73 protein-coding genes and 2 tRNA genes (1 of these 75 running past the window's edge) are annotated in these 80905 nt (G+C 58.8%); 41 read left to right on the top strand and 34 right to left on the bottom strand.

Annotated elements, in window-relative coordinates; genetic code table 11:
- Positions 1–269: 269 nt before the first annotated feature.
- Positions 270–354 (bottom strand) — tRNA-Tyr (locus BN4575_RS04315).
- A 34-nt stretch (positions 355–388) separates the two neighbouring features.
- Positions 389–473, bottom strand: a tRNA-Tyr gene (locus BN4575_RS04310).
- A gap of 124 nt (positions 474–597) precedes the next feature.
- On the opposite strand from BN4575_RS04310, the gene BN4575_RS04305 reads away from it, so the two are divergent.
- Positions 598–1107, top strand: a complete 510-nt coding sequence (locus BN4575_RS04305) for a VC2046/SO_2500 family protein (protein ID WP_068977282.1) — start codon at positions 598–600, stop codon at positions 1105–1107.
- A gap of 110 nt (positions 1108–1217) precedes the next feature.
- Here the strand turns inward: BN4575_RS04305 and raiA are convergent, their stop codons facing one another.
- Positions 1218–1556, bottom strand: a complete 339-nt coding sequence (raiA, locus tag BN4575_RS04300) for a ribosome hibernation-promoting factor, HPF/YfiA family (RefSeq protein WP_042021257.1) — start codon at positions 1554–1556, stop codon at positions 1218–1220.
- A gap of 370 nt (positions 1557–1926) precedes the next feature.
- On the opposite strand from raiA, the gene BN4575_RS04295 reads away from it, so the two are divergent.
- From BN4575_RS04295 to BN4575_RS04285, 3 genes are all read left to right on the top strand, one after another.
- Positions 1927–4431, top strand: a complete 2505-nt coding sequence (locus tag BN4575_RS04295) for a putative bifunctional diguanylate cyclase/phosphodiesterase (RefSeq protein WP_068977281.1) — start codon at positions 1927–1929, stop codon at positions 4429–4431.
- Positions 4432–4532: 101 nt separating this feature from the next.
- Positions 4533–6434 carry a transglycosylase SLT domain-containing protein gene (locus tag BN4575_RS04290; RefSeq protein WP_068977280.1) on the top strand — a complete coding sequence of 634 codons (1902 nt, stop codon included), beginning with the start codon at positions 4533–4535 and terminating at the stop codon, positions 6432–6434.
- 178 nt (positions 6435–6612) lie between these two features.
- Positions 6613–7611, top strand: coding sequence for a LacI family DNA-binding transcriptional regulator (locus BN4575_RS04285; RefSeq protein WP_068977279.1), 999 nt, complete (start codon positions 6613–6615; stop codon positions 7609–7611).
- Positions 7612–7697: 86 nt separating this feature from the next.
- Here the strand turns inward: BN4575_RS04285 and BN4575_RS04280 are convergent, their stop codons facing one another.
- Both BN4575_RS04280 and BN4575_RS04275 read right to left on the bottom strand, forming a co-directional pair.
- Positions 7698–8762: a 3-deoxy-7-phosphoheptulonate synthase gene (locus BN4575_RS04280; protein ID WP_068977278.1), complete on the bottom strand. Its 1065-nt coding sequence runs from the start codon at positions 8760–8762 to the stop codon at positions 7698–7700.
- A gap of 125 nt (positions 8763–8887) precedes the next feature.
- Positions 8888–10840, bottom strand: coding sequence for a TonB-dependent receptor domain-containing protein (locus BN4575_RS04275; protein WP_068977277.1), 1953 nt, complete (start codon positions 10838–10840; stop codon positions 8888–8890).
- 266 nt (positions 10841–11106) lie between these two features.
- On the opposite strand from BN4575_RS04275, the gene BN4575_RS04270 reads away from it, so the two are divergent.
- From BN4575_RS04270 to BN4575_RS22415, 11 genes are all read left to right on the top strand, one after another.
- Positions 11107–12255, top strand: a complete 1149-nt coding sequence (locus BN4575_RS04270; RefSeq protein WP_068977276.1) for an isochorismate synthase — start codon at positions 11107–11109, stop codon at positions 12253–12255.
- Positions 12252–13898 (top strand): (2,3-dihydroxybenzoyl)adenylate synthase, encoded by a 1647-nt coding sequence (locus tag BN4575_RS04265; RefSeq protein WP_068977275.1) that lies wholly within the window; start codon positions 12252–12254, stop codon positions 13896–13898. The genes BN4575_RS04270 and BN4575_RS04265 overlap by 4 nt, the downstream gene beginning before the upstream one ends.
- Positions 13895–14842: an isochorismatase family protein gene (locus BN4575_RS04260; protein WP_068977274.1), complete on the top strand. Its 948-nt coding sequence runs from the start codon at positions 13895–13897 to the stop codon at positions 14840–14842. Before BN4575_RS04265 ends, BN4575_RS04260 begins: the two co-directional genes overlap by 4 nt.
- Positions 14839–15606: a 2,3-dihydro-2,3-dihydroxybenzoate dehydrogenase gene (dhbA, locus tag BN4575_RS04255; protein ID WP_068977273.1), complete on the top strand. Its 768-nt coding sequence runs from the start codon at positions 14839–14841 to the stop codon at positions 15604–15606. Before BN4575_RS04260 ends, dhbA begins: the two co-directional genes overlap by 4 nt.
- A 125-nt stretch (positions 15607–15731) precedes the next feature.
- Positions 15732–19706, top strand: coding sequence for a non-ribosomal peptide synthetase (locus BN4575_RS04250; RefSeq protein WP_068977272.1), 3975 nt, complete (start codon positions 15732–15734; stop codon positions 19704–19706).
- Positions 19703–20572: a hypothetical protein gene (locus BN4575_RS04245; protein WP_068977271.1), complete on the top strand. Its 870-nt coding sequence runs from the start codon at positions 19703–19705 to the stop codon at positions 20570–20572. Before BN4575_RS04250 ends, BN4575_RS04245 begins: the two co-directional genes overlap by 4 nt.
- A 268-nt stretch (positions 20573–20840) precedes the next feature.
- Positions 20841–21929 carry a pyruvate dehydrogenase (acetyl-transferring) E1 component subunit alpha gene (gene pdhA, locus BN4575_RS04240; RefSeq protein WP_068977270.1) on the top strand — a complete coding sequence of 363 codons (1089 nt, stop codon included), beginning with the start codon at positions 20841–20843 and terminating at the stop codon, positions 21927–21929.
- Complete coding sequence (locus BN4575_RS04235; RefSeq protein WP_068977269.1) at positions 21922–22908, top strand: alpha-ketoacid dehydrogenase subunit beta; 987 nt, start codon at positions 21922–21924, stop codon at positions 22906–22908. The genes pdhA and BN4575_RS04235 overlap by 8 nt, the downstream gene beginning before the upstream one ends.
- Positions 22905–24005: a dihydrolipoamide acetyltransferase family protein gene (locus BN4575_RS04230; RefSeq protein WP_068977268.1), complete on the top strand. Its 1101-nt coding sequence runs from the start codon at positions 22905–22907 to the stop codon at positions 24003–24005. Before BN4575_RS04235 ends, BN4575_RS04230 begins: the two co-directional genes overlap by 4 nt.
- 205 nt (positions 24006–24210) lie before the next feature.
- A complete protein-coding gene (locus BN4575_RS04225; protein WP_082186781.1) occupies positions 24211–24420 on the top strand; it encodes a cold-shock protein in 210 nt (69 codons plus the stop codon).
- Positions 24421–24510: 90 nt separating this feature from the next.
- Entirely contained in the window at positions 24511–24816 is a 306-nt protein-coding gene (locus BN4575_RS22415; protein ID WP_083220987.1) for a hypothetical protein, read from the top strand.
- Here the strand turns inward: BN4575_RS22415 and BN4575_RS04220 are convergent.
- A complete protein-coding gene (locus BN4575_RS04220) occupies positions 24803–25051 on the bottom strand; it encodes a TIGR02647 family protein (protein ID WP_068977267.1) in 249 nt (82 codons plus the stop codon). The two genes, BN4575_RS22415 and BN4575_RS04220, sit on opposite strands and share 14 nt — an antisense overlap.
- A 246-nt stretch (positions 25052–25297) precedes the next feature.
- Between BN4575_RS04220 and BN4575_RS04215 the strand changes: the two genes are divergently transcribed.
- The gene (locus BN4575_RS04215) at positions 25298–25855 is read left to right on the top strand and encodes a hypothetical protein (protein ID WP_068977266.1); all 558 of its coding nucleotides are present in this window, start codon (positions 25298–25300) and stop codon (positions 25853–25855) included.
- A gap of 163 nt (positions 25856–26018) precedes the next feature.
- On the opposite strand, the gene BN4575_RS04210 is transcribed toward BN4575_RS04215, so the two are convergent.
- Positions 26019–28133 (bottom strand): TonB-dependent receptor domain-containing protein, encoded by a 2115-nt coding sequence (locus BN4575_RS04210; protein WP_068977265.1) that lies wholly within the window; start codon positions 28131–28133, stop codon positions 26019–26021.
- 321 nt (positions 28134–28454) lie between these two features.
- Here BN4575_RS04210 and BN4575_RS04205 point away from each other — a divergent pair, with 321 nt between their 5' ends.
- The 11 genes from BN4575_RS04205 to BN4575_RS04155 are packed head-to-tail and all read left to right on the top strand — an operon-like array spanning position 28455 to position 35771.
- The gene (locus BN4575_RS04205) at positions 28455–29132 is read left to right on the top strand and encodes a PepSY-associated TM helix domain-containing protein (RefSeq protein ID WP_068977264.1); all 678 of its coding nucleotides are present in this window, start codon (positions 28455–28457) and stop codon (positions 29130–29132) included.
- Positions 29133–29144: 12 nt separating this feature from the next.
- Positions 29145–29627, top strand: a complete 483-nt coding sequence (locus BN4575_RS04200; protein WP_042021281.1) for a DUF2271 domain-containing protein — start codon at positions 29145–29147, stop codon at positions 29625–29627.
- Positions 29624–30433 (top strand): DUF4198 domain-containing protein, encoded by an 810-nt coding sequence (locus BN4575_RS04195; protein WP_068977263.1) that lies wholly within the window; start codon positions 29624–29626, stop codon positions 30431–30433. The genes BN4575_RS04200 and BN4575_RS04195 overlap by 4 nt, the downstream gene beginning before the upstream one ends.
- Positions 30430–30738, top strand: coding sequence for a hypothetical protein (locus tag BN4575_RS04190; RefSeq protein WP_068977262.1), 309 nt, complete (start codon positions 30430–30432; stop codon positions 30736–30738). The genes BN4575_RS04195 and BN4575_RS04190 overlap by 4 nt, the downstream gene beginning before the upstream one ends.
- Positions 30722–31192: a hypothetical protein gene (locus BN4575_RS04185; protein ID WP_141689711.1), complete on the top strand. Its 471-nt coding sequence runs from the start codon at positions 30722–30724 to the stop codon at positions 31190–31192. The genes BN4575_RS04190 and BN4575_RS04185 overlap by 17 nt, the downstream gene beginning before the upstream one ends.
- Positions 31189–32064, top strand: coding sequence for a metal ABC transporter solute-binding protein, Zn/Mn family (locus BN4575_RS04180; protein ID WP_068977260.1), 876 nt, complete (start codon positions 31189–31191; stop codon positions 32062–32064). The genes BN4575_RS04185 and BN4575_RS04180 overlap by 4 nt, the downstream gene beginning before the upstream one ends.
- Positions 32064–32747: a metal ABC transporter ATP-binding protein gene (locus BN4575_RS04175; protein ID WP_068977259.1), complete on the top strand. Its 684-nt coding sequence runs from the start codon at positions 32064–32066 to the stop codon at positions 32745–32747. The genes BN4575_RS04180 and BN4575_RS04175 overlap by 1 nt, the downstream gene beginning before the upstream one ends.
- Positions 32747–33625 (top strand): metal ABC transporter permease, encoded by an 879-nt coding sequence (locus BN4575_RS04170; RefSeq protein WP_068977258.1) that lies wholly within the window; start codon positions 32747–32749, stop codon positions 33623–33625. Before BN4575_RS04175 ends, BN4575_RS04170 begins: the two co-directional genes overlap by 1 nt.
- Positions 33622–34398, top strand: coding sequence for a hypothetical protein (locus BN4575_RS04165; protein ID WP_068977257.1), 777 nt, complete (start codon positions 33622–33624; stop codon positions 34396–34398). Before BN4575_RS04170 ends, BN4575_RS04165 begins: the two co-directional genes overlap by 4 nt.
- 13 nt (positions 34399–34411) lie before the next feature.
- Positions 34412–35389, top strand: coding sequence for a LysR family transcriptional regulator (locus BN4575_RS04160; protein ID WP_068977256.1), 978 nt, complete (start codon positions 34412–34414; stop codon positions 35387–35389).
- Entirely contained in the window at positions 35379–35771 is a 393-nt protein-coding gene (locus BN4575_RS04155; protein WP_042021294.1) for a DUF2750 domain-containing protein, read from the top strand. The genes BN4575_RS04160 and BN4575_RS04155 overlap by 11 nt, the downstream gene beginning before the upstream one ends.
- Positions 35772–35866: 95 nt before the next feature.
- Here BN4575_RS04155 and BN4575_RS04150 read toward each other — a convergent pair whose 3' ends face one another.
- From BN4575_RS04150 to BN4575_RS04130, 5 genes are all read right to left on the bottom strand, one after another.
- Positions 35867–37717 (bottom strand): extracellular solute-binding protein, encoded by a 1851-nt coding sequence (locus BN4575_RS04150; protein ID WP_068977289.1) that lies wholly within the window; start codon positions 37715–37717, stop codon positions 35867–35869.
- Positions 37718–37844: 127 nt separating this feature from the next.
- The gene (locus tag BN4575_RS04145; RefSeq protein WP_068977255.1) at positions 37845–38741 is read right to left on the bottom strand and encodes an EamA family transporter; all 897 of its coding nucleotides are present in this window, start codon (positions 38739–38741) and stop codon (positions 37845–37847) included.
- A gap of 176 nt (positions 38742–38917) precedes the next feature.
- Positions 38918–39664: a DeoR/GlpR family DNA-binding transcription regulator gene (locus tag BN4575_RS04140; protein ID WP_068977254.1), complete on the bottom strand. Its 747-nt coding sequence runs from the start codon at positions 39662–39664 to the stop codon at positions 38918–38920.
- Between the two features lie 95 nt (positions 39665–39759).
- Positions 39760–42204, bottom strand: coding sequence for a formate C-acetyltransferase/glycerol dehydratase family glycyl radical enzyme (locus BN4575_RS04135; protein ID WP_068977253.1), 2445 nt, complete (start codon positions 42202–42204; stop codon positions 39760–39762).
- Between the two features lie 4 nt (positions 42205–42208).
- Complete coding sequence (locus BN4575_RS04130; RefSeq protein ID WP_068977252.1) at positions 42209–43105, bottom strand: glycyl-radical enzyme activating protein; 897 nt, start codon at positions 43103–43105, stop codon at positions 42209–42211.
- Positions 43106–43232: 127 nt separating this feature from the next.
- Between BN4575_RS04130 and fsa the strand changes: the two genes are divergently transcribed.
- Both fsa and BN4575_RS04120 read left to right on the top strand, forming a co-directional pair.
- Entirely contained in the window at positions 43233–43886 is a 654-nt protein-coding gene (fsa, locus tag BN4575_RS04125) for a fructose-6-phosphate aldolase (protein WP_068977251.1), read from the top strand.
- Between the two features lie 114 nt (positions 43887–44000).
- On the top strand, positions 44001–44180 hold the full coding sequence (locus tag BN4575_RS04120) for a hypothetical protein (protein WP_042021305.1): 180 nt from the start codon (positions 44001–44003) through the stop codon (positions 44178–44180).
- A gap of 140 nt (positions 44181–44320) precedes the next feature.
- On the opposite strand, the gene BN4575_RS21635 is transcribed toward BN4575_RS04120, so the two are convergent.
- The 3 genes from BN4575_RS21635 to dsdX all read right to left on the bottom strand — a co-directional run bounded on the left by BN4575_RS21635 (position 44321) and on the right by dsdX (position 47491).
- Entirely contained in the window at positions 44321–44497 is a 177-nt protein-coding gene (locus BN4575_RS21635; RefSeq protein ID WP_005337704.1) for a hypothetical protein, read from the bottom strand.
- Positions 44498–44805: 308 nt separating this feature from the next.
- Entirely contained in the window at positions 44806–46137 is a 1332-nt protein-coding gene (locus BN4575_RS04115; RefSeq protein ID WP_068977250.1) for a D-serine ammonia-lyase, read from the bottom strand.
- Positions 46138–46153: 16 nt separating this feature from the next.
- Positions 46154–47491, bottom strand: coding sequence for a D-serine transporter DsdX (dsdX, locus tag BN4575_RS04110; RefSeq protein WP_068977249.1), 1338 nt, complete (start codon positions 47489–47491; stop codon positions 46154–46156).
- 223 nt (positions 47492–47714) lie between these two features.
- Here dsdX and dsdC point away from each other — a divergent pair, with 223 nt between their 5' ends.
- A complete protein-coding gene (gene dsdC / locus BN4575_RS04105) occupies positions 47715–48659 on the top strand; it encodes a DNA-binding transcriptional regulator DsdC (RefSeq protein ID WP_068977248.1) in 945 nt (314 codons plus the stop codon).
- 169 nt (positions 48660–48828) lie between these two features.
- Here dsdC and BN4575_RS21630 read toward each other — a convergent pair whose 3' ends face one another.
- From BN4575_RS21630 to BN4575_RS04095, 3 genes are all read right to left on the bottom strand, one after another.
- Positions 48829–49005, bottom strand: a complete 177-nt coding sequence (locus BN4575_RS21630; protein WP_005337704.1) for a hypothetical protein — start codon at positions 49003–49005, stop codon at positions 48829–48831.
- Between the two features lie 308 nt (positions 49006–49313).
- The gene (locus BN4575_RS04100) at positions 49314–49763 is read right to left on the bottom strand and encodes a C40 family peptidase (RefSeq protein WP_068977247.1); all 450 of its coding nucleotides are present in this window, start codon (positions 49761–49763) and stop codon (positions 49314–49316) included.
- Between the two features lie 197 nt (positions 49764–49960).
- A complete protein-coding gene (locus BN4575_RS04095) occupies positions 49961–50869 on the bottom strand; it encodes a hydrogen peroxide-inducible genes activator (protein WP_042021308.1) in 909 nt (302 codons plus the stop codon).
- A 145-nt stretch (positions 50870–51014) separates the two neighbouring features.
- Between BN4575_RS04095 and BN4575_RS04090 the strand changes: the two genes are divergently transcribed.
- Positions 51015–51617, top strand: coding sequence for a peroxiredoxin C (locus BN4575_RS04090; protein WP_068977246.1), 603 nt, complete (start codon positions 51015–51017; stop codon positions 51615–51617).
- Between the two features lie 158 nt (positions 51618–51775).
- Here BN4575_RS04090 and BN4575_RS04085 read toward each other — a convergent pair whose 3' ends face one another.
- From BN4575_RS04085 to BN4575_RS04060, 6 genes are all read right to left on the bottom strand, one after another.
- Complete coding sequence (locus BN4575_RS04085) at positions 51776–52741, bottom strand: alpha-L-glutamate ligase-like protein (RefSeq protein WP_042021312.1); 966 nt, start codon at positions 52739–52741, stop codon at positions 51776–51778.
- Positions 52742–52744: 3 nt separating this feature from the next.
- A complete protein-coding gene (locus BN4575_RS04080; RefSeq protein WP_068977245.1) occupies positions 52745–54283 on the bottom strand; it encodes an inactive transglutaminase family protein in 1539 nt (512 codons plus the stop codon).
- 3 nt (positions 54284–54286) lie between these two features.
- On the bottom strand, positions 54287–55075 hold the full coding sequence (locus tag BN4575_RS04075; protein WP_042021316.1) for an ATP-dependent zinc protease family protein: 789 nt from the start codon (positions 55073–55075) through the stop codon (positions 54287–54289).
- Between the two features lie 52 nt (positions 55076–55127).
- Entirely contained in the window at positions 55128–56105 is a 978-nt protein-coding gene (gene cmoB / locus BN4575_RS04070; protein ID WP_068977244.1) for a tRNA 5-methoxyuridine(34)/uridine 5-oxyacetic acid(34) synthase CmoB, read from the bottom strand.
- The gene (cmoA, locus tag BN4575_RS04065; protein WP_068977243.1) at positions 56102–56851 is read right to left on the bottom strand and encodes a carboxy-S-adenosyl-L-methionine synthase CmoA; all 750 of its coding nucleotides are present in this window, start codon (positions 56849–56851) and stop codon (positions 56102–56104) included. The genes cmoB and cmoA overlap by 4 nt, the downstream gene beginning before the upstream one ends.
- A 275-nt stretch (positions 56852–57126) precedes the next feature.
- A complete protein-coding gene (locus BN4575_RS04060; RefSeq protein WP_068977242.1) occupies positions 57127–57975 on the bottom strand; it encodes a DUF72 domain-containing protein in 849 nt (282 codons plus the stop codon).
- Positions 57976–58137: 162 nt separating this feature from the next.
- Between BN4575_RS04060 and BN4575_RS21140 the strand changes: the two genes are divergently transcribed.
- The 3 genes from BN4575_RS21140 to BN4575_RS04050 all read left to right on the top strand — a co-directional run bounded on the left by BN4575_RS21140 (position 58138) and on the right by BN4575_RS04050 (position 61028).
- Positions 58138–58452 carry an FmdB family zinc ribbon protein gene (locus BN4575_RS21140; RefSeq protein ID WP_204787380.1) on the top strand — a complete coding sequence of 105 codons (315 nt, stop codon included), beginning with the start codon at positions 58138–58140 and terminating at the stop codon, positions 58450–58452.
- The gene (gene aspS, locus BN4575_RS04055; protein ID WP_068977241.1) at positions 58421–60187 is read left to right on the top strand and encodes an aspartate--tRNA ligase; all 1767 of its coding nucleotides are present in this window, start codon (positions 58421–58423) and stop codon (positions 60185–60187) included. Before BN4575_RS21140 ends, aspS begins: the two co-directional genes overlap by 32 nt.
- Positions 60188–60287: 100 nt before the next feature.
- Positions 60288–61028, top strand: coding sequence for a YebC/PmpR family DNA-binding transcriptional regulator (locus BN4575_RS04050; RefSeq protein ID WP_042021324.1), 741 nt, complete (start codon positions 60288–60290; stop codon positions 61026–61028).
- A gap of 552 nt (positions 61029–61580) precedes the next feature.
- On the opposite strand, the gene adhE is transcribed toward BN4575_RS04050, so the two are convergent.
- Complete coding sequence (gene adhE, locus BN4575_RS04045; RefSeq protein WP_042021325.1) at positions 61581–64256, bottom strand: bifunctional acetaldehyde-CoA/alcohol dehydrogenase; 2676 nt, start codon at positions 64254–64256, stop codon at positions 61581–61583.
- An 851-nt stretch (positions 64257–65107) separates the two neighbouring features.
- Between adhE and BN4575_RS04040 the strand changes: the two genes are divergently transcribed.
- From BN4575_RS04040 to BN4575_RS04010, 7 genes are all read left to right on the top strand, one after another.
- On the top strand, positions 65108–65743 hold the full coding sequence (locus tag BN4575_RS04040) for a YchE family NAAT transporter (RefSeq protein WP_068977240.1): 636 nt from the start codon (positions 65108–65110) through the stop codon (positions 65741–65743).
- A 279-nt stretch (positions 65744–66022) separates the two neighbouring features.
- The gene (locus BN4575_RS04035) at positions 66023–67642 is read left to right on the top strand and encodes an ABC transporter substrate-binding protein (protein WP_068977239.1); all 1620 of its coding nucleotides are present in this window, start codon (positions 66023–66025) and stop codon (positions 67640–67642) included.
- A 98-nt stretch (positions 67643–67740) separates the two neighbouring features.
- A complete protein-coding gene (gene oppB / locus BN4575_RS04030; protein ID WP_042021329.1) occupies positions 67741–68661 on the top strand; it encodes an oligopeptide ABC transporter permease OppB in 921 nt (306 codons plus the stop codon).
- Between the two features lie 14 nt (positions 68662–68675).
- Positions 68676–69587 carry an oligopeptide ABC transporter permease OppC gene (gene oppC, locus BN4575_RS04025; protein WP_042021331.1) on the top strand — a complete coding sequence of 304 codons (912 nt, stop codon included), beginning with the start codon at positions 68676–68678 and terminating at the stop codon, positions 69585–69587.
- 78 nt (positions 69588–69665) lie between these two features.
- Entirely contained in the window at positions 69666–70646 is a 981-nt protein-coding gene (locus BN4575_RS04020) for an ABC transporter ATP-binding protein (protein WP_042021334.1), read from the top strand.
- Complete coding sequence (gene oppF, locus BN4575_RS04015; protein WP_068977238.1) at positions 70647–71642, top strand: murein tripeptide/oligopeptide ABC transporter ATP binding protein OppF; 996 nt, start codon at positions 70647–70649, stop codon at positions 71640–71642.
- Positions 71643–71944: 302 nt separating this feature from the next.
- A complete protein-coding gene (locus BN4575_RS04010; RefSeq protein WP_033137996.1) occupies positions 71945–72889 on the top strand; it encodes a TerC family protein in 945 nt (314 codons plus the stop codon).
- Positions 72890–73062: 173 nt separating this feature from the next.
- On the opposite strand, the gene BN4575_RS04005 is transcribed toward BN4575_RS04010, so the two are convergent.
- The 9 genes from BN4575_RS04005 to BN4575_RS03965 form a co-directional block, all read right to left on the bottom strand.
- A complete protein-coding gene (locus BN4575_RS04005) occupies positions 73063–73356 on the bottom strand; it encodes a hypothetical protein (protein WP_141689710.1) in 294 nt (97 codons plus the stop codon).
- 284 nt (positions 73357–73640) lie between these two features.
- On the bottom strand, positions 73641–74252 hold the full coding sequence (locus BN4575_RS04000) for a hypothetical protein (RefSeq protein WP_068977236.1): 612 nt from the start codon (positions 74250–74252) through the stop codon (positions 73641–73643).
- A complete protein-coding gene (locus tag BN4575_RS03995; protein WP_042021342.1) occupies positions 74249–75610 on the bottom strand; it encodes an MATE family efflux transporter in 1362 nt (453 codons plus the stop codon). The genes BN4575_RS04000 and BN4575_RS03995 overlap by 4 nt, the downstream gene beginning before the upstream one ends.
- A 120-nt stretch (positions 75611–75730) precedes the next feature.
- Positions 75731–77554 (bottom strand): SulP family inorganic anion transporter, encoded by a 1824-nt coding sequence (locus tag BN4575_RS03990; protein WP_068977235.1) that lies wholly within the window; start codon positions 77552–77554, stop codon positions 75731–75733.
- A gap of 71 nt (positions 77555–77625) precedes the next feature.
- Positions 77626–78216, bottom strand: coding sequence for a nucleotidyltransferase family protein (locus BN4575_RS03985; protein WP_068977234.1), 591 nt, complete (start codon positions 78214–78216; stop codon positions 77626–77628).
- The gene (locus BN4575_RS03980) at positions 78203–78463 is read right to left on the bottom strand and encodes a GNAT family N-acetyltransferase (protein WP_042021384.1); all 261 of its coding nucleotides are present in this window, start codon (positions 78461–78463) and stop codon (positions 78203–78205) included. The genes BN4575_RS03985 and BN4575_RS03980 overlap by 14 nt, the downstream gene beginning before the upstream one ends.
- Before the next feature lie 194 nt (positions 78464–78657).
- The gene (locus BN4575_RS03975; protein ID WP_068977233.1) at positions 78658–79842 is read right to left on the bottom strand and encodes an iron-containing alcohol dehydrogenase; all 1185 of its coding nucleotides are present in this window, start codon (positions 79840–79842) and stop codon (positions 78658–78660) included.
- Between the two features lie 18 nt (positions 79843–79860).
- Positions 79861–80391 (bottom strand): hypothetical protein, encoded by a 531-nt coding sequence (locus BN4575_RS03970; protein WP_068977232.1) that lies wholly within the window; start codon positions 80389–80391, stop codon positions 79861–79863.
- Positions 80360–80905 carry the 3' portion of a TetR/AcrR family transcriptional regulator gene (locus tag BN4575_RS03965; protein ID WP_068977288.1) on the bottom strand. Its footprint extends 69 nt past the window's final position, so only the last 546 of its 615 coding nucleotides appear in the window; its start codon lies off the right edge, out of view; the stop codon is at positions 80360–80362. Before BN4575_RS03965 ends, BN4575_RS03970 begins: the two co-directional genes overlap by 32 nt.

The following is an 80905-nucleotide window of genomic DNA, read 5'->3' as shown; positions in this document are numbered from 1 at the left end:
AACAGGCAGGGCAGTTTGTATTACCGGCCCGAAGGGAGCGAAGTTATCCCCGCTGCGTGAAGCCGAGACCACAGAAGTATGGAGTTAAAAAAACCAATAAAAACAATGCCAGTCAGGCTTAACTGACTGGCATTAGGCGCATGCCTCCCGTTTTTTATTGCGCGCTCGGCAGCAGGCAAACGGCGATAAAGGTTGGCAGTGTAGAGGGATGGCGGATTGGGAGGCCCAGAAATGCGAAAACCCGGCGCCAGGCCGGGTTTTCTAAATGATGGTGGAGGGAGAAGGATTCGAACCTTCGAAGGCAGAGCCGTCAGATTTACAGTCTGATCCCTTTGGCCGCTCGGGAACCCCTCCACGGGGTATTACTTACATATTGTCGCACTTGAAATGGTGGAGGGAGAAGGATTCGAACCTTCGAAGGCAGAGCCGTCAGATTTACAGTCTGATCCCTTTGGCCACTCGGGAACCCCTCCACAAGTGCGAGGCGCATACTAACAGATCTTCCGCTTTTGGGAACCCCCAAGCAAAATTTTTCTATTAAAAGAATTGGATTTATGGCCGATAACCAATGAAATCGTCATTTTTGAGAGTTATCTCATGCTGCCCAGTTCAATTCGTGATCACTTACTCGTCGATGAGGGGCAGTTGGGGCAACGGCTTAACCGTGACCTGCAACATGGCGACCGGGCGGATTTTCGGCTGCATCTGGCCCTGCTTACCGACGCAGTGGAGGAGCAACCCTGGTTCGATACCAAGCCGACAGCCCGTGTCGATGACCGTGACTGGCGCGCACACTTTGAGCTGAGGCCGAGTGCTGTGCTGGTTGCTGATGGTCAGGAGACCGATTGCAGCGCCATCAATGAGCGGCTACAGCAGGGGGGGAGCATGATGGATGTGCGGCTCTGGCTAGCACTGCAAAGACCAGCCCTGATTACGAAACCGCCGTTATTTGATGAGGCAGTCTATGACAACCTGTCACCGCTGGCGCGGGAGCGGCTGCAAGGCGCTCTGGCGGTGGTGCCGCGCCAAGAGGATCCGCTGGTCATGCTACCGATCCTTGAGCGCTTGCAGCAGGGGCTAGATACCCGTCTGCACTGGCTCGGTTGATGGTGGGCGCATTGACGTGGGCGCCACAGATTAGGTCAATCACGGGCAACAAAAAAGGCGGGATATCCCGCCTTTTTGCACGCTGTCCTTTGCTCTTGAGTGCCGCCTTGTTACGCGTCAGCTTCATCCGTTTGCGGCTGATCCTTCAGTCCGGCGTTGGCACGACGGGCAATCGGTTTTGCGGTATGACGGTTGAGCTGGCGCTCCAGTTTTTGTCCCAGTTCATTGATAGCGGCGTAGAGATCCTCATGCTCTGCCTGGGCAAACAGTTTGCCGTTGGGGATGCCAGCACTGGCTTCGACAGTGAACATCAGGCGCTCTTTGGAAACAATCACATGGGGAGTGATGAGAGGTACCTGAAGACGTTCGAGCTTTTCAAAACGTGATTCAATGCGCTCGCGGATAGCCGGGGTAATGTCGATGATTTTGCTGGTGATTTCGATTTTCATATTGGCCCCCTTCGGGTCGTCTTGCTTGTGTCTTCACCTTCAGATTACTCATTGGTAAAGATGAAAATGTGATCTACGTCACGAAGCTTTGCCTTTGCTATTCAGTAACTTATAAATTGTGATCTTTCTCGGTTTCGTGCCAAAAACAGCTTGAGCTGCATGAAACTGGCAGGCAGTATGACGGGAATAGGATCGTTTCTGTCCCTTCTTGGCAGCACTTCGTGTCGACCTCATGTCCGGTTTCCACTGCTTGATATCGCATGTTTGTACTCTTCCCCGCTCACCGTTGGTCTGATGATGGCTTTGGGGAAGTTGCGGTGCCCGCTTGTCTGGACATCAAACGTGGTCGGTTGTCTGGTTGGAGTGGTAAATGAAGCAGCAAGCCACGCAGGTCATGTGGTTTTTCAATCGGGAACAGGATCAGTGGAGTCTTTCTGATCAGGGTTCCTACCAACAGTGGCAAGGGGAAGGGAAGCATCCCTGGTCCGATCGCCTGCAACCGGAAGATGAAGCTGGCTTTGCCGACTTTCTCGCCCGGCTCCATGAGTCACATCTGCCGGAACAATTTATCGGTCATCTGAACGATGGCAAGGGTGTTATCAATCATGTGCTCTGGAGCGCCCAGTTTGTGCCCCATCAGCAGGTGTGTTGTGGTTGGTTGGCGCCCCTCGATTCAGTCAACAACGTGGCGAGCTCGCTCAATATCTCCCTGCCGTTACTGCAAACCACTCTGCTGACCCAGCTGGCGCAGGCGCTCTCTGCCCGCACCGGGCTCGATTTTTTCAGCACCTTGGTGAGTCAACTGGCTCATATCCTCAAGGTGGATACGGTCTGGGTGGGGGAGCTGTGCGGTGCTGACCGGGTCAGAGTGCTGGCCGCCGACGGACTGGCGCTCAAGGAGTACCCCTTGGCGAACTCCCCATGTCAGGAGCTCTACAAACAAGGGGCCATCTGTTTCGAGGTGATCGACGAGTCGCACGACTATCAACCCTGGCTGGCGGCCGGGCAGACTTATTATGGTCAGCCGCTGTTTGATGCAAGAGGCCAGTTGCTCGGTCATCTGGCGCTGCTCTATTCGGCGCCGGCAGATACCAGCAACCTCACCTCGGTGCTCAATACCTTCTCGGTACGGATGGTGGCCGAGCTGGAACGGTTGCAATCTGATGCCCAAATGCGACTTTCTGCCGTGGCTTTTGAAACTCACGAAGGGATCATCATCACCGATCCGGGGTTCAAGATCCTGCGGGTCAACAATGCTTTTAGCCAGATCACCGGCTTTGACAGCCAGGCGGTGCTGGGCTTGCAGCTGGAAGAGGATCTCTGGCCCAATCTCGGGGGGCTGGGTTACGAGCTCAACACCCTCAGTCGCTGGCAGGGGGAGACCCAGCGTCGCCACATCGATGGTCACACTTATCCCCAGTGGGAGATAGTGACGCCGGTGCAGGATGAAAAAGGGGTGATCAGCCACTTCGTCATCTGTTTTGAGGATATTTCCGAGCGCAAGGCGGCCGAGAAACGGATCCAGGATCTGGCCTATTACGATGAGCTGACCGGCCTACCCAATCGCCGCCAGCTGCACGAAACCCTGTTGCAGACCTTCAATGAGGCGACTCGCAATGGCTTGGTTGGGGCGCTGCTTTTTATCGATCTGGATCACTTCAAGACCATCAACGACTCCCTCGGTCACGCCACTGGCGACTGGCTGCTCAAAGAGGTGGCTACTCGCCTCAAACGACTGGTACGGCAAGGGGATTGTCTGGCGCGCCTCGGCGGTGACGAGTTTGTGCTGCTGCTGCCGTCCCTGTCGGCCAGCCCACCGCAAGCCGAGATGCAGGCCGATATCATTGCCGAGCGGCTGATCAGTGAAATTGCGGCCCCCTATACCTACGTGGGGCAGGTACTGCACATCGGCGCGAGCGTCGGTATTACCCTGTTCCCTGATCGGGAGCAGGGGGTTGATGATCTGCTCAAGCAGGCGGATACCGCCATGTATCAGGCCAAATCCGCTGGCCGCAAGACCCGCCGCTTCTTCGATGCGTCGATGCAGCAACAGGCGGATCGCCGTTTGCTTATTCACAACGAGCTGCGCAATGCCCTCAGTCAGCAGGAGCTGACGCTTTACTATCAACCGCAGCATATGGTGGAGGGGGGCGACATCATTGGTGTCGAGGCGTTGATCCGCTGGCAGCCAGCCGGACGCGCGCTGGTCTCGCCAGCCGAGTTTATCCCCATTGCCGAGGAGACGGATCTGATCGTCGACATTGGTAACTGGGTGCTGCACGAGGCGTGTGCCCAATACGTGCTGTGGGAAGAAAACGGCATCCACATTCCGCAAATCTCGGTCAATGTCAGTGCCAAGCAGTTCCACGCCACCGATTTTGTCGAGCGGATCCACGATGTGCTGGCGCAAACCGGCATGGATCCGGCCTGCCTCAATCTGGAGATCACTGAATCTGTGGTGCTCGGCCACGCCGAAGATACGATTAGCAAAATGACTGACCTCAAGGGGTTAGGCATCAGCTTTGCCATCGACGATTTTGGCGCCGGTTACTCCTCCCTGAGCTACCTCAAGCGGTTGCCCGCCGACGAGCTCAAGATCGATCGCTCCTTTATTCAGGACATCCCGAAAGATGGCGACAACATGGCGATTGTCGAGGCGGTGATCGCCATGGCTCGCCATATGGGCTTCAACGTCACGGCGGAAGGGGTCGAGTCCCGCCAGCAGCTGGAGTTTCTCAAGGCACAAGGGTGTCATTTCTATCAGGGCTATCTCGCCTCCAAGCCTTTGCCAGTGCCGTATCTGGAGAAATATGTACAGCGGCTGACCAGACCGGAGCAATTGCGCGAAATACAGCTGAGCGATGCAGAAAAATAGTCCCTTCTCCCCGCTGTAGCGCTGCCCGGCAACGGGTAGAATGAGAGGCAGTAGAACCACCGTCAACATAGGCGGTGTATTGCCCTTAATGGAGATGCTCAGTGAAAGCTGTATGGGGAATTATGTTAGCGGCACTGTTTGTGCCGAATCTTATGGCACAAACTGCAGACCAGACCCTATACCGTCAGGCCCATGAGGCTGTACGGGCAAATGATCAGGTCCGCTTTCAGCAAATTCGTGCCCGTTTGACCCATTATCCCCTGTTACCCTATCTCGATTACTATCAGCTTGCCTTTCGCCCGGGTGCTGCCGATTACAGCGACGTGACCCGCTTTATTCGTCAGCACGGCGATACACCGCAATCGAACCGGCTGGAGCGCAGCTATTTGACCTATCTGGCCCAGAGCCAGCAGTGGTCGCAGTTCTTGCGCTTCTATCCGGCCAAACCGAGCTCCACTGACCTGCTGTGCATGCACTATCAAGCCGGTTATTACACCGGCAAGAAAAAAGAGGCATTACGGGGGGCGGGTGAGTTGTGGATGAGTGGTCAGTCACGTCCCGATGCCTGCTCCCCGTTGTTCCAGCTATGGCAAGAGGCAGGACTGCGTACTCAGGAGAAGATCTGGCAACGGATGACGCTGGCGTTCGAGGCAGAAAATCCTAATTTGATCAGTCACCTTGGCGCGACCTTGGGGAGCGGATTGCAGCCCTATGGCGATCAGATGGTGACCCTCTTTGCACAGCCAGCCAAGGCGATGAACCCTGCTTACTTCAGCACTAACCCTTACTCTAAAAAGTTGCTGTCACTGGGCTTGGCCCGTTATGCCAATCAGCAGCCGGAATCGGTGCTGCGGCAATTGGCGTTGTATCGTAGCCAGTTTGGCTTGAGCCAGAGTGAGCAGAAGCCCATCGAGCGGGCCATTGCTCGTCGTCTGCTGCTGGATCGCGCCATTGTCCAGCGCAGCTGGGTCGACAGCACGGTGAAAAAGCTGGCGGATCCCGATATCACCGAGCTGCGGGCGCGGTTGGCTATCTGGGAGCAAGACTGGCGTAGCCTGTCCGGTTGGGTGAAATTGATGCCGATGGCCCGCCAGAAAGAGGATCGCTGGCGTTATTGGGCGGCTCGCTCGCTGGAGGAGCAAGGGCAGAAAAAACCGGCCCATGACCTTTATCTCGAAACCGCCAACCTGCGTGGTTTCTATGGTTTTATGGCGGCGCAGCGCACCGGTATACCCTATCGCATGAAAAACCAGAGCGCCAAGCAAGTGCCTGATTGGCGTAGCGCCAGTCAGCGTTGGCCCTTTTTACTGCGGGTACGCGAGCTGTTGTCGATGAACGAGATTACGGCGGCACGCTCGGAGTGGATCCACAATATGGATCGCAATCCGGTGGCCCAGCGCATCGAATTTGGCCATATCGCCCTCAATCAGGGCTGGCATGAACTGGCGATTCTCTCCAGCATCCGTGCCGAGGCGTGGGACGCCCTCGAGCTGCGTTTCCCCAAACCTTACCGACAGACCTTTAGCCAGATAGCGCGGGAGCGATCGGTGAATATGAGTTTGTTATACGCCATTTCCCGTCAGGAGAGTGCGCTTTATCCCCTGGCACAATCGCCGGTGGGGGCCCGTGGTCTGATGCAGCTGATGCCCGCAACGGCAAAGGAGACCGCAGGCAAGCTGGGGGTACCTTATCGCAATGAGCAGCAACTGTTTGATCCCGAGCTCAATGTGCGTCTTGGCAGCGCCTATCTCAAGCGGTTGCTGGATGTCTACGATGGCAACCGGATCCTCGCTGCCGCCGCCTACAATGCCGGGCCGGGCAGAGTAAAACGCTGGCGTGACCAGAGTGACAACAAGCCGATGGATGTGTGGGTCGAGAGTATCCCTTACAAGGAGACCCGTAACTACGTGCAGAACGTGTTGTCGTTCGATCTCATTTATCAGCACAAGTTGCAGCAACCGCTGCGCTTTATGTCTGAGCGGGAGCTCAATCACGCCTATTGAGCCGGGTAGTCCTCAATGGCCCCCGTTGTTTTCACCAGGCTGATGTCTGGGACCTCGGGGTAATATTGCGTTACCAAGTGAAACATCTCTAGTGACCTGGCGCAGGTAATTGTGCCAGGGCTCAGGGTATACTCGGGCGTCGGTACCGACAGGTTCCCCCACAATAAAGGAATGGATAGTGGCAACGATTAAAGACGTTTCTCAGCTGGCAAATGTGTCTATCTCCACCGTGTCGCGTGTGATTAACAGCACGGCGCAGGTAGCACCAGACAAGCGTGAGGCCGTATTGGCGGCCATGAAGGAACTGAATTTTCGGCCCAACAGTTTTGCCCAGGCGCTGGTGAGTAAGCGCTCTAACTGCATTGGCGTGTTGGTTGGCGATCTCTGTGGCGGCCCTTTCTTTGCCCAGATGATGCGTGGTATTGAAACCATGGTCGACAAGGCCAACAAGTTCACCATAGTGATGTCCGGTAACCACGATATCGCCCGTGAGCGTCATGCCATTCAGGCACTGTTACAACGTCAGTGTGATGCCTTGATCCTGCACAGCAAGGCGCTTCCGGACGAGGAGCTGCGCGAGTTGGCCGCAGGTTCAACCCCCATCGTCTTTATCAACCGCCAGGTCCCCGGTTTTGAAGAGCGCTGTGTCTGGCTCGATAACCAGGCCGGTATCACCACCGCCTGTCAGCACTTGCTGGATGCCGGGCATCGCAAGATCGCCTTTATTACTTCTGATGACGAGGCGTTTGTCGATGGTCAGCAGCGGATGGCCGGTTATACCCAGACCTTGGCCAACGCAGGCATCGCTGTTGACCCAACCCTGATCAGTCGTGCTTTTGCCGATGAGAACGGTGGCTATGTGGCGATGAGTGAACTGCTGGCCCGCGGGGTTGAGTTCACCGCTGTGCTCGGGTTTAACGATGGCATGGTGGCCGGCGCTATCTCTTGCCTGCTGGAGCGCGGTTACAAGATCCCGCAGCAGATTTCTGTGGTCGGGTTTGACGATATTCCCTATGCCCGTTACATCTATCCCAAGCTCACCACTGTGCGTTACCCCATCGAGGAGATGGGCAGTTGCGCCGCAGAGCTGGCGCTGCGCCTGCTCGCCCACAAGCCGGTCGATGGCTTGACGCTCAAGTTTGAAGCCCAGCTGGTCGAGCGTGAGTCAGTCGCCTGACGAGAGTAAAATAGCGATCTACAACGTGGCCCCATTGGGGCCACATTATTTTCTCAGCTACCCGGGTTTTCTGAGGAATAGATCACTCATCCTGCCAAGGCGATCCGCTGCTGGCGGCGCGCCTCCACCCCTTCTGCCACCATATCGAGCAGTTGCCTTGTCTGTTCCCAGCCGATGCAGCTATCGGTGATCGACTGACCGAAGCGTAGCGGTTTGCTGCCAATCTCCTGACGCCCTTCGCAGATAAAACTTTCCACCATGATGGCGGCGATGGCATGGCTACCAGCGCCCAGCTGGTCGGCGATATCTCGGGCAACCAGCAGTTGGCGGGCATGTTGTTTCTGGCTGTTGCCGTGGCTGCAATCGATCATCAGCCGGGGTGACAGATGGTGCTGGCGCAGCAGCTCGCCAGCCTCTGCCACATGACTGCTCTGATAGTTGGGCTTGCGGCCACCGAGCAAGATCAGGTGGCAGTCGGGGTTGCCATGGCTGCGCACCAGTGCCAGCTGGCCATCACCGGAAGGCTGGGTATAGAGGTGGGCTGCCCGGCTGGCGATGATCGCCTCGACCGCGATCCGGATATTGCCATCGGTGCCGTTTTTAAAACCGATGGGGCAGGGGAGGGCGGAGGCCAGTTGGCGGTGGAGCTGGGATTCGGTGGTGCGGGCTCCAATGGCACCCCAGCTGATGAGATCCCCCAGATAGAGCATGCTGGTGAGATCGAGAAATTCGGTGGCACAGGCGAGCCCTTCCTGTCCAAGGGTCAACAGTAACTCCCGGGCCTGGGATAGGCCCTTTTCCAGTCGATCGCTGCCATCGAGGTCGGGATCGAAGATAAATCCTTTCCAGCCGAGCGTCGTGCGCGGCTTTTCGAAATAGGTGCGCATCACCAGTTGCAGCTGCTCCCCGTATTGGCCCTGCAGTTCAGCGAGCTGGCCACCATAGTCGCGGGCGGCTGCCGGATCGTGAATGGAGCAGGGGCCGATCACCAGCAGCAGGCGATCATCCTCTCCCTGCAGAATATGGCGGGCTTGCTGGCGGCTGCGAGCGATCTGGCGAGCGAGCCGTGCCGGACAGGGTCTGGCCTTTAACATCTCGTCAGGGGTGGGCAGGGTGGCAAGGGGTGAAGCATTCAGAAGTGAGGTGAACATGAGCGATCCTGATGAAAATGGAAATCTGCATGCTCTTTGCTGTCCAGTGGGGATCTTCCCCTTATTCTCTTGGTTAACAGAGCGCGGGCATGGGCCCGCGCTCTGTTATATCGGCCTTGGCTACCTTAGAAGCGGGCTGAGCCGCTGACGTAGTAGCTGCGACCCGGTTCGACGTTCTGGAAGACGGTGTCTTTCTCTTGCAGGCGCACGTCGGTCAGGTTGTTGATCCCCAGTCGCAGGTCAAAGTTCTCGGTGACCTTGAAGCCGGTGCCGAGATCGAAGGTCTGATAGCTGGGCAGCTTGTGCAGTACGACAACCTTGTTGACGGTCTGCTCGGCAAACTGTGTGCCGGTGTAGGTGGTGCCGACAAAGGCATTGACCCGCTCGGTGGCCTGCCAGGTGATCTTGGCGTTGGCCTTGTGCTCGGGCCGCTCGGGCAGAGCCTGACCCTGATCGCCTTCCGCCTTGAGGTAGGTGTAGTTGGCGCCAAGGTTGATATCGTCGGTCAGATCGAGCTTGCCGGTCAGCTCCAACCCCTTGGTGGTGGCCTTCTCCAGGTTGTACCAGGTGCGGTTAGTGGAGTTCGGCAACTGCTTGAAGGTGAGCATGTCGTCGATGTCGGAGTAGAAGAGGGTGGCGCTGGTTTCCCAGATCCCTTCTCCTGCGATGACACCCAGCTCGTAGTTGGTGCTGGTTTCGGGCTTGACCTTGTCACTGCCATAGATACGGCAGCTGCCGCCGCAGCTCTCGATGCTGTAACCGTTGGAGTACTGGTGCGGTGCCGGCGCCTTGAAGGCTTGGCTGACGCCCCCCTTGACGGTCACCAGCTCGTTCATCTCATAGACCAGATAGCCGCGCGGGGTGAAGTGGCTGCCGTAGATCTCGTGGTGATCGTAACGGCCGCCCAGAGTCAGGGTCAGGCTGTCGGTCAGGCCGATCTCGTCCTGAGCAAACAGCGCCTCCTGAGAGTGACTCTCTTTGCCGCCGATATCCTTGTAGCTCACCGCATCCACCAGCTCCCGATCCAGATATTCACCACCCAGGGTCAGGTAGTGGTTGGCCAGCGCCAGGTTGGTATAGCCCTTGAGGGTCAAGGTGTTCTCTTCCAGCTCCCGCTGTTGCGGGGCAGAGTAGCTGGTGTTGAAGTCGTCGATCTGGGAGCTTTCATAGTTGGCCATGACGGTGGTGTCACCCCAGCTCCAGTTCCCCTTGTGGGTCAGACCAAACAGGTTGCGATCGTTTTGCTGCTGGCGGCTGTGCACCTTGTTGCCGGTTTTGCGGAAGATATCGAGAGGCCGCTCATCCTGGTTGTAGAGGTAATCCAGCTCGAAGCGCTGCTGCTCATCCACCAGCCAGCTCAGGGTAGAGGCGAAGTTGCGGGTCTGTTTGGCTTCGATAAGGGGGATGCCGTCAGCAGCTTCGGTGGGGGTCCAGGCTTGACGGTCATACACCTCGCCGTTCATCCGGATCAGCAGGTTGTCGGTCAGCGGGCCGGTAAAGCCCAGGTTGGTTCTGTGCTGATCGCCGCCATCCTTGCCCTCGATGGCCTTGAAGTCGGCATCGGCCGCCCCTTGCCAGGTTTTGCCCGGCTGCTTGGTGATGATGTTGATGACACCACCGATGGCATCGGAGCCGTAAAGTGCCGACATGGGGCCACGGATCACCTCGACCCGCTGGATCATGCCAAGGGGCACCGGGGTGTTGTCGAAGTTACCGCCGCGCCACAGGGCATTGGAGGAGGAGAGGCGTTTGCCATCCACCAGCACTAGCGTGTACTTGCCGGACATGCCGCGAATGCCGATATCGCTGCGGCCATTGGTGTCGGTCTCGGCCTGAATGCCCACTTCGTGGCGCAGCAGGTCGGCAAGGTCATTGACCGGCGCGGCGGCGATCTGTTCGGCCGTGATGACCGAGATGGCGGCCGGTGCCGAGCGAGTATTGTGGGCTGTGGTGGTGACGGTGATCACCTCATCGGCTTGAGGGGCGTTGCTGGCGGCGATCGCTTGCTGGGTCAGCAGAGTGACGATGGTGGTGGCCAGCAGACTGGGAGCAATAAAACGGGAGGTTGAGGATTTCATTATTTACATCTTCCATAATATACAAATGATAAGCGTTATCATTATCAAATTGAATTTGCTCCGATCGCAACTCTTTTTTATTGGCGAAGTTAAGTTTCGTTCGTCACCCTCTTTTGACTAAAAAGAAGTTAATGAAATTGATTCTCATTTGTGTTGATCGTTTTTTTACTCCTTGTTAGGATGCCGTTCACCTTGATATCTGGTGAGTCAAATGACTCACGTTAAGTCGTGTCAGGCAGTGATTCATTCCAAGGAGTAGCACCGTCATGTGTGACCATGCACTGGAAGGAGAGTGGCCCGCCACAGCGGTCGGGCTGGATAAAGTGTGCTGTTTTGCCAGCGGTGACAGGGTACTGGTCGCCTCCGGTATCCACGACAGTTTTACCGGCATCCCACCGGATAAGCTCCTTGCCCATCTGCGTCAGCTGCGCCAGCAGGGGATGGTCAATCCCATCGCCATCGGCGCCATTCCGTTTGATACCCAATCCCCCTGGCATCTGGTGATCCCGGTGCAATCGCAGTGGGTCGCCAGGGATGCGATGTTGCCCGCCAGCTGTTGCCAGCTCCATGGCGAGGTGAGCGAAGTGACCGGCTCCGCCCACTATCAGGGGGCGGTGCGGGCAGCGTTGCAGCAGTTTAGCGAGGGTCAGCTCGAGAAAGTGGTGTTGTCGCGCGCCATTGATGTGCAGAGCGCAGAGCAGACCTCCCCCGCACACGCCTTTGGCTCTCTGCTGGCACAGAATCCGGGCGCCTATGTGTTCCAGATCCCGCTGCCGGAGGGAGAGACCCTGCTTGGCGCCAGCCCCGAGCTGCTGGTGTCTCGCAGTGAGATGGCGGTGGTGAGCAATCCGCTGGCGGGCTCCCGTCCGCGCCACGCGTTTTCCGATCAACAGGCGGCCAGTGCCGAACTGCTGGGGGCGCAGAAGGATCGCTATGAACATGCACTGGTGGCCGATGCGGTCGCCGCCGCCCTCGCTCCCTTCTGTAGCGAGCTGGATGTCCCCCTTGAGCCGCAGGTGATCGCGACCCCTACCATGTGGCACCTCTCGACCCGCATCGCCGGGCGGCTCCATGAACCCTCTCCCGTGCTGGCACTGGCGTTGGCGCTACACCCGACACCGGCGGTGTGCGGCACGCCGCTCTCGGCTGCGCGTCAGGCCATCGCCCGGCTCGAGGGGTACGATCGCCGCTTCTACTGTGGCGCCGTCGGCTGGATGGATGCCGATGGCAATGGCGAGTGGGTGGTCACCATCCGCTGTGGTGTGCTGGCCGGCCGGCAACTGCGGCTCTATGCCGGCGCCGGGGTGGTGGTGGGCTCTTCGCCGGAAGCGGAGTGGCAGGAGACCGCCGCCAAGCTTGGCACCATGCTGCGGGCGTTTGGCCTCGAGAGCCGGGAGCCGGAGGTAACCGCATGAAGCCGTTGGTGCCCTTTACCCCCTGGCCTGCCGAGCTGGCAGCCCACTACCGGGCACAAGGGTGGTGGCGCGGACAACCGCTCACCGCCCTGCTCGATGACTCCGCCGCACGTTATCCCGAGCGCACGGCCCTGATCTGTGGCGAACGCACCCTCAGTTATGGCCAGTTAAAACGTGAGGTTGATGCACTGGCGGCGCGGCTGGCGGCGCGCGGGCTGGGCCATGGCGATACCGCGCTGGTGCAGTTGCCCAACTGCGCCGAGTTCTATATCTGCTGGTTTGCCCTGATCCGCTGCGGCGTAGTGGCGGTGCATTCCCTCTACAGCCATCAGCGGCGCGAGCTGGTGGCCTTTGCCCGCCAGATTGAGCCCGCCTTGCTGGTACTCAGCCCCTCCCATCCCGGCTTTGCCGGTGAAGCGGGGAGCTTGGCGGCCCTTGATGAGCGGGTATCGCCTTCTTGCCAGACACTGCTGTTCGAGCAGGCAGAAGGCTCCGATCTTCAGTCAGGATTTGCATGGTATCAGCCTGACCCGATAGCCCGTGCTGATGGTTCGCCGCTGACGGCTATCGAGCCAACTCCTACCCCGGCCGATCACGTCGCTTTTTTCCAGCTCTCCGGCGGCAGCACCGGCACCCCCAAACTGATCCCCCGTACCCACGATGACTATGGCTACAGCGTGCGCCAGAGCGTAGCGGTGTGCGGTTGGGATGAGCGGGTGATCTATCTATGCGCTCTGCCAGCGCCCCACAACTTTCCCCTGAGCTCCCCCGGGGCACTCGGGGTGTTTTATGCCGGTGGCTGCGTGGTGCTGGCAAAGGATCCCTCTGCTGCAACCTGTCTGCCGCTGGTGCAGCGCCATCAGGTCAACTGGGCGGCACTGGTGCCACCGGCTCTGGCGCTCTGGCTGGAGGCGGCCAGCCACTATCCGCAGACCTCTCTGGAGTGTGTGCAGGTGGGCGGTGCGCGCCTCAGCCCGGCTCATGCCGAGGCGGTGGCGAGCCGCCTTGGTTGCCGTTTGCAGCAGGTGTTTGGCATGGCCGAGGGGCTGGTCAACTACACCCGCATCGAGGATGACCACTGGCACATCGTCAATACCCAGGGCCGCCCGATGAGCCCGGGCGACGAGGTGGAAGTGAGGGATAGCGACGGGCGCCCCTTGCCCGATGGTGAGTGCGGCGAGCTCTGGACGCGTGGCCCCTACACCTTTCGCGGCTACTTCAAGGCTGATGCCCACAATCAGCGGGCTTTCGACCGGGACGGTTTCTACTGCACCGGCGATCTGGTCTGCCGCTTGCCCGGCGGCCATCTGATGGTGGTGGGGCGCAACAAGGATCAGATCAACCGGGGCGGGGAGAAGATTGACGCCCTCGAGATTGAAGATCTGTTGCTGACCCACCCGGAGGTGCGGCAGGCGGCGCTGGTCGCCATGCCCGATCCCATGCTCGGGGAGCGCAGCTGCGTCTTTCTGATGTGCCGCGAGCCTCTCAATTTGCGCCGCTTGCGCCGTTTCCTGCGAGAGCAGGGGGTGGCCGGTTACAAACTACCCGATCGCTTGGTGCTGGTGGAGCAACTGCCCCACACCCCGGTCGGCAAGATAGACAAACAGACGCTGCGCGAGCAGCTCGCCAAGGAGTGTGCATGACCATTCAATCACTCGCCGCCTATCCGCTGCCCACCGCTGAGGAGCTGCCCACCGGGCGGGTGAACTGGCCCTTCGAACCGGGCCGTGCCGCCTTGCTGGTCCACGATATGCAGCACTATTTCGTCGATTTCTACGGGGCGGGCAATCCGCTGATCAATCAGGTCATCGACCATATCGCCACCCTGATCCGTCAGGCGCGTATTCTTGGCATGCCGGTGGTCTATACCGCCCAGCCCGCCGAGCAGAGTCAGGCCGATCGGGCGCTGCTCAACGACATGTGGGGGCCGGGGTTGACCCGGGCGCCGGAGCGCCAACCCATCGTCCCGGCGCTGGCGCCCGAGCCGCAGGATACGGTGCTGACCAAGTGGCGCTACAGCGCTTTTTGCCGCTCACCGCTGGCCGAGCTGATGGCCGGATGGGGGCGGGATCAGCTGGTGATCTGTGGCATCTACGGCCATATCGGGGTGATGCAGACGGCGGTCGATGCCTTTATGCGCGATATTCGCCCTTTCCTGGTGGCTGATGCCATCGCCGACTTCTCCCGCGAGGATCATCTGTTGGCGCTCTCCTACGTCAGCCGCAATGCGGGTCGGGTGATTACCGTGGCCGAGGTGATGGCGGCCAGCAAACGCCCCCTGACTCGGGAGTCGCTTCGTGCTCAGGTGTTGGCGCGGCTGCCAGCCGAGATGCAGCAGGAGCAGCCCACCGAGGATGACAACCTGCTCGACTACGGTCTCGACTCGCTGGCGGTTATGGGGCTGGTGGAAGAGTGGCGTCAGCAGGGGTTGATGGTGGAGCTGGCCGAGCTGGCCCGCACGCCGACCCTGGCTCACTGGTGGGCGCTCCTCTCCCGTCAGCTTAATGCCAGTCAACCCAATGTCAGTCAGGCCACGGCTTATCAGGCCAACGAAGTGCACGTCAGCGAACCGGAGTGCACCCCATGAGCGAGTGGCAAGGCAGAACCTTCTGGGTAACTGGTGCGGCGCAGGGAATTGGCCATGCGGTGGCACGCACCTTTGCCGAGGCGGGGGCCAGCGTGGTGGCATTCGATCTGCAACTGGCCGAGGCGCTGCCCGGCAACGTGAAGGGGGTGACTCTCGACGTGAGCGACAGCGAGGCCGTGACCCGCTGCTGCGAACAGCTGCTGGACGAGGGGTTGGGGCCCGATGTGCTGGTCAATGTCGCTGGCGTGCTGGCGACCGGCAGGATCGATGAGGTGGATGACGCCCTCTTGCAGCGCACCTTCGCCATCAACACCTTCGCCCCCTTCTACCTGATGCGAGCCCTGACCCCCTGGTTTCAGGGACGGCGCAGGGGCGCTATCGTCAATGTCTCCTCTAATGCCGGTCGGGTACCGCGAGTGGGGATGGGCATCTATGGTGCCTCCAAGGCGGCGCTGACCAGCCTCACCCAAACGGCAGGCTTGGAGCTTGCCCCCTATGGGGTGCGCTGCAATCTGGTGTCGCCGGGCTCGACTCGTACCCCGATGCTGTACGGCATGTGGCAGGAGGGGGAGGCGGAGCAGCTCGAGGGAGAGCAGCGCACCATCGCGGGCCTACCCGGGCAGTTCAAGCTGGGAATCCCCCTTGGCAAGCTCGGGACACCCGACGAGGTGGCTGCCTGCGTGCTGTTTCTCGCCTCCGATGCCGCCAGCCACATCACCTTGCAGGATCTGGTGGTCGATGGCGGTGCAACCCTGGGGGTCTAGCCCGCGCGCTGCCGATCTGGCAGGCGTGACACTCTCTTTATGGAGGAGGCCTGGCCTCCTCGCTTTTCAGCCATGCGGGCAGGGGCAAGCCGCTGCTCGCCCAATGTTTGCGCAAGGATATTCCCATGGAACAGACAATGGCGATGCGCGCCACCCACCCGCGCTGGCCGCTTACCACCGCTCAGGCGGGTATCTGGTTTGCCCAGCAAAAATACCCGCAGAGCCCGGCCTGCAATACCGGTGAGTACTGGCTGCTGGAGGGGGCGCTGGCTCCCCATCACTTCACCCGTGCGGTGCGCCAGACCATCGACGAGATCTCCGGTCTGCACTGCGCCTTTGTGGCCACTGCCGATGGCCCGCAAATGGTAGCTAATCCTGCCTGCTGGCAGCTGACCGAGCGGGATCTGCGCAGCGAAGCCGATCCACTCGCAGCCGCGCAGGCCGAGATGCGTGCGCAGTTGGCCGTCCCCTTCAATCTGGCCGGGGGGCCGCTGTTTGCCACCACCCTCTATCGCCTTGGCGAGGGGCGGTGGGCCTGGTTTATCGCCGTGCACCATATCGCCATTGATGGCTTTGGCCTGAGCCTGCTCTGCCAGCGGGTGGCAAATTGGTATGAGGCGCTCTGTGCCGGCGAGCAGCCTGCACCCTGCCGTTATGCATCCCAGCAGGAGTTGCTGGCTGAAGAGGCGGCCTATCAGGATTCGCCGCGCGCCGCGCGGGATCGCGATTTCTTCGTGCAGCAGCTGGCCGGGGTGGAGAATCCTGCGTCGCTCTCCCGACGTCCGGCGCAAGGGCCGGGCCCCACATATCGTCTTGAGCAGCGGCTTGCTGGCCGCCAGTGGCAGGCATTGGTTGCACGGGCGAGTCGCTCGGCCTGTCACCCCTACAGCTTGCTGCTGGCGGCGGTGGCCAGCTATGTGCAGCGAATGAGCGGCGCTGGCGAGGTGGTGCTGGGTATTCCGCTGATGGGGCGGCTGGGCTCAGTGGCGGCCGATACCCCCTGCATGAAGGTCAATGTGGTGCCCCTGCACATCGAGCTGAGCGGCTCCAGCCGGGTAGGGGAGTTGTTGGCACAGGTCGAGCGGCAATTTGCCGCCCTGCGCCGTCATCAGGGTTGCCGTCAGGAGTGGTTGCAACAGCGCCAGCCGGGCCAGCCGTTGTTTGGCCCTCAGGTCAACCTGATGCCCTTTGCCCGTACCCTCAGCTTTGGTGAAGGGCACAACCAGGTTTGTGGCGAGGTGCAGGTGCTGGCGGCGGGGCCGGTGGAGGAGTGCGCCTTCTACTTTGCCGAGGAGGCAGGCGCGATGACCCTGACCCTCGAAACCCGTCAGGGGCGCTTCAGCCAACAGGAGAGTGAACGTCATCTGGTCCGACTGCTGGCTTATCTGGCCGCCTGGAGTGAGGCGGATGACGAGGTCGAGGCGGTGCGCTTGCCGCTGTTGCTGCCCTGCGAGCAGGCTGAGCTGGCGCGCTGGAACCAAACCGACCATCCGTTGCCGACTACCACCCTGAGCGCACTGCTGGCCGAGGGGCTGGCGGCGGCAGATCAGAGCGCCATCGCGCTTGAGTGTGGCGCCGAGCGCTGGAGTGTTGCCGAGCTGCGCCAGCGTACCCGCCAGCTGGCCAGCTATCTGGTGGGGAGGGGCGTGGGCCCCGGTTGTCGGGTGGCGGTGGTGATCCCGCGATCTCCCGAACTTATTCTCGCCCAGCAGGCCATCATGGTGGTGGGTGCCGTCTACGTGCCCGTTGATCCGGACTATCCGGCGGAGCGGATCGGCTACATTCTCGCCAGCAGTAATCCTGCGCTTGTGTTGACCAGTCATACGCTTCAGATGCCGCTCGACGTGGCGGCGCCACTTGTCTGCCTCGATGCCCCCGGTGTGGCAGAGCAGCTGGCGACGATAGACGTGGCGGGGATAGCACCTTGTGAGCTGCCACCCCCCAAACCGGAAGATGCGGCCTACATTATCTACACCTCCGGCTCGACCGGTCGGCCCAAAGGGGTTGTGGTGAGCCATGGCGCCATCGTCAACCGGCTGCTCTGGATGCAGCACATGTATCCCATCGGCCCGGCGGATCGGGTGCTGCAAAAGACCCCGGCCGGTTTCGATGTCTCCATCTGGGAGTTTTTCTGGCCCTTTATGACAGGGGCGCGGCTGGTGCTCGCCAAACCGGGCGGCCACAAGGATCCCGCCTACCTTGCCGAGCTGATTGAGCTGGCGGGGATCACCACCTTGCACTTTGTCCCCTCCATGCTGCAGATATTCGTCGCACAGGCCGAGCCTGCGCGTTGCCGCGCCCTGCGGCAGGTCTTCTGCTCCGGCGAGGCGCTGCCCGCCGATCTGGTGCAGCGCTGGTATGGGGCATTCTCAGCCCCCCTGCACAACCTCTATGGCCCGACCGAGGCGGCGGTGGATGTCACCTGGTATCCCTGTCGGGCAGACGAGGTGGTGACCAGCGTGCCAATCGGCTATCCGGTCTGGAATACCAGCATCTACATTCTCGACCCCTGGTTGCAGCCGGTGCCCCCCGGTGTGGCGGGGGAGCTCTGGATCGGCGGCGTGCAGGTGGCGGATGGCTACTTTGGCCAGCCCGAGCTCACCGCCGAGCGCTTTATTGCCAACCCCTTCGGGGCGGGACGGCTCTATCGCAGCGGCGATCTGGCTGCCTGGCGTGAGGATGGCGCCATCGAGTATCTGGGGCGACTCGATTTTCAGGTGAAGATCCGCGGCCAGCGCATCGAACTGGAGGAGATTGAGCAGGTGCTGCTGCGCCATCCCCGTGTGGCGCAGGCGGTGGTGCTGGCCCCCGAATTTGCCCCCGGCGATCGCCGTCTGGTGGCCTACGTGGTGGCCGCAGATAGCACAAAGCTGACGCTGGCCGAGCTTACACCTGCCCTTGGCGCTGCCTTGCCCGACTACATGGTGCCGGGGCTGTTGGTCACTCTGGCCGAGCTGCCGCTCACCCCCAATGGCAAGCTGGATCGCAAGGGGCTACCGCTATCTGATATGGCGTCGGCGGTTGGTCAGTCATTGCCGAAAACCCTGCTGGAGGAGCGGCTCTGTCGCCTCTTCGCCGAGGTACTGGGGCTGGCGCGGGTCGGCGCCGACGATAACTTCTTTGCCCTCGGCGGCCACTCCCTGCTGGCGGCGCAGCTGGTGGTGCGTATTGAAGAGTCGCTTGGACAAGATCTCACTCTGGCCAGCCTGTTCGAAGCGCCCAGCCCCGCCCAGCTGGCGCGCCATCTTGGCGGCGAGCGGGAGGCTATGCCCATGCTGTTGCCCTTGCGGGCGCACAGTGCGCAGTCGGGCGCATCAGGCCCCACTCTCTTTTGCGTCCACCCCGCAGGCGGGCTCGGCTGGTGTTATGCACCGCTGGTGCCCCATCTGCCGACTGATATGGCGGTCTATGCCCTACAGGCACGGCCGCTCTGCCAACCGGATGCGCCGCTGCCTGCCAGCTTCGACGAGTTGGCCCTCGATTATGTGACCGAGCTGCGCCGCCAGCAGAGCGAGGGGCCCTATTGGCTGCTCGGTTGGTCGCTCGGGGGCATGCTGGTGCACCGGATGGCCGCCATGCTGCAAGAGCAGGGACAGGAGGTGGCCATGGTGCTGCTGCTCGATGCCTACCCCTGCCAGCAGTGGCAGACCCAGCCGTTGCCCGACGAACAGCGGATGCTTGATGCGTTGCTGCGGATGGGGGGCATTGCGGTTGCGGACGAGGCGCTGGACTCCCTTACTCGTGACGAGGTGGTGGCCAGGCTGGGGGCTGAGGGGAGTGCGCTGGCCATGCTCGACGAGCAGGTGGTGAGCGCCATGATTGAGCTGGTGGGCCACAACAACCGGCTGATCCGTCAGCCGGTCGACTACTGCTACCACGGGGAAGTGACCTTTATCGAGGCGTCAGCCTCCCGCCAGCCCTGGCTGGATGGGCGCGGCTGGGCGTCGCTGACAAAAGGCGAAATCCGCTATGAGCGCTTCCCCTGCCTGCATCAGGAGATGGTGCATCCCGACTGGCTGGCGAAGATCGGTGCCCTTATCTGTGAGCGGGTCGATGGGGTCTGGCAACAACCGCACATCCGGCAGGAGGGGGATGCATGACCCCGGTTGCCGCCATCCGGGAAGCCTTGTTGGCGGGTAAGCTGGTGGGGCTGGGGGAGCCGCATTGGCACCCGGATTTTATCCGGCGCCAGCACGTCTGGCTGTGTGATCCGGCGCTCTGGGGAGTCATGACCGATCTGGTGCTGGAGTGCGGCAATCGCCGCCATCAGGGCTTGCTCGATGCCTGGCTGACGGGGCAGGAGAGCTGGCAGGATGAGCCGCTGACGCTGGCCCGGCTCTATCCGGTCTGGCTCGACTCCTGCGCCTTTCCCGCCTGGATGGCCCCCGAGTTTCCGGCTCTCTTTTCCGCTCTGCGCCAGAGCAATCTGGTGCGCCCTGAACATATGCGGCTACGGGTGCATCTCTGCGAGCCCTTATTCGAGTGGCAGGAGATGAGCCCGGAGCGATGGCAGCAGCACAACAGGGGGCGGGATCAGGCGCTGGCCGACTATCTTCTAACACTTCCCCAGCGCGGCTTGGTGGTGCTGGCGGGGGCGCGTCATCTGCTCAAAGTCGCAGGAGATCCCCACTTTGCGCAGCCGACGCTGGGCCAGTTGCTGGAGGCGGCAAGACCGGGTTGGCTGCATGTCCTTCATCCCTGGCCAATGGTTGCTGGGAAGGGAGATGGGGAAGAGGAGCGGGTGTGCGAGCTGGCTGATATCACAACTGCCGACCTCTATCCCCACTGGCCGGTGTATCCGCCGCTGGAGGGGCTCATAGACAGGTTGGTGCGGGTGGCTGACCGGGGACGGGAGATGCGAATTTGCCCGACCTTGCTGGCCGAGCCATGGCGCAGCCGCTTGCTAAGCCGCGCGCACTTGCTGCCAGCTGGCATGGCCCGCCAACTGCAACACTGGCTAGCGTAACTGCTGGCTGGCGTAACCGCTGACTTGAGTAACAGAAGGGGGAGCAAGGCTCCCCTTTTTCACATTTTGCATCCTGCATTCAGAACTGCAAAGTTGCACCATTTACGGCATACCTTGCCACTCATCGCCGAAAATTCAGCTCCTTCGCTACTTTAAAGAAGTTTCTACTGGTCTTACCTGAGTAAATCCCTTTGCTTTTTATTTAACAAGGTATTTACATCTAGGTGTCGCCAGCATCGGTGACGCTCTCAACGGCAAGGAGCCAGTTATGACCCATGTCGACATCCCTTTCCTTCGTTACCTCGATGCGGAAGGGTGCCCGGTCGCCACCTTACCGACCTGGCTGGACAAGGCGATACTGCACACCTTCTACCGCAATATGGTAATGGTGCGCAGCTATGACAAAAAAGCGATTGCGCTGCAACGAACCGGCAAACTCGGTACTTTTCCCTCCCATCTCGGCGCAGAAGCCGTGGGGATTGGCATCGGTCTCGCCATGCAGCCGCAGGATGTCTACGTCCCCTACTATCGGGACATGCCCACCCTCTATGTGCGTGGCGTGCCGATGGAGAAGAACTTGCAATATTGGGGTGGTGACGAGCGGGGCAGTTATTTTCTCAAACCCGATGGGACTCCCTCTGAAGATCTCCCCATCTGCGTCCCCATCGCCACCCAGATCACCCACGCCTGCGGCATTGCGTCTGCCTTCAAACTGCGTAATCAACCGCGCGTCGCTGTAGTCACCATCGGCGATGGCGGCACCTCCAAGGGGGATTTTCTGGAGGGGCTCAACTGCGCCGGTGTCTGGCACCTGCCGATGGTCATCATCGTCAACAACAACCAGTGGGCCATTTCGGTGCCGCGCAAGCTGCAATCCAGCGCCCCTACGCTGGCCCAGAAGGGGATTGGCGCCGGGGTGCGTAGCCTGCAGGTGGATGGCAACGATGTGGTGGCCGTCTACGATGCCGCACGCAGTGCCATCGAACGGGCCCGCAACGGCAAGGGGCCGACCCTGATCGAGGCGGTCAGCTATCGCCTCGGCGATCACACCACGGCCGATGATGCCACTCGCTATCGCGACGGTGCCGAGGTGGAGGCCGCCTGGGCCAAAGAGCCGGTCAAGCGCCTGCGCCAGTTTATGCACAGCCAGGGGTGGTGGGATGAAGCGCAGGAGCAGGCCCTGCTGGCTGAGGCTGCGCAAGAGGTGGAGCAAGCTGTCGCCCGTTACGAGGGGATGCCGCCCCAGCCGCCTGAGGCAATGCTCGACTACCACTACGCCAGCCTGCCCGCTGAACTGTTGCCCCAGCGCGAGCGAGTGATTGCCAAGGGGATGAAGCAGGAGGTTGGCCATGAGTGAGATCAGTTTGCTAGAAGCGGTCAACATGGCCCTGCACTACGAGATGGATCACGACCCGGATGTGGTGGTGTTGGGCGAAGATGTGGGGGTCAACGGCGGGGTGTTTCGCGCCACCGTGGGCTTGCGCGACAAGTTCGGTTTCAAGCGGGTGATCGACACACCGCTGGCCGAGGGATTGATCGCCGGGGTGGCGGTTGGCATGGCGACCCAGGGGCTCAAGCCGGTGGCGGAGTTCCAGTTTCAGGGTTTCATCTTCCCCGGGATGGAGCAGATCATCTGTCAGGCGGCGCGGATGCGAAACCGTACTCGTGGTCGCCTCTCTTGCCCCCTTGTCTATCGCTCTCCCTATGGCGCGGGCATTCACTCGCCGGAACACCACAGCGAGAGCGTCGAGGCGCTGTTTGCTCATATTCCGGGGCTGCGGGTGGTGATCCCCTCCAGCCCGAGACGCGCCTATGGCTTGCTGCTGTCGGCCATCCGTGACCCGGATCCCGTGATGTTTTTCGAACCCGATCGCATCTATCGCTCGATGAAATCCGAGGTGGTGGATGACGGTATTGGCTTGCCGTTGGATGTCTGCTTCACCCTGCGCCCGGGCCGGGATATTACTGTGGTGGCCTGGGGAGCCTGCATTCAGGAGGTGATGCGGGCAGCAAACTTGCTGGTCAAGCAGGATATCCAGTGTGAAGTGCTGGATCTGGCCACCATCAAGCCGCTTGATATAGATACCATCCTCACCTCGGTGCGCAAGACTGGCCGGCTGCTGGTGGTACACGAGGCGTGCGGCAGCTTCGGGGTCGGAGCCGAAATTGTGGCGCGGGTGACCGAGCAGGCGCTCCCTTGCCTCAAGGCGCCGCCCAAACGGCTGACCGGCGTGGATGCCGCCGTTCCCTACTATCGCAACGAAGCGTATTACCTCATCACCGAGCAGGATATTGCCGATGCCGCTCACCAGCTGATGGAGAACCAGTGGCTATGAAATTTTTCAAATTACCGGATCTGGGCGAAGGATTGGCTGAAGCTGAGATCGTCGAATGGAAGGTGAGCGCCGGGGATACCGTCGCGGTCGATCAGGTGCTGTTGTCGGTGGAAACCGCCAAGGCGCTGGTGGATGTGCCCTCTCCTATGGCCGGGGTGATCGCCCGTCTCTGTGGCGCCGAGGGGGATATTCTCCATATCGGTGCGCCACTGGTGGAGTTCGAGGGGGGGGAGGATGATGGCACAGTGGTGGGCAAGGTGAGCGCTCATCAGCAGCATATCGAGGATCACTTTGTGGTGGGTGCCATAGCCCCGGGTGGCGTGCTGGTGCAAGCCATGCCAGCCGTGCGGTTGCTGGCGCAGAAGCTGGGTCTGGATATCGACCGGCTCAAGGGAAGTGGCAGCGGCGGTATGGTGACCGAGCTGGATGTGCAGCAGGCATTCGAGGCTCAGCAGAGCAGTGGCAACGAGTTCCTCAAAGGGTCACGGCGGGCCATGGCCAAGGCGATGGAGCTCTCTCATCAGACGGTGGTGCCGGTCAGCATCACCGATGAAGTTGACTTGCGTCATTGGCGCCCTGATGAAGATGTGACGGTGCGCCTTATCAAGGCTATCGGTGTGGCGTGTCGTGCCGAGCCCTCGATGAACGCCTGGTTTGATGGCGAAACCTTGTCAAGGCGGCTGTTCAACGAGGTCAATGTAGCCATTGCTGTGGATTCCAAACATGGTCTCTATGTACCGGTGATGGAGAACGTGGCCGAGCGGGAGGGGGCCGATATCCGGCAGGGGCTGGATCGGATGATCGCCGATGTGAAGGCGCGCGCCGTGCCCCGCGAGATGTTGCAGGGGGCGACCATTACTCTCACCAACTTCGGCGCCATCGCAGGGCGCTACGCCAGCCCCATCGTCACGCCGCCGCAAGTGGCCATCATAGGGGCAGGCAAACTGTTCGAAAAAGTGGTGTTCATCCATGGTGAAGCGCGTCCCGTCAGAACCTTGCCACTGTCGATGACATTTGACCACAGGGCGTGTACTGGCGGGGAGGCTGCCCGTTTTCTCAAGGTGCTGGTGGATGCACTGGAAGCCGCCACGCTATAGACAGTTGTGCCCTGCCATTGGCAGGGCACAAATTTGTTTGCGTAATCGACAAAGCTGCGTATAATTCACTCCAGCTTGAAAGGGCGATAGTTATGTCAATGAATACGATGTTTTACATCCTGTCCTGTTGTTCATAGTCATCCCGTTTTTTAAGCTTTATCCGCTGAAAAGCATAAGTAATTATTTTGAATACAGGTTTAAAGATATGTCTAACATGATCACCGGTACCGTTAAGTTTTTCAACGAAACCAAAGGTTTTGGCTTCATCCAGCAAGAAAACGGCCCGGACGTTTTCGTTCACTTCAGCGCAATTCAAGGTGCCGGCTTCCGCACCCTGGCTGAAGGTCAGCGCGTACAGTTCTCCGTGACCACTGGTCAGAAAGGCCCGCAGGCTGAGAACGTAACTGCTCTGTAATTCTTACAGAATTTAAGAAAGCCGTGGTACCTCTGGTGCCACGGCTTTTTGTTTATCTGGCTCCTGCACTGATTCATAAACTCTTTCATCATGTCGCTATCGTTGCTGCTTATCTCCCTTCTTACCCCGATCTCCGATACGCCGGTACTGGCTCAATCCACGTTGGATGCACAGTTGGTTTGTCAGCAATTTGTACAGGTCCGTCTTGGGCAAGCGTTACAGCCCGAAGAAATAAAGGCGCGACGGGTACCCAAAAGAGAGGGGGAGTGGCTGGTCGATGGCAAAGTGAAAGGACCCGAAGGTCCTTTGCTGTTTGCTTGCCATCTTCATCAAGGCAAGCGTTGGGAGCTACTTAACTTTTCGCTCTGGGCACCACAGCCGATTAAAGGGGCTTGAGTGCGACCAGCAGGTGCTGCAGGTGTTCAACCATGGTCATGCCGAACGGGGTGAGATAGCCGCCATCTACTGCGCTGATGAGCCCCTGCTGATGCAGACGGGCAGCTGCCTGGCACAGGTCGTCAGACATATCGCTGCGTAATTTAATCCCCAAACTCATGTTGGCCGGATCAAAGCATGCCAGTATTTTCAAATCGTTGACAAAGTCGTTAGAAACCTGGTCGATCCCAATCATGGATTCACTCCTTACGCTAAAGATGTATGCAAACTAGCATCCCCGAATCCACTTTAGTGGGCGCTGGTTCAAATTATTGATCTTTGGCTGGATTGCTCGTTTCAAATGCTGTTTTTTTCGGCGGAATCAAATGCTTGGCCAACTGGCTTCATCAAGGGTCTAACCACTGTAAACGTGATAGGATAAGGCACTTTTTTACATAGTGCGGCCCGTTGGCGGCTGTGCGCTTAGTTCAAGGTATCGCTCATGGTCAAGATCACTCTGGTATCCCTGCTGCATTCACTTTGTCCCCGTTTTCCTGTCTACCCCACGTCTTTATTGACGTCACTGCTGGATGCTCATCAGGGTGAGGTGTGGTTGCCTGCGCGCAAGGGAGCCGATATCGCGGTGCTACGCAAGCATGTCAAAGGGGCGGTGGCACATGAGCTTGCGTCACTCAATTCCGGCTGGTGTGATTTTGCCGCCAGTGACAGCGGTGACACACCCGAGCTGGATGCGCTGGCCAACTACGACACCGAGATGATGGACAACCTGCTGATGTATTGGCACAGCGCGGCCAAGATCAACAGCCCGATCACCGATAACCTGTTCGAGCTGCGCCGTGAGGTTGTCGATGAGGCCCATGGGGCTAAACTCGCTGCCGCATGGGAGCAACAACAGCAGCTGCGTTTTGAACAGCTGATGGCGATGGCGGCCAACGGCGGTGATCTGCTCTGTTTTGTCGAGGTTGAATCGGCTTATTGGTTGCGCCAGAAGCTCAGTGAGCAAACAGATATCACGCTTTGCTCGCCCTCAATTGCCTGATGGCAAGGATGGTGGGAACTGTTGTTGGCAATCGTAGCCAATGATGCAGGAGAATTGAGGCGATGGGGCCGGGAGACGAGTGTCACCATGACCTGATGACGTCCGCTAATGTCGAGAAAGATGGCCCGTGACGGGCCATCTTTGTTAAGTGCAGATCAGAGGATCAGAAGGTGATATTGGTCGAGATCCAGAAGCGACGTCCTTCCTGATTATTATTGTATTCGTTGGCATACTCGGTTTTGCCAGCGTCGTTATAGGCGTGGTACTGCAAGAAGTCTTCATCCAGCAAGTTGTAGATGGTGCCATTGACGGTGACATTTTCGCTGATCCGGTATGACGCGCCCAGGTGGAACAGGGTAAATGCGTTGTAATCACCAAACGCCTCTTGCTCGACACCTACTCCGCGCCAACGCTTGCTGCGATACTCACCCTGCAGCCAGGTATTCAGCTGGGCAGTGGTCTGCCAGTTCAGCTTCATGTTGACCATGTGTTTGGGGGTATCGGTCAGCTGCTGGCCCGCTTGCGAGCCCGATTTTTGCTCGCTATCGGTGAAGGTGTAGTTGGCTTTGAGATCCCAATACTCTGCCAGCGGAATGTAAGATCCTACCTCGACCCCTCGGGTAATGGCCTCGTCGATATTGACTGTCTGACCAAACTCTTTGATATCGTTCCAGCTGGTTCCTATATCGACACAGCCCGGCTGATTGGGCGCCTTGCTGTAGTGGCAGTTAGCTACCGGCGTGCCGCTGGCAATCTTGTCGTTGAAGTTATTCTGGAACAGGGTGAGGTTGGCGTTAAAGCCATTATCGGCCTGATAGTAGGCTGCCAGCTCAGAACTGGTGGTGGTCTCGGGTGTCAGGCTGGGGGTGCCGATGAGCGGCAGGGCCCCTTGGCGGCCGAATCCGACGATGCCGCTGGTCAGTTGATCCAGGCGAGGGGTCTTGTAACCCTGGCTGACACCCCCCTTGAAGGTCCAGTTGCTGCTGGCATTCCACACCAGATAACCACGTGGACTGAGCTGGCTACCAAACACACTGTGGTCATCATAACGAGCACCAACAGTGAGTGCCCAATCAGTCAGGAAGCGCCACTCATCTTCAGCAAACAGTGCCAGTTGCTTATGCTCGAACGGCGCTGTAGCAACCCCGTCGATCATCTCTGCTTTCCACCACTGGCCGCCGACCGAGAGGGTATTGTCACCCAGCACTGTGACCAGCTTGCTGTCGACTATGGTGTTTTCCAGCTCAAGGGTACGTGGAGCTCCTGCCGTTTTTCCCGGAACACCTTTGGGCAGAGTCCGTCCTGCGGTATCGGTTTCACTGCGGGTAATGCTGCTGGAGAGGTTACCAAAACTGAAACGGCCATCGTGGGCCAGCACATATTGATCGCGGCTGTAGCGTTGTTGTTTCTCATAACCGCCGATCTTGGTCGGTGTATCTAGGGTGCCAAGCTGGCCCTCGCGGTTGTCATATTGCTGATTGCCGCGATCAATATCCAGCCAGATATCCTGATTGCTGGTGGGGGTGAACGTCACTCTTCCGCCCAAATTCTGAATGTCAGATTTTACGGGGTTTGCCCCCATGATCGGTGTTTTTTCCAGGCCATTGGCGTCCTGATAGCGAATATCAGAGGCACTACGGTCAAACACACTGCCGCGCAGGGTCAGCCCCAATTTGTCTTCGATCAGGGCGCCGCTGGTATAGAAACTGACCGCTGCACTGTTGCCAAATTCCCGGTGCTGCTGTTGGGTATTTTCCAGGGTAAGGGCGCCCATCCACTCTTTGGCCGGTTTGCGGGTAATAATGTTGACGACCCCACCCATTGCATCTGAACCATAGAGGGTGGACATGGGGCCACGGATCACTTCGATACGCTCAATCGCCGCGACTGGTGGCATAAAGCTGTTGGCGGTTTCACCGAAGCCGTTGGGGGTCACGTTCCCCACATTGTTCTGACGGCGACCATCGATCAGGATCAGGGTGTAGTCGCTGGGCATACCCCGCATGCTGATATTCAGGCCACCCGTCTTGCCGACGCTGCCTCCCACATCCACTCCTTCCACATCGCTGAGTGCATCAGCGATGCTCGCCACGCGTTTTTGTTCCAGATCTTCGCGAGTGATAACAGTGATGCTGGCGGGCGCATCGGTTACCTTCTGCTCAAATCCGGATGCCGTGATCACCATGGTTTCATTGACTGCCTGGGCCGAGACTGCGCCGGCCGGCAGCAGAGCCATCACAATGGCGTAACCAAGTCGGGATGGTTGAGGTATGGGCATGTGAACTCTCCTGTTGTTATTGGAATGCGGCTGACGAGTCAATCCTGCTATTGATAATCATTATCACCCTGTGGCGGCAGCATTCTATGCAAACTCGGGTCGAGCAGAGAGTCATGTTTATGGAACCTGTCGTTCCAAAAAATGGAACTGGCGGGGTGAAGTTGGTTCTCGTCTGGGATGCAATCAATTAATCGAGACTTAATTTAAGTTAAATCAGTTAGTTACTGTTTTTTCTGCAGATAAGGGCGAAGAGAGGCCCGCCATTACAAAAGCTATTATTGTCAATTCAATGAATTAAACGTTATTGACAATGATTTGCATTTGCAATACTTTGCCGCGGTTTATGATGACTACCTGCGGGAGCTTTTCTTTACCATGTCGAGCAAGTCTGCCCGTCCCTATCATGTGCCTCGCTGGGTTCGCCCTCTGCATACATACAGCTCCATGCTGATGCTGGTGATCATGCTCTTTTTCACAGTGACCGGATTGACGCTGAACAATCGTCAGTGGCTACCCGCAGCGTCCCCTTTGGTACATCAACGATTGGTATTGCCAGCCCAGTGGGTGGAAACCGGGTTATGGCAACAGGACCCTCTGTTGGCGGGTGCGCAGCTGCTGCACTGGCTCCGTCAGCAAGATGTGCTGGCGGGTGGGGAAGCCGTCATGGAGTGGAATGCCGATGAGCAGTTGCTCACCCTCGACATCAAGCGCCCCGGTGGCTACAGCCTGGTAGAAATTGAACCCGCCCTGGCAGAAGTGAGGATCGAGACTCAGCCAGCGGGTTGGCTGGCCCAGCTCAACGATCTTCATATGGGGCGCTACAGTGGCGAGCTATGGCGATGGTTCATCGACCTGTCAGCGTTGGTCATGTTGCTGTTTACCTTGAGCGGTTTCTGGTTGGTGTTGTCCCAGCGCAAGCGTCGGATTGGCCTGTTTGGTCTCAGTCTGGCGGGCACGACCCTGATGGGCATGTTCTACCTCATTATCCTCTACTACTAAACGGAGTCCTGGATGTTCAAATCCACCACGCTGGCACTCGTGCTGGTGAGTGTGCCAGCTGCCGCTGAGGTGACCTTGTCACTGGAATTACCGCGTCATGAAGGTAGTCAATACCGCCCTTATGTGGCTGTCTGGGTAGAAAATCCCCAGCAACAGGCGGTGGCCACGCTCGCCGTCTGGCGCAAAGAGGCGGACTGGCTCAAGGATATGCGGCGCTGGTGGCGCAAGAGTGGCCGCTATGAGAATGGCCAGCCGGATGGAGTCTCCGGAGCGACCCGTAAACCCGGTGTTTACCAATTGCAGTGGGATGGCCGTGACCAGCAGGGCAATGCCCTGCCGCCGGGGCGTTACACCCTGCATATCGAAGCCGCTCGCGAGCATGGCAGCCGATCTTTGGTCAGTCAGGCGATAGAACTCGGACAAACAACCAGTTACCACCTCGAACCCGTCGCTGAACTGGGCGCGATCACCATCCACACCGGAGTTAAATCATGATTAACCGTTCCTTTGGCTGGGGCCTGCTGGCCCTGGTTGCCACCTCCGCTTCCGCGCATCCGGTCTGGATGCTGCCAAGTGAGTTCAATGTGTCGAGTGATACCGCCCATTGGGTGACAGTGGATGGCACGGCGTCCCACGGGGTATTCAGTTTTGACAAGCCGATAGGGCTGGACAATGTCACTGTCTATGATCCCGCAGGCAACCCCGCCAGGATCGGCCCCTATTACAAAGGGCAACGCCGCAGTGTGTTTGATCTGGCATTGAGCGAGGTGGGCACCTACAAGGTCGAGCTGCGTAATCCGCCTCGTTATGTCACTACCTACACCATTGGCAAGCGCAATACTGAACGGCGGATCATGGCCAACAAGCAGGAGGCTGCCGCTCAGGTGCCAGCCAAGGCGCAGGGGGTGACCACCTATGCCATGCAAAACATCAGCGCCTTCTATGTCACCCGCAACACGCCAAGCGATACCGTGCTCAAAAGCAGCGGCCAGGGGCTCGAGCTGCAACCATTGACCCATCCCAGCGATGTGGTGGTGGGTGAGGCCGCCCGTTTCCGCCTGACTTTCGATGGTCAACCGCTGGCTGAGCGCAAAGTAGAAGTGGTGGGGCATGGCACTCAGTGGCGTGATGGGCGCCAGCAGCAGGATCTGGTGAGCGATCAGGATGGTGTGGTGGCATTCACCCCTGCCCAGCGGGGCCCACACCTGCTGTCTGCCAACATTGAGCAGGTCAGCCGTTCGCCACTGGCTGACAAGGTGGAGATCAACTACCTGCTGACCTTCGAGGTGCTGCCGCAATGACCCTGTTTAGCAAGTTGGCGATCGCTCTGACGTTACTGACGCCGCTGGCCGCCCAAGCCCACTATCCGGTGATGGATTGTGGTCGTGAGGGGGCTGAGCTGGTCTGCAAGGTGGGCTATAGCGATGGCACGTTCGCGACCGGTGCCGAGGTCGTCATGTATAGCTATGACGATGAAGTACTGGCTACCGTCAAGGCCAATGGTCATTCCCAAGCACGTTTCACCGAGCCGAAAGGGGAGTTTTACATCCGCTTCGATGCCGGACATGAAGATCCAGCTGAATTTGATTATGCCGAGTTGCTCTGACATGACCGGTTACCGGGAGCGAGTGGCGCCGGATGATGGTCGCAACGAGAACCGCTGGGTGGCGATCTTCACCATCGCACTCTTGTTGTGTGGCGTGGTGGGGATCTGGCTGCGCCAGGAGCCTGCCACGCCAGTGGTGCAGACTCTGCAGCTGACCCCGTCCGCGCGCCAGCAGCTCACCGAGCTCACCATCGCCCTTGATGAAGCTCGCTTTATGGCCAGTGACGGGCGCTGGCCTGCGCTGGCCGCCATGGCGCAAGCACAGATCCCGCCTTTTCACGAGGGTGACTGGCAGGAGCTCGCCAATGGCTGCTGGCTGGGGCCTCGCCCTGGTCATGCTGATGGGCGCTGGCTATTGTCGCTGCCTGCCAACGCCATTTTTATGGCTGGCGAGGGGGTATCCGGTACCCCTGATTGCACTACACCTACCCACTGGATTTCGATGACACCATGATGCGTTTCTTTCTGAGCCTGACCTTGCTGCTGACCAGCCTTACGGTGTGGAGCAAACCGCTGACCGTGGGGATCACCCTGCACCCTTATTACAGTTATGTGCACCATATTGTCGGTGATCGGGCCAAGGTCATTCCGCTCATCGAGAGTGGCTTCAATCCCCACAGTTATGAGCTGCAACCGAGCGACCTCAAGCGACTGGCCACCATGGATGCGCTGGTACTCAATGGTATCGGCCATGATGAGTTTGCGGTGCATGCCCTGGATGGTCTGGCGTTACCCAACCTGACCCGTATTTATGCCAATGCCGACTTGCCGCTGCTCGCCACCGGCAAAGGAAGTTACAACCCCCATACCTTTGTCTCCATTGATGCGGCGGTGCGTCAGGTCTATACCATTGCCCGCGAATTGGGACGGCTCGACCCGGAAAATCGGGATTACTTTCAGCAAAATGCCCTGACCTATGCCCGCAGTTTGCGTGCTATCAAGAATCGTTACCGGGCCGAGTTGCTAGCGCTGGATCTGGCCAGTGTGCGTATTGCCAGTACCCATAATGCCTACGGCTACCTGCTGCAAGAGTTTGGTATCGGCATCGACACAGTTATTGAACCTGCCCATGGGGTTGAGCCGAATGCAATCCAGTTACAACAGACCATAGCGCGGATCAAAGCGGCCAATATTCAGGTGCTGTTTACCGAACTCGATATGGATAACCGCTACGTAGAACTGATCCAGGACGCCACCGGGATCCGGATTTACCACTTCTCCCACATGACCTTTGGTGACTATGACCCGGCCCTGGTGAGCCGGGAGATGGAGCACAACCTCAAGACCCTGGTCAAGGCGCTGTCACTGGCGGCGCAGGCGAGCTGATGGGGCCCTCAATCATCTTGCAAGGGTTGGCCTTGTCACTCAATCGGGTATCTATTCTCAAGCCGATCGATGGCACCTTCGAGGCGGGAAAACTGCATGCCATCGTCGGTCCCAACGGGGCAGGCAAATCCTCTTTGCTCAAGAGCGTGCTCGGCCTGAGACCCCATAGCGGCGAGGTATTCAGAGAGTGGCCGGGGGTGCCGGGGCCGGTGGCCTACGTGCCTCAGCAGAGCCAGTTTGAGCCATCTCTACCCATTACTATCAACGAATTTCTGCTCGCTACCTTCTCTCGTCGTCCGCTCTGGTTACCGATGAGCACAGCGGCAAAAAGCCGGATCGATCGCCTGTTGGCGCACGTCGGGCTCAGCGGCAAGGGGCACTTGCGACTCGGTCAACTCTCTGGGGGGGAACGCCAGCGGTTGCTGTTGGCGCAGGGGCTGGATCAGCAGAGCCAACTCTGGTGTCTGGATGAACCCATGACCGGGCTCGATCAAGAAGGACAAGAGATGGTTAACCGCTTGCTGCTGCAACTGCGTGAACAGGGGGTCACCATGCTGGTGGTTCACCATGATATGGCCTGGGTGAGGCGCTATGCCGATCGGGTGTGGCTCATCGATGGTGGTCTGGTTGCGGTTGGCACGCCGGATGAGATATTTGCTCACTCCCCGCAGGAGGTCGCGTGATGGAGAGTTTGCGTCAATGGGTATTTTCCCTCTTTGAAAGCGGCTATTTGCCCGAGATGTTCCAGTATGCCTTTCTGACCAATGCCCTGGTGGCGGCCTTGTTGATGGGGCCCTTGCTCGGGGCGCTGGGCCCGCTGGTGGTAGTCAAACGACTGGCGTTTTTCTCCGAAGCGGTCGGGCATGGCGCCCTGACTGGCGTCGCACTAGGGATCTTGCTGGGGGAGCCCGCCACGGCGCCGCTGGTGGCGCTGTTTTGTTTTTGCACCCTGTTTGCCTTGCTGTTGCACTGGGTCAAGAGCCGCACCCAGATCCCCTATGATGCGTTGGTGGGGGTGTTTCTCTCGTTTGCCATCGCCCTGGGGGCGGCCTTGCTGCTCTATGTGGCCAAGAGGGTCAACGTACACATTCTGGAGAACGTGCTGTTTGGCTCGATTCTGACGGTCAAGGATCTCGATCTGCTGGTGTTGCTGATCATTGCCATCCCGGCACTGCTGATGTTGTTGCGAGGCACCAATACCGCCCTGCTGGCAAGTCTGGCCCCTGAACTGGCCCGCAGTCGCGGGGTGTCGGTGCGTCTGTATGACTATCTGTTTGTACTGTTGATTGCGTTGATGACGGTTGCCTCGGTCAAGGTAATTGGCGCCATTCTGGTGGGGGCGCTGCTGCTTATCCCCGCGACCGCAGCCCGACTGGTGAGCCGCAGTGGTGCCCAGTTTTTCTGGCTATCGGTGCTGTTTTCTACCCTCAGCTGTTTATTGGGCATTTTGATACCGATGGCTGGCGCCCTGCCACTCCCTTCCGGGGCGGCCATCGTGATGTTTGCCTCACTCTTTTTTGTGCTTGCCCTCGGCTATCGTCGCTGGAGAACCATTGAATGAAGTTTCTTATCCCTCTGCTGCTCAGCGTGTTGGCGTTACCGCTCTGGGCCGCGCCGACTGTGGTCAGTGCGGTACCCGTGCTGCACGGGATCAACCTGTCACTGTTGGCCGATACCGGCATCGAAGCACGTTACCTGCCACCCGCCAGATTGCCCCTTAACCGGCTCCCCGGCTGGCTGAACAAGGTGGATGTGGCCACCCTGGGACAGGCGGATGCCCTGCTTACCATGGAGTCGTTGCAACCCGAGCTGGCGATTTATCCCCTGTTGCGCCAGCGTCAGATCCGCATTGTACCGATCGATGTGGCCCAGGAGCTGGCGCCAGCAGGTGCCAAAGTGACCCTGCGACCGGACGGGGAGGGAGATTACTTCTGGCTCGATTTTGGTAACCTGACCCTGATGGGCAATGTGGCCGCGCGGGATCTGGCCCGGGTGTGGCCAGCCCAGAGCGCGCAGATTGAACGCAACCGCCAGCGACTGCTGCGGGCGGTGCAGGGCAGTGCCATGGCCATCGATAACCTGTTGCTCGAACACAATGTGGCCAGTCTGGCGGTGGCTGATGAGCGTTTGATGCCATTGGCGCTGGCGCTCGGTTTGCCACTGGTGGTTGAACAGGATGCCGATCTGGTGTTGACCAGCCGTCCCGCCAAGGGGGAGGCGCGTCGGATGTGGCAACCGGATCCCTTGCTACGGATGGGGGGGCAATCGATCGAGGTCTGGCTGGCGCAAAACCAGCAGGCGTTGAGTCACCAGCTTGCCCCATCAGCAGAGTGAGCTCGGTATCTGAATGCTGGATCTGATCGAGATAAAAATATTTTGTGCCGTGGTCGATCGCGGTGGGCTGACGGCTGCCGCCGATACCCTTGGCATGCCGAAATCGACCATGAGTCGGCGCCTTACCCAACTGGAGCAGCGGGTTGGCCAGCCGTTATTACGTCGTCAAAGCAATCGGCTGCAGTTAACCGAAGCCGGTCGGCTATTTGAATCCTATGCCCGGCAAATGTTGCGACTCTCGCAGCAAGGGTTGCAGGTGATAGAGGATCTGCGGGAAGAGGTGAGCGGGGAGCTGCAGGTGCGCTGTCATCCCGTCTGTGCCGAGCCATGGTTTGTGGCCGCGCTGGAGTCATTTCTGGATCGCTACCCGGGGGCGCGGATCACCCTCAAAACCGAGGATAAGCTTCCCGTAAATGGTGCCAGCCAGGGTGCTATCTGGTGCTGGTTTGGTGCCGATCCCGAGAGTGACCTGCGATACGAGTCGTTGGTGCAACTGCCTGCGTCACTCTATGCCAGTCCCGAATATCTGGCACAGCAACCGCCGTTGCTGCATCCCGGAGATCTGATCACCCATGACTGGATCGGTGGGGAGCTGTGTGTCAGCGAGGGGGTGCTACTACGGCATCGGCAGCAAGGAGAGTATCTGTGCCAGCCAACCTCTGCCCGTTTGCTGTTTGATGATGTCGGCATGAGGATGAGCGCCATGTGCCGTGGACGAGGTATCGGCATTGTGCCAGATATCCGTGTCCGGGCGTTGAACCAGGCTCATCCGGATAGCCTGGTGTCTTGCTTGCCCGGATGGCAGGCTGCGCCCTGGCAGGTGGGATTGCTCTATCCTTATGGGCGGCAGCCGCGCAAAGTGAGTGCATTACTCGCGCATATTCGTAGTGCGATCCCGCCATCCTGGCGTGGGTGCAAGCTGGACAAGCTGCCGACAAGATGTGAACATGACGCCCTTTATCGAGAGAGAGACTTGGCCAATGAGCTATGAACTGAGTGACACCGAGCGCAATGCCGCGCTGCAACTGAATGCTGACTACCGTTACGAGCACTTCATCAGCAAGCTGGTCGAGCATGAAGAGCTGTTTGTTTTGACCGACGAACATGGCGTCATGATGCTGACCACCGACGATGAAGATTGCATCCCGGTATGGCCGCACCCTGAGTACGCCCAGGCGTGGGCCGAAGGGGAGTGGGCTGAGTGCAAGCCGCAGTCCATCACCCTCAAGGTGTGGCTGGAGCGCTGGGTTGACGGTATGGAGCAGGACGAGCTGTGTGTTGCCGTGTTCCCGACCCCGGATCAGGAAGGCATCGTACTGGAGCCGGGCGACGTGGCTGACGCCATCGCCGAGAAGCAGGCCAAGCGCGCCTGATCACCGCTGCATTCGCAACACCGGTTGCCAACAAAGACCCCGCTAGCTAGCGGGGTCTTTTGTTTTAAGGCCTTTTGCCGAGTGAACTGTCGCTATCAGGGCTGGCGATAGGTGGTGTCAATAATGGGATCGGCAGGGAAGGTCTGGCCGCTCTTGATGGCTGCTTTTGTTTCAGTTTTCACCTGTTGGTCGATCCACAACAGGCCGCCATAGCTGTAACCGCTGTTGTCGCCACCGAGGGGCCAGTAGAGCAACTCGCTCTTGGGGGTTGCGGGCACCTTGGGCAGCTTGAGCCAGCGCCAGGCCCCTTCCCGGGTGTAGGGCACCTGATAGGCGGGCACGAAGCTGGCCAGCTCATAGAGCCGCTGCTGGATCTGCCGCGACAGGGCCGCTTTTTTGGCAAAGTCGAACTCCTTGTCATACTGCTCCACCAGCGCTGTGATGGCATCATCATCGATGTTCATGATGTTGTTGGTTTGCGGCTTGTGGGCGTTAACCTTGTGGAAGAACTCCCAATAGGCGGGGTAGCGGCCGCCGCTCCAGGCCATCCAGGCACTCTGGTGCTTTTTCTCCAGCATCGATTTGAAGCCGGCCGAGGCATCCATCAGATTGAGCTCGAGATTAAGCCCCGCCTTCTTGGCCTCTTCCCGCAGCAAAGTGAGCCGCTGGGCGTGCTCTGCGGTGGTGTAGGTGATGGCGAGGGTCAGTGATTGGCCTTTGTCGTTTTGCAAAATCCCTTGCGGCCCCGCCTTGTTGAAACCGGCTTTGGCAAAGTATTGCCGTGCCAGTTTGGGATCGAACGGACGGGCCTTGATCTCGCTGTTGGTAAACTCCCCCTGACCGGAGCCGTAGCTGTTGAGGCGCTGGTAGTCCCCCCGCAGCAGGGTGGTGAGCATCTTGTCGAGGTTGAGGGCATGCTGGATCCCGAGCCGCACATTGAGATCTTTGAGCAGCGGATCGGCGGTGTTGAGATAGAGCCCCATCGGCGATTGCGGGGTCTGGTTGTAGAACCAGATACGCGCGATATAACCCTTTTCGAACTCTGCGGTTTTGGTTTTGTCGTGCCACCAGTTGGGCATCACCAGCGGGAAGCTGTCGAGATCGCCGCGCAGGAAGTGCTGCCAGGCGATGTTCAGATCCCTGAGCACCTTGATCTCGATCCGCGCGGGATTGAAGCGATGCTGGAAGTAACGCTCGTCATCCCCCCACCAGTTTTCAATCCGTTTGAAGGTGACCGACTTGCCCTTTTTCACCTGATCGAGCTGATAGGGGCCGGTGACCGGCAACACCTTCCAGTTGTACTCCTTGACCCAGTTGGCGGTGAGCTTGATGGCGTGGCTTGGCTCCGGGCTGATGGGCAGTGATTCGAGCAGATCCTGGCGGCTCTTTTCGGTGCCGCTGGTGATGGCCAGGGTGTGATCATCAAACTTGGTGATATCGGTTATCTGGGTGCTGTAGTAGTTGTTGTACCAGGGGTCGTTGATCTCCTTGCTGCGCATCATCTTGAGGGTAAAGAGCCAGTCATCGGCGGTGACCGGTTGACCGTCTGACCAGCGCGCCTTGGGATTGATGCGAAAATAGAGGGTCTTGTGGTCAGCCCCGAAAGCCCACTCGTTTGCCAGCATCGGCATGGGGTTGCCGGTGACGGGGTGGGTGCTCAGCAGTGGCAGGTTGGACTCCCGCACGTAACCGGCAAAGCCGCCGTTGGAGTCGGGGCCATATTTGCGCAGGGTCAGGGGGAAGCTGGTCATAAAGGTGCGAAAGGTGCCGCCGCCCTTGGCGGCCGGATCGGCATAGAGCGGATCCGTGTTGTTGCTCTCCCACTTCAAGTCAGCGGGCAGCGTGGCACTCCAGCCAAACGGGCTCCAGCACAGGGTCAGGGTGATGGCGGTGGCGCGAATGATAGGGGGGAGGCGGCGCCCCCCGGCGGTGATGGTCGATGGCATGTCCTTGCTCTCCTGAAAGTCTGCTTCCTGCAGCTCACGCGCTGGTGATGTCAGTCCCGATGGGGACTGGCTCATCATGAAAATTTTATCCTGTCAGGTCAATGAAATAGCGCAAATTGGCAGGCGCTCATCGTGTCGCACTCTGTGGTTTGAACCAGCGCAGTCGGCTACCCAGCAGATGCACCACAAAGCCAAGCAGCACCAGAGCTGAGCCCAGCCACTGCAAGGTAGTCGGGTGTTCGTCAAGCAGCAGGGCGGCCGCCACCATGCCGACACAGGGGATCAGCAGGGAGAGCGGTGCCACCTGCGCCACCGGATAGCGCATCAGCAGCCGTCCCCACAGGCCGTAACCCAGCCAGGTCGCGACATACGAGAGATAAAGCACGCACAACAATCCCTGCCAGCTGAAGTTGAGCAGGCTGCTGGCAATCAGTTCCGGCCCTTCGAACAGCCAGGAGAGGGCGAAAAACGGCAGTATGGGCACCAGCCCACCCCAGGCGATCAGGCTGGGCAGGGAGGTGTGATAGCGCAGACCAATCTGGCGATTGATGACGTTGCCAAGGCCCCAGCAGGCTGCGGCGCACAGCGTCAGGATAAACCCGAGCAAGGTCAGGTTGCCTTCACCGTGAGTGGCGATGAGATAGAGGCCGCACCCCGCCAAAGGCAGTGCCACCCAGTGGTGGGGTTGCCAGCGCTCCCCGAGCCAGATCATGGCAAACAGCAGAGTGAACACTACCTGGGATTGCAGCACCAGCGAGGCCATGCCCGCCGGCATGCCGAACTTCATGGCACTGAACAGAAACGCGAACTGGCCCAGACTGATAGCGCCGCCGTAGGCCAGCAGCCAGCGCCAGGGCATGGCGGGCTTGGGCACCAGCAAAATGGCGGGAAAGACCACACCGATAAAGCGCAGCGCACCCAGCAGCAGGGGGGGAATGCCCTCCAGCCCCCACTTGATGGCGACGAAGTTGAGCCCCCAGCAGAGGATGACCAGAGCGGCCAGACACTTGTCCTTGGTTTGCATGGTTGAAATCCCTGTCATCAGCAGTGCGGCGAGCGGGTGGGTTTACACAGCCCGGCGCGATCGGCAAGAGGGGGAGCATACCCTTGGGCATGTGGTGAGTGTCAAGGCTAAAGACCCGTTTGGGCGTTCCTGGTAGAGGGGCCGGTGGCGGGTTCTGGTGGCAAGGTCAGGGCAGATCAGGCGGTAACGCAATGCAGGGCTATGCCGCGGGCCGCGATAGCCGCCCGCATGGGGGCGGGCAGGGCATCGTCGGTGACCAGCACGCTGATCTGGCCCGGCGCGCCAAGTTGACTCGGGTGGATGGCGCCAAACTTGCTGCTGTCGGTGATCACCACATTGGTCACTCCCTTGGCCAGCACGCTGTTGACCACGTCGGCCCGCATCATGTCGCGGCCGGTAAAGCCCACCTCGGGGTGAAAACCGTCGACCCCGATAAAGGCCTTGGAGAAGTGTACCTGCTCGATACAGAGGCGGGTCAGCGGCCCCACCACGCTTTCGCTCTGATGCTGGAACAGTCCGCCGAGCAGCACCACCTGAGCCGGGGTGTCTTTGAGCAGGTGGGCGATATAGCTGCTGATGGTGATGATGGTGACCCGTTTGTGCAGTGCCAGATGGCGCGCCAGCATGGCGTTGGCGCTGCCCCCTTCGATAAAGACCGTCTCGCCATCTTCCACCAGCTGGGCGGCCCGTTCGGCGAGGCGCTCCTTGAGCAGGTAGTTGATGTTCATTCGGGCATCCGGGTCATCGGTCTCCAGCGCCATGGCAGAGCCGTGTACCCGTCTGAGCAGCCCCTGTTTCTCCAGCGCGGTGAGGTCGTTGCGCACCGTCACCTCCGACACGCCGGTGTGTTGGGAGAGTTCACTCACGCTCATCTTGCGAGCCTGATGGACCAGAGTGAGGATCAGTTGGTGGCGTGGGTTCATGGTGCGCTCGCATGCAAGGTGGTGGATAGCGGCAAGCCACCCGTGGGGTGGCTTGCCAATCATATGACGTCACAGGCGCCATGGGGAGCGCCCCGTCAGAGACTGTGCTCGGTGCGGGCGATGATATCATCTTGCGCATCCGGGGATAAGGCGGTGAAGAAGGCCGAATAGCCCGCCACCCGCACCACCAGATCCCGGTACTGATCCGGATTGGCCTTGGCCGCCAGCAGGGTCTCCCGCGAGACGATGTTGTACTGCACGTGCCACCCCTTGTGTACCTCGAAGAAGGTGCGCAGCAGGCTCATCAGCTTGGTTTTGTCCCGCTCGTTCTCAAGGCTGGCCGGACTCAGCTTCTGGTTGAGCAGCACCCCGCCGAGGATGGCTGCCGTGGGCAGCTTGCCGATGGAGTTGAACACTGCCGTCGGGCCGAGACGATCCGAACCCGAGGATGGGCTGGCCCCTTCCGCCAGCGGGGTACGGGCGTGGCGGCCATCCGGGGTGGCCAAGGTAGCCGCACCGAACGGTACGTTGGCGGAGATGGAGGAGGTACCGGCGTAGTAGGTACCGCCGATGGGGCCGCGGCCGAAGCGGGTGTTGTGCAGCCCCTTGAGCTCGTCGATGTAGCTCTGGTAAGCCTGCACCAGCAGCAGGTCTACCTCGTCCAGATCGTTGCCATATTTGGGGGCGGCGTTGGTGAGGCGTTGGCGCAGCTGCTCCCCTGCCAGCCCGGCAAAGTCTTGCTCCAGCGCGGCAGCCAGTTCAGCCTGATCCACCACACCCTGTTCGAACACCAGTTTCTTCAGAGCCGCCAGACTGTTGCCGAGGTTGGCAATCCCCACCTGCAGACCGGATACCCAGTCATAGACGGCGCCCCCCTCTTTGACGGTCTTGCCGCGCTCGATGCAGTCATCCACCAAAGTGCTGCAGAGGATGTCGTGGGCCTGTGCTTCCAGCACGCTGTCGACCACGCAGTCGATCTCGATGGATTTGCGGGTGAAGTAGCGCACCTGCTCATCCCAGCGGGCCATCACCTCGTCAAAGTTATCAAAGGTCCCTTCCCGCAGTGACTGGGCTTGGGGCAGGAATACCTTGCCGGTGGTGGCATCGCGGCCACCATCGAGGGAGGCCAGCAGGATGCGGGCGAAGTTGATAAAGCTCATGCCGGTGCAGCGGTAGCCCCACTTGCCGGGCACAGCGGTCTCGATGCAGCCGATGGCGGCGTAGTGGTGGGCATCCTCCACGCTCACCCCGAGTTTGATGAACTCGGGGATCACCACCTCGTCGTTGTTGAAGGCGGGCATGCCAAAGCCGCAGCGGATCACCTGAATGCAGGCGTCGAGGAAATCCTCGCTCATCCCGGCGTGGTAGCGCACCGAGAGGTTGGGCTGGGTGGATCGCAATTGGCCGCAGGACTCCAGAATGGCGTAGGAGAGGCCGTTGACCGCGTCATGGGCACTGCCATCCCGCCAGTTCTGGCCGCCGATGGTGACGTTTTGATAGAGCGGGCTGCCGGCGGAGGCTTTGGAGTGGGTGCCGGAGCGGATCTTGTTCACCTCCAGCAACTTGAGCCAGCACCCTTGCAGCAGTTCGATGGCGCGCTCACGCGGCAGGGATTCCGACAGCTCTACTTCGCGGCGATACCAGGGGTAGAGGTACTGATCCATCCTGCCAAACGACACCGAGTGGCCGTTGGATTCGATCTGCAGAATGAGCTGGATAAAGTAGCAGAGCTGCAGCGCCTGCCAGAAAGTCTCGGGGGGCTGGTGGGCGATGTGGGAACAGTTGAGCGCTATGGTCTCAAGTTCGCTTTGGCGCTCGGGGCGCGGCTCTTGCGCAGCCATGTCGCGGGCCATATCACTGGCAAGAGTGGCGTAACGCGCGATGTGCTCGCTGACCGCATCCAGGGTGATGGCGACGGCGTGCAAGAACTGCTCGCGTTGCAGGTCGGCCCAATCCGCCAGATCCAGCCGACTGCGCCGCTCGGCCACCTTGACCTTGAAGCCATCGAGCCCCAGCGTGAGCAGCTCCTCATAGTTGACCGCGAGGTGGGCATCCCCCGAGGTCATGTTGCCCTCGGCCTTGATGATGCCGCTCTCCAGCAGCGCTTTCTGCTCATCGGTAAAGAGGCCGAAGCAGCGATCCTGCACCGTCTGGCCGCGCCAGAAGGGGGTGAGGGCGTGGATGATCTCTTTGTCGGTTTCGCTGACCGCAAAACCGGCGCCGGGGCGGTCTGCCAGCTCGTCGATCTCCTTCTCAATCCAGCTCACCGTGTATTCGGGAAACAGCGGCGCCGCCCGCACCTGACTGGCCTGGTTGCCGACGATCAGCTCCTCGTGCTTGATCCAGATGGAGCGTTCCTTGAGGTGATGGGCCAGCGCCAGAGCTCGGCGCACCGGCAGCGGCCGGGCGAGATGAGCCTGATAGGCCTGTGTGTAGTGGCGGGCACGCTCGGTGCAGACCGGTGGCTGAACGATGTGGATCAGGCTCTCTTTGTGGGCGCGGATCCGCGGGCTGAGGGTATTGAGGTCGAGCTGGGTCATGATCTTATCCTCTGGTCACAGGGGTCAGCCCCTGACGTTGGGCGTATGCGTGGGCAAAGTTGAGTAAATCGGGGTCGTCGAGGGGTGTCTCCGGCGCCTGATAGGGCAGATCCAGCAGGGCATATTTGCCCATCCCCAGCGTGTGGTAGGGGAGGAAGTGGATCTCCTGCACCGTGCCGAGACTGGCGGCGGTGTCGGTGATGGCGGTGATCGATTCGCGGTCGGCATTGAAGCCGGGAATGAGCGGCACCCGGATCTGCATCGGCACGCCGTGCTCGGCCAAGCGTTTGAGGTTCGCGATGGGCAGCTCCACCTTGCCGCGGGTCCAGTTGAAGAAACGTTCTTTATCCACGTGTTTGAGATCCGCCAGCACCAGATCCAGTGAGGGGAGGCTTGGCTCAATCTGGTGCCAGGGCACATGGAGGCAGCTCTCGACCGCAGTGTGCAGCCCTTCGGCCTTGCAGCGGGCCAGCAGGGCAGCGGCAAAGTCGGGCTGCATAAAAGGCTCGCCACCGGAGAGAGTGACGCCACCGCCGCTCCGTTCGAAGAAGGGGCGATCCCGCAAGATGGTGTCCATCAGGGTGTCCAGGGTTTCATCCCGGCCGCACACCTGCAGCGCTTCGCTGGGGCAGAGGCCGCGCAGCCGTTCCATATCGTCGGCCTTGAGGGCTGAACGGGTGAGCTGGATGCCTTCGCTGTCACGCAAGATTGCCGGACAGGTCTGGCTGCAGAGCTGGCATCCCTCGATGCATTGGCGCCGGTCGAGTAGTATGTCCGGCTTGAGAGAGCGGCTTTCCGGGTTTTGACACCACAGGCAAGCTAGCGAGCACCCCTTGAGAAACACCAGGGTGCGAATGCCGGGGCCATCGTGAGTTGAATATCGTTGCAGGTCGAAAATCATACCGCCTCCTTTTGTTTTTTATTCTATTTGCTTTCATTCGAAAGTTGATTTGATTTCGATCAAGTATTTCGCAGATGTTTTATCGCTAGAATGGCGACATATTAAACATCCCGTTAAGGAGTTAGAGATGGAGCTATATCTCGATACCGCCGATGTGGCGGCAGTGCGTCGCTGGTCACGGATCCTGCCGTTGGCCGGTGTCACCACCAATCCTTCCATTACTGCCGCCGGTGGATTGCCGCTCTCCGAGCTGCTGCCCGCCCTGCGCGACGTACTGGGGCCCAAGGCGCGCCTGTTTGCCCAGGTGATGGCCAAAACCGAAACCGAGATGGTGCGTGAGGCATTTGCCCTGCGTGAGCTGGACCCGGATCTGGTGATCAAGATCCCGGTATGCGCAGAGGGGCTGGCGGCCATCAAGAGCCTGACCGCCAACGGCGTGCCGACCCTGGGTACGGCTGTCTATACCCCGCTGCAAGGCTGGCTGGCGGCGGTGGCGGGGGCGGAATATGTCGCTCCCTACGTTAACCGGCTGGACGCTCAGGGCGGCGATGGCATCGCCACCGTGCAGGAGCTGCAACAGCTGCTTGAGCTGCACGCACCGAACAGCAAGGTGCTGGCGGCGTCATTCCGCACTCCCCGTCAGGCGCTCGACTGCCTGCTGGCCGGTTGCCAATCCATCACATTGCCGCTCGATGTGGCGGAGCAGTTGCTGAATGTGCCTGCGGTGGATGCGGCATTGGCGAAGTTTGATCAGGATTGGCAGCGCGCTTTCGGTCGCTGATCGAAGTGATAGATGGGGGAGTGTGAAGAGACGCGGGTGATGGGGATTGACCGACTAGACTTGAAACAGGTGGCCACCTTCGCTGGCCGCCTTGCTGTCTACCGGAGGTATCCCATGAGCGACCATCTGCTGCTCCCCCATGGTGAAGATCTACGTCGTGCGGTGCGCTGGCTCAGTGAACACCACCTGCATGATATCGCCGCCATTGAAGAGGCCAGCCTGCGTTTTGATCTCTCGCCACTTGATGAAGAATTTCTGATCCAGCACTGGCTCGACAACCAGCGCCAATCCTGAGGTAAGACTTCAGTGCTCTGTCATTGGACGACAGCCCTTGGCAACAGGGCTAAGGCAGTGGGAGTGTGGGGTAGAAGGCGCGACGGAAGCTATGGCCCTGCTGCCACACCAGATGGCTGGCAGCAAGGTGGCAAGTGGAGTTAAGTGGTCTTTTCCAGGTGGTTTTGGTAAATCTGCTGCCACTTGTCCAGTTCGTTTTCATCCCCCTGTTGCTGCCAGAACTCGCAGATGGAACTCGCCATCTCGCATGCCATGGCGTGGTCACCGTCACGGCGACTCATCAGGTATTGCCCCAGCCAGCTTTGATACTGTTTCATTGCACGATCTCCTTATCTCATGTGCCCTTGATGGTGCCTACCTTGACGGGAGCATCTCGGCTCACATTGGGGGTAACATCATCAGGCATGATGGTACAAAATCACGACCCTGGCAGAGAGCCCGATGGGCAATCTGGCGGCGAACGTGACGCGATATGTCAAAAAATGAGCGCTATTTTGGCGAAAAATGACCGACTTGGGGGAATTGTCGCCACGGATTGCGACGGATCTGCTCCATACCCTTGTTCCCAACACAGAAAACCCGCCGTGATGGCGGGTTTGTTTGTTGCTAAATGCAGGTATATTACTTAGATCCGGGCGCTGGCTAGGTACTTTGCCATCTCTTCGGCGGGCACCATGCCACCGCCGGTGGCCCACACCAGATGGGTGGCCCGTGCCATAGCTGCGGCATCGAAACCGCGCCCGGTTTGCCACTCGGGATTGGCCGCCACACGCCACGGACCGGCCATACCTGCCAGGGCGGACGGTTCGAGTTCAATCTGTTCATCGCGAGCCAGCAGCCCCAGCAGGTCATACATCTCCTGATCGCTCAGGGTGTAGAAACCATCGAGCAGCCGCTCCATGGCGCGGCCGACAAAACCGGAGGCGCGCCCCACCGCGAGGCCGTCGGCGGCGGTGAGGTTGTCGATGCCCAGATCTTGCACCGCAATGGCATCGTGCAGGCCGGTGTGGACCCCCAGCAACATGCAGGGGGAGTGAGTTGGCTCGGCAAACAGACAGTGAACGTGGTCACCGAAGGCGAGCTTGAGGCCAAAGGCCACCCCGCCCGGGCCGCCGCCTACGCCGCAGGGGAGGTAGACGAACAGCGGGTGGTCGGCATCCACCTTGATGCCCATCTCGTCGAACTGCTTTTTCACCCGCTCGCCCGCCACCGAGTAGCCGAGGAACAGGGTGCGGGAGTTCTCGTCATCGATAAAGAAGCAGTTGGGATCGCGCTCGGCCTCTTTGCGCCCCTGCTCCACTGCTACTCCGTAATCTTCGGCATATTCGACCACGATCACCCCGTGCTCGCGCAGCTTGCGCTTCTTCCACTCCCGCGCATCGGCCGACATATGGACGGTGACGGTAAAGCCCAGCTTGGCGCTCATGATGCCGATGGACATGCCGAGGTTGCCGGTGGAGCCCACCGCGATGCTGTACTGGCTGAAGAACTGGCGAAACTCCTCGCTAAAGAGCTTGCGGTAGTCATCCTCTTCGCAGAGCAGTCCCGCCTTGATGGCCAGCTGTTCGGCGTGGGTCAGCACCTCGTAGATACCGCCACGGGCCTTGATGGAGCCGGAGATGGGCAGGTGACTGTCTTTTTTCAGAAGCAACTTACCGGTCACTTCGACCCCGTACCGTTCATTGAGGGTACGTTGCATCGCCGGAATGGCGGCGATCTCTGACTCCAGAATGCCGTTGCTGGCGCGGGTCTCGGGGAAAGCTTCGCACATGTAGGGGGCAAAGCGGGCGAGCCGGGCGGAGGCATCCGCCACATTGCGGCTATCGAGCCCGACATAGGGCAGACCGACTGCCAGGGTGGTGGCGTTGGGGTTGAACCAGCTGACCGGCTCGAGCGCGATCAGGGATTGCACCAGTGGAAATTGAGTCGTGAGCTGTTGTACATCGATGTTTTTCATGGGGTTCTCGGTCTTGTTACACGATACAGGAGAGCAGGAAAGTACCGGCCAGTGCCATCAGGGAGGCAACAAAGGTGGCGGTGGTGTAGTACTTGAGCGTTTCGTTCAGGGTGGCACCGCAATACTGCTTGACCAGCCAGAACAGGGAGTCGGTCACCATGGTGCAGCCGATGGCGCCGGAGCCGATGGCCAGCGTCATGATCTCCGGGCTGATATTCGGGTAGTGCACCATGATGGGGGAGACGATAGCGGTGGCACCCATCATGGCGACGGTGGCAGAGCCCACGGCGGCGTGCAACACGATGGCCACCAGCCAGGCCAGCAGAATGGGGTGCATGTCCAGCTGGGAGAGGATGGTGGCCAGAGAGTCGCCCAGCCCGCTTGCTTTGAGTACCCCGTTGAAGGCGCCACCTGCCCCGATGATGAGCAGAATGTTGGCGATGGAGGAGAAGCACTCCTCGGTCTTGTTGAGCAGCCCTTCCATCTTCATCTGCTGGCGGATCCCCAGCACGTAATAGGCGGTGAAGGCGGCGATAAACATGGCGGTGATGGGGTTGCCGATAAACTCCAGCACGACATAGAGGTTGCTGGCGTGATCCATGTTGAGCTCGGCGACTGTCTTGGCCAGCATCAGCAGGATGGGCAGCAGCACAGTGAAGAGCGAGGCTCCCAGGGTCGGGAGGCTTGCCTCATCGCGGGCCTTGATGTCGGCAAAGGCGGCGGGCACCTCTTTGAACGGTACCCGTTTGCCCAACAGTTTCAGGAACAGCGGGCCGCCCACCAGCGAGGCAAACAGCCCGACTGCCAGACCATAGACGATGACGGAACCGATATCGGCACCCAGTTGATTGGTGACATAGAGGGCGGCCGGGTGAGGCGGCACGATGCAGTGCACTGCCATCAGGGCGGTGCAGAGCGGAATGGCCAAGGTCAGCAATGAGGTTCTGGTTTTGCGGGCGATGGAGAAGGCGAGCGGGATGAGCAGCACCACCCCCACTTCGACAAACAGGGTGATGCCGCACACCAGACCCACCAGCACCATGATGACCTGGGGCGAAAGCCAGCGGCATTGCTGCAGGGCGAGACCGATGCGCTCTGCCGCGCCAGATACTTCCATCATTTTGCCGAGTATGGTGCCAAGTCCGATGACGGCAGCGAGAAAGCCCAGGGTGCCACCAATGCCCTCTTCCATGGCATTGACCATGTTGACCGGGTTCATCCCCATCATGGTGCCGACATAGAAGCTTGCCAGCAGTAGGGCGAGGAAAGGATGCACCTTGCCCTTCACGATGGTAACCACGATAAGAATGATGCTACTCAGCAATGTTGCGATGACCCACAATTCTGAACTCATACTGCGCCTCGACATCTGTTATGTGTGATTATTTATGCGCTATTGAATGAAAATGGTGGGTCTCTGACAAATGATGAAATTCGGCTCTTGGGTGAACTGAGGTGATGCTAATTCGCCACACTCATCACATTTTCTCGAAACCAGATTTTTTGGTTCTTCTCTGGTAACCCTGAAAACGGGTATTCGGGTGTATCATCGGCGGCCATTGCAGAGGGGTGGATGAATGTATAACGGGGATAATTACATATCGCGCAACAAGCTGCTGAGCGGCTACCAGCTGGCCAAGTTGCATACCTTCGAGGCGGCCGCCCGCTACGGATCGTTTGCGATGGCGGCCGATGAGCTGTCGCTGAGCCCCAGTGCAGTGAGCCACCGGATCAGTGCGCTGGAAGAGGAGCTGGGGTTTAAGCTCTTTGAGCGTTTTCACCGCAAGGTGGTACTGACGGCGGAGGGGCAGCGAGTCTTCTGGGCGCTCAAATCCTCGCTGGAGTTCATCAATCAGGAGATCCTGGAGATCAAGAATCAGGAGCTCTCCGGCACCCTCACCATCTATTCGCGCCCCTCCATCGCCCAGTGCTGGCTGGTGCCAAGGCTGGCGGACTTCTCCCGCCTGCATCCGCAGATCGAGCTCAATATCATCACCGGCAACGAGAACATCAACCTGCACGGTTATGGCATCGATTTGACCCTCTATTTCGATGAGAAGAGCCCGGATCGGCTCGCCATCCATCCGTTGATGGATGAGTTCATGCTACCGGTCTGCAGCCCGGAATATGCCGAGCAGCACGGGCTTGTCGGCAATCCCGCCAACTTGTCCTTGTGCCGTCTGCTCCATGATCGGCAGGCATGGGGATTTGATTCGGATACCGACGAGTGGAGCTGCTGGGCTCGCCATGCCGGGGTCAGCCTAGAGGAATGTCAGCTGAGCATGGGTTTTGATCGCTCGGATCTCGCCATCATCGCCGCCATGAATCACGCCGGTATCGCTATGGGGCGCAAGAATCTGGTGAGCAAGCGGCTGGCGCGCAACGAGCTGGTGGCCCCTTTTGCGGGGCTGGCGGTCAAGTGCGAGCAGCGTTATTACATGGCGACCCTGCCCAATCGCGAGAGTCCCAAGATCCAGGCCTTTATCGACTGGGCGCAGGGGATGGCTGCCGAGATGAAATGAGCAGAGGTTGGTGCGCAAGAGAGCAACATGCAGGCGGTAACGCGCGAGCTAACGAAGGTTGTGGTTTAACGTAGCTGGAATATTGGGAGAGAGTAATTGGCTGATGGTGGTTGGCCGCGAGTTGCCCTGCTGCCACCCCGGATGGCTGGCAGCAAGGTGGCAAGTGGGGTTAAGTGGTCTTTTCCAGGTGGTTTTGGTAAATCTGCTGCCACTTGTCCAGTTCGTTTTCATCACCCTGTTGCTGCCAGAACTCGCAGATGGAACTCGCCATCTCGCATGCCATGGCGTGGTCACCGTCACGGCGACTCATCAGGTATTGCCCCAGCCAGCTTTGATACTGTTTCATTGCACGATCTCCTTATCCATTTAACCTTTGAAATTGCTGCTGTGGGTGGTCCTTCCCGGAGCGCGTTACCACAGCCACTTTCGCCACGCCTGATGGTGATCGGTTGTTTCTATCGCCACACTTACTGTCAATTCTGATAACTGGCGTATAAAAACAGTGCGAAGGTGTTAAAAATTGGCTACCACCTTATCACGAAATGGTGTGAATTGCAGGTTTTGGGGCCAATTGAGTTATAAGCGCAGGGGGGCTATAGCCACGACCTGTGCTGGGGGAACCAGTGAGAAGGGGGATAGGAGCTAGGTGACCCGTTATTGGGTCACCCGGCGGGCTTGCCAGTAGCGGCTGTTCCAGTAGACGTTGTCGAGGCGGGAGCGGATAACGCCTTTACTGGTGGAGGCGTGGATAAACTCGCCGGCACCGGTATAGACCCCCACATGGTATTGCTGCCAGCCGGTCTTGAAAAAGACCAGGTCCCCATGTTGCAGGCGGTAGCGATCCACCGGCTTACCTATGCTGGCCTGGGACTCGGTGGTTCTTGGCAGGCTGAAGCCGAGTACCTGGTTGTAGGCGAGCTGGGTGAAGGCGGAGCAGTCGAGCCCGGCGCGGCTGGCGCCGCCCATCCGGTAAGGGACACCACGCCACTGCTGGTAGAAGCCATCAAAGGCACTGCTCTGCCGGGGGGGCGGAGGCGGCTCCGGCGTGCTGGAGCAGGCGACCAGCAGCAGGGTCAGCAGGAATAGCGACAGCTTGCGATACATCGGGGCTCTCTTCACAGACATGTTTAACCAATAGAAAAGTACATCAACAGCTGTGTTCTACCACCTGGTTGTAGGGCCGGAGGTGGTGATGCGACAACTTTTCCATCATAAACAGGGATCTGGCTCCATACCTAGCAGCGGAGCGGAAAAATGCGGCGGGGGCTCAAAAAAAGCCAGCCCGAGGGCTGGCGTCTGCGTTATGAGGCAGGGGTTATCAACGGTTTGAGCAGTTCCGCCAGCTTGTAGAAGGTCTGCACCCGGGTGGTGCTGGGGCGCCATACCAGTCCGATTTCGCGATAGGGCATCTCCCCGGGGAGCGGGATGGCTACCAGATCGGAGTTGGCGAGAATGCCGGCATCGATGGCCATCTGCGGCAAGAAGGTGGTGCCGAGACCCGCTTCCACCATCTGTACCAGGGTATGCAGGCTGGTAGCGGCGAACGGGTTGATCTTGCTCTTGTCCCGCAAGCTGCAGGCGCTCACCGCGTGCTCGGTGAGGCAGTGTTCCCGCTCCAGCAGAAAGATGCTTTGATTCGGCAGCTCTTTATAGTCGAACGGGGTATGCAGACCGGCCGCCATGCTGGCGGGCATCACCATATGGAAGGGATCCTGACCAACTGTCTTGCAGTGAAAACCGCCGATCTCGATGGGCAGGGCGAGGATCAGCAGATCGAGCTGCCCCTGCTCCAGCTGTTTGAGCAGATTGCTGGTGGTGTCTTCGCGCAGCAACAATTCCAGCTCAGGATAGGTCTTGCTGCACACTTTCAGCAGTTTGCTGAGCAGGAAGGGGGCAATAGTGGGAATACAGCCAAGACGCACGGTTCCCTGCATCACGCCGCCCTGATGTTGTCCTAGCTCCATCAGATCCCGCGCATCGGAGAGTAAATTGCGAGCTCGCTCGACGATTTCCATGCCGACTGGGGTCATAATGAAGCTCTTGTGGTCCCGTTCCACCAGTTGCAGGCTCATCATGTCCTCCAGCGTCTGGATCCCGGTACTCAGGGTCGACTGGCTGACATGGCAGGCCTTGGCGGCGCGATTGAAGTTCTTGTGCTCGTCGAGAGCAACCAGATATTGCAGCTGTTTGAGGCTGGGCCAACGTTGCATAGAAAAACCCGATTAATGCTATCTATTTAATTTGATTTACTAATCTACCATCGGGTCTATAGTTTGTCGCTTGAATTAGATGGACTTGGCTCTAGGTAGCCCAATCCTCACCGGATTGTTCACTTCACATAAAGAGGAATTGAATATGGTATTGGTAGGCCGTCCCGCACCCGATTTTACCGCCGCAGCTGTTCTGGGCAATGGCGAGATCGTTGATTCATTCAACCTGTCATCCCACATCAAAGGCAAAGCTGCCGTTGTCTTCTTCTATCCGCTCGATTTCACCTTCGTCTGCCCGTCCGAGCTGATTGCCTTCGATCACCGCTATGAAGAGTTCCAGAAGCGTGGCGTGGAAGTGATCGGTGTTTCCATCGATTCCCAGTTCTCCCACAACGCATGGCGCAACACCAAAGTGGAAGATGGTGGTATTGGTCAGGTCAAGTACCCGCTGATCGCTGACGTGAAACACGAAATCTGCAAAGCCTATGACGTTGAGCATCCGGAAGCCGGTGTGGCGTTCCGTGGTTCCTTCCTGATCGACAAGAACGGTGTCGTTCGTCACCAGGTGGTCAACGATCTGCCGCTGGGCCGCAACATCGACGAGATGCTGCGCATGGTCGATGCCCTGCAATTCCACGAAGAGCACGGCGAAGTGTGCCCGGCTCAGTGGGAAAAAGGCAAAAAAGGCATGACAGCTTCACCGGATGGCGTGGCCAAGTACCTGTCCGAGAATGCTGACTCCCTGTAATCGGGTCGCACTCCATTTGAAGAACCGGCGCCAAGGCGCCGGTTTTTTTATGTTTGTGATCAGCAGAACCAAGTGATGGCGGCTCAATCAGAGTGGGGTAGCCAGTGGTTAGGCATAAAAAAACGCGCCAGTTGGCGCGTTTTGCTATCTGCTTGTGGCTACTCGTCAAAGATCCCGAAGTGATCTTTGGCGAAGTTGACCCGCTGCTCCACGTTCATCTTCACTTGGCCCAGCTTCTCGATGGTCTTGAGATTGGGCACCAAGCCGCGGCCGTTGGCGATCTGGATGGCAAGACCTGGACGGGCATTGAGCTCCAGCAGCATGGGGCCGCGGAACTTGTCCAGCACCATGTCGGTGCCGATATAGCCCAGACCCGACATTTCGTAGCAGGATGCTGCCAAGGTCAGCAGGGTATCCCAGTGGGGCACCTTGAGGTCATAGAGGTCAAGGCCGGTATCCGGGTGGTGGCGTAGCGGATTGCCAAACTGCACTGCCCGCAGGGCACGACCGGTACGCAGGCACAGGCCTACCCCCACGGCGCCCTGGTGCAGGTTCGCCTTGCCGTCCGAGGCGGCGGTAGAGAGGCGCATCATCGCCATTACCGGGAACCCCTTGAAGATGATCACCCGGGCATCGGGTACCCCTTCGAAGGAGTAGCCATCGAACACATCATCAAAGTTGATGAGGCCTTCCACCAGCGCCACGTCGGGCTTGCCGCCAAGCGAATAGAGCCCTGCCAGAATATTGGAGACATGACGCTCCAGATCCTGACCGTTGGAGGCACTGCCGTTGGGCTTGTAGAAGAGGCCATCTTCCTGACGCAATATCACCAGGATCCCCTTGCCACCCGAGCCGCGTGCCGGTTTGATACAAAACCCTGGCCAATCCTTGACCAGCTTGGTGATCCGCACCACATCGTGCTGAGCACGGATAGTGCCGATCAGCTCAGGCACGGTGACACCGGCATCCAGCGCGATGCGCTTGGTCTGCAGCTTGTCATCCACCAGCGGGTAGAGGCTACGCGGATTGTAGCGGCTGATGTAGGAGTGGTTACGCTTGTTCATACCGAGGATGCCTGATTGGGACAGGCTCCACGGGGTGGTGTATTTTTCCCAGAACCACATCTGTTACTTGTCCTTACCCGGGGTGGCGCCTGACTTCATCTCGTCCACCAGCGGCTTGAAGCGCTTCAGTTCGCTCAGCTTGTAGCCGGTGTAGTTACCCATCAACAGCACGGTTGCCATCAGCACCAGCTGCAGACCGAGGAAGTTGAAGGTAAGGTGACGGATCAACTCGTTATCCATGGCCAGATAGGCGATAACGGCGACCAGCAGTGAACCACCACCCTGACGTACCACCTCTTTCGGGCCCTCTTCTTCCCACAGGATCGACATACGTTCGATGGTCCAGGAGAGGATGATCATCGGGAAGAAGGTGATCTTCATGCCATCGGTCAGCCCCAGCTTGAAAGCGAACGCCGAGAAGATACCGATCATCGAAATCACCATGATGATGATGGCCGATATTCGGGCAACCAGCAGCAGGTTAAGCCGCGACAGGTAGGAGCGGATGATGAGACCGGTGCCGACAATCAGCAGGAAACCGATGAGACCGGTGACCAGCGAAGTCTGGATAAAGGCGACCGCGATCAGCACCGGCATGAAGGTGCCGGAGGTTTTGATCCCCACCAGTACCCGCAGGAACACCACCATCAGCACGCCAATCGGGATCAGCAGCAAGCCCTTGAACAGGGTCTGCTCTTCCAGCGGCAGGCTATGAATGGAGAAGTTCATCATCTCGGATTTTTCGAACTTCTGGGCCAGCGCCACGTTGACCGGTTGCTCTTGCTCGATCATCGAGAAGCTGACACGGGAGTTGTGACCACCGGTCACATCCAGCAGCGCGCCTGAGTTGTATTCCCACAGTAGCAGGTTGGCAGGACGGCCCTGTTCACCGGTTTGCGGGTTGAACAGCTTGTAGTCGGTCGGGCTGTTGAACACTTGCAGGTAATCCACCAGCTCCTGACGACGGCGGCCATCTTCCAGGTTCAGTGCATGCACCACCCGGGTCGGTACGTCGGCATTGTTGAGCAGCTCGGCGATCAGGTTGGCACGGCTCTTGTTCTTTTTGAGCAGCTCGGCATTTTGCTCCTGCTTCTCGATTTCCTTGATGATCTCGCGAGTCAGGGTGTAGCCATCCGCTGAGCGCTCTTGCGCCCGCTCCACGATCTGTTTCATCGCAGTGGCGTAGGGCTCACTCTCGATCTGCTTCTCGATGGCGGGCGGCTGTGGATTGGCAGCCGGTTTGGCATGGGCATCCGCCATCATGTCGACGCGGTAGTAGAGCTCTTGGCGACCGGAAGCGGTGCGAATAGACCACTCGGCGCGGGCATCGCCATCTTTCTCGACAAAGGAGAGGCCGTAGCCCGGGCTGGCGGCGTTCTCGTTCATCAGGGTGAAACCGGGCTGGGTGCCCGGGATGGCCAGAGAGGCGATCACCGGATCACCGGTCGCCTCGAACTCCAGCTTGGCTTCGATGGACCAGATCTGGCGCTTTTCACCGGGGGTGAGTGGCACATCCAACGCGATATGGTGGTAGATCGTCATCCCCAGGCCGATAATGTACAGCAGGGCTACCAGCAAATAGAACGGCTTACGGGAAACCATGGATTATTTCACATCCTTGAGCTTGGGTTTGGGTTGGATATATTCGCGGGCCACATCAACCACAGCGATGTCTTTCAAAAATTCGCGACCCAGCAGCACAGGGAAGGTCATGTCGCTACGGTCTTTCAGGGTAAATTCGGCTTTCTCGGTCATGTCACCGATCCGTACCGCCAGACGCACCACCGGACGGCGGTCGAGATCATCAGCAGAGGCCTGACGTACCCGCACATGGCGCACCAGCGGGGCTTCGATCTGGATCTTGTCATCAACATCCTGATGACTCAGGAAGAAGCGCACCCAGTTCTTGCCGTTGCGCTCGAAAATGGTGATCTCCTGGGCGCTGATGGAGGAGGTGGTGGCACCGGTGTCCACGCGCGCTTGGAAGGCGTCGTTGGCAGCGTCAACCCAGATCCACTCCGCTTCACCGACCATCAGTTTGCCATCTATGGTGTGGCCCTGAGTGGGGGCCGGGCATTGCTCAGCCGGGAGGGCCATGGGTTTGGGCGGCTCAGCGGGAATTGCGGTGAGCTTGGTATCGAGTTTTTTGACTGACTCTTTCATATTGGTGACATCAGTATTGAGCTGAACCAGCAGGTGCTGTTGCTGCACATAGTGCTTTTGTTGCTGTTCCATGGAGGTTTGCAGGCGCTGCTCGCTCTGGTCGAGTTCGCTACGGAGCTCGGCCAGGGTCAGTACAGGAACCTGAGGCGTTTTTTCCATATTGACACACCCGCCGAGACTAAGCAGGGAGAGCAGGGTCATTCCTTTTAATTTGCTTTTCATGTCATTCATTTAACTGTGCTTCCTGGAATTGGGTCAGTGTAACTTTCTGAATCGCCAGCGGCTAGTCTTTGGCCTTGCGGGCAATCAGGACGGCACGTTTGGGCGCCGGGTGTCCTTCTACCGTGAGTGCCGGATTGTCTGGGTCCAGGTAATCACTCAGGGATTCATTAATCATCCAGTCGGTACGACGCTGTTCGTCGGTGCTGGTCATATTCTCGTCTACTATCCGCACATCGGTGAAACCGCAACGTTCAACCCACAGCTTGAGGGCGCTACTTGAGGGAATAAACCAGACATTGCGCATTTTGCCGTAGCGATCTGTAGGCACCAATACTTCATTGACGTCACCATCAACCACCAGCGTCTCCAGTACCAGTTCACCATCGTCTTTCAGTTGGTTACGCAGCTGTTCGATGTGTTCGATGGGGGATTTACGGTGATAGAGCACCCCCATGGAGAAGACGGTGTCAAAGGCGCGCAGCTCAGGCAACTCCTGAATGCCGAGCGGCAACAGGTGAGCGCGCTGATCATTGCCTGCGAAGTGGCGAATGGCTTCGAACTGGCAGAGAAACAGCGGGCTCGGGTCGATGCCGACCGCCAGCTTGGCCCCTTCACCCACCATGCGCCAGAGGTGATAGCCGCTGCCGCAGCCCACATCCAGTACGTAACGTCCTGCCAGCGGGCTGATATGGGGCAGCACCCGATCCCACTTCCAGTCGGAGCGCCATTCGGTATCGATGTGGATGCCGTGCACCGTGAACGGCCCCTTGCGCCAGGGCATGAAGTGGCGCAGCAGGCTCTCGACCTTCTTGCGCTCCCCTTCGCCGAGGCTCTCGGCCGAACCTGTCTCGACCCGACTTTTCAGCTCGATGTGTCCGGGGGATACCACCGGCAGCTTGTTGAGGGCGCGGTTCCAGCGCGGCAGATCGCCGTGCTGGTTGTCATGTTGCCAGGTGTGCAGCTGGGCGGGCAGGGTATGCAGCCAGTGGCTCAGCCGGTTTTTGGCAATCAGTTGATAGAAGTTGGCAAAGTCGATCATGGCTGTTGGGTTTCACTGGATTTGATGGCAATCATGGAGCCGAAATTGAAGCACTGGAACCAGAGATCCTGATGAACGAAGCCGGCATCCCGCAGGCGATCACGGTGGGTCTGCAGGCTGTCGGTGCGCATCACGTTCTCAAGGGCGGTGCGCTTCTGGCTGATCTCCAGCTCGCTGTAGCCGTTGGCCCGTTTGAAGTCGAGATGAAGCTCGATAAGCAGCTCGTTGACCGGCTCATCTTCAAAGCGGAACTTCTCGCTCAGAATCAGGATCCCGCCCGGGCGAAGCCCATCGTGAATGCGCTGGATCAGGGCAGCCCGTTTCTCCGGCTCGACAAATTGCAGGGTGAAGTTGAGCACCACCACAGAGGCGTTCTCGATCTCTATGTCGCAGATATCCGCTTCCACCAGCTCCACCGGTACCTCGGATTTGAAACCGGAGAGGTGGGCGCGGGCGCGCTCGATCATCGGGTGGGAGAGATCCACCGCCGTGATGCTGCAGCCGGGCTGGCTAATATGGCGGCGCATTGCCTGGGTCGCTGCCCCCAGCGAACAGCCGAGGTCATAGAGTCGGCTCATCGGTTGGGCGTAACGGGCGGCCATCATACCGATGGCGGAGATGATGTTGCTGTAACCCGGCACTGAGCGCTGGATCATATCGGGAAATACGTCGACGACCTGTTCGTCAAAACAGAAATCCCCCAATCGGGCGATCGGGGCGGCAAAAATTTGGTCTTTGGTCTGCATGCTGGCGCAACCTGACAGTCGGGGCATAGCCCGGCTGTATTGTTCAATTGAGTCGTTGGGTGACACCCATCAGAGTAGATTAATCACCTGTTTACGAACGGGGTGGCTGGTCATGAAATCCTTTGGACCGACCCTGTTCGTATGGGTCATGTTCCGGACCCTTACTTGGGGCGGTAGTGTAGAGGATTGATGACCATTTGTCTTGACGCCAGGGCTTGCCTCGCCACAAAAAAGCGCTTTTTTTGCCGCAGTTCGATGGCCGCAGAATGGGTTGGCTAAAAGCGCAGCACTCCCTGACGTGCGCGATCGTTTTCCCCCGGCCAGGGGGCCATCTCCTGCTCCAGCAGGCGAGTGATCTGGCGAGCCAGCTCAGGTGCCTGGGCGTTGTCGGCAGTATGTATATAGAGGTAGAGATCCTTGCCCTCCGCGAGCCATTGACGCCAGTGGGGGAGCCAGCTGGGCAGGAAGGGATGGTTGGCCGCCGGATCCGGCAGGCCGATAAAGCGCACCATGGGGGCGCTGGCAGTCGCCAGCAGATGCACCGGCAGCCGCGGCTTCTTGCCCTGAGCATCGGTCAGTGTCGCAGTGGTCGCCGGTATCGAGAAGAGCGGGCGACTGTCGAGCATGATGCGATTTACCCCCTTCTCCATCAGCAGCCGGTTCAATGCTCGCTCGGCCTCCCCCTTGGCGAAGAAGTCGGGGTGGCGTACTTCAATGGCGTAGGTGAACTGTGCCGGCAGCCGCTCGATAAAGGCCGCCAGTCTGGCCAGCCCCTCCGGGCCGAAGCGGGCGGGTAGTTGCAGGGTGAGCAGGCCCAGCTTGTGGTGCAGCGGGGCGAGCAGGCGGATAAAGTCGGCCACTTGCTTATCTGCGCTCACCAGATCGCTCTGGTGGCTGATGGTTTGCGGAAACTTGAAGTTGAAGCGAAAGTGGGCGGGTACCGCATCGGCCCAGCGTTGTAGCGTCTCCGCTGTCGGCAGGGCATAGAAGGTGGTGTTACCCTCCACCGAATTGAACACGGTGGCGTAGTGGGCGAGGTGTTCGGCAGGCTTGGCGCCAAGGCCCAGCAACTGGCCGGGCCAGCTGGGGTGGGACCACTGTGGCAGGCCCAAATAGAGGCTCATGGCGGCTATTCTCGTCGGTCTTGGGGCTCGCATGCCCGTTTTTGTCGATTTTTTTGCCACCGAGTGCAAAAAACTGCTGAAAGGAGGCTGCTGGCCATTTTACCCAAAAGGGGGTTTTCCTCTATAATGCCAGCCCTTTTGTTTACCAATTTCTAGTGGCCCATGCCTGTCTACGCAGATCGTTGCGATGTCTGTGGTCCTGAATTGGCAAAACTGCAAAAGCTTTCCGATGCCCCCCTGACCGACTGTCCGGCCTGTAGCAAGCCACATCGGGTCAAGCTGATATCGGCGGCAGGCTTCCGGCTCAAGGGAACCGGATGGTACGAGACTGATTTCAAACCGGGTAAGAAAAGAATCTGGCCAGCTGTGAGACAGACGGTGCTTGCCAGTCGTGCCCGGCGGCCCAAGGTTAACCGTCTCTCTACAATTTCGAAGGAAGAAGTCCATGCGCTCTATCTATTGCGGACAGGTCAATGAGGCCCATGCCGGGCAGACCATTACATTGTGCGGTTGGGTTCATCGTCGTCGTGATCTTGGCGGCCTGATCTTTATCGACATGCGCGACCGGGAAGGGATCGTGCAGGTGTTCTTCGATCCGGACAAGCCGGACGCATTCGCGCTGGCTTCCGAGCTGCGCGGCGAATTTTGTATTCAGGTTTCCGGCGTGGTGCGTGCCCGCCCTGACTCCCAGCGCAACAGCGACATGGCCACCGGTGCTATCGAAGTGTTCGCCCACGAGTTGACCATCATCAACCGTGCCGAGCCGTTGCCGCTGGACTTCAATCAGGTCAACAGCGAAGAGCAACGTCTCAAGTTCCGTTATCTGGACTTGCGCCGCCCCGAGATGGCCAAGTATCTGAAGACCCGTGCCAAGGCCAGTGCTTTCGTGCGTCGCTTCATGGATGAGCAGGGCTTCCTCGACATCGAGACCCCGATGTTGACCAAGGCAACCCCGGAAGGTGCCCGTGACTATCTGGTGCCGAGCCGCGTCCACAAAGGCAAGTTCTACGCCCTGCCGCAATCACCGCAGCTGTTCAAGCAGTTGCTGATGATGTCCGGCTTCGACCGTTACTACCAGATCGTCAAGTGCTTCCGTGACGAAGACCTGCGTGCCGACCGTCAGCCAGAATTTACCCAGATCGACGTGGAGACCTCTTTCATGACTGCGCCGCAAGTGCGTGAGCTGATGGAAGAGATGATCCGCAAGCTGTGGCAACACGTGCTGGCCGTCGATCTCGGTGACTTCCCGGTGATGACCTTCGATGAAGCCATGCGTCGCTTTGGCTCCGACAAGCCGGATCTGCGTCTGCCGATGGAGCTGGTCGATGTCGCTGATCTGCTGACTGCGGTTGAGTTTGCGGTGTTCGCCGGCCCTGCCAACGACCCTAAAGGCCGCGTGGCAGCCCTGAAAGTGCCGGGCGGCGCCGAGCTGTCCCGCAAGCAAATCGACGAGTACACCAAATTTGTCGGCATCTACGGTGCCAAGGGCCTGGCCTGGATGAAGGTCAACGAAGCCGCTAATGGCCTCGAAGGCGTGCAGTCTCCGGTTGCCAAGTTCCTCTCCGACGCCATCGTGCGCGAAATCCTGGCCCGTACCGGTGCCGCTGACGGCGACATCATCTTCTTTGGCGCTGACAGCAAGAAAGTAGTGTGCGATGCCATGGGCGCCCTGCGTCTGAAAGTGGGCCGCGATCTGGGTCTGCTGGAGAACAGCTGGAAGCCGCTGTGGGTCATCGATTTCCCGATGTTTGAAGAAGACAGTGAAGGTGGTCTGGCCGCTATGCACCACCCGTTCACTGCTCCGAGCAACATGGGTCCGGCCGAGCTGAAAGCCAGTCCGCTGAGTGCTTACGCCAACGCCTACGACATGGTGATCAACGGCTATGAAGTGGGTGGCGGTTCTGTCCGTATCCACAACAGCGAGATGCAGGCCACCGTGTTCGACATCCTGGGCATTACCCCGGCCGAGCAGCGCCTGAAGTTTGGCTTCCTGCTGGATGCGCTGAAATACGGTACCCCGCCGCACGCCGGTCTGGCCTTCGGTCTGGATCGTCTCAGCATGCTGCTGACCGGTACTGAAAACATTCGGGACGTGATTGCCTTCCCGAAAACCACTGCGGCTGCCTGTCTGATGACTGACGCCCCCAGCCTTGCCAACGCAGCCCAGCTGGGTGAATTGGCGATTGCAACTACCGTCAAGGGCGACGAGTAAGCCGATACCGGCAGCAAAGGCCGCCACAGGTGGCCTTTCTCTCCCCTTTGGTGAGCAATGAAGTGTGTTACTGACATTTAAAAAATAACGGAGAATCTCTATGGCAGGTCACAGCAAATGGGCCAACATCAAACACCGTAAGGCTGCGCAAGATGCCAAGCGGGGCAAGATCTTCACCAAACTGATCCGGGAAATCACCACTTCCGCCCGGATCGGTGATCCTGACCCGGCCAACAACCCGCGCCTGCGTGCGGCGGTGACTGCCGCCCTGACCAGCAACATGACCCGCGAGACCATCAACCGCGCCATCGCGCGTGGGGCCGGTGGTGGTGATGGTGAACAGCTGGAAACCATCGTCTATGAAGGTTACGGTCCAGCTGGATCTGCCGTGATGGTCGAGTGCCTGACAGACAACCGGAACCGGACTGTTGCCGAAGTGCGTCATGCCTTCAGCAAGAGTGGCGGCAACCTGGGTACCGACGGCTCCGTCGCCTATCTGTTCAGCAAGAAAGGGCTGCTGACCTTCGTCGGTGCCGATGAAGATGCATTGATGGATGCGGCACTGGAAGCGGGTGCCGATGACGTGGTCACCGAAGAGGATGGTTCCATCGAGGTGTACACCAGCCCGAACGATTTTGGTACCGTGCTGGATGCGCTGGAAGCGGCGGGTTTCAAGGCAGCTAACGCCGAAGTGACCATGATCCCTTCTACCGAAGCTGAGCTGGATGCGGAAACCGCTCCCAAGCTGATGCGTCTGATCGACATGCTGGAAGATCTGGACGATGTGCAAGAGGTGTATCACAACGGTTCCATCTCTGATGAAGTTGCTGCGACCCTCTGATCGCTGAATTGTGCTCTCCAATGGCAGCCATCTGGCTGCCATTTTTTATATTTGCATGGGTGAAACCGCTGACGAGTCGTTTGATTCACCAATGCAACAGATCTCTTCACTCAATACTTTTCCCGCCTCATCTGCGCCTTACCATTCCACGGATCCTGTTGGCCGGTCAGCCCGACACGCTAGCCGGGTTACGTTATGTGATCATGGTATGGTTCCTCTTATTCGGTTTATCACACGAGCAACTCTTTAGATGGCGTTGGCCAGTAGGCAGATTGTTCCGTGCGCAGCATGCCCGAGGTGATTGTCGATGGCTTTGTTGTCACGGTACGGCAATCAATGCTGAGCCATTGCTTGGATGTTGATATCGGACGATTGGTTAGGCGTTGGGCGTTGGGCGTTAGACGTTGGACGTTGGACGTTGGGTGTGCAGGTTGGTCGGGAGAGGGGATGGTTTGCACTACCGCAACATGCTGGGGGAGAGGAGGGGGAGTGATGAGTTGCAGATAAAAAAAGCCCGCGCATGGCGCGGGCTTGTGATCTCAGGACTGGTTATCAGGCCTTGGATTTTTTCTTGGTATCAACCTTGGCTTCAACCGGGGCAGCGGCGGCAGGAGCAGCGGCAGCGCCTTCGGTGAACGGACGACCGTAGTAGGTATCCATCAGGATGGCTTTGAGCTCGGTGATCAGCGGGTAGCGCGGGTTGGCACCGGTGCACTGGTCATCGAAGGCTTCCAGCGCCAGCTGGTCAACCTTGGCCAGGAAGTCAGCTTCGTTCACGCCAGCTTCACGGATGGAAGCAGGGATGCCCAGAGTGGCTTTCAGCTCATCCAGCCAGGCCAGCAGCTTCTCGATCTTGGCAGCGGTACGGTCGCCAGCAGCAGTCAGACCCAGGTGGTCAGCCACTTCGGCATAACGACGGCGAGCTTGCGGACGGTCGTACTGGGAGAACGCAGTCTGCTTGGTCGGGTTGTCGTTGGCATTGTAACGGATCACGTTGCTGATCAGCAGGGCGTTAGCCAGGCCGTGCGGAATGTGGAATTCAGCACCCAGTTTGTGCGCCATGGAGTGGCAGACACCCAGGAAGGCGTTGGCGAACGCGATACCGGCGATGGTGGCAGCATTGTGCACCTTCTCGCGAGCAACCGGATCGTTGGCACCATTCTGGTAGCTGGACGGCAGGTACTCTTTCAGCAGCTTCAGCGCTTGCAGTGCCTGGCCATCGGAGTATTCGTTAGCCAGTACGGAAACGTAGGCTTCCATGGCATGAGTGACCGCATCCACACCACCGAAGGCGCACAGGGACTTGGGCATGTTCATGACCAGGTTGGCATCCACGATGGCCATGTTCGGGGTCAGCTCGTAGTCAGCCAGCGGGTACTTCATGCCGGTGGCGTCGTCGGTTACTACCGCAAACGGGGTGACTTCAGAACCGGTACCGGAAGTGGTGGTGATACAGACCAGTTCGGCCTTCACGCCCATTTTCGGGAACTTGTAGATACGCTTGCGGATGTCCATAAAGCGCATTGCCAGATCTTCGAACGCAGTATCCGGGTGCTCGTACATGACCCACATGATCTTGGCCGCATCCATCGGTGAACCACCACCCAGTGCCAGGATAACGTCCGGCTTGAAGGAGTTGGCCATCTCGGCGCCCTTGCGGACGATGGACAGGGTCGGGTCAGCTTCTACTTCGTAGAATACTTCCACTTCCATGTTCAGCTTCTTGAGCAGACGAACCACGTCATCGGCATAGCCGTTGTTGAACAGGAAGCGGTCGGTAACAACCATTGCACGCTTTTTGCCTTCCAGGTCGCCCAAGGCGATCGGCAGGGAGCCACGACGGAAATAGATGGATTTCGGAAGTTTGTGCCACAGCATATTTTCTGCCCGTTTTGCGACTGTCTTCTTGTTGATCAGGTGCTTGGGACCGACGTTCTCGGAGATGGAGTTACCACTCCAGGAGCCGCAACCCAGGGTCAGGGAAGGAGCAAGAGCAAAGTTGTACAGGTCACCGATACCACCCTGGGTGGAAGGGGTGTTGATCAGGATACGAGCGGTCTTCATCTTGTCGCCGAAGTATCTGATGCGGTCCTGGTTACGATCCTGGTCGGTGTACAGACCTGAGGTGTGACCGATACCACCGATGTTGACCATGGTGCAGGCCATCTCGACAGCGTCTTCAAAATTCTTGGCGCGGAACATACCCAGGGTCGGGGAGAGCTTCTCATGAGCGAACTCATCTTCAGCGCACAATTCCAGGCCTTCACCGATCAGGATCTTGGTGGTGGCAGGCACAGTCACACCCGCCATGGCGGCGATCTTGGTGGCTGGCTGACCGACGATATCTGCGTTCAGTGCACCGTTAATCAGCAGCACCTTACGTACCTTGTCCGCTTCATCTTTGGACAGGATGTAGCCATCGTGGTTGGAGAAACGCTCTTTCACCTGGTTGTAGATGGAGTCAACGACGATAACGGCTTGCTCGGAAGCACAGACCACACCGTTGTCGAAGGTTTTGGACATCAGGATAGAGGCGACAGCACGCTTCACATCGGCGGTTTCGTCGATAACGATTGGCACGTTACCGGCACCTACACCGATAGCAGGCTTACCGGAAGAGTAAGCGGCTTTCACCATGCCCGGGCCACCGGTGGCCAGGATCAGGTTGATGTCGTTGTGCTTCATCAGTGCGTTAGACAGCTCAACAGACGGTTGATCGATCCAGCCGATGATGTCTTTCGGTGCACCAGCGGCAACAGCTGCGTCCAGTACCAGCTTGGCAGCGGTATTGGTGGAGTTCTTGGCACGGGGGTGCGGGGAGAAGATGATGGCGTTACGAGTCTTCAGGGAGATCAAAGATTTGAAGATCGCGGTAGCGGTCGGGTTGGTGGTCGGAACGATACCGCAGATGATACCTACCGGCTCGGCGATGATCATGGTGCCCATCTCGTCATCCTGGCTCAGGATGCCGCAGGTCTTCTCATCTTTGTATGCGTTATAGATGTATTCGGAAGCGAAGTGGTTCTTGATAACCTTGTCTTCGATGATACCCATGCCTGATTCAGCCACGGCCATTTGAGCCAGGGGAATACGAGCATTACTGGCGGCCAGGGCGGCTGCACGGAAAACCTTGTCTACCTGCTCTTGCGAGAAGCTGGCGAATTCACGCTGAGCTTCTTTAACGCGGGCGACCATTGCATCCAGTTCAGCCAAGTTGGTTACTGCCATGTTTATCTCCTGATTATTTGAAAACTGTTTAGTAAGACGTTGGCAATGCCCGGCAATTATAGACCCTCTGTCAAATAGCGAATGACCATAACGGGGTATTTACATGCCTTACTAAATTGCTTTCCGAGTCGATTATAGAGCTGTGTTGGTCCATAAAAACTTGATCTGGATCATGTGTAACAAAAGAACAAAAGAAATTTTATTTCATCATCCGTGTGTGAGGGATGTTACAGGAGGGTGGATTGTAGCGGAAGTGAAATGAGTTGTAATGAAAAGGTTTTTAGGCTCATTAATCATGTGGTTAATGATCTTTTTAAGGGGGGGGTTACGGATATTTCCTCCCGTTAAAGTTAACCATTTTGATTTTTACAGGGTTGCGATGTCGGGGTTGTGCGCAAATCTCCAACAAGTGTTGCGTAAATGGTTGTTGTTTTAATCCGTGGTAAATTTTGATTGTGATGAAATTGTAACTGGCATTGTGGCGGCCTTACCTGATGGGGGGTCGCGAGCAGAATTGCCCCGGTATCACCGAGTTCATGACGGTTGTGACGTTCTCTCTGTTGGGCAAAGCTGTCTCACTTGGTGCAACCAGGCTCGCTGAACCGGGAGGCACTGGCGGCGCTAGCGGTGGTTGTCAGCAATGTGCCTGTCTTGTTGTTACCTACTCTCTGGCTAAGGCGCATCTTCTTGCCACTTTATCCCGTGTTGATTGCAATCATTAGGTGAACTCACTAACAATCACCCGCATAAGTGTGATGATTTGATTGGTGCCCGCTCTGGCTATGATGTAAATTTACGCACGAAATTAATGGATTGGCCCGACGGGCCCGTAACACTATTGGAAGGCGCCTATGGCAGCAATTGACGTCTCTTTGTATCTGAAGTTTTTTGTCGGTTTGTTCGCAATTATCAATCCGCTTGGTCTGTTGCCGGTGTTTGTCAGCCTGACCAGCCACCATACTCAGGCCGAGCGGATGAAGACCAACACCACCGCCAATATCGCGGTGATGGTGATCCTGCTGGTCTCCATGTACATGGGGCAGCTGATCCTCGATGGTTTTGGCATCTCGCTGGCGTCGTTTCGCATTGCTGGCGGTTCGCTTATTACCCTGATCGCCTGGTCGATGCTGCAGGGCAAGCTGGGCGAGGTAAAGCACAACAAGCAGGAAAAAGGAGAACTGGCGGTGCGTGAATCCATCGCCGTGGTGCCACTGGCGCTGCCGCTGATGGCGGGCCCCGGTGCCATCTCCTCAGTCATCGTCTATGCCAGCCAGAGCCACTGGCAGCAGCTGCTCGGCATGTCGGTGGTGGTGGTGGTCTTCTCCTTCTGCTCCTGGCTAATCTTTCGTGCCGCGCCCTTGCTGTTCAAGATCATGGGCAATACCGGTATCAACGTGGTGACCCGTATCATGGGTCTTATCATGATGTCCCTTGGTATCGAGATCATGGTGGCCGGTATCAAGGGGGTTTTCCCCATCTTGATGTGAGCCAGCTCTGTTTTATCAAAGCCGGTCCTCGTGACCGGCTTTTTATTGGTTGCTTTTTGCCCGGTTTTTTCTAGAATCGGTCGTTTGGATAAAAAACGAGCTTTGAAGCGGTATTTTAATACTGAAAAATAGCACGGAAGCTGATTTTTTGACCAGAAAAGGCCGATTACCCTGACAATATCTGTTGCATTATCGGAATTGGCAGGGAATTATGCTGGGAGCGGGTTTCGACCCCGTCACTTTAGTAAATGCATGGAATGTTCTTGTTGGAGTAGGGAAATGACTCATAAAAAAACAATTATTAACACAGTTCTGATGGCTGCCCTGTTTGGTGGCATCAATGTGGCACAGGCTGCCGATGTCCCGGCGGGAACCAAGCTGGCGGATGTCCAGCAACTGGTAAAGGGTAATGGCTCAGAGCCTGCCACCCTTGACCCGCATAAGACCGAAGGAACGGTCGAATCCAATATTCTGCGCGACCTGTTCGAAGGTCTCGTTGCTTCCGGCCCGAAAGGGGAAATTCTCCCGGCTGTGGCTGAATCCTGGGAAACCAAGGATAACAAGCACTACGTGTTCCACCTGCGCAAAGATGCCAAGTGGTCCAACGGTGATCCGGTTACCGCCCACGACTTCGAATTCGCCTTCAAACGCGCCGTTGATCCGAAAACCGCCTCTCCTTACTCCTGGTATCTGGAGATCCCGACCATCCTCAACGCCAGTGAGATCATTACCGGCAAGAAGCCGTCTGATACCTTGGGTGTGAAGGCGGTTGATGACTACACCTTCGAAGTTCAGCTTGAAAAAGCGATCCCCTATTTCGTCAGTATGCTTTCCCACACCACTACCTATCCGGTACCGAAGAAGGTGATCGAGAAGTTTGGTGACAAGTGGACCCAGCCGGAAAATATGGTGTCCAACGGTGCCTATGCGTTGAAGAGTTGGGTCGTGAACGAGCGCGTCGAAGTGGAGCGCAACAAGCACTACTGGAACGATGGCAAGACAGTGATCAACAAAGTGGTTTATCTGCCAATCCAGTCTACCAACGCCGATCTCAGCCGCTATCTGGCGGGTGAAGTGGACATCACCTATCAGATGCCCATCGAGCGCTTCAAGCAGATGAAGAAAGAGAAGCCGGACGAGCTGAAAGTGACCGGTTATGTCGGCACCTATTACTACCAGTACAACGTCAAGAAGAAGCCGTTTGATGACGTGCGTGTCCGTACCGCGCTCTCCTATGCCATCAACCGTGACGTAATTGCCGACAAGGTGATGGGTCAGGGTCAGACTCCGGGTTATACCCTGGTACCGGACTTCGTTGATGGTTTCAAACCGGTTGCCCCCGAGTGGTCGAAGATGACTCAGGCCGAGCGTGATACCAAGGCCAAGGCACTGCTGGAAGAGGCTGGTTTCGATGCCAGCAAGCCGTTGAAGTTTGAACTGCTCTATAACACCGACGACAACCACAAGAAAGTGGCTGTGGCCGTTGCCTCCATGTGGAAGAAGCTGGGTGTGCAGGTGAGCCTGGTTAACCAGGAGTGGAAAACTTATCTGGAAACCAAGAAACAGGGTCAGTTTGATGTGGGCCGTGCCGGCTGGATTGCCGACTACAACGAAGCCTCTTCCATGCTGGATCTGATGCAGACCACCCACGGCAACAACGATGGCAAGTACTCCAATCCGGAGTTCGACAAGCTGATGGATTCGTCCCGTGATCAGGTTGATGTGGCGGCTCGCAACAAGCTCTACGTTCAGGGCGAAGAGATCCTGGCCAAAGACATGCCGATTGCGCCTATCTACCAGTATGTGACGGCTCGGATGGTGAAACCTTTTGTGGGCGGTTACCCTGCCAACCCGCTGGATAACCTCTACAGCAAAGATATGTACATCATTGCTCACTGATTTAAAGCAACAAGTCGCATAACAAGCAGGGCCCGCCAGACGGCGGGCCTTTATTACAACCGCGACCATTTGGAAGCAGTTCAGGACAGGTAATGTCTATGTTGAAATTCATTTTTAAACGGCTATTGGAAGCGATCCCGACTCTGCTGGTCTTGATCACCGTCTCGTTCTTCATGATGCGTTTCGCCCCGGGTAACCCCTTTACCAGCGAGCGCTCACTGCCTCCAGAAGTCATTGCCAACATCGAGGCCAAATACGGACTCGACAAACCCATTGGCATGCAATATCTCACCTACCTGGGCAACCTGGTGCAGGGGGATCTGGGGCCCTCTTTCAAATATAAAGATTTCACCGTCAATGATCTGGTGAGCCAGGCACTGCCTGTTTCAGCCAAGATCGGGGCGGCAGCGTTCTTTTTCGCCGTGTTGCTGGGGGTTACCTTAGGTACCATTGCAGCCTTGAAACAGAACACCATTATTGACTATCTGTTGATGTCGTCGGCGATGGCCGGGGTGGTGATCCCGGGCTTTGTGCTGGCACCTTTGCTGGTGCTGTTTTTCAGTATCTATCTGGGCTGGTTCCCGGCCGGTGGCTGGCAGGGTGGCGGCATCCAGTTTATGGTGTTGCCGGTGTTCGGCATGATGATGTACTACATCTCCGCCATCTCGCGGATCATGCGAGGCAGCATGATCGAAACCATGAATGCCAACTTCATTCGCACCGCCCGCGCCAAGGGATTGCCGCTGCGCCACATCATCCTCAAACACGCGCTGCGTCCGGCCATGCTGCCGGTGGTCTCCTATCTGGGCCCGGCGTTTGTCGGCATCATCACCGGCTCCGTGGTGATCGAGACCATCTTCGGCTTGCCGGGGATTGGCCAGCTGTTCGTCAACGGTGCCCTTAACCGTGATTACTCCATGGTGCTTGGCCTGACCATTCTGGTCGGCGCCCTCACCATCACCTTTAACGCTGTGGTCGATATTCTCTATGCCTTTATCGATCCCAAGATCCGTTACTAATTCGGGAGTTCATCATGGTTGTTTCAACTGAAAAACGTGACGCCGTTGACGCGTTCGCGCAAAAAGTAGAAGTGGTGGAGGGGCGCTCCCTGTGGAAGGATGCCCGCCGCCGTTTCCTGCGTAACAGGGCTGCACTGACCAGCCTGATTATATTGACCATCATCGGGCTGGCCGTCATCTTCGGGCCCTATCTGTCTCAGTACACCTTTGACGATCCGGACTGGAACGCGATGCAGTCTCCGCCAGATATGGAGGCGGGTCACTACTTCGGTACCGACAGTCTGGGGCGGGATCTGTTCGTGCGCACCCTGCTCGGTGGCCGTATTTCGCTGATGGTTGGCATCATGGGGGCCGTGGTGGCGGTGATCATCGGCACCTTGTATGGCGCGGCGTCCGGCTTTATCGGTGGTCGGGTCGATAGCCTGATGATGCGCATTCTTGAGATCCTCAACGCCTTCCCCTTCATGTTCTTCGTGATCATGCTGGTGACCTTCTTCGGCCGCAATCTGGCGCTGATCTTTATCGCCATCGGGGCGGTGAGCTGGCTCGACATGGCGCGGATTGTGCGAGGTCAGACCCTCAGCCTCAAGAGCAAGGAGTTTATCGAGGCGGCCCACGTCTGTGGCGTCTCCAAGTGGAAGATCATCACCCGTCACATAGTCCCTAACGTGCTTGGTATCGTGGCCGTTTATGCCACTTTGCTGGTGCCGGGGATGATCATGTTTGAATCCTTCCTCAGTTTCCTGGGCCTTGGGGTTCAGGAACCGATGACCAGCTGGGGTGCCCTGCTGGATGAAGGCTCCAAGTCGATGGAAGTGGCCATCTGGCAACTGCTGTTCCCCGCCTGCTTTATGGTGGTGACCCTGTTTTGCTTCAACTTCCTCGGGGATGGTCTGCGTGACGCCCTCGATCCGAAGGATCGCTAAGAAAGCGGCGAAGGGCCGTTAATCGCGTCCAATGGATCGACAGGAAAGCATCACGAAAGATCGATAAGGAGTTTTTATATGAAGTTACTGGATGTGAAAGATCTGCGGGTCGAGTTCAAGACCCCGGACGGCAATGTGGTAGCGGTCAATGACCTCAACTTCTCTCTCGCTGCGGGCGAGACCCTCGGCATTGTGGGTGAATCCGGCTCCGGCAAGTCCCAGACTGCGTTTGCCATCATGGGGCTGCTGGCCAAAAACGGCATCATCACAGGGTCTGCCAAGTTTCAGGGCGACGAAATCCTCAACCTGCCGGAACACAAGCTCAACAAGATCCGCGCCGAGAAGATCGCCATGATTTTCCAGGACCCCATGACCTCGCTGAACCCCTACATGAAGGTGAAGGATCAGCTGATGGAAGTGCTGATGCTGCACAAAGGGGTGAGCAAGGCGGAAGCGTTCGAAGAGTCGGTGCGGATGCTCGATGCGGTGAAGATCCCCGAAGCGCGCAAGCGGATCGCCATGTATCCCCACGAGTTTTCTGGTGGCATGCGCCAGCGGGTGATGATCGCTATGGCGCTGCTCTGCCGGCCGCAACTGCTGATCGCCGATGAGCCGACTACCGCCCTCGACGTGACGGTACAAGCGCAAATCATGACCCTGATGAACGAGCTCAAGCGTGAGTTCAACACTGCCATCATCATGATCACCCACGACCTTGGCGTGGTCGCCGGTATCTGCAACAAGGTGCTGGTGATGTATGCCGGTCGTACCATGGAGTACGGAAAGGTCGACGATATCTTCTATCGTCCCAGCCACCCCTATACCGAAGGCTTGCTGCGCGCCATTCCCCGCCTCGACACCGAAGGGGAAGAGCTGCCCACCATCCCGGGCAATCCGCCCAACCTGCTGCGTCTGCCGACCGGCTGCCCCTTCCAGGAGCGTTGCCACCGGGTCAGCGAGATTTGCGGCCAACAGTCACCGATCCTCACGCCGTTCAACGACGGTCGGGAGCGGGCTTGTCACTGGGTTTCGGATGCCATCAACAAGGGGGCCAACTAAATGGGTGCCGACAAAAAATTGCTGTTGGAAGTGTCTGACCTCAAGGTCCACTTCAGTATCAAGAGTGGCAAGGCATGGCCCTGGGCCAAGCCATCTGACCTCAAAGCGGTCGATGGCGTTACCATGCGTCTCTACGAAGGGGAGACCCTGGGAGTGGTGGGGGAGTCTGGCTGCGGCAAGTCTACCTTTGCCCGCGCCATCATCGGGCTGGTGCCTGCTACGGCGGGCAAGGTAGTGTGGCTCGGGGATGACTTGACCAAGCTCGATCCCAACGCGCTGCGAGAGAAGCGCAAAGAGATCCAGATGATCTTCCAGGACCCGCTGGCTTCCCTCAACCCGCGTATGACCATAGGTGACATCATCGCTGAACCGCTCATCACCTTTTATCCCAAGCTGTCGCGGGAAGAGGTAAAAGAGAAGGTGCGCGCCATGATGAGCAAGGTGGGTCTGCTGCCCAACCTGGTAAACCGTTACCCTCACGAGTTCTCTGGCGGTCAGTGCCAGCGGATCGGCATTGCCCGGGCGTTGATCCTGGAACCCAAGATGATCATCTGCGACGAACCGGTTTCGGCGCTGGATGTCTCCATTCAGGCGCAGGTGGTCAACCTGCTCAAAGCCCTGCAAAAGGAGATGGGGCTATCGCTCATCTTCATCGCCCACGATCTGTCGGTGGTCAAACACATCTCCGATCGGGTGCTGGTGATGTATCTGGGCAATGCCGTTGAGCTGGGGACCCGCAAGGAGATCTTCGCCAATCCGTTGCACCCCTACACCAAGGCGCTGATGTCGGCAGTACCAATCCCGGACCCGGAGCTGGAGCGCAACAAGGTGATCCAGATCCTGGAGGGGGATTTGCCCTCACCGATGAACCCGCCGTCCGGTTGCGTGTTCCGCACCCGCTGCCCGGTGGCTGGCCCCGAGTGCGCCAAGACCCGGCCCCAGTTGGAAGGCAACTTCGATCACGCGGTCTCCTGCCTCAAGGTCGACCCGCTCTGATGGCGATGTGTTGAATGGATTTACGGGGTGTCCAGGTGGCACCCCGATTAATTTTGGCCACAGATGAAGATGTCTCTTGGCGTTATCTTTTTCCGCTGTTAATATCCGCGCAACAAGGGGAGTAACTTCTCGCCGGTTTGTCGTCATTACGGTGCACCCATATCCTGCAGTGCACCCGGCAGCCGGGCAGTTGATGAAAATCAGCTGTAAGTGAGACCTTGCCGAGAGGCAAGGTGTATCTGCTCTAAACGCAAACCCACGCCTCTCGGACGTGGGTTTTGTCGTTTTTGGGAGAAGTGAAAATGGGTGAATGGTGGATGTGGACCGGTTTCTTCAGCATAGTGCTGGTCCTGTTATGGATAGACATACGCTTTGTCGGTGGCGGCAAGTCACACAAGGTGTCTCTTAAAGAGGCGGGTGTCTGGTCCCTCATCTGGATCAGTGTGGCCCTGCTCTTCAACCTGGCTATCTGGCTCTGGCTGGATCACAGCGCTGGCCGTGAAATTGCCAACCAGAAGGGGTTGGAGTTCCTCACCGGTTACCTTATCGAGAAAGCGCTGGCTGTGGACAACGTCTTCGTCTGGCTGATGCTGTTTGGCTACTTTGCCATTCCGGCCGAGCTGCAGCGTCGGGTGCTGCTGTACGGGGTACTGGGTGCCATCGTGATGCGTGCCGGTATGGTGTTCGCGGGCAGCTGGCTGATCGAGCAGTTCCACTGGATCCTCTATCTGTTCGGCGCCTTCTTGCTGCTGACCGGTGCCAAGATGCTGTGGGCGGCCGATAAGGAGCCTGACTTGGCCAACAACCCGCTGCTGGGCTGGATGCGCCGTCGCTTCAAGGTGACCGAGACCCTGGAAGGGGAGAACTTCTTCGTCTGGCGTGACGGTGTGCGCTATGCCACTCCGTTGCTGCTCATTCTGGTGCTGGTGGAGGTGAGCGATCTCATCTTCGCGGTGGACAGTATCCCGGCCATCTTCGCGGTGACCACGGATCCCTTCATCGTGCTGACCTCCAACATCTTCGCCATCATGGGCCTGCGCGCCATGTACTTCCTGCTGGCGGGAGTGGCTGATCGTTTCGCCCTGCTGAAGTACGGTCTGGCGTTGATCCTGATGTTTATCGGGGTCAAGATGCTGCTGCTGGATATCTTCAAGATCCCGACCGGCATTGCATTGGGCGTGGTGGCCTTGATCCTGCTGGCTTCTATGGGACTCAGCCTCTTCGTGACCCGTAAAAAGGCCGCTTGAAGGCGCAATGCTATTCACTTAAGAAAATTTGAGTTCCAGCCCACCTAGTATCAGGGCTAAAAAGCGAGGGAGGCATGATGCCTCCCTCTTTCTATTGCAAGCCACGCTGTATAGAGGTTGGAGGAAGATTGACTGAAAACAGCCTTACCCGGCAGTGGCTTCTTCATCCATCTTCAACCACAGCAGCTTTCTCCCGCTGCGGATGGTTCCTTTTCGATACATCGCAACAGCAGCAATCGCGCCGCGATAAACACCAGCATGACGCACATCCGTGTCAGATTCTCCCTGCTCTGCATCTTTAACCTCCTCGACCCGGGTGCCCGCACTCTTCCGATTTTGTGATCATCCTCAATGAGCCAGCGCCGCTTGTCGCCGCCGATAATCTCGCTGGCCTGCTCTGATGTTGTCACGGTTTCACTGGTCAGCAGGAGCCATTTCAGCCAGCCAGTCAGCAGCATCGAATGCACAGCCCTCGTGTGCTGACTTCACTGGTACAGATGGGTTGGTCGGCAATGCCACCGACCTTGCGCTCGCGCGGCGCGAATGGCTGCACTGAGTGTGGTAGGTTCGCGTGGCCAAACTGGGCCTGAGCCCCTTGTGCTGGTTGAGTGAAGGGCATGTTAGAAGTTTGATGAGGCGATGAAAGGTTCAGATCACGCAAGGGGGACAAAGTAAAAAAATCCCCAAGCGATGCTTGGGGAGTTCTGTATAAGAGACAGCCGTATTGCCCCTTTGTCTGGGGCAGGCGACGTTACTCTTTCTCTTCGTCCGCCTGCTCTTTTTTCTTTTTCTTCTCGGGCAGCGGCTTGCCATCGCGGTGGATCACCTTGCCCGCTTCAAAGCCAATCTGGGCGGCCAGCTCTTCCAGATCTGCCGACTTGGCCTGATCCCCGATGGCGTAGCGATAGTTGGCGATGGTCAGCTTGTCGGCCACCGGGGTGCCCGGGACGATAGGCTCACGCCAGCCCTGACCGATGTGGGCCACCAGGGTGCCGTTCATCAGCAGCTCACCGACGATCTCCTGAGCCGGATTGCCCTTGCCGTAGGTGAGACCCTGCGGGTGCTTCTTGCCGATCAGCGGCTCGTTGCTGGCGGGCATCAGCTTGGTGCGGATCAGCCACTTGGGCTTTTTGGTGTTGGCCACCGCCTTGCCGGTTTGGTACTCGTTGATCTTGATGGTCTTGATCATCTGGGCCATGAAGTCCTTGGTCAGCGCCTTCTGGGCCTCGCTGGTTTCATCGATGGCGATGGGGGCCACATACCAGGTCTGGGTGGCTTGAGCCTTGGGAGCGGCAGGGGCAGTTTGCGCCATGGCCAGTGGGCTGAGCAGGATGGCAGCCAGCAAGAGTCCTATCTTCTTCATTGTGATTCCGCTTTTGTTTCAACAAGAATTTTGTTTTGCCAGCGACGACTGCGCCAGCGCCAGAACATGGCCAGACCGCGCACCCACTCGTCGCAGGCCAGCGCCAGCCAGATACCGACCAGTCCATAGCCCTGCATGATACCGAGGAAATAGGAGAGTGGCACGGCAATTCCCCACATGGAGAGCAACGCCATGTAGAGGGGGAAACGGGCATCCCCGGTGGCCCGCAGGGCGTTGATCACCACCAGATTGAAGGTGCGGCCGGGTTCGAGGATGAGGCTGATGAGAAACAGCTGCGCTACCTGGGTGATGATGTCGGCATCATCGGTAAAGAGGCTGATGATGGTGCGGCCATTGAGGGCAGCCGCCACGGCGATGACGCAGGTAACTGCCAACCCCAGCTTGAGGCTCTTGAGCAGCTGCTGATAGGCGCGATCGAACTGCCTGGCCCCCGCCAGATGACCGATGATGATCTCGTTGCCAAGGCCGATGGAGAGGCCAAACAGCAGGATAAACAGGCAGATCTGGAAGAAGTAGGATTGGGTCGCCAGCGCCTTGTCCCCCAGCAGTCCGACAAAGGCTGTCACCACCATAAACTGCAGCATCCAGGAGAGGTTCTCCCCTGCCGCCGGCAGGCCGATATGGAGTACCTTGCCCAGCATCTCCCGGCTGGGGTGGACGATATCGCGCACCACCAGTCGAATGCCGGTCTTGCGGGCCACCAGCCACACCAGCAGCACCACGCCCACCAGTCGGCCAGCGACTGTGCTGATGGCCACGCCAGCGACCCCCAGCTGGGGCAAGCCGAACCAGCCGTAGAGCAGCAGCAGGTTGCCGACGAAGGTGATGAGGTTGACGATCAGGGTCACATACATCGCCTGACGGGTGTGACCGTGGGCGCGCAGGGTCGCCGCCAGACAGAGGGCTGCGGCCTCCGGCAGCAGGCAGAGACCGATGATCTGTAAGTAAAGCGTCGCGTCGCTCATCAGGTGGGCGGGCAGGTTCATCAGCGCCAGCATGGTGCTGGCCCCCGCCATCACGCCAATGGCGGCCACCAGACCGATCAGCAGGTTGAAACCAATGGCGGTGTGGATCACCACCCGGCTCTTCTCCCGATCGCCCGCCCCCAGATACTGGGTGATCACCACGCTGGTACCAATGCTGACGAAGCTGAACAGAGTGATGGCGAGATCGAACACCTGATTGCCGACCGCCAGCGCCGCCACCCCCTGATAGGAGACGTGACCCACCATGAAGGTGTTGAGGGCGCCGGTCAGAAAGTGCAGGGCGAGATCGATAAAGAGCGGCCAGGTCAGCGCAAAGAGCGTGCCTGGGCCTGCGTGGGATTGAGATTGCATGGCATGTCCAACAGCTGTACGGGCACGGGGAAGTGCCCTCTGGGGGCGCATTTAACACCAAGGCCGAGGCAGGTGCAATCCTTGTGCAGGATTGCCCGGCCAGGGGATCAGGCCAAGGGATCAGGCAGGAGTGGCGCCCGCCTCCTGTTCGCTCGGCAGGGTGAGACGCGCCGAGTCGGGCAGGGCATCATCCTGCGGCCAATTTGAGCGGATGGCATCTGTGGTGCTCTCCACCACCGCATCATCCTTGAACACCGGCTCGCGATAGCAGCGGGTCAGGCGCAGCGCCTGATACATATCCGGGCAGAGGATGATCCCCTCATCGCCCACCCGCACGCCCGCCTGTTTGAGCCAGTGGGTCATCTGGCCGTGGCGACCCGCCATCACCATATGGATGCCGCGCCGTTTCAGATCCTTGTGCAGCTCCCCGACCATGCTCATCACGCTGATGTCCTGATGGGTGAAGCAGGCCACCGCATCGATCACCAGACACTTGGGATTGCGAGGATCCTGCACCAGCAAGGCCAGTACCCGCCGCTTGAAGTAGGGGGCGTTGAAGTAGGTAAGGGGGGAGTTGAAGCGATAGACCAGAATGCCCGGGATCGCCTTGGCCTGCTCGTTGTCCCCCAGGGTGCGCACCACCCCCTCGTCATCCATGCCGAGCAGCTGATCGGTGGGGCGCATCACATTGCGCAGGAACTGGAACAGCCCCAGCAGCACGGCGAGGGTGATCCCCGGGATCACCCCCATGGTGAGCACGCTGATAAAGGTGATCAGCGCCAGCCAGAAGGCGGAGCGATCCGAATTGCGCAGGGCCCAGAGGCCGCGAAAATCGGTGAGCGAAAGGGATGCCATCACCAGCACCACCCCGAGGGCGGCGGTGGGAATATATTTGAGCGGCGCCGTCAGATAGAAGGTGATGAGGGCGATCACCCCGGCGGCGATGATGGAGACCAGCTGGCTCTTGCCGCCGTTGGCGTCGTTGACCGCGGTGCGCGAATCCGCTCCGCTGATGGCAAAGCCTTGCGAGACCGCCGAGGCGAGGTTGGCCATGCCGAGGGCCCGAAACTCCTTGTCTGCGTCTATCTCGTAACCGTTTTTTGCGGCAAAGCTGCGGGCGGTCAGCATCATAGAGACAAAGCTCACCATGGCCAGGTTAAGGGCGGGCAGCACCAGCTCCCGCATCAGGCCGGGAGGAAATTCCGGCATCTGGAACGCGGGCAGGCCGGAACCCACCGTCCCTAGGGTGGCGATATCAAACTGGCCGAGATTAAAGCCCCACACCAGCGCAGCGGTCACCACCATGGCCACCATGGAGGAGGGCCATGCCGGTTTGTAGCGCTTGGCCAGCAGCAGGGTGAGCAGAGTCACCAGACTCATGGCCAGGGTCGGCAGATGGGTCTGGGTAATATAGGTAGCCCCGCTAGCGATCCGCTCGATGAGGTAACGTTCGCTAAAGGTGAAGCCGAAGATCTTGGAGAGCTGGCCCACCATGATGGTGATGGCCACACCATTGAGCAGCCCCATCAGAATGGGGCGGGAGAGAAAGTCCGCCAGCACCCCCAGCTTGAAGCGGCTGGCAATCAGGCACCAGAAGCCGGTCATGGCGGTCATGGTCATCACCAGTTGCCAGTGACGGGTCGGATCCCCAGCGGCCAGTGGCGTCACCACGGCGGCAATCACCGCACAGGTGGCAGCATCGGGGCCGACAATCAGCTGGCGAGAGGTGCCAAACAGGGCGTAGACCAGCATGGGCAGGATGCAGGAGTAGAGACCGACGATGGCCCCCACCCCGGCAAGTTCTGCATAGGCGATGGCGACGGGCAGCGCCACGGCCGCCACCGAGAGTCCAGCGCGAAGGTCTGGCATCAACCAGGCGCGCTGGTATTGCAGCAGGGCGGCGAGGCCCGGTAGCCAGCGTTCGAGAGAGAAGAAGTCGCGCATTATTTAACCCATTGAGTTACAACCAGCTTTTCCCCTAGTGTGCCCAAGGTTATCGAAAGATTGCAATCAGGTTATGGCCAGTTTACCTGAAGGTCAGGCCAGATAGCCTGCCAGCGTTTCTCCTTGATGCGCTGGGTAAAAATCTGTTTGTCCTGGCGACATCTGGGGTTGGCACTCACTTGCAGCGACCAGTTGATGGCAAAGCCGTAGGGGGCGAGCCACTCGAACTTGCCATCCTGGTTCAGGCGTACGCCGATGCAGGTGGGCACTTCTACCCAATGGCTCAGCGCCTCCAGACTGCTGGCAAACGGCGTGACAAGCTGCCGGGTGTGCATGCGGGCCTGATTGCGCACCTCCCACTGCTGACCCGGCAGCCGTTTTGCCAGCAAGGCTTCATGCGCCGCCTCGGCCAGCCCTTGTGGATCGTTTTTATCGAGATAGATAAGGTCGATATCGTTGAGTGGGGTGGGCACAGCCTTGTGGTGAAGGTGATCCCAGATGAGATTGCGGATAAAGCCGGCCCCCAGCGCCCAGTCTGGCAGATTGAGCTCGGCGGCGGCTTGCAGGCAGGCCATCCGCTGCGGATCGGCCCGCAGCAGGGCTTCGGTGTTGGCTTGGTATTGCTGTTCGAGGGCGGTGTTCAGAGGTTCAGTTGTTGGCATTGCGGCGTAACCAGACATCAATGTAACGGCAGCTCGGCACTATAGTGAGCCCCTCCGCCTGAGTCCAGTTGAAGAAGGCGCGCGCCAGCTGTTCGGCAATCCCCTGCACCCGCAACTCGGGGGGCACGAAGGTGCTGTAGGCGTCGATGGTCTTGGCATCGAGCCGCCGGTAGCGCAGTCTCGACTCTTTCCCCTCCACCATACAGATGAACTGCTGCTGGTTGGCCTGATGAATGATCTCGCTCATGGTGGGCACCTCTGGCATGAAGTTGGGTCTCTCGGGACAACATAACTGTTAGCCAAGGTATAGAACAGATAATGAAAGCCCGTGGCCAATATCATCCGCTTTGGCATTGGTTTATCTGGTTTGAGGGAGGGGAGCTATCGCGATGCTGATTGAAGGTGCCCGACTGACAGTCGGGCACAGGTTCAGTGCCGGGATCAGGCCCAGGCACGCTCCAGCAGGGTAAGTAACTGCTCACGATCGGCATCTTTACGATTGAACAGCATGGCGCCGTCGTTGATCGCCAGATCGCGGATCTCCCCCAGCAGCGAGCGATCGCTCACACCTGCTTCGTTGAGGGTACGTGGCAGCTTGACCGCTTGCCATAAGGTATCGCGCAGGGTGCGGATGGCGGTGATGGTCGCCTCCGCCCGCTGGTGGGCGGGGGTGGCGGCAAAGCGCTCTGCACCCACCAGCGGCAACAGCAGCCGGGCCAGCTCGTTATCCACCTCGGGGCGGTTGTAGTCGAGCACGGTCGGCAAAAAGAGGTTCATGCACAGCCCGTGGGGCAGATGGCAGCGGGCTCCCAGACTGTGGCCGAGGGCGTGCACCAGCCCCACCATGGAGTTGGAAAAAGCCATGCCAGCCAGCGTGGAGCCTTCCGCCAGTTGCAGTCGCAGCTGTTTGTTTTGCGGGTCGTGGATGATTTGCGGCAGGGCGCTGGCGATCTTCTCCACTGCCATCAGGGCCAGCGCATCGCTCACTGGGTTTTTCGCTGTGCCGATAAAGGCTTCGATGGCGTGGGTCATGGCGTCCATGGCGGTAGCGGCGGTGATATTGAGCGGCAGTCCCTGAGTCAGGCGCGGGTCGAGCACCGCCAGCTGGGGCAGCAGGAAGGGGGAGGTGAAGGGCACCTTGCGCCCGCTCGCCTCATCCTTGATCACTGCAACCAATGTCACTTCTGATCCTGTGCCCGCCGTGGTGGGCACCACCGCCAGCGGCTTGAGGGGACGGGTCAGGCAACCGGCGCCCGAGTAGTCGAGCAGATGATCCCCCCCCATGGAAGTGAGAATGTTGACTGCCTTGGCGGTGTCGATGACCGAGCCGCCCCCCAGCGCCACTAGACTGTCGCAGGCAAGCTCGCGGTAGCGTTTGGCGATCCGCTCCACCACGGCGGTGGAAGAGTCGGCCGGGATCTCGTCCCAGATGGCTGCGACCGGCAGCTCTCCCTCGGCCAGCACATTGGCCAACAGGGTGGCAAGGCCAGTGGCATTGACCCCCTTGTCGGTCAGCAGCAGCGGGCGGCGTGCCCCGAGGCTGGCCAGTTCACTGGCCAACTGCTCCAGCGCCTGTTCACCGGCCAACAGTTTGACCGGGCAGAAAAAATCGTAGTAGCGGCTCATTTAAAGGCTCCTTGCACGTTAGCCGGTCACCAGACCCAGATAGATGTTGCATGCCCGACCGAGTTTGTTGGTCGGGGCTGGATAGTCACGCAGCAAAGTGCGCGCGATAAAGGCGGGCAGGATCAGGGACTGCATCTGCTCAAGCCCCCGCACCAGTTGCATGGCGACGGTCAGGTCCCCCTCCACCAACAGCCGGTTTTCACCAAACGCCTGATTGACCCCGAGCCGAAAACTGAGGGTGCGAAAGGCGATATTGGGGTGCTTGAAGCGCACCCGCAGCGGATGGAGGGTGGCATGAGGGGCGACTGGCGCGCCGGGATACCAGCGGCCACCCTGCTTGTGCATGTTCATGGCGTAAGCGATACCGCAGACTTCAAGGCGGATTGCCTGCCCGTCTTGCAGTGGCGCAAGCTCCCGTCGTACCGCCTCGTCGGTGCGGGCGGCGCGGCAGAGGGTGCGACCCACCACCCACAGCAGGGTGGTGATCCAGAGGCTGCGGCCAAGGGCTGCCGCAGATTCAAACTTCCATGTTGGTATGGAAAGGCGCATGGGGATTGGCTCCTGAGATGGCTGACCAGAACAGGGCGAATGCACTGGCTTGCCAGTAGGCATCCTGCCCAAGGTGGGGTTGATCGACAAACAGTGAGGCACAGGCAAGAAATTGCCCCTGACACACTTCCAGCAGTAGTGGTGCGGGAGCGTTCATCAGCTCGCCGCTGGCCTGTCCTTTTGCCAGCAGGGCGGGCAGAAAACGCAACGCCTCGTGCAAGATCTGACTGCGAGCCGGTCTGGCCAGCAGCGGGGAGTGAAAGAAACCCAACACAAATTTGAGCTCGTTGGGGTGGGCCTGCATCCACCCCATCGCCAGTTGCCAATAGTGGCGGGTCTGGTCGTACAGCGGCAGGGTGGGGTCTGCTTCATGGATGGCGGCCCCCATCCGGGTTTTCACATCCTGATAGAGCTGGAGGATCAGTGCCTCCTTGCTTGGGAAGTGGTGGAACAGGGTGCCATTGGCGACCCCGGCCGCTTTGGCGATGCGGGCGGTGGCGGCCCCTTGCAGGCC

This window comes from Aeromonas sp. EERV15, from assembly GCF_900079845.1.
Lineage (GTDB): Bacteria > Pseudomonadota > Gammaproteobacteria > Enterobacterales > Aeromonadaceae > Aeromonas > Aeromonas sobria.
Note: the sequence above shows the minus strand (reverse complement) of the source record. Positions and strands in the feature narration are given on the sequence as shown.

What these genes read in the sequence shown, in the direction of transcription:
- BN4575_RS04280 (WP_068977278.1), bottom strand. Translation starts at nt 8,762, where the DNA reads ATGTTCACCTCACTTCTGAATGCTTCACCCCTTGCCACCCTGCCCACC.
- BN4575_RS04195 (WP_068977263.1), top strand. Translation starts at nt 29,624, where the DNA reads ATGATTAACCGTTCCTTTGGCTGGGGCCTGCTGGCCCTGGTTGCCACC.
- adhE (WP_042021325.1), bottom strand. Translation starts at nt 64,256, where the DNA reads ATGGCAGTAACCAACTTGGCTGAACTGGATGCAATGGTCGCCCGCGTT.
- BN4575_RS04100 (WP_068977247.1), bottom strand. Translation starts at nt 49,763, where the DNA reads ATGTATCGCAAGCTGTCGCTATTCCTGCTGACCCTGCTGCTGGTCGCC.
- BN4575_RS03985 (WP_068977234.1), bottom strand. Translation starts at nt 78,216, where the DNA reads ATGCCAACAACTGAACCTCTGAACACCGCCCTCGAACAGCAATACCAA.
- oppC (WP_042021331.1), top strand. Translation starts at nt 68,676, where the DNA reads ATGGTTGTTTCAACTGAAAAACGTGACGCCGTTGACGCGTTCGCGCAA.
- BN4575_RS03990 (WP_068977235.1), bottom strand. Translation starts at nt 77,554, where the DNA reads ATGCGCGACTTCTTCTCTCTCGAACGCTGGCTACCGGGCCTCGCCGCC.
- BN4575_RS04090 (WP_068977246.1), top strand. Translation starts at nt 51,015, where the DNA reads ATGGTATTGGTAGGCCGTCCCGCACCCGATTTTACCGCCGCAGCTGTT.
- BN4575_RS04135 (WP_068977253.1), bottom strand. Translation starts at nt 42,204, where the DNA reads ATGACCCAGCTCGACCTCAATACCCTCAGCCCGCGGATCCGCGCCCAC.
- BN4575_RS04040 (WP_068977240.1), top strand. Translation starts at nt 65,108, where the DNA reads ATGGCAGCAATTGACGTCTCTTTGTATCTGAAGTTTTTTGTCGGTTTG.
- BN4575_RS04060 (WP_068977242.1), bottom strand. Translation starts at nt 57,975, where the DNA reads ATGAGCCTCTATTTGGGCCTGCCACAGTGGTCCCACCCCAGCTGGCCC.
- aspS (WP_068977241.1), top strand. Translation starts at nt 58,421, where the DNA reads ATGCGCTCTATCTATTGCGGACAGGTCAATGAGGCCCATGCCGGGCAG.
- BN4575_RS03995 (WP_042021342.1), bottom strand. Translation starts at nt 75,610, where the DNA reads ATGCAATCTCAATCCCACGCAGGCCCAGGCACGCTCTTTGCGCTGACC.
- BN4575_RS04145 (WP_068977255.1), bottom strand. Translation starts at nt 38,741, where the DNA reads ATGCAAACCAAGGACAAGTGTCTGGCCGCTCTGGTCATCCTCTGCTGG.
- BN4575_RS22415 (WP_083220987.1), top strand. Translation starts at nt 24,511, where the DNA reads ATGTCGCTATCGTTGCTGCTTATCTCCCTTCTTACCCCGATCTCCGAT.
- raiA (WP_042021257.1), bottom strand. Translation starts at nt 1,556, where the DNA reads ATGAAAATCGAAATCACCAGCAAAATCATCGACATTACCCCGGCTATC.
- fsa (WP_068977251.1), top strand. Translation starts at nt 43,233, where the DNA reads ATGGAGCTATATCTCGATACCGCCGATGTGGCGGCAGTGCGTCGCTGG.
- BN4575_RS04035 (WP_068977239.1), top strand. Translation starts at nt 66,023, where the DNA reads ATGACTCATAAAAAAACAATTATTAACACAGTTCTGATGGCTGCCCTG.
- BN4575_RS04270 (WP_068977276.1), top strand. Translation starts at nt 11,107, where the DNA reads ATGTGTGACCATGCACTGGAAGGAGAGTGGCCCGCCACAGCGGTCGGG.
- dsdX (WP_068977249.1), bottom strand. Translation starts at nt 47,491, where the DNA reads ATGAGTTCAGAATTGTGGGTCATCGCAACATTGCTGAGTAGCATCATT.
- BN4575_RS04180 (WP_068977260.1), top strand. Translation starts at nt 31,189, where the DNA reads ATGATGCGTTTCTTTCTGAGCCTGACCTTGCTGCTGACCAGCCTTACG.
- BN4575_RS04120 (WP_042021305.1), top strand. Translation starts at nt 44,001, where the DNA reads ATGAGCGACCATCTGCTGCTCCCCCATGGTGAAGATCTACGTCGTGCG.
- BN4575_RS04165 (WP_068977257.1), top strand. Translation starts at nt 33,622, where the DNA reads ATGAAGTTTCTTATCCCTCTGCTGCTCAGCGTGTTGGCGTTACCGCTC.
- BN4575_RS04080 (WP_068977245.1), bottom strand. Translation starts at nt 54,283, where the DNA reads ATGGTTTCCCGTAAGCCGTTCTATTTGCTGGTAGCCCTGCTGTACATT.
- BN4575_RS04265 (WP_068977275.1), top strand. Translation starts at nt 12,252, where the DNA reads ATGAAGCCGTTGGTGCCCTTTACCCCCTGGCCTGCCGAGCTGGCAGCC.
- BN4575_RS04000 (WP_068977236.1), bottom strand. Translation starts at nt 74,252, where the DNA reads ATGAAGAAGATAGGACTCTTGCTGGCTGCCATCCTGCTCAGCCCACTG.
- BN4575_RS04130 (WP_068977252.1), bottom strand. Translation starts at nt 43,105, where the DNA reads ATGATTTTCGACCTGCAACGATATTCAACTCACGATGGCCCCGGCATT.
- BN4575_RS21635 (WP_005337704.1), bottom strand. Translation starts at nt 44,497, where the DNA reads ATGAAACAGTATCAAAGCTGGCTGGGGCAATACCTGATGAGTCGCCGT.
- BN4575_RS04020 (WP_042021334.1), top strand. Translation starts at nt 69,666, where the DNA reads ATGAAGTTACTGGATGTGAAAGATCTGCGGGTCGAGTTCAAGACCCCG.
- BN4575_RS04220 (WP_068977267.1), bottom strand. Translation starts at nt 25,051, where the DNA reads ATGATTGGGATCGACCAGGTTTCTAACGACTTTGTCAACGATTTGAAA.
- oppF (WP_068977238.1), top strand. Translation starts at nt 70,647, where the DNA reads ATGGGTGCCGACAAAAAATTGCTGTTGGAAGTGTCTGACCTCAAGGTC.
- cmoA (WP_068977243.1), bottom strand. Translation starts at nt 56,851, where the DNA reads ATGCAGACCAAAGACCAAATTTTTGCCGCCCCGATCGCCCGATTGGGG.
- BN4575_RS04275 (WP_068977277.1), bottom strand. Translation starts at nt 10,840, where the DNA reads ATGAAATCCTCAACCTCCCGTTTTATTGCTCCCAGTCTGCTGGCCACC.
- BN4575_RS04295 (WP_068977281.1), top strand. Translation starts at nt 1,927, where the DNA reads ATGAAGCAGCAAGCCACGCAGGTCATGTGGTTTTTCAATCGGGAACAG.
- BN4575_RS03980 (WP_042021384.1), bottom strand. Translation starts at nt 78,463, where the DNA reads ATGAGCGAGATCATTCATCAGGCCAACCAGCAGCAGTTCATCTGTATG.
- BN4575_RS04200 (WP_042021281.1), top strand. Translation starts at nt 29,145, where the DNA reads ATGTTCAAATCCACCACGCTGGCACTCGTGCTGGTGAGTGTGCCAGCT.
- BN4575_RS04170 (WP_068977258.1), top strand. Translation starts at nt 32,747, where the DNA reads ATGGAGAGTTTGCGTCAATGGGTATTTTCCCTCTTTGAAAGCGGCTAT.
- BN4575_RS21140 (WP_204787380.1), top strand. Translation starts at nt 58,138, where the DNA reads ATGCCTGTCTACGCAGATCGTTGCGATGTCTGTGGTCCTGAATTGGCA.
- BN4575_RS04075 (WP_042021316.1), bottom strand. Translation starts at nt 55,075, where the DNA reads ATGAATGACATGAAAAGCAAATTAAAAGGAATGACCCTGCTCTCCCTG.
- BN4575_RS04150 (WP_068977289.1), bottom strand. Translation starts at nt 37,717, where the DNA reads ATGCCATCGACCATCACCGCCGGGGGGCGCCGCCTCCCCCCTATCATT.
- BN4575_RS04160 (WP_068977256.1), top strand. Translation starts at nt 34,412, where the DNA reads ATGCTGGATCTGATCGAGATAAAAATATTTTGTGCCGTGGTCGATCGC.
- BN4575_RS04140 (WP_068977254.1), bottom strand. Translation starts at nt 39,664, where the DNA reads ATGAACCCACGCCACCAACTGATCCTCACTCTGGTCCATCAGGCTCGC.
- BN4575_RS04225 (WP_082186781.1), top strand. Translation starts at nt 24,211, where the DNA reads ATGTCTAACATGATCACCGGTACCGTTAAGTTTTTCAACGAAACCAAA.
- BN4575_RS04050 (WP_042021324.1), top strand. Translation starts at nt 60,288, where the DNA reads ATGGCAGGTCACAGCAAATGGGCCAACATCAAACACCGTAAGGCTGCG.
- BN4575_RS04305 (WP_068977282.1), top strand. Translation starts at nt 598, where the DNA reads ATGCTGCCCAGTTCAATTCGTGATCACTTACTCGTCGATGAGGGGCAG.
- BN4575_RS04190 (WP_068977262.1), top strand. Translation starts at nt 30,430, where the DNA reads ATGACCCTGTTTAGCAAGTTGGCGATCGCTCTGACGTTACTGACGCCG.
- BN4575_RS04215 (WP_068977266.1), top strand. Translation starts at nt 25,298, where the DNA reads ATGGTCAAGATCACTCTGGTATCCCTGCTGCATTCACTTTGTCCCCGT.
- BN4575_RS04210 (WP_068977265.1), bottom strand. Translation starts at nt 28,133, where the DNA reads ATGCCCATACCTCAACCATCCCGACTTGGTTACGCCATTGTGATGGCT.
- BN4575_RS04115 (WP_068977250.1), bottom strand. Translation starts at nt 46,137, where the DNA reads ATGAAAAACATCGATGTACAACAGCTCACGACTCAATTTCCACTGGTG.
- BN4575_RS03970 (WP_068977232.1), bottom strand. Translation starts at nt 80,391, where the DNA reads ATGCGCCTTTCCATACCAACATGGAAGTTTGAATCTGCGGCAGCCCTT.
- BN4575_RS04185 (WP_141689711.1), top strand. Translation starts at nt 30,722, where the DNA reads ATGCCGAGTTGCTCTGACATGACCGGTTACCGGGAGCGAGTGGCGCCG.
- BN4575_RS04095 (WP_042021308.1), bottom strand. Translation starts at nt 50,869, where the DNA reads ATGCAACGTTGGCCCAGCCTCAAACAGCTGCAATATCTGGTTGCTCTC.
- BN4575_RS04085 (WP_042021312.1), bottom strand. Translation starts at nt 52,741, where the DNA reads ATGTGGTTCTGGGAAAAATACACCACCCCGTGGAGCCTGTCCCAATCA.
- oppB (WP_042021329.1), top strand. Translation starts at nt 67,741, where the DNA reads ATGTTGAAATTCATTTTTAAACGGCTATTGGAAGCGATCCCGACTCTG.
- BN4575_RS04235 (WP_068977269.1), top strand. Translation starts at nt 21,922, where the DNA reads ATGAGTGAGATCAGTTTGCTAGAAGCGGTCAACATGGCCCTGCACTAC.
- cmoB (WP_068977244.1), bottom strand. Translation starts at nt 56,105, where the DNA reads ATGATCGACTTTGCCAACTTCTATCAACTGATTGCCAAAAACCGGCTG.
- BN4575_RS04175 (WP_068977259.1), top strand. Translation starts at nt 32,064, where the DNA reads ATGGGGCCCTCAATCATCTTGCAAGGGTTGGCCTTGTCACTCAATCGG.
- BN4575_RS04010 (WP_033137996.1), top strand. Translation starts at nt 71,945, where the DNA reads ATGGGTGAATGGTGGATGTGGACCGGTTTCTTCAGCATAGTGCTGGTC.
- BN4575_RS03975 (WP_068977233.1), bottom strand. Translation starts at nt 79,842, where the DNA reads ATGAGCCGCTACTACGATTTTTTCTGCCCGGTCAAACTGTTGGCCGGT.
- BN4575_RS04155 (WP_042021294.1), top strand. Translation starts at nt 35,379, where the DNA reads ATGAGCTATGAACTGAGTGACACCGAGCGCAATGCCGCGCTGCAACTG.
- BN4575_RS04245 (WP_068977271.1), top strand. Translation starts at nt 19,703, where the DNA reads ATGACCCCGGTTGCCGCCATCCGGGAAGCCTTGTTGGCGGGTAAGCTG.
- BN4575_RS04230 (WP_068977268.1), top strand. Translation starts at nt 22,905, where the DNA reads ATGAAATTTTTCAAATTACCGGATCTGGGCGAAGGATTGGCTGAAGCT.
- dsdC (WP_068977248.1), top strand. Translation starts at nt 47,715, where the DNA reads ATGTATAACGGGGATAATTACATATCGCGCAACAAGCTGCTGAGCGGC.
- BN4575_RS04250 (WP_068977272.1), top strand. Translation starts at nt 15,732, where the DNA reads ATGGAACAGACAATGGCGATGCGCGCCACCCACCCGCGCTGGCCGCTT.
- BN4575_RS21630 (WP_005337704.1), bottom strand. Translation starts at nt 49,005, where the DNA reads ATGAAACAGTATCAAAGCTGGCTGGGGCAATACCTGATGAGTCGCCGT.
- dhbA (WP_068977273.1), top strand. Translation starts at nt 14,839, where the DNA reads ATGAGCGAGTGGCAAGGCAGAACCTTCTGGGTAACTGGTGCGGCGCAG.
- pdhA (WP_068977270.1), top strand. Translation starts at nt 20,841, where the DNA reads ATGACCCATGTCGACATCCCTTTCCTTCGTTACCTCGATGCGGAAGGG.
- BN4575_RS04260 (WP_068977274.1), top strand. Translation starts at nt 13,895, where the DNA reads ATGACCATTCAATCACTCGCCGCCTATCCGCTGCCCACCGCTGAGGAG.